The sequence below is a fragment of the Salinimonas chungwhensis DSM 16280 genome, assembly GCF_000378185.1.
Lineage (GTDB): Bacteria > Pseudomonadota > Gammaproteobacteria > Enterobacterales > Alteromonadaceae > Alteromonas > Alteromonas chungwhensis.
The window spans coordinates 57,672-145,076 of the sequence record NZ_KB899385.1; the positions used below are offsets into that span (position 1 = coordinate 57,672).

At 42.5% G+C, this 87,405-nt stretch carries 103 protein-coding genes and 1 pseudogene; 47 read left to right on the forward strand and 57 right to left on the reverse strand.

Translation table 11 applies throughout. The annotated features are described in order from the left end of the window. Positions 1-565 precede the first annotated feature (565 nt). From F458_RS20195 to F458_RS0113880, 11 genes are all read right to left on the reverse strand, one after another. Positions 566-2,032 carry a hypothetical protein gene (locus F458_RS20195; RefSeq protein ID WP_018984019.1) on the reverse strand — a complete coding sequence of 489 codons (1,467 nt, stop codon included), beginning with the start codon at positions 2,030-2,032 and terminating at the stop codon, positions 566-568. Between the two features lie 111 nt (positions 2,033-2,143). After that, positions 2,144-2,479, reverse strand: coding sequence for a hypothetical protein (locus F458_RS0113835; RefSeq protein WP_018984020.1), 336 nt, complete (start codon positions 2,477-2,479; stop codon positions 2,144-2,146). 120 nt (positions 2,480-2,599) lie between these two features. Then, positions 2,600-2,908: a hypothetical protein gene (locus F458_RS0113840; protein ID WP_018984021.1), complete on the reverse strand. Its 309-nt coding sequence runs from the start codon at positions 2,906-2,908 to the stop codon at positions 2,600-2,602. 143 nt (positions 2,909-3,051) lie between these two features. Further along, the gene (locus F458_RS20730) at positions 3,052-3,207 is read right to left on the reverse strand and encodes a hypothetical protein (RefSeq protein ID WP_018984022.1); all 156 of its coding nucleotides are present in this window, start codon (positions 3,205-3,207) and stop codon (positions 3,052-3,054) included. Positions 3,208-3,336: 129 nt separating this feature from the next. Then, positions 3,337-3,540: a hypothetical protein gene (locus tag F458_RS0113850; protein WP_018984023.1), complete on the reverse strand. Its 204-nt coding sequence runs from the start codon at positions 3,538-3,540 to the stop codon at positions 3,337-3,339. Next, positions 3,528-3,845 (reverse strand): hypothetical protein, encoded by a 318-nt coding sequence (locus tag F458_RS0113855; protein WP_018984024.1) that lies wholly within the window; start codon positions 3,843-3,845, stop codon positions 3,528-3,530. The genes F458_RS0113850 and F458_RS0113855 overlap by 13 nt, the downstream gene beginning before the upstream one ends. Before the next feature lie 168 nt (positions 3,846-4,013). Further along, a complete protein-coding gene (locus F458_RS0113860; protein WP_018984025.1) occupies positions 4,014-4,256 on the reverse strand; it encodes a hypothetical protein in 243 nt (80 codons plus the stop codon). A 57-nt stretch (positions 4,257-4,313) separates the two neighbouring features. Continuing rightward, entirely contained in the window at positions 4,314-5,069 is a 756-nt protein-coding gene (locus F458_RS0113865) for a hypothetical protein (protein WP_018984026.1), read from the reverse strand. A 248-nt stretch (positions 5,070-5,317) separates the two neighbouring features. After that, positions 5,318-5,596 carry a hypothetical protein gene (locus F458_RS0113870; protein WP_018984027.1) on the reverse strand — a complete coding sequence of 93 codons (279 nt, stop codon included), beginning with the start codon at positions 5,594-5,596 and terminating at the stop codon, positions 5,318-5,320. 359 nt (positions 5,597-5,955) lie between these two features. Further along, on the reverse strand, positions 5,956-6,219 hold the full coding sequence (locus F458_RS0113875; RefSeq protein ID WP_018984028.1) for a hypothetical protein: 264 nt from the start codon (positions 6,217-6,219) through the stop codon (positions 5,956-5,958). A gap of 81 nt (positions 6,220-6,300) precedes the next feature. Beyond that, positions 6,301-7,335, reverse strand: coding sequence for a phosphoadenosine phosphosulfate reductase domain-containing protein (locus tag F458_RS0113880; protein ID WP_018984029.1), 1,035 nt, complete (start codon positions 7,333-7,335; stop codon positions 6,301-6,303). Positions 7,336-7,528: 193 nt separating this feature from the next. Between F458_RS0113880 and F458_RS0113885 the strand changes: the two genes are divergently transcribed. Beyond that, positions 7,529-7,744 (forward strand): hypothetical protein, encoded by a 216-nt coding sequence (locus tag F458_RS0113885; RefSeq protein WP_018984030.1) that lies wholly within the window; start codon positions 7,529-7,531, stop codon positions 7,742-7,744. 71 nt (positions 7,745-7,815) lie between these two features. Further along, entirely contained in the window at positions 7,816-8,145 is a 330-nt protein-coding gene (locus F458_RS0113890) for a hypothetical protein (RefSeq protein ID WP_018984031.1), read from the forward strand. A gap of 80 nt (positions 8,146-8,225) precedes the next feature. Here the strand turns inward: F458_RS0113890 and F458_RS0113895 are convergent, their stop codons facing one another. The 6 genes from F458_RS0113895 to F458_RS0113920 form a co-directional block, all read right to left on the reverse strand. Then, positions 8,226-8,489: a hypothetical protein gene (locus F458_RS0113895; protein WP_018984032.1), complete on the reverse strand. Its 264-nt coding sequence runs from the start codon at positions 8,487-8,489 to the stop codon at positions 8,226-8,228. Positions 8,490-8,510: 21 nt separating this feature from the next. Next, positions 8,511-8,744: a hypothetical protein gene (locus F458_RS0113900; RefSeq protein WP_018984033.1), complete on the reverse strand. Its 234-nt coding sequence runs from the start codon at positions 8,742-8,744 to the stop codon at positions 8,511-8,513. 139 nt (positions 8,745-8,883) lie between these two features. Then, entirely contained in the window at positions 8,884-9,321 is a 438-nt protein-coding gene (locus F458_RS0113905; protein ID WP_156824256.1) for a hypothetical protein, read from the reverse strand. Further along, positions 9,308-9,544, reverse strand: coding sequence for a hypothetical protein (locus F458_RS0113910; RefSeq protein ID WP_018984035.1), 237 nt, complete (start codon positions 9,542-9,544; stop codon positions 9,308-9,310). The genes F458_RS0113905 and F458_RS0113910 overlap by 14 nt, the downstream gene beginning before the upstream one ends. A gap of 15 nt (positions 9,545-9,559) precedes the next feature. Further along, the gene (locus F458_RS0113915; protein WP_018984036.1) at positions 9,560-10,231 is read right to left on the reverse strand and encodes a Ref family recombination enhancement nuclease; all 672 of its coding nucleotides are present in this window, start codon (positions 10,229-10,231) and stop codon (positions 9,560-9,562) included. A 23-nt stretch (positions 10,232-10,254) separates the two neighbouring features. Beyond that, positions 10,255-10,434 (reverse strand): hypothetical protein, encoded by a 180-nt coding sequence (locus F458_RS0113920; protein ID WP_018984037.1) that lies wholly within the window; start codon positions 10,432-10,434, stop codon positions 10,255-10,257. Positions 10,435-10,686: 252 nt separating this feature from the next. On the opposite strand from F458_RS0113920, the gene F458_RS0113925 reads away from it, so the two are divergent. Beyond that, positions 10,687-10,974, forward strand: coding sequence for a hypothetical protein (locus tag F458_RS0113925; protein ID WP_018984038.1), 288 nt, complete (start codon positions 10,687-10,689; stop codon positions 10,972-10,974). Positions 10,975-11,050: 76 nt separating this feature from the next. On the opposite strand, the gene F458_RS20735 is transcribed toward F458_RS0113925, so the two are convergent. From F458_RS20735 to F458_RS0113970, 9 genes are all read right to left on the reverse strand, one after another. After that, positions 11,051-11,188, reverse strand: a complete 138-nt coding sequence (locus tag F458_RS20735; protein ID WP_018984039.1) for a hypothetical protein — start codon at positions 11,186-11,188, stop codon at positions 11,051-11,053. Between the two features lie 8 nt (positions 11,189-11,196). Continuing rightward, complete coding sequence (locus F458_RS0113935) at positions 11,197-11,400, reverse strand: hypothetical protein (protein WP_018984040.1); 204 nt, start codon at positions 11,398-11,400, stop codon at positions 11,197-11,199. Positions 11,401-11,642: 242 nt separating this feature from the next. Next, positions 11,643-12,413 carry a PRTRC system ThiF family protein gene (locus F458_RS0113940; protein ID WP_018984041.1) on the reverse strand — a complete coding sequence of 257 codons (771 nt, stop codon included), beginning with the start codon at positions 12,411-12,413 and terminating at the stop codon, positions 11,643-11,645. Beyond that, a complete protein-coding gene (locus tag F458_RS20200) occupies positions 12,413-13,180 on the reverse strand; it encodes a hypothetical protein (protein ID WP_018984042.1) in 768 nt (255 codons plus the stop codon). The genes F458_RS0113940 and F458_RS20200 overlap by 1 nt, the downstream gene beginning before the upstream one ends. After that, positions 13,146-14,525 (reverse strand): hypothetical protein, encoded by a 1,380-nt coding sequence (locus tag F458_RS0113950; protein WP_018984043.1) that lies wholly within the window; start codon positions 14,523-14,525, stop codon positions 13,146-13,148. The genes F458_RS20200 and F458_RS0113950 overlap by 35 nt, the downstream gene beginning before the upstream one ends. 117 nt (positions 14,526-14,642) lie before the next feature. Beyond that, positions 14,643-14,867 carry a hypothetical protein gene (locus F458_RS0113955; RefSeq protein ID WP_018984044.1) on the reverse strand — a complete coding sequence of 75 codons (225 nt, stop codon included), beginning with the start codon at positions 14,865-14,867 and terminating at the stop codon, positions 14,643-14,645. A 13-nt stretch (positions 14,868-14,880) separates the two neighbouring features. Then, a complete protein-coding gene (locus tag F458_RS0113960; RefSeq protein ID WP_018984045.1) occupies positions 14,881-15,291 on the reverse strand; it encodes a PRTRC system protein E in 411 nt (136 codons plus the stop codon). A gap of 49 nt (positions 15,292-15,340) precedes the next feature. Further along, complete coding sequence (locus tag F458_RS0113965) at positions 15,341-17,044, reverse strand: ParB/RepB/Spo0J family partition protein (RefSeq protein ID WP_018984046.1); 1,704 nt, start codon at positions 17,042-17,044, stop codon at positions 15,341-15,343. 421 nt (positions 17,045-17,465) lie between these two features. Further along, on the reverse strand, positions 17,466-17,690 hold the full coding sequence (locus F458_RS0113970; RefSeq protein WP_018984047.1) for a hypothetical protein: 225 nt from the start codon (positions 17,688-17,690) through the stop codon (positions 17,466-17,468). A 275-nt stretch (positions 17,691-17,965) separates the two neighbouring features. Between F458_RS0113970 and F458_RS19635 the strand changes: the two genes are divergently transcribed. After that, on the forward strand, positions 17,966-19,633 hold the full coding sequence (locus tag F458_RS19635; RefSeq protein ID WP_018984048.1) for a tetratricopeptide repeat protein: 1,668 nt from the start codon (positions 17,966-17,968) through the stop codon (positions 19,631-19,633). Between the two features lie 65 nt (positions 19,634-19,698). Here the strand turns inward: F458_RS19635 and F458_RS0113980 are convergent, their stop codons facing one another. The 11 genes from F458_RS0113980 to F458_RS0114040 all read right to left on the reverse strand — a co-directional run bounded on the left by F458_RS0113980 (position 19,699) and on the right by F458_RS0114040 (position 26,526). Beyond that, on the reverse strand, positions 19,699-19,926 hold the full coding sequence (locus F458_RS0113980; protein WP_018984049.1) for a hypothetical protein: 228 nt from the start codon (positions 19,924-19,926) through the stop codon (positions 19,699-19,701). 33 nt (positions 19,927-19,959) lie between these two features. Next, complete coding sequence (locus F458_RS0113985) at positions 19,960-20,403, reverse strand: hypothetical protein (protein ID WP_018984050.1); 444 nt, start codon at positions 20,401-20,403, stop codon at positions 19,960-19,962. Continuing rightward, on the reverse strand, positions 20,400-20,738 hold the full coding sequence (locus F458_RS0113990; RefSeq protein WP_018984051.1) for a hypothetical protein: 339 nt from the start codon (positions 20,736-20,738) through the stop codon (positions 20,400-20,402). Before F458_RS0113990 ends, F458_RS0113985 begins: the two co-directional genes overlap by 4 nt. A 234-nt stretch (positions 20,739-20,972) precedes the next feature. After that, positions 20,973-21,152 (reverse strand): hypothetical protein, encoded by a 180-nt coding sequence (locus F458_RS0113995; RefSeq protein ID WP_018984052.1) that lies wholly within the window; start codon positions 21,150-21,152, stop codon positions 20,973-20,975. 573 nt (positions 21,153-21,725) lie between these two features. After that, positions 21,726-22,670: a hypothetical protein gene (locus tag F458_RS0114000; protein ID WP_018984053.1), complete on the reverse strand. Its 945-nt coding sequence runs from the start codon at positions 22,668-22,670 to the stop codon at positions 21,726-21,728. A 283-nt stretch (positions 22,671-22,953) separates the two neighbouring features. Beyond that, a complete protein-coding gene (locus tag F458_RS0114005; RefSeq protein ID WP_018984054.1) occupies positions 22,954-23,286 on the reverse strand; it encodes a hypothetical protein in 333 nt (110 codons plus the stop codon). 14 nt (positions 23,287-23,300) lie between these two features. Continuing rightward, a complete protein-coding gene (locus F458_RS0114010; protein ID WP_018984055.1) occupies positions 23,301-23,489 on the reverse strand; it encodes a hypothetical protein in 189 nt (62 codons plus the stop codon). 595 nt (positions 23,490-24,084) lie between these two features. Further along, positions 24,085-24,594, reverse strand: a complete 510-nt coding sequence (locus F458_RS19640) for a DUF5983 family protein (RefSeq protein WP_018984057.1) — start codon at positions 24,592-24,594, stop codon at positions 24,085-24,087. A gap of 399 nt (positions 24,595-24,993) precedes the next feature. After that, complete coding sequence (locus tag F458_RS0114030) at positions 24,994-25,590, reverse strand: DUF922 domain-containing protein (RefSeq protein WP_018984059.1); 597 nt, start codon at positions 25,588-25,590, stop codon at positions 24,994-24,996. Positions 25,591-25,729: 139 nt separating this feature from the next. Continuing rightward, on the reverse strand, positions 25,730-25,996 hold the full coding sequence (locus F458_RS0114035; protein ID WP_018984060.1) for a hypothetical protein: 267 nt from the start codon (positions 25,994-25,996) through the stop codon (positions 25,730-25,732). Between the two features lie 77 nt (positions 25,997-26,073). Then, positions 26,074-26,526: a hypothetical protein gene (locus F458_RS0114040; protein ID WP_018984061.1), complete on the reverse strand. Its 453-nt coding sequence runs from the start codon at positions 26,524-26,526 to the stop codon at positions 26,074-26,076. A gap of 1,570 nt (positions 26,527-28,096) precedes the next feature. Between F458_RS0114040 and F458_RS19645 the strand changes: the two genes are divergently transcribed. Then, on the forward strand, positions 28,097-29,857 hold the full coding sequence (locus F458_RS19645) for a hypothetical protein (protein ID WP_018984062.1): 1,761 nt from the start codon (positions 28,097-28,099) through the stop codon (positions 29,855-29,857). A gap of 523 nt (positions 29,858-30,380) precedes the next feature. On the opposite strand, the gene F458_RS0114050 is transcribed toward F458_RS19645, so the two are convergent. The 8 genes from F458_RS0114050 to F458_RS0114085 all read right to left on the reverse strand — a co-directional run bounded on the left by F458_RS0114050 (position 30,381) and on the right by F458_RS0114085 (position 36,548). After that, positions 30,381-30,932, reverse strand: a complete 552-nt coding sequence (locus F458_RS0114050) for a SprT-like domain-containing protein (RefSeq protein WP_018984063.1) — start codon at positions 30,930-30,932, stop codon at positions 30,381-30,383. 187 nt (positions 30,933-31,119) lie between these two features. Next, the gene (locus tag F458_RS0114055) at positions 31,120-32,853 is read right to left on the reverse strand and encodes an adenine nucleotide alpha hydrolase family protein (protein ID WP_018984064.1); all 1,734 of its coding nucleotides are present in this window, start codon (positions 32,851-32,853) and stop codon (positions 31,120-31,122) included. A 153-nt stretch (positions 32,854-33,006) separates the two neighbouring features. Beyond that, on the reverse strand, positions 33,007-33,186 hold the full coding sequence (gene csrA / locus F458_RS0114060; RefSeq protein ID WP_018984065.1) for a carbon storage regulator CsrA: 180 nt from the start codon (positions 33,184-33,186) through the stop codon (positions 33,007-33,009). Between the two features lie 110 nt (positions 33,187-33,296). After that, the gene (locus tag F458_RS0114065; RefSeq protein ID WP_018984066.1) at positions 33,297-33,731 is read right to left on the reverse strand and encodes a hypothetical protein; all 435 of its coding nucleotides are present in this window, start codon (positions 33,729-33,731) and stop codon (positions 33,297-33,299) included. 139 nt (positions 33,732-33,870) lie between these two features. Then, on the reverse strand, positions 33,871-34,329 hold the full coding sequence (locus F458_RS0114070) for a hypothetical protein (RefSeq protein WP_018984067.1): 459 nt from the start codon (positions 34,327-34,329) through the stop codon (positions 33,871-33,873). A gap of 993 nt (positions 34,330-35,322) precedes the next feature. Further along, positions 35,323-35,607 carry a hypothetical protein gene (locus tag F458_RS0114075; RefSeq protein ID WP_018984068.1) on the reverse strand — a complete coding sequence of 95 codons (285 nt, stop codon included), beginning with the start codon at positions 35,605-35,607 and terminating at the stop codon, positions 35,323-35,325. A 43-nt stretch (positions 35,608-35,650) separates the two neighbouring features. Further along, entirely contained in the window at positions 35,651-35,914 is a 264-nt protein-coding gene (locus F458_RS0114080; RefSeq protein WP_018984069.1) for a hypothetical protein, read from the reverse strand. A 223-nt stretch (positions 35,915-36,137) separates the two neighbouring features. After that, complete coding sequence (locus tag F458_RS0114085; RefSeq protein WP_018984070.1) at positions 36,138-36,548, reverse strand: hypothetical protein; 411 nt, start codon at positions 36,546-36,548, stop codon at positions 36,138-36,140. Between the two features lie 322 nt (positions 36,549-36,870). On the opposite strand from F458_RS0114085, the gene F458_RS0114090 reads away from it, so the two are divergent. Further along, positions 36,871-37,608, forward strand: a complete 738-nt coding sequence (locus F458_RS0114090; protein ID WP_018984071.1) for a DNA/RNA non-specific endonuclease — start codon at positions 36,871-36,873, stop codon at positions 37,606-37,608. Positions 37,609-37,748: 140 nt separating this feature from the next. Here the strand turns inward: F458_RS0114090 and F458_RS0114095 are convergent, their stop codons facing one another. Further along, complete coding sequence (locus F458_RS0114095) at positions 37,749-37,979, reverse strand: hypothetical protein (protein ID WP_018984072.1); 231 nt, start codon at positions 37,977-37,979, stop codon at positions 37,749-37,751. Between the two features lie 208 nt (positions 37,980-38,187). On the opposite strand from F458_RS0114095, the gene F458_RS0114100 reads away from it, so the two are divergent. The 4 genes from F458_RS0114100 (at position 38,188) to F458_RS0114115 (ending at position 41,691) form a co-directional block, all read left to right on the forward strand. After that, on the forward strand, positions 38,188-39,453 hold the full coding sequence (locus F458_RS0114100; protein WP_018984073.1) for a ParA family protein: 1,266 nt from the start codon (positions 38,188-38,190) through the stop codon (positions 39,451-39,453). 9 nt (positions 39,454-39,462) lie between these two features. Further along, a complete protein-coding gene (locus F458_RS0114105) occupies positions 39,463-40,398 on the forward strand; it encodes a hypothetical protein (RefSeq protein ID WP_018984074.1) in 936 nt (311 codons plus the stop codon). Positions 40,399-40,550: 152 nt separating this feature from the next. Continuing rightward, positions 40,551-40,880 (forward strand): hypothetical protein, encoded by a 330-nt coding sequence (locus F458_RS0114110; protein WP_018984075.1) that lies wholly within the window; start codon positions 40,551-40,553, stop codon positions 40,878-40,880. A 475-nt stretch (positions 40,881-41,355) separates the two neighbouring features. Beyond that, complete coding sequence (locus F458_RS0114115; RefSeq protein WP_156824257.1) at positions 41,356-41,691, forward strand: hypothetical protein; 336 nt, start codon at positions 41,356-41,358, stop codon at positions 41,689-41,691. A 30-nt stretch (positions 41,692-41,721) separates the two neighbouring features. Here F458_RS0114115 and F458_RS0114120 read toward each other — a convergent pair whose 3' ends face one another. Together F458_RS0114120 and F458_RS0114125 are read right to left on the reverse strand one after the other, a co-directional pair. Beyond that, a complete protein-coding gene (locus F458_RS0114120; protein WP_018984077.1) occupies positions 41,722-42,255 on the reverse strand; it encodes a hypothetical protein in 534 nt (177 codons plus the stop codon). Between the two features lie 59 nt (positions 42,256-42,314). Beyond that, a complete protein-coding gene (locus tag F458_RS0114125; RefSeq protein WP_018984078.1) occupies positions 42,315-42,542 on the reverse strand; it encodes a hypothetical protein in 228 nt (75 codons plus the stop codon). A gap of 158 nt (positions 42,543-42,700) precedes the next feature. On the opposite strand from F458_RS0114125, the gene F458_RS0114130 reads away from it, so the two are divergent. The 4 genes from F458_RS0114130 (at position 42,701) to F458_RS0114145 (ending at position 48,673) form a co-directional block, all read left to right on the forward strand. Then, a complete protein-coding gene (locus tag F458_RS0114130) occupies positions 42,701-46,099 on the forward strand; it encodes a UvrD-helicase domain-containing protein (protein WP_018984079.1) in 3,399 nt (1,132 codons plus the stop codon). A gap of 274 nt (positions 46,100-46,373) precedes the next feature. After that, a complete protein-coding gene (locus tag F458_RS0114135; protein ID WP_018984080.1) occupies positions 46,374-46,793 on the forward strand; it encodes a hypothetical protein in 420 nt (139 codons plus the stop codon). Positions 46,794-47,036: 243 nt separating this feature from the next. Further along, complete coding sequence (locus F458_RS0114140; RefSeq protein WP_018984081.1) at positions 47,037-47,489, forward strand: hypothetical protein; 453 nt, start codon at positions 47,037-47,039, stop codon at positions 47,487-47,489. After that, complete coding sequence (locus tag F458_RS0114145) at positions 47,486-48,673, forward strand: acyltransferase family protein (protein ID WP_018984082.1); 1,188 nt, start codon at positions 47,486-47,488, stop codon at positions 48,671-48,673. The genes F458_RS0114140 and F458_RS0114145 overlap by 4 nt, the downstream gene beginning before the upstream one ends. A gap of 36 nt (positions 48,674-48,709) precedes the next feature. Here F458_RS0114145 and F458_RS0114150 read toward each other — a convergent pair whose 3' ends face one another. The 4 genes from F458_RS0114150 to F458_RS0114165 all read right to left on the reverse strand — a co-directional run bounded on the left by F458_RS0114150 (position 48,710) and on the right by F458_RS0114165 (position 53,819). Continuing rightward, a complete protein-coding gene (locus F458_RS0114150; RefSeq protein ID WP_018984083.1) occupies positions 48,710-51,355 on the reverse strand; it encodes a PD-(D/E)XK nuclease family protein in 2,646 nt (881 codons plus the stop codon). Positions 51,356-51,474: 119 nt separating this feature from the next. Further along, complete coding sequence (locus tag F458_RS0114155) at positions 51,475-52,791, reverse strand: HipA domain-containing protein (protein ID WP_018984084.1); 1,317 nt, start codon at positions 52,789-52,791, stop codon at positions 51,475-51,477. Further along, the gene (locus F458_RS0114160; protein WP_018984085.1) at positions 52,788-53,237 is read right to left on the reverse strand and encodes a hypothetical protein; all 450 of its coding nucleotides are present in this window, start codon (positions 53,235-53,237) and stop codon (positions 52,788-52,790) included. The genes F458_RS0114155 and F458_RS0114160 overlap by 4 nt, the downstream gene beginning before the upstream one ends. A gap of 6 nt (positions 53,238-53,243) precedes the next feature. Continuing rightward, complete coding sequence (locus tag F458_RS0114165; RefSeq protein ID WP_018984086.1) at positions 53,244-53,819, reverse strand: hypothetical protein; 576 nt, start codon at positions 53,817-53,819, stop codon at positions 53,244-53,246. Between the two features lie 198 nt (positions 53,820-54,017). Here F458_RS0114165 and F458_RS20205 point away from each other — a divergent pair, with 198 nt between their 5' ends. The 16 genes from F458_RS20205 to F458_RS0114245 all read left to right on the forward strand — a co-directional run bounded on the left by F458_RS20205 (position 54,018) and on the right by F458_RS0114245 (position 70,325). After that, positions 54,018-55,214 (forward strand): GGDEF domain-containing protein, encoded by a 1,197-nt coding sequence (locus tag F458_RS20205; protein WP_018984087.1) that lies wholly within the window; start codon positions 54,018-54,020, stop codon positions 55,212-55,214. Further along, positions 55,211-55,729, forward strand: coding sequence for a hypothetical protein (locus tag F458_RS0114175; protein ID WP_018984088.1), 519 nt, complete (start codon positions 55,211-55,213; stop codon positions 55,727-55,729). Before F458_RS20205 ends, F458_RS0114175 begins: the two co-directional genes overlap by 4 nt. Beyond that, a complete protein-coding gene (locus F458_RS0114180; RefSeq protein WP_018984089.1) occupies positions 55,719-56,468 on the forward strand; it encodes a DNA/RNA non-specific endonuclease in 750 nt (249 codons plus the stop codon). Before F458_RS0114175 ends, F458_RS0114180 begins: the two co-directional genes overlap by 11 nt. Beyond that, a complete protein-coding gene (locus F458_RS0114185) occupies positions 56,468-57,232 on the forward strand; it encodes an EAL domain-containing protein (RefSeq protein WP_156824258.1) in 765 nt (254 codons plus the stop codon). Before F458_RS0114180 ends, F458_RS0114185 begins: the two co-directional genes overlap by 1 nt. Continuing rightward, positions 57,225-57,716 carry a thermonuclease family protein gene (locus F458_RS0114190; RefSeq protein ID WP_156824259.1) on the forward strand — a complete coding sequence of 164 codons (492 nt, stop codon included), beginning with the start codon at positions 57,225-57,227 and terminating at the stop codon, positions 57,714-57,716. The genes F458_RS0114185 and F458_RS0114190 overlap by 8 nt, the downstream gene beginning before the upstream one ends. Positions 57,717-57,719: 3 nt before the next feature. Continuing rightward, entirely contained in the window at positions 57,720-58,649 is a 930-nt protein-coding gene (gene rdgC, locus F458_RS0114195) for a recombination-associated protein RdgC (RefSeq protein WP_018984092.1), read from the forward strand. A gap of 190 nt (positions 58,650-58,839) precedes the next feature. Continuing rightward, positions 58,840-59,478 (forward strand): hypothetical protein, encoded by a 639-nt coding sequence (locus tag F458_RS0114200; RefSeq protein ID WP_018984093.1) that lies wholly within the window; start codon positions 58,840-58,842, stop codon positions 59,476-59,478. After that, positions 59,475-61,070 (forward strand): hypothetical protein, encoded by a 1,596-nt coding sequence (locus F458_RS0114205; RefSeq protein WP_018984094.1) that lies wholly within the window; start codon positions 59,475-59,477, stop codon positions 61,068-61,070. The genes F458_RS0114200 and F458_RS0114205 overlap by 4 nt, the downstream gene beginning before the upstream one ends. Continuing rightward, complete coding sequence (locus F458_RS0114210; RefSeq protein WP_018984095.1) at positions 61,067-62,332, forward strand: hypothetical protein; 1,266 nt, start codon at positions 61,067-61,069, stop codon at positions 62,330-62,332. Before F458_RS0114205 ends, F458_RS0114210 begins: the two co-directional genes overlap by 4 nt. Continuing rightward, entirely contained in the window at positions 62,325-63,062 is a 738-nt protein-coding gene (locus F458_RS0114215) for a hypothetical protein (RefSeq protein ID WP_018984096.1), read from the forward strand. Before F458_RS0114210 ends, F458_RS0114215 begins: the two co-directional genes overlap by 8 nt. 8 nt (positions 63,063-63,070) lie before the next feature. Then, on the forward strand, positions 63,071-64,651 hold the full coding sequence (locus F458_RS0114220) for an ATPase, T2SS/T4P/T4SS family (protein ID WP_018984097.1): 1,581 nt from the start codon (positions 63,071-63,073) through the stop codon (positions 64,649-64,651). Then, entirely contained in the window at positions 64,651-65,814 is a 1,164-nt protein-coding gene (locus F458_RS0114225) for a type II secretion system F family protein (RefSeq protein WP_018984098.1), read from the forward strand. The genes F458_RS0114220 and F458_RS0114225 overlap by 1 nt, the downstream gene beginning before the upstream one ends. A 14-nt stretch (positions 65,815-65,828) precedes the next feature. Continuing rightward, a complete protein-coding gene (locus F458_RS0114230; protein WP_018984099.1) occupies positions 65,829-66,275 on the forward strand; it encodes a type II secretion system protein in 447 nt (148 codons plus the stop codon). A gap of 26 nt (positions 66,276-66,301) precedes the next feature. Further along, positions 66,302-66,772: a hypothetical protein gene (locus tag F458_RS0114235; protein WP_018984100.1), complete on the forward strand. Its 471-nt coding sequence runs from the start codon at positions 66,302-66,304 to the stop codon at positions 66,770-66,772. Positions 66,773-66,817: 45 nt separating this feature from the next. After that, complete coding sequence (locus F458_RS20210) at positions 66,818-68,824, forward strand: hypothetical protein (protein WP_018984101.1); 2,007 nt, start codon at positions 66,818-66,820, stop codon at positions 68,822-68,824. A 241-nt stretch (positions 68,825-69,065) separates the two neighbouring features. After that, positions 69,066-70,325, forward strand: a complete 1,260-nt coding sequence (locus F458_RS0114245) for a hypothetical protein (RefSeq protein WP_018984102.1) — start codon at positions 69,066-69,068, stop codon at positions 70,323-70,325. A 55-nt stretch (positions 70,326-70,380) separates the two neighbouring features. On the opposite strand, the gene F458_RS0114250 is transcribed toward F458_RS0114245, so the two are convergent. Both F458_RS0114250 and F458_RS0114260 read right to left on the reverse strand, forming a co-directional pair. After that, positions 70,381-71,193, reverse strand: a complete 813-nt coding sequence (locus F458_RS0114250) for a hypothetical protein (RefSeq protein WP_018984103.1) — start codon at positions 71,191-71,193, stop codon at positions 70,381-70,383. 325 nt (positions 71,194-71,518) lie between these two features. After that, positions 71,519-73,606, reverse strand: a complete 2,088-nt coding sequence (locus F458_RS0114260) for a UvrD-helicase domain-containing protein (RefSeq protein WP_083928640.1) — start codon at positions 73,604-73,606, stop codon at positions 71,519-71,521. Between the two features lie 146 nt (positions 73,607-73,752). Between F458_RS0114260 and F458_RS0114265 the strand changes: the two genes are divergently transcribed. Both F458_RS0114265 and F458_RS0114275 read left to right on the forward strand, forming a co-directional pair. Then, positions 73,753-74,229 (forward strand): hypothetical protein, encoded by a 477-nt coding sequence (locus tag F458_RS0114265; RefSeq protein ID WP_018984106.1) that lies wholly within the window; start codon positions 73,753-73,755, stop codon positions 74,227-74,229. 532 nt (positions 74,230-74,761) lie between these two features. Beyond that, positions 74,762-75,508 (forward strand): hypothetical protein, encoded by a 747-nt coding sequence (locus F458_RS0114275; RefSeq protein ID WP_018984108.1) that lies wholly within the window; start codon positions 74,762-74,764, stop codon positions 75,506-75,508. 64 nt (positions 75,509-75,572) lie between these two features. Here F458_RS0114275 and F458_RS0114280 read toward each other — a convergent pair whose 3' ends face one another. Beyond that, complete coding sequence (locus F458_RS0114280; RefSeq protein ID WP_156824260.1) at positions 75,573-75,983, reverse strand: hypothetical protein; 411 nt, start codon at positions 75,981-75,983, stop codon at positions 75,573-75,575. Between the two features lie 123 nt (positions 75,984-76,106). Between F458_RS0114280 and F458_RS0114285 the strand changes: the two genes are divergently transcribed. The 6 genes from F458_RS0114285 (at position 76,107) to F458_RS0114310 (ending at position 80,803) form a co-directional block, all read left to right on the forward strand. Further along, positions 76,107-76,628 (forward strand): hypothetical protein, encoded by a 522-nt coding sequence (locus F458_RS0114285; RefSeq protein ID WP_026294690.1) that lies wholly within the window; start codon positions 76,107-76,109, stop codon positions 76,626-76,628. Between the two features lie 13 nt (positions 76,629-76,641). After that, positions 76,642-77,865, forward strand: a complete 1,224-nt coding sequence (locus tag F458_RS0114290) for a hypothetical protein (RefSeq protein ID WP_018984111.1) — start codon at positions 76,642-76,644, stop codon at positions 77,863-77,865. 25 nt (positions 77,866-77,890) lie between these two features. Next, positions 77,891-78,460, forward strand: a complete 570-nt coding sequence (locus F458_RS0114295; RefSeq protein ID WP_018984112.1) for a hypothetical protein — start codon at positions 77,891-77,893, stop codon at positions 78,458-78,460. A gap of 18 nt (positions 78,461-78,478) precedes the next feature. Further along, positions 78,479-79,117: a hypothetical protein gene (locus F458_RS0114300; RefSeq protein WP_018984113.1), complete on the forward strand. Its 639-nt coding sequence runs from the start codon at positions 78,479-78,481 to the stop codon at positions 79,115-79,117. Positions 79,118-79,242: 125 nt separating this feature from the next. After that, complete coding sequence (locus F458_RS20515; RefSeq protein ID WP_018984114.1) at positions 79,243-79,398, forward strand: hypothetical protein; 156 nt, start codon at positions 79,243-79,245, stop codon at positions 79,396-79,398. A 52-nt stretch (positions 79,399-79,450) separates the two neighbouring features. Continuing rightward, the gene (locus tag F458_RS0114310; RefSeq protein ID WP_018984115.1) at positions 79,451-80,803 is read left to right on the forward strand and encodes a hypothetical protein; all 1,353 of its coding nucleotides are present in this window, start codon (positions 79,451-79,453) and stop codon (positions 80,801-80,803) included. A 257-nt stretch (positions 80,804-81,060) separates the two neighbouring features. Here the strand turns inward: F458_RS0114310 and F458_RS0114315 are convergent, their stop codons facing one another. Further along, positions 81,061-81,690: a hypothetical protein gene (locus F458_RS0114315; RefSeq protein ID WP_018984116.1), complete on the reverse strand. Its 630-nt coding sequence runs from the start codon at positions 81,688-81,690 to the stop codon at positions 81,061-81,063. Positions 81,691-81,872: 182 nt separating this feature from the next. On the opposite strand from F458_RS0114315, the gene F458_RS20740 reads away from it, so the two are divergent. The 9 genes from F458_RS20740 (at position 81,873) to F458_RS0114365 (ending at position 87,058) form a co-directional block, all read left to right on the forward strand. Further along, positions 81,873-82,010, forward strand: a complete 138-nt coding sequence (locus F458_RS20740) for a hypothetical protein (protein WP_018984117.1) — start codon at positions 81,873-81,875, stop codon at positions 82,008-82,010. Next, positions 82,011-82,223, forward strand: a complete 213-nt coding sequence (locus F458_RS0114325) for a hypothetical protein (RefSeq protein WP_018984118.1) — start codon at positions 82,011-82,013, stop codon at positions 82,221-82,223. It begins immediately after the preceding gene. Between the two features lie 76 nt (positions 82,224-82,299). Next, on the forward strand, positions 82,300-82,491 hold the full coding sequence (locus tag F458_RS0114330) for a hypothetical protein (protein WP_018984119.1): 192 nt from the start codon (positions 82,300-82,302) through the stop codon (positions 82,489-82,491). Then, positions 82,484-82,627 (forward strand): hypothetical protein, encoded by a 144-nt coding sequence (locus F458_RS20745; protein WP_018984120.1) that lies wholly within the window; start codon positions 82,484-82,486, stop codon positions 82,625-82,627. Before F458_RS0114330 ends, F458_RS20745 begins: the two co-directional genes overlap by 8 nt. Before the next feature lie 258 nt (positions 82,628-82,885). After that, on the forward strand, positions 82,886-83,230 hold the full coding sequence (locus F458_RS0114345) for a hypothetical protein (protein ID WP_018984122.1): 345 nt from the start codon (positions 82,886-82,888) through the stop codon (positions 83,228-83,230). A gap of 263 nt (positions 83,231-83,493) precedes the next feature. Then, complete coding sequence (locus F458_RS19660) at positions 83,494-84,108, forward strand: DUF6680 family protein (protein WP_018984123.1); 615 nt, start codon at positions 83,494-83,496, stop codon at positions 84,106-84,108. Between the two features lie 37 nt (positions 84,109-84,145). Further along, on the forward strand, positions 84,146-85,279 hold the full coding sequence (locus F458_RS0114355) for a hypothetical protein (protein ID WP_018984124.1): 1,134 nt from the start codon (positions 84,146-84,148) through the stop codon (positions 85,277-85,279). Between the two features lie 265 nt (positions 85,280-85,544). Further along, the gene (locus tag F458_RS0114360; RefSeq protein ID WP_018984125.1) at positions 85,545-86,126 is read left to right on the forward strand and encodes a hypothetical protein; all 582 of its coding nucleotides are present in this window, start codon (positions 85,545-85,547) and stop codon (positions 86,124-86,126) included. Between the two features lie 113 nt (positions 86,127-86,239). Beyond that, positions 86,240-87,058, forward strand: a complete 819-nt coding sequence (locus tag F458_RS0114365; protein ID WP_018984126.1) for a hypothetical protein — start codon at positions 86,240-86,242, stop codon at positions 87,056-87,058. Positions 87,059-87,164: 106 nt separating this feature from the next. On the opposite strand, the pseudogene F458_RS20520 reads toward F458_RS0114365, so the two are convergent. Next, positions 87,165-87,405, reverse strand: a pseudogene (locus F458_RS20520) (IS110 family transposase); the annotation flags it as partial.

The following is an 87,405-nucleotide window of genomic DNA, read 5'->3' on the forward strand; positions in this document are numbered from 1 at the left end:
ATTATTCTGAACATGCCTTTTCACTTTCTGAATTGTGTACCAGTAGAAGATGTGGGTAACTTCTCAATACGAACCTTAGGAGATGATCCTGATAAGTGTTCGATGTCTCTCCTATTTGTTTTACCTCTCCCCTACCTCATTACTAAATACCCAATGCTCCTGGGCTGGTACCGGAATAGTTCGCCGGCAGTGCTATGTCCGGAATTACTTTTGGTGTACGTGGCCACTGCCTTGTTGATGGTAAACCTGAGTTGGTAGCAAAGCATGCTGCTCTTATGGATTATTAGGTAGCGGGTATATAGCGGACTTTAATTGATGCTTATCGATGCCAGGGGTTTGGCTGGTGCTCCGCTTTGGCCATGCTTACTTGTCTATGCCTGATGGGAATACTTGGGTGTATCGGAAGGGAAAAGAACCCTGCTTTTATATTGCTTTGAATACATATGCGGGAATGCGTGATATATCCCCGTGAGATTTTTAACATTTATGCATCTATTCAATGCATATTCACGTTTTATTCAAACCACCAGCTAGAGGGTGAATTGGGGCCGTAGCCCCGAAGGGCTTAACCGAACAGAATGGAATTCATTGTGATCGGCGTGGCAGGTTCTCTCGTGGATTCAGGCGCCGGCTTTTCGTCAGCCTTTTCCGAGTGCGGCTTATTGCAGGTAGTAAGCATTTTAGAGATGTGGCCAAGAATGACCGCGATGTTTGCTTCTGCTTTATCTGACTGTTTGGCATACCAGAATCGCCCTTTACGGTGGTACCGGAATGGACCCACTCTTAACGACTCCAGAATCTCTCCTTCAGGCTTTTCCTGAAAGCGGAGCTCTACCCCGTTTTTTTCTTCGTTGTATTCGATGTTGATGTAACCGTCTGCTGTATCCGGAGCCTGGGCGCGTGTTTCAGTTTTTGTAGCTTGGGATGTGGGCGCCTGAGTCTTTTTCGCTGGCTGCAGACACTCTGCCAATTCTGCAAGCGGGATACTGCGCTCATCGTACAGTTTAACCTTGCGAACTTCCCAGCCGGTAGAATGACGGTAACCGTCTTTAAGGTAATAGCCACCGCCCATCGACCATTTCTCACGATGCTCTGCTTCATCAGGGGCATCTTTTAGTGCCGCGGTTGAAGGATGGTTAGCGGCCGCTTTACGCATCTCTGAAAATATATCCCGGGTATGTTTAGACCATGCAAGCAAGATTGTTTTTTTAGTGGTGCTGCCGTGATAGTCGCTCATCGTATCTGACTCATCCTCGACAAGGTTAGCGATGATGATGGCTTTTGTTTTCTCTGGCATGATGGTTTTGCAGTGGGCGCGAAACGCTTCTGTTTGCTTCTGTGTTTCCTTAATCGCTTCTTCTCTGGCCTTCTGCTCCTTTAGTCGCTGCTCAAGGATTTGATCTCTTAGGCCTTCAACCGCCTCTACCGACATCAGAGGTAACAAATCAAACTCAGCGAACTCACACGACTCAGCATGCCACTGGGTAAGAACAAAATTTCTGTTCGAACCATCGAGCTTGATAACGTCCCAAACCAGTCCGGATAGTTTGCCGGTACCCAGCATATAACCACCAGCTTCACGTCTGGCACCTACGATTATGCCTTCACCCCCGAATGGCCCTTTGTTGTGAATGATATTGCCAGCTGCAGTTTCTGCCTCTTTCACAGTCACGTTGAATGTCTGAGTGCCACCAGCAACAGCCGGGCATAGTGACAGGCGCAATATCTCATCGGCTAATTTTTTTGCCTCTGACTTGAAGTAGTCCGGCCATTCAATGCTCTCAATAACCAGATTACGAGCCATGAAGAAAATCTCTTTAGCGTCGGGCATGCTCTCAATATTTAGGTTTATGATGTCACGCTCGTAGCTGTCTTCGTCATAGCGACCCATAAAGCTCTGTATGTTTGCCTCACGCAATGTGTGAGCAATGGATTTAACGCCCTTAGCTTTAATAGATTCGCTGCTGGTTGTGTTTACCAAAAAGGTAGCCAGGGTTGCGAACTCGTGATTATCTAAAACATATACTGACATGTGGTTAACTCCTTTTCTTTATCTAGGGTTAACGTATGCCGGGGGTGATGATTGTCGATTTTAAAGGAAGGTAAGGACCACTGATACAGCCCTTCTGTTTTTGCTTATACGTTATTTGGTGGGTACTGGGATTCCTTGGTCGCTTACTTCCCATTCCAATCCATAGTTGGTGCGTACCTGCATGCATGCGCCATCATTCATACCATATAAGATGCTTTCTTCTACAAAATCGTGATCAAGCATATCGCCAATCTCGTCCAAATGATTCAAAGCGCTTATTTCAAGACTGATAAAGCCCGGGGAGAAATCATAAACGCCATTGCAAACCACATCTTCAGCACAAAGCGCCATACCCTGTAGGGTTTTACCGCAGGGTAACGTGACAGCAATGGGATACTTATGGCCGGCAACGGGGGTGAAATTGATTTTCTTGAATGTCTCTAACATGGTGGGTCCTTAATAATCTCGTTAAGGAAAATGTGTCAGAGGGGGAGTCGGTGACCAATCCGGAGGAAGCAAAAACCGCCCTAGGGGCGGCTTCTTGGTAAGTCTGTTTTAGCTGGCCAACTAATGAGAAACGTTCGCAGAGCGGATGGCTTTCTGCTGCCCCTGCCACATATCAATGAGATTTCTTAATGAGGTGCTTGGCGTCATTTTCATCAAAGACCGACAGTTTTGAACACATTGCTCAAGTGTTGTCAGGATACCTTCTACAAACAGCGCTTTTTCCTCATTGGTCATACGGCCTTTAGGGTCGCTATAAATGATATTGCCGGTTTTGTAGTTGACGGTGACCCTGACTTCCCGAAGCTTGGCTACCTGCTGAATTTCAAATACGGATGTGTCTTTTTCATTTACTACTGCCTGAATTTTCATAATTTTCCTTTACCTTAAGTTGGCTATTAGCTTCATAGGTAATGTGACTGATTCATGGCTGGGGGCGAATGAGAGGGAACCTTACTCATAACCATTAAAAAACCGCCCGGAGGCGGTATTCGTTTTATATAATTAGCTGTTGGTTATTCTTCTGTGTAGTACTCAAGAACCTCAACTGTGGCATCTTCTCTATACCGGTTTATTGCTTTCTCTAGCATGTGGCTGTTGAGCGCACTGGCCGTATATTGTTCCTGGGTACCGTCTACATCTTTTACTAAAATATCTGCTTTAAACTTCATCTGATGCTCCTTGTTGATACATACACAATGTCGCACTTTCGAAGCTTAGCGCCAGAATCAGAGAACCTGGTATCGAGAGCCATATAACAAACCCGCTGTTTAAGCGGGTCGTATATTTATATTCATTGTTTAGCCTGATTGCTTAGAGTCATGCTTGATCCTGAACAACGCGACCTGAACCAGCGCCCATGCATTTTCCTCATGAAGCTCAGCCAATCTTTGGGTATTGATAATAATGGGGCCGGTATAACCCTTCGCTCTTTCGACAGATGTCTTGTATTCGGTAATCGTTGAACAGTCATCACCGGTGAATTCCAGCTCTATTGTGCGCATACGCCCTCCCCCATTTCTGTCCTGTTCGCCTGGATGAACTTGTCTAGAGCAACAATGTAGCCAAACACAATGAAGCCCAGGCCGAACTTCACCATAACAGTCCATGAAGCAAAGAATAAAACCGCAAGGGTACTTGATGCCGCATTGAATGCTATTTCTATTGTAAAGCTGGGAACATCAATGAGCATAGGAATGCTTAATAAAGCCACACCTAACGTTACAGTAAATGGAATGATAGCCGCGCCACAAATCCCAAATAATAAAACAATCCAGCGCAACTCCTTTGTTAAAATCAACTGTTTCATACTATTCCTTAAATTGCTTAGTTATGCCCACCAGCATAGGCGGGGTTCAGTTATCCATCGTACCTGTGATTTCTAACCACGGTCGCCGTAGAAAAACAGTTGTGCCCATGGCTTAGATTTACTTTCCCATTTCACCGGTTACTGTCCAGTTTGAAGGAAACGCAGGCGTTAACCTGCTGGCACCAGAGACTCTTCAATTTCAAAATAATTGCGGCGCAACTGGCGAAGTACAGATTCTGCCTTTGCCAGGCTTTTGGTGGCGGCCTCTCGTTCAGCATCAGCCTTAGCGTTTGTAGCGTCTTTTCGTAAGCGCATCATGTAACGTTTGGCGCCGGCCAGCTCGTTGCGCAAATCTTCGATTGTATTCACCCTTTTTAACCGTTGGTTATATGTCGGTACCTGATAAGCCATGAAGCCTCCTTCTTTGAAATTGTATAGAAATGGGGGCGCTATCCCCCGCATTGGAATTTATGCAGCCAGCTGCAGAGAACCGATCGTTGACCGTGCTTGCTCAATGGCTTCAGATAATATCTCTCTGGCGAGACCACTATAATGGTTGGTGGGGCACTTATTACTCCAGATCACACGACCGACTATTGATTCTCCTACCTCTAGGCCTGTTTCCAGTCCGGTTATTGTGACTTTCAACGCAAAGTATCGATAAGCACCGGTGACAAAGCCATCTAAAAACTCTGCCGCTTCTTTATCGCCGAACTCATCCAGTGAGAAAAATTCGTCTTCAACCTCTGCAATGGTGACCTTGAAACGATTTGTTTTAATAGTTCGCGTGCGATCGCTTAGCGCCCATACCTCAGAACCGGCTTCATGAATGCGATAACCTTCCCGCTCAAGTTCTTTAGACAGGGTATTAACATCCTCTGTCACCGCCTCCACCAGCTTATCAAGCGCATTTCCTTCAAACTCAGTGAGCTCATAGTAATAAGGGTCAGCGGTATCGACGGACATCGTATTAAAATGGGAGTAACGATGGTCGATTTTAGTAATTTTGATAGAGGCGCCCTTGTCGATAGCGCGTTTTGCTGCCGCTTTCACATGGCCGTTCAAAAGGCGTTCGGCCAATGCAGTACAGTCGATGCCTTCAATGGTACCGGCGAAATCCATCCCATCGCCCTGAGCATAGTTCAGAGAGTACGAGATGTTGCCTGTTGGGTAATTATTCTCAGTCAGGCGCCGTATGAAGTGCTGCAGAATCGGTGAGGTCATGCTTACTATCCATTTTGTATTTGATGTTGAAGTAAACGTGACAAAAATTAGAGAGTTGTGAAATTTCAGGTAAGGGCCCGGGCACCAACTACAAATTCACGTATTGTAGTTCTGTGCTTGGGCTCCTGGAAAGCCAACCTTTTGAGATAGCTTTTGGAGGATAGCGACCGAGTAGCGTTAGCGAACCGGGCGCGGAAGAAAAAACCGGCAGACCAACAATCAGCCTGCCGGCGCAGAGAGTTATTCGATTAGACGAATAGTGATATTGCTTTGCGAATAGCTTTCACAGTTCCAACCGTTAGGCTGATAAACGAACCCAGCTTACGTTTGTGTTGCAATCGCATTAACGCAAAAAGCACAATCAGTCCATACAGATTGAGCTGAAACCAGTCACCGGATAAGCCACCTGATTCAAGAATCAGCACTCCGCTGGTCATTGCTGCTTGAAAACATATACACCCAAACACTATCGCGTTAGCTAGGCTTGGCTCTGCAAATTTGTCCATGTTATTTTTTTTCTGGGACATAAAGATTACCTTTTATAAATTTATAAATTTAGTGTAGAGAACTTGTCCCCCTACACATATATAGTTTACCACTATGAGATATTGGCGCACCTTTCATGCCCGGAAAATACTATTAGGTTTCATATATTTAGCCACATTCCAAACTCACAATTGAAGCCAAAGATTTCTTGAGTTCAAATTACGCTTTACCGCCGATAAGCGGTAGCGATTCGGCTGCCCTAAGCAAAAAAAGCCCCTGTTATTAGGAGCTTTCTACATAAATAATTGTGGCTACAGTTCGAACATTGCCCAGGTAAGAGAAAGTAACTTGAATTAGGGTTGGAAGGTTCGTGCCCTTATTTTTGTTATTAAGGGTTTGTTTAACTATTTTTATCTATTAGAGCAAACCGGTTGTCCATGCAATCAAAAAATTTATCAATATCCTCTTCGAATTTTTGAGCATCGAGCTTCTTATCCATATCTGTTTCAAGCAAGCATTCCTGACTTTCCAGACTCTCTATTTCAAGTGAGAATGCAGTTGTATTATCTCTTTGCTTGATAGCATCGTAAGTCACCAGAAGGAGCAGGCCTGTTACTAATAATGACAAAGGTGAAACTTTTTCTTTAATGTTTTCAATCAACATATTTAATATCCCATTCTCGTTTTTTGCTACGGGGATAACGTCACATACCCACCTATCAAAGCAAGTCGGGAGGAAGTGCCCTTAGGCCACTTCCCGCTCACTGGTGTTAGAGAACATGTCTACTGTATCCAGATCTCGCTTTTTACAGGTGCGTTTGGCTCTTTTTGCTTTATCCCTTTCAGTCTTGGCGCTCTGCTTAGCCAGCGCTTCTGCTTCCTTTTGAGCCAATAACGCATCTCTACGAGCTTGCATAATAGGCATCTTGCGCTGGACCTCGACCTCATCAAACGGAACCCCTGTTTTTTCAGATATCGAAACCGGTACCGGCTGCTTGTTCTTCTGCTTTACAAACATCGTGTGATTGATGACTCGTTCGATAGCAATATAATCTGTATAAAGCTCTGGACGCTCCACTACCCCGTTGGTTAAGTCATTCTTATTGGCCAGAATGCATAAGGCGCAGCTAAGGCGCTCGTTCTTATCACCACGATCCCCATACATTGGATGTGCTTGCTGCCCAGCATCTTCGATGGTATCGAAGACTTCAGTAACATTGTGAGCAAACACTGGGTACCAGTCATAGACCTCACGCTTTTTGGTGGGGGCGTTTAGCTTGGTGTTTACGAATAGCGGGCTTTTCTTCGCACGACCCGGCGACTCTTCAGAACGGAGGCCCACGCAGTTGAAGCCTACTTTTAATTTGTTTTCGTTCATGTAGCGACGAATGAATTTCTGGATAGTGTTATTTTTCAGATCTGATGTGCACCATCTTTGGCGCGCGCTCGGGAACATGCCTTTCAATAATATTGCATCACCCAAGTCGCGGTTAGGGTGCAAAACCACCAGCTCGTGATCAATTGTCGATTCAATGTGCTCAATTACGCCATGGTGTTCATATTTGCCGAGGTGGACGTGAATAACCACTATTTGCTCTTTTGGTAGACGCTTACACATTTCGATATACATCGCTTGTGAATCTTTCCCGCCACTGTGAGAGCAAAAAAATACGGCATCTCTGCTGGTGGCATAATCGTTAACCAATCCCGCTCGCGCTTCTACCGCAAAATCGCTTAGTTTATTAGCTCCGCAAATATCGAACATATCTATGTTTTGCATGGCGTTTCCCCTGTGTTTGTTGACTACAGGGGTAACGTGTCGCATGAGGTGACTTTTGCAAAAATGAAGGGGCTAAACATCGATTAATGTGTGAAGAGTAATAGCAAAGCAGACCTTCTCTGGGAATTGCCTTTCCACCTGAAAAAGTCACGTTGAACCTGTTCTAATTAACCATCAGCGACAGGAGTACGCTATGTTTTGTCTTACTGCCACCGAGGCTAATCAATTGTTCCGTGCCTATGATGAAGGCGATGATATTCAGGTTGTGATTTCTAGCAACACACCCGAACCTAATGAGAGATGGTTTAGCCGCCATACCGGCAAGGGGGAAACGTTTCGTGAAGGCGCAGAGCGCGTTTTTAACCAACTGGCTCAAGAGATGGGCACGAAGATACTGACAATAGTTTAACATTTTGTAGGGGCCTTGATGCCCCTGCCAATAATCTAGTGGCTTTTATATAATTAAAAAATGGAATAAGAATGAACATTACACCTAGACAAATTTTTAGTGCGATTGCAAATCTCTCTATGGCAGGAGTAGCCGGATTAGTTTCACTGACAGTCTTTTACATGGTTGTAGAGCTAATTACACCTGTTGCTGACTCAGCTATTGAGTATCACAGGAGTGGGGATTTGGGCATATGGTTTTCTTCACGATTCCCTACCGCAGAACATATCGGAAAATTTTTGATAGCAATTTTTTTGCTCGCGGCGATGTCAATCCTTGCCCTGTTTTCTGGAGTGATTAGCAAAGTTTTTACCGGCGTGGCCCACGATGAGCTCAAGGAGATTGTGAAAAAGCAATCGTGATACTGGCGTGCTCGCTGACAAGTTCTTAAGGCGCTAACCAATAGCGCCTTGACTCTCGCCGCGCGTTGAACAAATAGCCATTAGCGGGGTTGGTGGTGAGAAACCTTTTCTGCAAAAGCCAATGCGTGGTTAATGGATAACGCGTCGTTGCTGAAGCAGAACTGGGCTTTATAACGCAAATCGTTTTCGTAGGTTTCTAAGTCCTGGGTAGCAACAATGTACGTCATCGCCACCTCATCAAATTCAACAATAGTAGAAATGCCGCTTTTTTCACGCTCGTAGGTTACTGTTTTGATCTCAGGCTCTGCCGATCGGACCCAGCCTTCACGCTTAATATTCTTCATTCAATCCTCTGGTCAACCGGCCTAAAGGTAGCCGGTGTAACTGTAAGTATCTTCTTTGGCAAATGGCATACGACAGCGCCTGATTTCACCTTTAAAAGCTCCATTGCGAAATACATCAACGCGAACGGCAGTTGATTGGCGAAGTACGCGCTCTGCGCCATTGCGAGCTTGCATCAGATTGGCGCAATAAGAACCGTTTCGGCTGAGAGGGCAAAAAGGGTGGCCATTTAAATATGCTGTGAATGAATCGCCCATGGAAATTTCCTTGTGTGCTGAGCTCTTGACTAAGACTTAACGTGACAAAGCGTGGGCGTTTAGCAAATCTTGGGGAAGAATTGATGAAGGAGGACTGGTGTTTGAGCCTTCATACCGTTTTACAAAGGCTCTTATGGTTTTAACCAGAACAAAGCGTTAATAAAACTGGACTCTGTCCTAATTCTTCTTTTAGCTTAGTAAAATATGCCTTTTCTTTATTGGGCAATTCTTGAAAAACATCATCATCAATAGATATATCTACAACCTTAATCAGTGACTTATCGGTTCCGGAGGGAATAATCGCCCGCCATTCACCATCACGGTAAAGCTTGTTCGGCTTCAAAGGGAAAGTGTATGGCCCTTGTAGTTCAATGTGTTTTTCGTGCCACTCTATTACCAGTTCAGCTCCACGGGACGCTATACCTTGCCCACGATTAAAATTCATACCTCGTATATATCCATTTATCCCGCTATCCGCATTCAGGGGGTTCGTATTGCTGGGCACGAATCGCTCTGATTCAAGAATGTTAATCAGCTTTTGGGGTGAAGTAATATGATGAAACTTAAGCATTGGCATAACCGTCCTCTTCCAAAAATTCTTTTTCTACATCAGATTCGAAAATCCGCTTTTTCGTTTCCGTGTGTTCGACCCAAGCGCGCCAACCCTTATCAGCTCTAACAGTCGCACGCTCCACCGCATCACCCTTTCTGAATGGACCTTGCTGATCAGTTTTAACCTCTTTGTATATTTTAGGATTGCCGACTACAAACTTTACGTTCCATACCTTTTGAGTTGCCATTTTAGCTCCATTTAATTATTTACCTGAGTTCCCATCGGAGGCCTCAGCTATGATTCCGGTTTCGCACACCATATTCAAGCATTGCCTGAGCAATAAAAATTGGGTGCCGTTCACTGCTTCCCACCTGACTCGCCCACCTTCACTCCCCTTAGAATGAATAGGGAATATATCTGAACTCACACCTGAATCTTGTGGTACGGGCGTATCATGATGCCATGCGCACAGTGGCAGCACATATTTGTGAGCGTCTGCAGTGGTTCGCCCCCGGATATGATGGATTGATACCGGAGAGCCGGAGAAAGGCTGTATCAGACCGGCATTAATGCAGCATATACAGCCAAGTTGCCCCAATTTATCGTGAAGCGACATGTCAGATTTGGTGCGGGCTTTGCCTGCCATGCCCTTCGATTTAATGGGCTTGTTTCGAGCTGCCGGCTTATTACTATTGAGCTTTGCTCGCTTAATGGCTCTCGTACGTTGCGTCTCTGCTTGAGCTTTGGCCTTTTCTACCAGCTTATCTTTGTTGGCCAGTGCCTTTGCCCGCTGCCGTTCAGCAGTAGCACGTTGCTTTTCTCGCTGTTTGGCGCGGTATTCTGGACTGCGCTGCTTTTCCAGCTGGCGTTGACGGGCACGTTCCTGACTACGTTTTTGCTGCGCCAGGCGCTTCTCTATCTGAGCGTCGGTCATTGGTTACTCCCGTTAAGGCCGGATCAGATGAATCCGGCGTAACGGGCCATGCCAAGCTGTTCCATGATGGTGTCGCCGGCAAACATTTTGCGCACATCGGAAACTTGCTCTTTAGTTAAAGGCGTTCCCATGTATTCGCATCCACCATCTTCGTTCCAGATAAGGGCGGTAGTTCCGTTTGAAAGGCTTGGTGAAGTATTCATTTATGTTATTCCTAAGTGTGTTTAAACTTAGAATTAACGTGCTATAGGGGGGATGATTGACAATTCAGGAGGAAGCACCCGGCTCTCCAACCAATAAAAACCTCATTACCTTCTTTCATGTATTGGCCAGGCTCGCCTTCGCTATTTATATCAGTAAATCCGGTTTCCAATATCCTTTCATGCTGTGAGAAATATACTGAACAAACACCTTTTCTCATTAAATTGAGCAACCAAAACAGAGGAAATATAAGTATGTTTATCAATAGTATTGGAACAGATTCTGAATTCACTTATGACCAGGAGGTCGCAGAACGTCATCACGGCGAAGGTGTAATGGTTCATTTGGAGGCGGGTGTTGGAGAGTCTGGCGCTTTAGATATAATACTTGACCACGCACCAGACATTGAAGATTGGATTTTATCTAATCAAAGGGTCGCAGCAATGGCTTCTGATGATTCCGTAGGGCTTCGTTGGGCAGAAGATGGCTCTCTTTGTTCAAACACAACTCATATTGTAATTTCTAAACCTATAAGCGTTTAACGCCCGCCCATGAAGCGATAGCGAAAGGGGGCTGGCGGGAAATTCAGGTACAAAAAAAGCGCCGGTTGGCGCTTCTTTAATCGTGCATGTGTTTACGGCCCCACTCTTCCAGCTTGTGGCGCTGAGAGTATATAAACGAAAAGATAGCTGTTCCGGCAACTGAAAGTGCTAAAAGCAACCACCAAAAGTTCGATGTATCGACAGTGATTTCCATGCTACCTCCTAGACCTTAAAAGCCACAACCAGCACGAAAGAGGCTGCGACCATTCCTAAACCTAAGAAGGATAGTACAACAGAAAGTTGCAGCAGTGCAACTGACTGGTCTACCACCAGCACTGAGCCGCTAAGGCCAAGCGCGAACAAACCCAGACCTAAGTCTTTGAGAACGTCTTTAAGCCAAGTCAAGATAGCGCGAGATAATGTCATATGGCTTCCCCCTTTTTTGTTAATGTTCATGGGGTTAACGTGTCACGATGCTGGCATTACACAAATAGGAAGGAAGCCTTATCAGGTATGCGCTAAAGGCAGATTTGAGCCAGAAAAAAAAGACATTAGGACAGAATTTATTTCGCCCCGGCAGCGATAGCGAATCGGGGCCCTGGGGCACAGGAAAAGGTGACCACTTACAGGAAGCAAGTCACCTTGTAGAAGTTCGATATTGAATAGGTTTAGGCGTCGTCTTTCTTGCCAGAGTAACCAAATGCGGCCCAAACATCAGGTATAGGATGGATAGGATTTAACTCACCCTGTGCAAGGTCAAAAAAGCCACCCTGATAGTTTACCTTGCCATGCCTTAGCATCTGCCATACAAGGTTAGCCATGTAGAACGCTGTGGTATGGTTAACACCAAAATCCTGTCTACGGATGGATTCAGCGTGGCTGCATGACGGTGCCGATTCTTCAGGGCTATCAAGCAGCAGGTCGCCATACAGATCGTAAAGATTAGGCAAGCGGCTTTCTGACCGGCGACCCAAATGCCCCATAATGACCTGTCCGGTCTTTGCCCCATTACCACCATCTATCCATAGTGTATCGCCCACATAAAAATCCTGAGCGGCTTTACCTAAGCTGTGTCTTGCTTTGGCGCTGTCTAAGCAGGTCATTACAATGTCAGCCCGTCCGGAGGGTTTCATATCATGAGCCACGGCGTGTGATTTCCAGTTGGTACCAAAGCCCATATTAATTCTATTAACAAGCACATCAGCCTTATTCATTCCTATGTCCATAGGCCAGAAGTTTTGCCGACCTACGTTGGTTTCACTGACTGTATCGGGATCATATACATGCACCTGCAAGGGGCAGTCGTGGCCACCGACCATGCGTAACAGATAGTTTATTTGTGCAAGGTAGCTAAGCAAGTAGCTGCCTGTGCCACCAGCACCGATGACAGTGATTTTCACCGTTTTATTAAAAAATGAAGTGGGAGTGATAAAGCTCATTAACGGTTTCCTTGTGCGTGTTTGGTCAGCCATTCACCGAACGTACTGGCGAAGTGCATTTCCCCTGCTTTTACTTTGGCATCGGCCTTTTCTTTATCTTGCCAGAACTGCACATGTTGGCGATTATCGAGGTAGTAAGAACGAAAACTGTCAGTTCTATAATTACTGTGAGTGAAATACGAATCGAACAAGGTGTCTTCCATTTCATTCAACGTAGTGAAATCTCTTTTTGCAGGAACCCTTGCGCCCCCCTGACATAAAGAGCCGCCACTGATATTCATCAGCGGTGCATGGTATAGCTTTGTCTGAGTAGATGGACGCTGATTGGTCGCTTTTGCATAAACTGTCAAAGCACTGAAATTACTCCCAGGATTAACAGCAAAAACCAGACTCGGCCACCAAACCTTTAGCGGTGTTTGATTACCGATATTGAACCACATATCGCGTTTTTGTTTGGGGGTGTGCCATACCAGCAAGTTGGGGGTGTCCACCAGCACATTATCGGGTGCAATTAGTGACTTTAAATCAACCTTTGCAGGCTGATTGACGCTTTTGTTGGCTCTGCGAGAGATTGTGCGCCGGACATTGGATATATCGGTCAAGCGCCCTGCTTGCATCTGACCATTTTTTATATCGTGGATAGTGGCATATTGGCTGGTGGACTCATGGTAACTGTCGTCGTGCCCGTATAAAACGATAGCCTTTTGAGGAACGGGCACATCAGCCTGTGGTTTAAGATTCGGTTTGTGCGCCATAGGGTTTAGCATTGTACGACTCCATGATGGTTTCTAAATAGTTCATTAACCACCAGCCGATAAGGTAACGCTTTGCTTTTTCAACCCAATCTGAGTCAGTCCAGTCAGCTTCAAAGATGCACTGTTCGCAAGTTTCCATCTGGTATTGAGCATGTTCATCGATGAGTTGCCTTGTTCTGTGACATGCATCGACTGAGGGCATCGAATATAACAGCCCTACTCCAAAATCAGGGATCTCAGTTAGCGATTCAAGTGCCTCTCCCCCTTTCGGCAGGTGGTCTTGAATTACCGTGGCAACCGCGATTAGCTTAGTTACCACTTCGGTATGCTGACAATGTGGCGAACTGCGCCAGTCCTGCAAATCCTGAAGAAACGCTTCATCAATATCGCCGCCTGTATAGTCAGTGCCGGACTGAAGGACGATTTTCATCAGCGATTCGGATGCGCTTTCTCTGTAGCACTGCAAAAAATCACCCGTTTCACCCTCGGTTTCGTCAAAGTCTCCATCTGGAATATCCGTTAAGTCCATCATGTGCATATCAAACATCATTGATGTTAAATCACTTATCGCATCACCCATGATGTGCTTTAACTGGCGAAACCATTCTGAAAATGAATCGAGCATCCAAGCATCTTGCTTGGCATAAGTTTCAAGGTGTAAAGCCTGTTCCGTTGTCAAAGTAATATAATCGTCTGTCCAGTCATGACAACCAAATGCATGAGGTACGGGTGTGGTTTCACACTTACAGGCTATGTGAAGTGCTATAGCGGCTAAGAACTTGCGTGTTTTGGGATCTAATTTCTCAGCGTATAACAAAAAACAAGAAACCGGCTCTGTTGTCTCGATTGAAACGCAATTCGCCGGAGCGTCATCAGAAATTTCGCCATAAAAGCCGTTTCCGTTTCTATCAAATAATCCAATACTGACGTTATCGTATGTGAATGCTGGTACTTCACCTGTCAATGTTTCAATGGCCTGTGGCACCATTGAAATACTGTCCAGCAATGCGTTTTGAACTTTTCTAAGGGATTGTCTTGCTGCTTCAAAAACATCGTTTTGCAATGCATCAAAATCGCTGTCTTTTTTTAGCGTATTTAGTAGAGCAATAGCTTCATCATGACTGGTATGTGAAACCTCGAAGTAAGGCTTCAAGTAAGATTCAATCGCGTTGAGGTTCTCAAGCAATGGGGAGTAATTTTCGACTGGCGCCAAAACATGCTGAGCGTCACTATCAAACGTTATTTGCTGCCCCACCAGCTCATAACCGAACGGCCTTACATCAGGCAGACTCGGTATGGTGAGGGGCTTTTCTGAGAAGTTGGTATTTGCTCTAGGGCGCTCAACGGTAACTGACATCGACGTTTTTCCTTTAGTTCCATCCGAATTATCTGATGCTCATGGAAAGCTGTGTTGTCACTTTCCAGCGCGGTTTGCCACGCTTGAATGGCGGTGGCTGGCCCGTTAGCATCAGATTTAGCCATTGCTGTTAGGTGGCAGTTTTGGCAGGTTGTAAACAATGCGATCGTCTTCAACGACACCATCGTCCTCATAAATCTTGCCGAATCGGAAAAACGAATAGTTTTTTCGAATGGCTTTGATGCTTTCTTCAAATGTTGCATTAGGGCACTCACAGTCAACTTCCAGAGAACCCAATTTGAAAACCCGTTGAAGCGGAGTGCTTTGAATAAATGCTGTCATGGTCTTTCCCTTTTTAATCTAAATCTAAATCTGCAATGGACGATGCGGCTGGCGTGTCGGTAGGCTGTGCGTCCTCTCCAAGAGCCTCAGTTACCGGATTGGTTGGCTCTTCTTGTTTGGCGTGGGTGCTTGCATTTGCCATGCTTTGCGTGGCCTGTGCGGTGTTGGCTTTTAAAGTGGTGTCCACGTAGCTTTCACAGAACGCATTTAAATGATTAGTAAACCCATCATCCAAATCAGCGGCACTGGCAGTTAATTTTAATGGCTGAGTCAAAGCTGCGCGTAATTTCGGATCGGCAGCATCACCAATATTGTTTTCAGTCATTACCACGACATTCAGCTTGCCGTTACCACCATCTTGAACGCAGAGTGATAATTGTTTCAGATTGGCTTTATGAATCAGTTGTGACAGTTCGGTAAACATTACTATTCCTTTTTTAAGTTTGGCGGGGCTACTCCCCCGCCTGTATTCGTTATTGAGTAACGTGGGTCAGATACCAGCTTGGTGCAAATTCAGAGTAATCGTGGTCAAGTTCCACCAGCGTTTTAATCAAATCCGCTTTCTTGCCTTTAGTGGCTTTGTTGAAAGCACCTTCCTCTTTGGCGTTCATAGTGGCGGGAACATTGGCATCTTTAGCCACTTCAATAATTTGCTGTGTGGTGAAGATTTTCAGATTGGCTTCGTTAGGCTCCCATGCCTTAACCGCGACACTTTTAGCGTGTTCTGGCTCAGACTTGAGTAGTTCGATCATCAGATTTGTTGCATTGGAGCCGCTCAACATATCCTTTTCAGTCATACCGTGACTGATAGCTGCAAGCATTTCCTCCTGCATGGTTTGCATAGAAAGATTTTTGTATGCGTATTGGACAACTGAACCAAATCCACCTGTTAGGCTTTTTTCTTTACCGCTATAGCCAGTTGAGTCCACCAGCGCAGCAAGCATAAAAGCGCTTTTAAGCAGGTTGTTTTTTTCAAAGTGGCTTGCACTTGCTTGGCGTAACAATGCTTTATGGTGTTCCTGGGCCATGTTGCCGATGGTGCCGGACTCAGACTTTTGGGCTGAGGATTTCGCTTGAGATTTTGCCATGCTCTTAGCTTTTGCAGGGTCGGTTTTTGCAACCTCCTGCACGTTAGCTGATGCCATAGCCGCGCTTTCTGCCTTTGATAAAGACTGCTGGCACTTGGCAAAGCATACTTTGTCGATACACTGGTTTTCGGTCAGTTCACCCTCTTTACCCGTTACGTCTGACATAACCACTATGCGTTTTTCACAGGGCGTACAACCGTCTTTATATTGCTGCTCCCCCACTACATCAGCATTAACCGTACTACGGTCTTTTTGGGCTGATTCAGACAGGTATAGCACCTTACCGAATCGTTCTTCTGCTTGTTTACGAATACCTGCAAGCCATTCAGCCGTTTTTTCCCGAAAGCAGGTGATTTTGGCGCACTTCGCTTCGGTGCTTACATCATCGAGCAAGCCCATCTGGTGAAAGGTGTTATGTGGACAACTATTACATTCACCCTTATCGAACTTAGCAATGCTTAATGGTGTTTGTTTTGCGCCGATTTGTAGCTTTAACTCTTTTGCAGACCAGCCTTGTGCTAATACCACATCAATAAGTTTATCCTGACCTTGATGCGAAAATGGCGCTATTGCCATTGCATGACCAACAGTGATTTTTTCTCGACTGAGCGCATCCAGTACCTTGTCGGTACACTTCATTAATTCAAGACGCTCATTAACCTTCTTTAGCGGCCAGTTAAGCGCATCTGACACTGACTGGCGGTCACCCCCGTACAGGCTATTAAATTCCTGTGCTGCACGACCTTCATCTACGATAGACAGGTCGCTGCGAATGGTGTTTTCCTGCAAATGGATTATGTAGGCTTCGCGATCATCCACCTGCTTTACCAGCACTGGCACTTCTGATAATTCAAGTTCCAGCGCCAAGTCACGGCGACCATAACCGCCAAGCAGTTCAAGGTGTCCTTTTTTGGTAGGATGGGGGCGCGTGATCAGGTTTTGTAAAACGCCGTGGCTACGGATGCTTTCTCGCATTTCGCTGCGAGACTTCTCTGGTCGGGAACTGCGCTTATTGCCCATGCTGAAATCCAGCAGCAAGCTTGGGTGAACTTTCTCAAGGGTTTTATCAGGTAGTGAAGCAAAATCCATGTTGGTACTCCGGTCTGTTCAAAGGATATGGGAGTAACGTGTCATGAATGCTCTAATCGGCAATTAACAAGGAACGGGCATAGTGGCGTACCTCTTAGTTGTTAACCAATCTGAATATCGTTTCATATCAGTCGTTCTCATCGCAATGCGCTGGTTTATGTTGCGCCGGGGCTCCAATACCACTGAAAAAAATCGTTACCTGGTTGGCGCGAGTGAATAAATATCTATTTTTCAGCGATACCGGCTCGGGGAAAACCTATCATTTATGCAAACATGCATAGTTTAAGCGCTTTTTATTCATCTTCGGGTGAGACTGAAGCCGCGCTCCGAGAAGCGATAGCGCAACGGGGCAAGGCGGAAGCAGGCATAAAAAAGGCCAGCGAATAGCTGGCCAAGGGAGAATGCCCATGGGGGCTAAAAATTAATTACTGGCAAATCTTGTTAAGTTCAGTCGAGCATTCCCGGCAGCGCTGAAATTACGGCTACCTTGCTTAAGAAGTTGATCAAAATGGGACTCAATCCACGCGTGACGCGCTTGTTCCGATGGGAATGGTATATCACGTGTTGCATCAGCGGCTGCGTCCATGACAAATCCCATGACGGTTTTAGAACCACGGGCATTTACTGTTGGAATATCTGTTCGCATGTTATCTCCTGTCCATAACTATTGGGTACAGGATTAACGTTGCATGACAGTGGTGATTGGCAATTTAAGAAGAACTTGAACAAGGAGCCATAGTTTGAATCCTTTTGGTGGGATTGCTGCGGCAGCTGATGTACTATTTCAATCAAACTCGCGAAAGTGCCTGTTTCTTAGGGAAATAAAACTGTGGGTACAAAAAAAAATTTTAATAGCACAAGGACGGTTGCTCTACTCATGGCTCTTTGTGTGCTCAACAAAATCATATTAGGACGTTCGATATGAAGCTCATAAAACCACTTTATCTATCCGCAATTATTTCTCTTTCTTCGATATCTAGCGTTCATGCAGGATTTGCTGAAGGTGAAGCTGCCTATAAAGATGACGATTATGTAACCGCTTTGAACGAATTTTCTATCTTAGCAGAGCAAGGACACGCAAAAGCTCAATATCGCCTTAGCCAGATGTACATCTTTGGGAAAGGTGTCGAAAAAGATAAAGCAAAAGGTTATGAACTACTTCTGAAAGCCGCAGAACAGGGCGATACGAACTCAATGCATGACGTAGCTCTTGGATACATGTGGGGTCTTTATGGGGAGAAGGATGAAAAGAAAGGCCTGAAGCTCTATCACGAAGCTGCTGAGAAAGGACATTCCAGCTCACAAAATACCTTGGGTTATTTCTACAAAAAAGGCCAATTCGTTGAAAAAAATTTAGAAAAAGCCTTTGAATGGTACTTTAAATCTGCTGAGCAAGGATATGCACTTTCATCTTATAAATTATACGAAATGTATTCCAAAGGAGAAGGCGTAGAGAAAGATAAAGAGCAAGCTACTCAGTGGTTACTGAAATCAGCTAATGATGGCCGAGCCAGTCGAAAATATAAGGTGGCAAAAGTTTTTGAGAAAGGCGAAGGCGTTGAGCAAGACTATGAGCTAGCTGAAAGACTTTACAAAACTGCTGCCGAACAAGGTCATAAGTCTTCAACTATAAGGCTCATTGAAATGTACTGGAGTGGCGAAGGCGTTAGTAAAAATCGCCAAGAAGCCGCCAGGTGGTACATTAAGCTCGCTGAGACAGGCGATGTTTTTTCTCAAAGTAAGCTTGGGCTTCTTTATACGATAGGTCTTGGAGTCGAAAAAGACGAGGAAGAGTCCGTGAAGTGGTACCGAAAAGCTGCTGAGCAGGGCGATAAAGGGTCTCAGTTTCAATTGGGCCAAAAATACCGGCTTGGACACGGCGTTGCTCAAGACTACAATCAGGCTGAAAAATGGTATCGCAAAGCAGCGGAACAGGGGGACACATTAGCCCAGTTTGAGCTAGCCAACTTGTACAAAGAAGGCCTTGGCGTTGAGAAAGATTATGAGCAAGCAAAGATTTGGTACGAAAAAGCTGCGCCAACACACCGCCTTGCAAAAAAAGAGCTTGATTACATAGACTGCCTACAATCTGATGGAACTACACTTTTTGGTATCGGGCTGAAATGTGCTAACAGACATATGATGCGTGAGCAAATCAAGAGCGCTGGTGGCGTAGTTATTCGTGAAAACGATGAGCATTGGGGAGATAGCTACTCATCAGAGAACTTGTTGAATGGATCAACAGAGCTATACGTTTCGTATTCCAGCTCAAACAAAAAAATCGCGTTAGCGCGGTATAAACTTCCATCTCGGATGGACACACAACAAGTAGTAAAAATTCGTAATATGATTGCTTCTAAGTATGGAGAGCCCTCTCGTTCATCGGGCAGACCATCAGTCGGAGAGGTGGTTTATATGTGGTATTTACCCGATGGGTTTAACTTAGCAGTAGCTCGAGGGTGGCCTGATACTACGACCTACATTGCTTATAAAGAACCTGAAATATTTGCTGCACAACAGGCAGAAATGAAGCGTCAAAAAGCGAAGCGGGAAGCAAACGAATATGCAGAGCAAGAGGCGAACTTCTAAGAAGTAACTAGCTTAGGCTGGTATACAAACAAAATTTTTAGGCCTGCCACCCTGGCAGGCTTTGTTTAGACCTCAGATGAACCTATCCATTGGTCGCCCAGATAAGCATCCCAACCAAATGGAGAATGCTTGTCGTAGTCCACCAGCTCAAGAGCATCGTGCGTCCAAATCCCGTCCGCTGGTGGCAATTCAGTTACTACCTCTCCTCCCAAGTCTTTTATGATCAGGTTTAAGGTTTCATAGCCCACCAGTAGGTCAGGCTCTTTTTCATTGATGGCTCGTGCGACAATCATTCTTTTCTCCGTATATGCTGCGGGTAGTTCGCCCTAAAACTTCACCCGAAGCTTTTTGATTTTGGTCATTACCGAGTTCATGTGGTACTGCATCTGGCTAAGAGAATTAGGCTCGGGGTTTTCGATGACGTAGGCATAAAGCCGCGCCCCCGTATCCAACTGGAACTCTTCAATAGCGGAACCCATTAACGCCACCATATTGGCGTACTTAGCCTGGGCCGACTCATAATCGAACTGGTTTTCTATCTGCTCACAGAGCCACCACAGCCACGATTTTAGGGTATCAACGCCTTGTGGCCGCGGAACTGGCATCAACCGAAAGCTGGCATCCATGAGCTGGCCTACTGTGATCCGCTCGTTGTCCATAAGGTCCACCAGCATCGCTAACTCTGCACTGCGTAAAGCACCAGCCTGAATCATGCGTGCATCAGGGTTTATGCTGGTGGATTTACTGTAAAAGCCGTGCTGTAAGTTCATGCTGCACTCCGCTTAATTGTCTGAGGAATAAATTTGCTTAGTCTGGCCACGCATTTTCCGTAGTCGCGGTTTCTGTCACCGATAATCTGCAAGTGCCAGGCTTTTTTCTTGCGGGCGTAGTTCTTATTAAAGTGCATTAGAAGAGTGTCAGCCCCGCCATTCTGGTAAAAGCCCGGTGATGTTTTCCACTTGGGACGCCTGTTACCCACACTGCCATAGTTGTCGTTGTACTGGATATAACACACGGGAACCGGGATACATAAGCCCCGCTCTACTGCCTGGGCGGCAGTTAGCGTTTCACCGTTAAAGTTAATCGGACTGAATTCTTTAAGCATCGTGTTTTCCTGTTTGTCGTTGATGTAGGTTCAACGTGTCAGTGAAAACCGAATATACAAATAGAAGGGAACCAAGCTTATGCATGTTTAATTTAGGTGTAGACCTATACGAACTCTCTGCCTTTGTCTTGCTGGTTGTTCTTAGCTGGTGAGGTCACCAATTAAGACCTTACTGACCACGACACATAAAGAAAGGCCACTAAATGGCCTTCCTTTCGTTTATCGCTTTTATTTTTAATCGTCTTTGCTGTCTTCTCCTTCTTTACCGAATGCAGATTTGATCAAGCTTGCCCAGTCCTTCCATTCAAAAATCACACAGAATAGTAATTCGCGACGCTTATTTACCACTGACTCAAGCTTTGAGTGAGTAGGATGCTCACACTTGATCTTTTCGAAAACAATTGTGATAGTCACTATTTCTCCTCTTTTTATTAGATTTTCGAATATATTCCTCGGCACAACGTGCAAGGAACTCAGTCATGGTACAACCATAAAATTTAGACCAACATTATTTGGGTATTTGTGCGAAATAACTTACAAGGCTTGTTTGAGCGCTCTAATGCTGTATCGATATGCTCAGTAGATAATGTCGGACATTGCCAGTTCAGACACGCATGCTGTTCTTACGTTTGGGCTGATGCGCTTAGTGACCCAGTTAGAAACGAACAGCGACGCACCTTGATAGCTTCCACCTTCAAAAATTAACATATCGATTTGCTCTGCATCCGTGGCTGATGACAATTCATATATGCTCAGACCTGAAAAGTCAGATAGCTCCTAAAGCCGATCTTTTGAAAGTAGCGGGATAATGTCGTACAGGGGTACTTCAGACTCGTCATACTGCGCTAGGAGATCAAAACCGGAAACATTCTCGCCATGTAATGCGTGACAGTTAAGATCACCTGGCGGGGGCGCAAAAGAAAAGGAATCTATAACTCACCGATAGGTTATAAGTGGCCCATCAGCCTTACTAATGGGCCAAAGTATTCACTCTCTAAGTAAATAGGAGAAAAGCTCAATATCTTCTGAGGCAGAAAGCCTGCTACGTGCATAATTGACCGGGTCATCTACAGCATATTGCGTATGCATCGAAACCCATCTATGAGTATTAATCCGCTGCGTGATAATGACTCTTCCGGTCGGGTAGAATCCGTTTAACCAATCCGAAAACCTTTCCCATTCTGACAGAACTTCTGGCGTGACTTTTACTTTGCTCCATGTATCCGCTTTGGCACCAATTTTCCATTTACGATTATCTTCCCTGAGTTTGTTAGAGCAGATTTCGGTAAACTTCACTCCTTCGTCCTGACTTTGGATAAATTTAACAAACCTCACATACACTGGATGCTTTGATATTAAGAATTTTACGCCATCTGGAACACCAGACAGGTTTACCGCAAACTCCACATTATCGTTTTTAGGAGTGCTTTGCTCCACTAAACGATTTAGTTCTCTAACACCGTCATAGGAAATAGGGTTGAAACTTTCGTCGTCCAAAAACATGTTAAAATTTGAGTTCGCTTTGACTGCTTCAGCTTCTTCGCGCGAGACGTTACCAAGAACGTGTTTGAGCTCACTCAACCTAACTGAAGCAGCCTCTCTGGCAGCCAAGGTTTTACAAATATTTGCTGCTGCTTCAGGTGTTAGGCCTGGAACGGACCCGGCAAAGGTTGTAGCAATAGAATCAGATAAACCTTTTCCATGAAACAGGCTTAGCGTTTCATTTTTATCACCTAACGCCCTAAATTTAGTAGATTCGACTAAATCGGGATATCCCTTATAGCCAAGTGCATTGGCAAGGTAATCATTGCGTTTGAAAGCGGATAATCTTTTACTACCGACTTCTTCTCCGATTAAGTCTGCTAAATCTTTAGCAATAGACTTTATTGTATCCAGCTGAGATGGATAGACCGGTACTGGTGATGTGATCATGTTAAACCTCTGAGTGTGGCTATCATTGCAGACTACGTGCCTCTCGCGTTAGCTCGCCAACTTCAAGTTCAACAAGTTAACCATTCCGTCTTGACCATGAGGCAGGTCTAGGTGACGAAAACCTAATGAGTAAAAGAATATCACTCCTGGTAACCCTCACAATATCTTTCCCGATATAATTGAGAAATAGTGAGTATTTCATAGGCCAGACATAAAGAAGCCGCAGGGATAGGTCCTTACGGCTGTGTTGAATTCCGCTGGCCATGGAGACTTGCTGGTAGCTTTATTTGTCCGTGGGCAGGTCAGTCACCATTTCACTATTAAATTCGTAGGGCGTTGATAACGCCGCCTGGCCTTCCCGGTTAAGCATGGATTCTCGAATCGAACTCTCAATTTCACGCTTAGCCATCCAGTCCACGGTCCAAGAATCTACCTGCATGCCCTTTGGTTCATCCACGACTGCAAATTCTCTAAAACCGGTATCTGTTGAGTCATTTAGAAATAGGAATTCTGCAAATCGGATACCGAAGTTCTGGTTTTGATTCGTAGATAAGGCATCAACTACTTCTGCCTTGTTTTGTGCATTTTTGATAACCCACTTTCTCTTATGGAACATCCCGTGACTCCCTGTTATTGCGTTTTTGAAAAAAACTGTGATTCTGTGACAGACTGAACGTCTTGTAGCTGCTTTTGCAGGTTGGCCAAACATTCGCTCTGTGCGCGCTTAAACTCTTCCGATTTACCACCGGGTTTCGACGGACTGGGAGAGAAATATCCATCGATGAGATTTTTAGCATTTCCAAGCCGATAACGGTCCATAGCTTCTCCTGAACTTATTAGATGTAGTAGTAACGTGACCTGATAACGTTGGTAGGCAAATCCGCGAGAACCTTTGCCAAATGCGGGAGTTAGAAAAGGCCTCCAGAGAGACCTTTTAGTTTTGTAGTTGATTAACGGGACCTGGTAATGGTGGTTCCAGACAGAGTTTCTAAAGCTTCTCTTTTGGCCCATTGTTCTGGTAACGAATGCCATATTTTACAATCTGATTCACCTTCAGATTGCCTTTTACTCCACTCCTTTAACTGACCAGATTTGTAATCTCTCAAATCCTTGATTGTGTATGTGTTTAATTTGCGCTCCCAATCACTAAGGTATGTGTTGAGCTTAGAAGTACACAGGTCGCTGGCAGACGCCATCGGAGTTAACACAGCCCAGGTGAGTAATATAGAAAGCTTCATTCGCATAAATGTTCCGTATTTGATTGTGCCGGGGAACCGCCCCCGGCTACTAGCACCTTAGCGAAGAAAAAAGGCTCCACTGAAATCGCAAGGCATCATTTGAGGGGGTGTAATTTAACAGGCCAAATTTCACACAAAAAAACCGCTCTACTGAGCGGCTGAAAGTATTGAGTAAGCTATACCTCAAATGTCTGAAGCTTTTGATACAGAGTTGCATCTGCGTCAAATTCAATCATTCGGTAACCAGCGCTCAGGCAAGCGCTTAAAATCGAATTTAGATTTAGTGACATAGACGCATGAGTGTTTGCATCAGGACTGTCATATAGCTTTACGAACCATCCAGTATCACGTTTTAGGACCATGTTACACTCGGGGTCAGATGCTAAGTCATCCAAGACAACAGTATCAGCACCACTCAGGTGATAATTACTGATCCCAATGGTCCTGTAGCTATCTTCAGAATATTTAAGTTCACTCAGTAGCAGAGAGTCCTCAATATTTTCACCATTAATCAGTTTCATTGCTTTTCGCTTCATCATTTGCAAATCGCCGTCCAGGGCTTGAAATTCTTGTCGAGAAATATTGATCAGTCGCGGTTGAGAGCTTCCATTTATACAGGGGGTGAGATTTATGCTCCCATCAGCACAATTTAGCCAACCAATTGAGCGAATATCACTTAATTTCATAGTCTCTACCCTATTTGCCTAATGTCTGTTGTGAGATTGCTGCTGCTGAACGCACATGGGCATGCTCATCATGTAAGAGATACTGCTTTGTACTATCGTCACACTGGTTATAAAGTGATTGCGCCACTGTGAAACGGCCAATTCTATCGAGTGAATTCACGTCTTGAAGGCATATAACATCTGATTTAGCGAGTTTAGAGATGAGTTTTTCTCTCAGCTTAGTGATACGAAACCTTGTCTTTGTGTTTGCTGCTCTGAAGCTGTTTGTTGAAAGCTCTCTTAAAGTAATCATTTCAAACCTTTTGTTTATGTTGAAAAAGGTAATGTGATTGGTCAGTGTTAAATTTCAAATCTGAGGGAAAGTGACGATAGCGACGATAACTTCGAAGTTGAACGGCGCTAACTACTGGTAGATTGCTTCTTATCAATAGCTTCATCAGTCACTATATGACCATGGATAACTACTTTCATAGCCTTTGAAAAGGCTACTCTGAAACCATTACATGGAGCTTCAAAACTGTTTGCTTCTTGCGTAATTTCCAAAAACGCTTGTTGGTGGTTGGCGTAATGAAGGTTTTCATGGCTCAAAAGGTTTTGTAAGCTTTTGGCCCAGACCGCTAATTCATCCTTTGTCAGTTTAGCATTAACTAGACGGGGCAGAGTGATCACAGTATGCGCCTTTAGCTCGACCTGGCTCGGCGTACAAATGCCATTTTTTTCAGCCGGTGCTTGTAGATGTTTCCACTTGTAAGAGGTTGATGTCAGCGCATCAGTGGTCATTTCGTGCTCTCTGGCCGTGCGAGATACAACACTTTTTATCGAATCTAATCCAGATACACCAGTTACTGAATAATATGCATATTCGAAGCTATGGGAGCCTTGTAACTGGGACTGTCCTGATACATTAAAGACAGTAAAATATATAGCGCATGCACATAAGAGCTTTTTTGATACGTTAAATGGAGAATGACTGCTGGTGGTTTTGAAGTTAATCATGTTGGTTACTGCGAAAATTTTTGATAAGCAAAGTGTGGCAGAGAAATAGCTTCCCACAACTTGCGTGGAACCCTACCCTACTGGCAACAGTTTCGCCAATTTAACATTGCAACTTTTACCCACCAGCAATCCAGGACGGTTATCTCAAAATAGTATTGAACCGGTCATTGTCAGAAACACAGAATGCAGCTATCAAATCTCTGCGCCCGCTAGAACCCAGTGACTGACCTGATTCTGTCCTAAAGCCTGGCTTCAAATAATCTTGAATCTCATTGAATTGCACATTCAAAATATTCGCATAGTAACCAAAGGGCCTGTCCACTACTTGTTGAGCACGGTTAATTCCCCCTTTAACATCGACTCTAAACTCTTCATCAAACATCTCAAGATCATCTTGTTGGCTCATCTCGTCTCCTTAAATTTTTTAAATCATTACTAAGTAGATTCGCTTTAGGGGCATTTGTTGTGATTGCTATTACTGGATCAGACATCTGTTAGTAGACTGAATTGTTCCCACATTAGAACGAAGCCCTCTTCAGCATATGTATTGAGCTCTTTCGTTATAAAGTCTGCTTCTGCCTGGAAAGCACCAGCGTGAGAATTCCCTAGAAGAATGTCTAAGTGGCTTTTGCCATCAACAATTCGTAAGCAAGCATCAGTCTTTCCAGGATGAACATAGTGGCTATGTAGTCCAGCCAATTTAACCTCAGGCTCTTTTTCACCGAAAAAGTACGACATTGAAAAAAGGTCGTCCCGGCCCTTGGCTACCAATCTACATAAACCATCTGCACCGAGATTTTCAAAGTATGTTTTATTGAAGAATCTTCGTGCCTCGGTACCTGTTTTAAATACATTTGGAAATGTAAGGGTGATACCGAACACAACCGACCTATTGTCATCGCATGTCAGCGCTAAGCCAACGTCTAGTGCACTCATTTTAATCCTTGAGTTTTTTTTCGTAGGGTGAATTTCACAGCTGGTGGTTTTTTTGCAAATTTGGAGGAATCTGAGCGTTATTGATCGTCCGACTCTAATGCATTGTAGAAAGAACAACTTAGGCTCAAGAACAAATGAGCCATGCATAGACTTGAGCCATCCGTCAATAAAAAACCCGGCGAGTTATAAACAGAGATACTGTGGACTGCACAAACACCAAGAATTTTGATTTTCAAAACTCAACGCTCTAAGTGTCGTATCGCGCGACCTCAATTTTCTACTTCAAAACGCAGTATACTTGCAAATCAAGTAAGTCAGACCATTGCATAAAGCACCTAAAATCAGAAACTTATGAATTTTGATTTTCAAAACTCAGCTTTCTAAGTGTCGGTGTCCGCGACTTTTTTTTATGAATAATTTTCAAACTAATTTAAGAAACTGGCTACTTCAACCTTCAGAACCAACTATACGTGCAGTTTAGAAGTACATTGGATACACCTTGCACAAACTGCAAGTAATTGATATTAAATTATTTTTTTGTTTTTTAAAGTTTGATTTTCAAAACTCAGCGTTCTAAGTGTCGGTGTCCGCGACTTTTCCTAATGAGTGTGAGCATAAGGTAAATTTTAGTTATTTATTTTAATACACTTAAGAGATTAATAATCGCACTCCCAAGTGACGGACACTAACCGCGGTGTCACGTTGCTTGTTACAATACGAAGCGCAGTCATATTGTTTGAATAGAATTTCAGGAGTCGTCACAAGAAAATTTGTCTTTGAAATACATAAAGATAGCTTAATTTATTAGTTTGTCTCGTCTTAAGAATAGTGAAATTCAGGTATTGGCCACTAAACAAGTTCGCTTTGAACTACAGTTAAGAAATTGAGTACCAGACTTCATCATTTGCAAACTTCCTAATACAAAAACTTAGCTAGCGCTGGATCCACAGAACTGTTGTTTAAAGCGATTAAAGGCACCGTAAGTGTCGTTCAAAGCGATGCCGAATATTTTTACCTTATCGTATCCTTTATTAGCTAATGAGATAAATGAGGGACAAAATTGGTGTAGAAATAATCGCGCGAAGCGACACTTAGAGTCGCGCCGAACGACAGTTAGCGCTTTTAAGGTCTATTTTGAACTTGAAATTCACTATCGATCGCGTTGAACAACAGATATGGAATAAGTCGTGTATAAGCTTTGCATAAACTATAGATAAGGTGTTGATAAAGTTGAATTTATCGCGTTTAACAACACTTAAGTTCGCGTTGAACAACAGTTATAATCGCTTTTAAATACACTTAACATCGCTTTAAACGACACTTATTGATTGCAATATCGCTTTGACCGACAGTTAGCAACACCATTTTACATAAAAAACAATAACATACACGAATGTAAAGGATCTTTAAAATTATTAAAGAAAGAAAATAAAGAGAAAGTTATTATAAAAGAAAGGATCAAATACAGCTTTAAATAGATCGGATCTTAAGTTGATCTTCTGATTTAAATGGATCAGTATTGGGTTGTTGAACTTCAAATTGAACTAAAACATTTGTAAAGAGACCCTCTATGTCTAACACAGCCGGCCCGGTCATATATATCAAGAATGATCTGATTAATGAAAAATACCTTGCCGTTGTGGACTCCATGGTTGAGAAGCGTCTTGTTAAACCTTCCTTCAAACTGCTAATCGAAGGCCTTTCCACCGCATTACTTTATGCGGTTCACGTCGATGATACCGGTAGTTTCGTTAAGTTCTTTGATGCTTGCGATGCTATCGAGGGCAAAATTGACCCCGATTACAAAACCGAGCGCCCAATCCAACTTGGTAAGATTACACGTTACAACAGAGTTAAAGAACTCGAGAAAAAGGGTTTTTTGCAGCCATTTATCCGACAGGAATACATACGAGAATTGTTCCCTGGGCGGGGAGCAAGCAGGCTAAAGGCATATACACTTCTAGTGCCTTCTATAATGCAGCTCAAACCAGCCCAAGTTGAAAAAAGTGATTTTTCTCAGCGTACTAGCGAATACAAAGCTGCTAGAAAGGTTGAAAGTGAAAATGCAGCGCAGATGGAGTTTGGATTTGTAAGCAAACCTGTTGAAAAGCTAGGCTCATTACAAATTTTAGCAACTTATTTTAGTGAGTTTGTTCGACCAGACCACACTTTTTCAACGAAAAAAATTAATGGAACCAAATTACTTAGGAATCCTGAATCTGGAGAAGCCGGTAAGCTTTACGTGGAAACCGTTTCTTCGACTGATACCGAAATCATGGTTGCTGATGATATGGTGCTTCTCAACTATTTCTACAGTTCCATTCAAGAGCGTTTGAACGAAATTAAAAATTCTATAAAAGCTCCCTTCGAAAACCTCTTCAGATTCGATAAGCGAGAAATACTACTGGATTTCAGGCAGTCCGACAGTGGCGGGAACAGAGATGTTTTGGATCGTCAGATAAAGCGGTTAACCAACACAAAGTTTAATCTTGAGGCAAGTAAGGAAGCTTTGTGGCTGATTAAGAATCTGGGGATAATTGATAGTAAAGGTGTCCCCTACTCAAAAGCCCCTGTTCAGTTACTCCACGAACGCGGAGAACAGATTGAAGCAAAAAAAGAAGACCAGGATGAGATGGTAGCTATGAGAAAGTCTCGTAGATACGTAGATGTTTCACTTCCCTCCTTCATTGAAAATCTGATAAATGAGGCTATTCGAGAGTTGGAACAACGCCGGTTGGTCACTGAAAAGTATGACACAGTCCCTTTCCTGACAATGTACGACAGAGATAAAAGACTTTTAGAAAACGAAGATAAGGGTTTAGTCTGGATTCTCAATGACTATTTATCGAGTATGCTTGCGCGTCCAGGTTTTAAGCATGGCCCTATTGATCTAATTGTTTTCACTACTCGCTTCAATCGAACTATCCAGAGTAAAGACGATGAGCAAAGAATTTCGCAACTGATGCTGAGAGTATTCAGTAACACTAATCTTTTACTGTATGTGGATGGTTGGCAACAGAACGCTAGAAAGAACATTCGTTTCAAATCAATGTACTCTCTACTGGATAATAAGTTTTTGGTTTATATACATAATACGACGCCAAATTATTCTTCAAAAGCTCGCTTGAGTCGTATTTCCTACAGTATAACGATTGTAAGGTTGGACCAATCAGAAGCTCATGAGTGCTCTGAGAGAAACGCTTTGATAAGAAAAAATCGTGAGTATGCAGAAGACGAATTATTTCCTTCCTATGGAAAAAGTATCATAGAACGAGCTGACGCCAAGGCGAGTAAGTTTAAACGCTCTAAGATAGAGCTAGATTCGGACTAAAGTTTTTGTCGCGGGTGACGACACTTATTTTCAAATATTTTGAACTTCAAAATCTAAAGAATCAAAATTCTTCTTTAAGGTATTGAAATATATAGCTTATTTTCATTTCAGTGATCATAAAATCACTCTCCTATGATGATTTTTTCAAACACACTACCCTACTATTATCAAAAAAAAGTGAAATTTGGGGTAGTGGCTGTATGAAAGATAGCCTAAAAAGCCGCTTTACATGACACTTAGCTAGCCATCTTCGCTCTGAACTACACTTAGAGCTTAAACAAAGTCGCGTTTTACGACATTTAGCTAGCCATCATCGCTTTGAACAACACTTAGAGCTTAAACAAAGTCGCGTTATACGACACTTAGCTAGTCATCATTGCTCTGAACAACACTTAGAGCTTAAACAAAGTCGCGTTATACGACACTTAGCTCGTCATCATCGCTCTGAACAACACTTAAAGCCTACAAGTCGCTTTGAACGACACTTAGCTCGGATAATAAGGTCTCACAGTTCAATTAGCGTTTAGTCCTTTAAATTTTCATCACAGATGGTCAGTTCGGGGAGTTTTGAACAGAAATTAACATACTCATATCTATCTATCCGTATACCCTTAAAGCTATGATTACCTTTATACTGAAGATAACGCTTAGTCCTTCTATAAGCCCCACCCAGATCAAGCACCTGGCCTGCACTCGTATATGCAAGCAAACGATATTTGTAAGGGGTATTGTTTTTAATTGACTGCTTTAAAGCTTCAGACGGTAGCCTTTCACTTTCCAACAACCTTTCTAGAGCATGCCTAAACTGCTTGTTGTGTCCCTGCTTTAGGCCTACTATCAAATGCGCAATCTCATGCAGCAAAGTGTTGGTTAATTGTGCCAATGCTGGAGTATTTAAAAATGCCGAGCTTATTCTGATCGTACCGTCCCTCGACGCTTCACCATACTTTGTAGCAAGCATTTCAACAGTAAGCTTTGAAAATGGATGAGCCCAATGCGCTTCGAGAAATGCTTTCCTTGCTTTAGCCAAGCACCTTGATAATTCAGCCTGTATGATTTCTTCTGTGATCTTCATAAATTGCACCTTGATTTGAATACAGTGCAACGTAGCTTGAGGAAAGTCTTGGTCAAATTATGCAGCAGCCCCCGCCCTACCCCACCTAAAAAAATAATAAGGGATGCTCATGGGGATAATTTGAAAGCTGTTTAAGCCAACCCCTGAAGCGATAGCGACAAGGGGGAGGCAGTCAGCCTGAAGCTGACTAAAAATCCATGACTGCCTGTGGCTGAGTCATCGTCTGTTTCTGACTGGCCAATAATAAATGTGCTGTATACTCTTCTTTTGAAATTGACGCCCCCGTACAGATATGTTCAAAAGATTTGCCATACGTCGTACTAAGAGCGTTATATACTTGGGCACGTTGTGTCTCTGCATGTAACCGTGGGATCGAACCTTTGCGAAGCTTCAAAAGGCCACATTCCAACATGGCTTTGATAATCGTAGTTGGACACTTACCTTTACCCCAGTGTCCCATGTTGAGTGAATCCGGGAACCACTCTTCTACAAAGCTCATGGCCATCCCGCACTCGCTTCTGATTTCAGCACTATTTGCTTCCTCGAATGGCACCAGGTCAATTTCCGTCCCCAGCTTCGCTACTCGGTGAAGTCGGCCAGTGACGACGCTATGGCGGTCATCTTCATGCAAGCCTGTGCACTCATGGAGTGATACATAGCCATTGATGTCGAAGTATCTGTATTCAGGTAACTTGGCTGGTTCAGCATATTGAGTATTAGGTATTGGATAACGCAATCCATCAGTATGAACTTCATGCCAAATACGAATCGCCTCTCCTGCGAGCTGCTCACCACCCTCTCGTGCCCAGTGATATTGAATCATCAATAACTCTTTGTAGCCTATTAGCTGGAACCGGTGAGCCTCATATCCATACCGATCGTAAAATGCTTCTTCTTCAAGTGCATCAATGGTAAGGACGTAACGAAGCAGATCTTGTCTGTATGCAAGAGAATACTGATTGTAGCCAACCTTCACGAAGCCACCAGCTTTAAGCTCACGGCCCATCATGGAGCGCGAATATTGGTAGTCATAAAGAGTATTAACCATAAATTCACGAAGTTTGACCATTGGAGCCATATACCCGTATGTCTCCTGGCTTGTATCTATCTGAGCCTGCAAGCTTTTGTCATTTTCGACCATGGCGCACAACATACAGCCAAATCGTGCCCCACAGGCCTTGTCTGTTTGCTTATTAGTACCTGCGAAAAGATCGCAAGTACCAGAGTTGCCTGCAGCATAGTGCTTTCTAAGCCCTTTAGCATGGTCTTCTATAAAAGACTCGATATCGTCTTGCTCGATTGCGTTGGCCAGCGACCATACATCCGTAAGACTCCAGTCTTTGATTGGAGCAATCGTAAAGCCCATATCTGTACGCACAACACTATCTGCAGTCTCACCGCGCTTTTCTATATTGGCTGCCCGGATAACAGACTCTTGGCTGCGAGTACCGCTGGCGGAAACAACCTTTTCAGTCTGGTGCGTTGCCTTAACCTCTCTCAAAAAGCGCTTCATTGGCTCAATTTTCCAATCTATGGTGCAATCACGTCCATTGTTGCTCGTCATAGGTGTTCTGAGCAGCTTTCCACGTCCCAAATACTCAACCATCGGTAGGTTAGATAGTGAGGGGGTGATCTCTTTGGTATAAATTGGAAGTCCATGTTCACGACCGAACCTGGTCGCAGCATCGTGTACATCAAGGATAAAGTTATGAAGTTCAAAGTTGTCTATCGTGGTGTTGGTTGTCACGATATATAGTGGACCTGCCATAGGGTTTTCTTTGATAGCCTGCTTGAGCCCTTCAACAGCGCAGTGCGCTACACAAATGCTGTCTTTGCCTGATAAACCTACAGTGACTACCCAGTTATTTGAGAAAAGATTGGTAAATGTATCAACGGTTCGATTGAGTTTTGACAGCTGCATGATTTTAACCCTTTGAATAATATAGGGTTAATGTGTCACGTGAGGCGGCGATGGCAACTCAGAGGGCAGCTAACCTCTGGAACCAAAATAAAAAACGTTTAGTTCATATAGATGATAAGGTGGTCGAAAAGCCGGGCTGTTGGGTCCCACTAGTTATTGAGCAGAAGATTTCTCATTCTGAATTTTCTCATAGATCTCTTCACGATGGACATCTACATGTTGGGGAGCAGAAATACCTATTCTAACTTGGTTCCCTTTTATACCAAGCACTGTAATTGTTTTGTCATCATCAATTCTTAGTGATTCACCCGCCCGGCGTGTCAAAATTAGCATTGAAAGTCCTTTATATATTTAAGATTGGTGGTAAGCGCCAGCGATAGCAGGCGCTTAAGTTAAAATACGGGAGTCTAAGTCAAGTGTGAAACAGATTCCCGATTTATCGACTATTTGGTTATTATCCGAGACTTTTTCATAGCGCAGATGAAATGAAGTTGTACATCACCTTTTTTAAATGTTGTTGAGTCTAATGGTGCTGTGTCTGGGCGTTGAAGTAGGAATGCATTTGCAGATGTAACGCTGTCAAAAACCCCTGCTATTTGAAAATAACCTCCATAGGTATACATATACATGTCAGCAAAAGGGAGTGAGTTAGACGACAAATTTTCAAGGTCATATTTATTTAACCCTGAATATAAATCTGCCATCAGCTGAATCTCTGGAAAACCAGGCAAGGTTGATACCGCTATTTTGTCCTTATTCTTAAACAGGATAGCATGACCTACTTCATTAAAGGCCAAGTGGGTTATCCGGTGCAACTTGCTCATAGATTTTACATAGAGAACGTGACGGTTTTCGGTGGTTAGCTTTAGATAATTCATGTTACCTCCAATATTTCAATGGAAGTAATGTTGCAGCTGGTGGATATCGTGCAATTTATACGGAATGTCGATGCCTAACATCGAACTTTATGGTCATAGGAGCAGCACTTCAGCATTATTTAATACTACTCCCCCACTCTCAATGATGTGTGGCGCCACCTGCTGACAAGTTATAAGTATGGTAACCGCTAAACTGTTTGCCCAAAGATATATGAGTAAATACTTCTCTTAACCTTTCTAGCACAATCAACCAATCATGCTGACCGGCCACTATGAAAGTTTCCTTACCTGAGAAATATTGAATATTAATTCCTATAGCCAGTTCGTTTTCAATCTCTGAAAGTATTGAATCCCGATTGCATACAGCGCGGTCAAATAAATATCTTTTAAATTCACTTTTTGTTGCTACGCGAGTTAAGATTTCTTCTATGTCTCTGCTGGTTATGCTGTCACACAGAGACTGTGTAGGTAATCTGATGCAGGTAGAGACTTCAAAACAAGGGGTATCATTAGTACCCTGCCCCATAGCACTACTATCTACTTTACAGGTAGATCTATCACTAATGATATTCAATCGATCCACAAATTTTTCTTCCATTCGCTGTTCTCCTAAAGTAAGAACTTATAAAGTGAAGAAGTTGGTAGACAAGGCAAAACCTGAGGAAGATGAACAATGGTGAGACTGAATATTTGGAATGTTGAAGTAGAAATTTCAACGGTTGAAAATGTGCTTCTTGGAAAGTTTCAACGGTTGAAAATGTGCTTCTTAGGAAGTTTCAACAGTTGAAAATATGCTTCTTGAGAAGTTTCAACGGTTGAAAATGCCCTTTTTGGGAGTTTCAACGGTTGAAAAATGAAATGTTTAAGGTGTTAGAGGCCTGCGGCTAACAAGGTTATATCTTTTAAAATATCTCAGTTGCTTGTGAACGGCTCCACAATCAGCAAGTCCGAAGCCAATCCATCAAGTCTCTCTTAAAGTTTGATAAAGGTTCTTTCGAACCAAGCTTTTTCGTATAGATACTGCGCAACATAGGTTAGGTATTTCCTTTCCGTGTCAGCAAATACAGTCTCCTGGATAAACTGGGTATCCGTTGGATGCTAATTAAAAACTGCTACGTTTAGTAACGATGTTTGATTGTGTGTATCGTTGAGCTGGTCTATAAGTTGCTGAACTCCCCTAATATTGAATTGTTCATTAGGGGAATACAGAGCCTGATAAGTAAGAGGGTTAAGGATACATCGAGCTTGAATTGTCTGCTGAATATGATTGGCAATACAGACATGGTGACCCATTATATATCCGCAAAAAGTCTGTTCAGATAATTCATCCAATTGTTTCTTTAGATCCAATCATTGACTGGAAACGTTGTTCGAGCAATCTCTGGTATCAAAAAAAGCCAAGTTGCTGTGATATATGTCTACACGCCTTAGATTTTCCGCAACCTTCGAAACCAGCGATTGAGAGATATTTTCTAATTGTTTTGGGGTAATTAGTCATTAAGCAGGTCCATGGTTAAGCTGGTGGTTCTAATGTGCATTTAGTATGACTTTTACCTATGAAGCTGAAGCGTTAGTGAGTCATCAGCACCATTCATTTTTTAAACTTAATATACTTGTAGCCAAATTCTCTCGCTCTAATAAATGCTGGCCTCAACAAGTCTGGTACACCAGAATAATTTGTAGCCATGCTGACAATAAGCTCATAAATATGGTCCACACCATTGTTTAAATTTGCATAGCTTGATACTTCACTTATAAAACGCCACTCTTCGAATGCTTCAGTTTCGTTGTGTTTACCGAGAATATGCTGCATATCGATAGTTAAGATCTCACCATAGGTAGCTCCCGGCAACACGCTATCCATTTTACAATTCATGAAGGTTCTCCTTTCTGAGTATGAGACAAACTAAGTCAATACTTTACTGACGTGTAACCTTAATGACTTTAATGACTTTTGGTATTTCGCCATTTGTTATTATAAAAAGAGTTTCAATCGAGCACTTCACCTTGAGTTTTGTTGAGCGAGACTTTATTTGACTAGAAAATTTTTTAATCGATTGACGGTAGCTACCGTCGTCGTCAGCTACTGGTAAGAAAACCCCATAGTTGCCCGGTTCGCCCCTTAATACCTCAAGCAAAGATTTTGATTCAAAAGAAATATGTTTTAGCGTTGACTTTTTCATTCGTACTCTCAGTTAGTTGGATTCTAGGTCAACGTATTGAGTTAAAGGCTTAAGTCGAATTTGAGGGAACCGCCCGTTTGAAGGAGAGAGGAGGGTCTTCTAACTTATGGATAAAGCTAAATCTAGCGTTTGCTGCCGTATATTTTCAACGGTTGAAAAAGTAAGGAGTGTTGTCAAGCTGGGACGTCTAAAGTGGAGTAGGGCAAACAAGTTTGCCCCGCTATTAGCAGCGTATCTCAAAGCGACCGTTAGCTACTTCTAAAAGAGGAACCGTTATACCTGATGCTAATATTGAAGCATTTTTGACGGGTACACTTTCTACCATATCACCATCAGGTTCATCACATATCCTTTGCTTACACTCGCAATGTGATTGAGCCCACATAAGACCCTCTTGAGGATCATTAAATAAACACTTAATCAACGAAGCTACCTTGTTAATATCGTCTGTAAGTTCTATCCCCAAAAATGTTCCGTTGATGTGATATAGATAGTTTTTACTTTCTACAACGAAATAAAGGCTGCTTATTTGATCACCAAAACCTGAATTCCTGATTCTGATTTGACCGCAGTTTAGTTTCACATCTAATTTTTGTTTGGAAACCTGGAATCTCATAGGGCCTTTTAAAAACATAACTTAACTCTTACCAATTAACCTCCATCAAGAATAAGCGGTTGATAACGCTAGTTATATAGACTGTATAGACTATTGCATCATCTACGCTGCAAAGAAGTGCAATATCACACCTTTGCACTGCTAACAGAAAGAACTTTTCTTCATACTTATATCAGACCCAGACTAACAGTGTAGTTGCCAAATCAGTTTAATATTCAAATTTTCAACCGTTGAAAAAGTTTGCAGTGAATTGGTTCTCTTAAATTGGACACAACATTAATCTCGGTCACAGTTCAACTGAAGTTATAACCCTTGAATGAAAAGAATATATAGGTGGGCTATGAATAAAACTATTAAGTTATTGATTGTGTTGGGTGTGTACTTGAACGCTAGCGGTGTACAAGCATTTGGAAATGAGTTTTTAGATTTCGGTTTTTATCAAATGGGATACAGTTGTGAACATAAGGGTTTCAATTGGATTCAGTATGAAACTGTCCCTGATACTGGCGAACTAAAGCGTTACAAAGGATTCCATCGTGAGGATAAGCTACCTGAACACTGCAGGAAGAAGAGTACCTCAACATTCAAGCGCCCGGCCGGAACCACGCAGTATCACCGCGGTCACGGTGTGCATAGTAATCTTTGGGACCATAGCGTAAAAATGATGCGCGCAACCAATACCATGGCAAATGTTGTCCCTCATGAAGCGTATCAAAATGTTCATGGACTTTGGCGATATACAGAGAAACTTACTGAGTGTTATAGAGATTTAGGAACTGTAAATGTTTGGCTGGGTAACGTATGGGGAAATGATGAGACAAACGATCATTTCGTATTAAGCCATGGAGTCACTACGCCTGATTTCCTTTGGAAAGTATTAGTTAGAAGTGATGGAGAGATTAATGCCTGGATTATCCCTAACAATAGACAAGCAACTCAATACAATGCAGCCAGATATGAGGTTTCTGTGCAGAAAATACTAGATACAGTTAACTATCAAGTGCCTGGTCTTGATGGTCTAGCAAGTCACAAAGTCTCTAAAACGTGGTGGCTTCCAAAAGGATGCTCGCTAAGATAATTTTCAACGGTTGAAAAAGTCATAGTCATGATTTCAATATGCTATGACTCTATCACCACAAGAGTCCAATAGGTTGAGCTGTAAGTTTTAATCAAAAGCGCGATCGAACGCTTGGAACTTTCCTTTTAAAATTTTACGAACTAATCAGCAGTTAAATTAAACGTATCAACAAAACCCGGTTCTATCCGGTAATGTGAAGACTCGACTACTTCGCCATTTAGCAACTTTTCTAAATCAGACTCACTAAGTTCAAAGTGTTGGGTTGCTCTTATTCTAAGCTCTTGTTCAGTAATCTGTTGCTCACCGCTATGTGAGTGTAAATCACTAACACGATAGTAATCGGGTACAAGTCTCAAAATTTCACTAGCCATAATGGCTCCTCGCTATTCAGTGACCCCGATAGTACCAGAGTAAATTACAATTGCAAAAACGGAGTAACCTGCCTCTAGGCCAAGCCAGTAAAGCCAACATGATTTTTGTGGCAATATTCCAATAAATTGAATAATATTGTTGAAGGTGATTTTTTTCGGATATTAATTCGATAGGTTCATGCTCAGTCAAACTTTTAAGGAATAGGAAATGTCAGACATCATTGGGGAATTAAGAGTACTTGGGGCAAGGCTCCAGGAGGATAGTGAGACACGATTAAAAACTATTCAGGAAGAAAACGTCGATCAAGATATTGATACCGTTGTTAAGAACCATAGTCTGTCGTTAAGTGAATTAAGTAGGGCACTGGGCCTGCAAACCAATGTACTGAAATCATTTGTGAACGATGCTATTGAAAAAGGCCTTATACCTCCCGTTCTGCAAGCAGCGAATAAACGGCATTTATTTACGTTAGAGCACTGCCATATGATTACTGATCTATTGCACAGCTCCGGCGAAGTTAAAATGAAGAAAAAGCTATGGCGAGATGAGCATGAAGGTTTAGCTTCAATCATGGTTGCATCTCTCAAGGGAGGAACAGGAAAAACTCAGACTGCAACATCACTCGCTGTAGGGCTGTCACTCAATGTGTCTGAAGCAAAGAGAGTATTGCTAGTAGACCTAGATCCGCAAGGTTCACAACGGAATATAATGCAAATCGATGAAAATGACGAATTGATGCTAACAGCTGTAGACTTAATGCTTGGTGATAAAGAACCTGATAGTGATTATCAAAGTCTTATCAATGCCGGACACAGTCACGAAGAAATAGTTAAAGCTTCACTTTTTGATACGCATATTCCGAATTTAAAACTGCTGCCTGCGCACCCTTCAGATGAACGCTTCAACGCATTTGCTTGGCAGGAAATCATTGATGGCTCTAAGCAGGGTGGGGCGGATGTCACTGAGTTACTTAAACAAAAAGTTATTGATGTAGTTAAAGATGATTTTGATATTGTAATTTTTGATTCAGCTCCAAGCATAAACCCGTTAGTTTGGTCAGGCTATGAGTCTTGTAATTTCGTGATTGTTCCTTGTGCCACACGAAGCCTGGACTGGTCTGCTGTTAAGGAGTATTTAATAGATCTCCCTGATAAATTCGAACAACTTCCGTCTGAAGGAAAGCAGATAAAAGGTGTTCACGTTGTAGCAACAATGTTTGAAGATGATAAGCCGGCCAGTGATGACGTGCTGATGAGAATGAAGCGTCACGTTGGCGACAAAATGTTCAACACCACAATTCCCAAATCTAACGCTTTCGAAGTGGCTGTTAGCATCCATCGTACCCCCCTTGATATTAGAAAATCCGAAAAACTGGTTTCAACACGGCAGTTGGATAAATCTACCATGGCAATCAACAGCTTTGTGCGAGAGGTAAAGCTTCGACTGACCAGCCATTTTGCAAAAACTAAGTAAGGTATAGGTATGAAAAGTCCATCACAGATGTACCGCGGCTCTAAGAACAAGTCAAAATTGGGGGCGATGCTCAATCAACAACCGAAAGTCAAAGCGCCTTCTGTCGTGCCCCAGCAAGCGCCTATTGAGTTCGAATATAGAGAACTATCAAAAGAAGAAGCTAAAGAATTATGCTTGCCACATGAAGACAATCAACGCTGTTGGAATATGTTAACTATGGGGGCAGTGGCTGATATATATCCCTCTATTTCAAAAGCTGGGTTTAACTCAGAGGTGGCAGAGGCTGTAGAGATTGATAGTAAGCTGCACATCATAAAAGGCTTGCGCAGGTTATATTGTGTCACTCATACGCCTGGAGATTGCGTGTTCAGAGTTCTCGTCTCTAAAAACATGACCAAACAGGATCAGTTTGAACGAGCTCGAACAGGAGATATTTATGATAGCCCGAATATATTGGATATAGGTTTTCGTTTAGCTGAAAGGTATCAGGGAAGAGGTGAGGGAGTAACAATGGGAGAATTGGCAGAGCAAGAAGGTATTGCTCTTGGCAAGGTATCTGAGGCTATAGCATTTACGAAATTTCCTTCATATATCTATGGGGCCTTCCCGGGACTTCGTTATATTCGCTATAAATGGCTTCGTTATTTTAAGAAAGAAGAAGACAAACTTTCGAAGCTGGAAGGCCAATTGACTCAGGTTCAAGAAGGGGAGACCTTTGATTCTGTTCATGAAGCAGAGCAATCTGCTGAGGCAACGTTCTCGCATATCAAGTCACTGCTTCAAGAACCCAAGGTAGTAACCGTAAAAAATAAGGATTGGGAGAAGATTACACCAACCAAAGGTTTTAAAGTTGATGTGAAAGGGAATGATATATCCATCAAATTTAATACAAACAAAGTAGATCAAGACTTGCTAACGAGGCTAGAAGAGCTAATCAAGCGATAAGGTAATTTCTGTGCTCCCATACGTATTTTTTGGGTAAATATCATTCGTAACGACTCATAATCATACTATCTACCTGACCTTAATCCGGGAAAAGGTAGATATCATCGTCTAATGGCTTAACATCAGAATCAAATCTGACAAGAAGTTAAGCAATGCGAAAGATCAAGAGTTTAGTCGATGATATTGGAGCCCAGGTGTATCAACCACAACTTGATGATTCTCTCAGCGATCTGAAAACAAAGGCAGTGGTTCAGCAATATGCTACTGAGATAACAAAAAACAGAATTGTTGTGAATTACATTGTCGTCGCGCTGATGCAAGGTAGTATCAGTGAAAAAGACGCGATGGACTTAGTAGAGAGAGCTTCTACATTTGACGGTCTTAATGATGTGTACAGTAGTTTAATTGAAAAGGTATCGCAGATAATACTCAAGCCTGATGAATGCCGGCGATTTAATATAACGACAATACAATCTCATTAAAATCTGAAGAGCGAAACATTAAATTTCGATTTAATGACGCTAAAGGCTTGAAGTTTTCTATCTGAATAAAAAAGCGGCTTACACTCGTTCCATTTCATACTTAAGTATGTTAACTCATACTATTAAGCTGGCGAAAATCCTAATTTGGTCGCAAATTGACCTTTTTTTCCCAAATATTTGCATATATTATCCTTCCAACGCATTCGGGTAAGAAAAAGATCAGTTATATATTTCATTATTTCTTGCCTATTTGCCGAATGTTTATGCATTGCTTAGTACAATATTCGATAAGTAATAAATCTCTATACGTTATTGAACCTTAGAATGGATTGATCAAATCAACAGCTTAGCATTTTGGGTGTTTGGCTGTAGCGAGCACGGAGCTCAGAAATGGCGTATCAGTATTAAAGTTTTTGATGTCAGCTACCGACACATGTTCGTCAAAAACTCATCAAATTTCAGATTGGGGAAAATCATGGTTGATACCACAAAAAATAACAAAGGGAATGTGCTCTGTATCGATGGGATACATATTCCTTTACCAGACGATGCTAAATTTGTAATGCAAGAGCCCAATGGTGTCTGGTATTGGACAACCCGACGTCCCCGTTTTATCTTTGATGAGTATGAAAAAACAAAAGAGATTGGCTGGATGCACAAAAAGAACCCTGTTTTTGTTGAAAGTGAATACAAACATCAAAAACCGCTAATTACTGAATTAACTGCACCAAGTTGGATGGAGACATTGCAAAGGGTGGTTACGGCAGAACTGATGCCTGCTCAAAGATTTTTGGCCGGGTCAGCAAGCTAATAAGAAAACAGCACATATGTGCTGTTTTTTTTATTGGGTAAGAGCCCAAGCCCTGTGTCTCTCCCAGTTATTATAAAACCACCCGCTTATATTCTTGATTGGTTCCCCAACCAGTTCCTCATACATCGGCCTCGCCAGATTTAGCTCTACCTTTGTCATCTCTGGTAACTCTTGGGTGTAGTCCCCGAGTTTCGACTTGGCCACGCTGGCGGATCTTAAGTGGTCTATCCAAGGATTAATTTTATCAGCTTGCCTAAGAGTTCCTTCAAATGTTGTCAGTGCACTGAATAGCTCCTCGTCTTTTGGAGCACCTTCAAAAACCAAAGTGTTATAAAGCATCACTGGAGAGTAATAGTATACGGCTTCTTTTATCCGCTTTTGCATTGCAGGAAGTTCTTTGGCTCTGAAAAAAGGTGGGCACAAAACCATATTTTTAGGTGCATTTGGGAACATCGCGTTAACACCGTTCATGCAGTAGATGTCCCAGACGTATGGCAGGCTTTCTGAAGCCGACTTTGTAGTTCTACCTTTTTTTGTCAGAAGTTTTGATAATTTGTTCAGCATATATCCTATCCCCGGTAACTATTAGTTTCAGTGACCTAATGTAGATACCTCGGTTTTACCTACTCATTACCTTTTGAGGCCTCTTCAAAATCACCAAAACGAATATCATCGAGAAACTGCTTTTTTGCAGGAAGGGGCAGCATGATTGCGAAAATAATAGCCGCCCCTAACATAGCATGGAACATTGGAAATTGAAGAATTGCCAGAAAAATGAATATCGCAACATAGATAGCACCATGTCGCTCTATAGTACCAAGTCTGTTCAGTAGTGATGTCAGTTTGCTCATAGTCGGTCCTTTGTAAATTACCCATGCATATTATCAATCATCAATATTCACTGTTTGCTATTTCCCGATTTATCGCACTTTTGTGAACCCTCTATATGCTAAATATGCGTGTTCCTTCTATTTTGACGTCGAAGGAAAAGCATGCACGTTATCTTTGAATGTTAATTTTATTGGATAAAGTGATGACCAACAGGACTTCGAAAGACAGTATCGTGCAGCTTCAACACACGCTTTTGGATGCTAGCGCCGGAACGGGAAAAACAAGTGAGTTGGTTAAGCGCACATTGCGAGCCTATTTGGCAGTATCTACTCCTGACCAAGTACTTGATTTAACCTTTACAAATAAAGCAGCGTCAGAAATGCGTCAAAGAATTATCAGCGAACTAAAGAATGCTGATTCGGAAACCTCTGTTGAGTCTACACATGAAATGGAGATGCGAAGCCTGGCAAAAAAGGTGTTAGCTCGTGACAGAGCATTAGGCTGGGATATTCTCAAAAATCCAAACCAACTTGAGATCAAAACATTTGATTCACTGTGTTCAAGTATCGTGTCACAGGCCCCATTGACCTCAAAAGTTGGTGGCGCTGCAGCAATCGCTGAAAACCCTTTATCTATCTACAAGCAAGCCGCTGATGAATTACTTCGAGATTACAAAAAAGATTGCGCGTGGAGCGATAATGTTCGGAGGCTGTTACAGCATGTAAACCATAATTTTGAGACCGCAAGTTCTATGCTTGTTGAGCTATTGGGTTCCCGAGACCAGTGGTTGCCCATAATTCTGGAAGCTAAAAACACTGCCGGTCGAAGAGCTGCATTAGAAAAGAACAACCTGAAACTGTTGAATGTTATTTTCACCCCCTTTATCAGAGCCTGTAAGGCCATCGAGGATGAAATATTTCAAGTAATAGAATACGCCTATTCAAATGCAGGCGAGGCGCTTAGAGAAGCTTTGAAGCCGCTAGTTAAAATTTCAGTGCTGCCTGGAAAGGTAAGTAACTCTTCTGATTTGAACATCTACCACAGTTTGCTTAATTACTTCGTAAGCAAATCTGGCCGACCGAGCTTTTACAAAAAACTTAACAAAACAAAAGGGTTTCCAGCACTGACAGCATTTAAAGAGTCAGAGCAAAAATCCATAGCAGAAATGCAAAACGAAAATGCAAAGGAAGTAATTCAGTACCTTCAAGATTCTAACCTGCAAATGTGGTTGTCTGCGATGTGTAAAGCTAACGATTATCGCTTTTCAGAGCAGGAGTGGGAGTTACTTGACTCGCTGATTTCTCTTCTTCCCTTACTGGCAGCGCGTCTCTTATTGATATTCAAAAATACTGGGCGAATAGACTTTGTGCAAATGGCTGCTTCGGCCAGTGCAGCGCTGGGGGAGGTAGATAGTCCAACCAATCTGGCACTTAAATTAGATAACAAATACAAGCATATTCTAGTAGATGAGTTTCAGGACTGTAACCTCACACAGATTGAGTTACTTACTAAGTTAACCTTTGGTTGGGAACAAGGGGATGGCAGAAGCATGTTTTTAGTTGGTGATAAAAAGCAGAGTATCTATATGTTTCGAGGCTCCAACGTCTCAGTATTTTCTTTGGTTGCGATTAACGGGATTAACGAAATAAAGTTCAATGTGAGAAGATTAGAAAACAACTACCGTTCACAGGCTTGTCTTGTGGGTTGGGTAAACGATGTTTTCGAACCAGCATTTGGGTTATCTGAGGATATTGTCACGGGGGCCACTAAGTTTCATCCTTCTCTCGCCAGAAAGGCACCGCTTGAAGGCAGCCCTGTCGAAGTGGAATTGTTTGATGAGCGTGGCGGACTTGTAACAGAAGCAAGCTATATCTGCCAACAGATAGATCTAATCAAAGAAATGGACCCAGCAGCCAGCATAGCCGTCTTAGCTCGTACCAGAAACGACCTATCCGCAATTACGGAAGCATTTCGGGACAATGATGTTGGTCATCGTGCTGTAGACATTCATAAGTTATCTCGACAAGCATCAATTATTGACTTAACAGTGCTTACTCGCTCAGTTTCACACTTAGCAGATAAGACAGCCTGGATAGGACTTCTTCGTAGCCCTATGGTCGGATTGTCTATTGGTGAACTGGAGTTGGTAGTTAAAGGAGTAAGGGGGTATGTGAAGCCGGGGGAGCTAGTAATCGATCTTCTCCAAAACGATACTACAATAAGCCAGTTACAGAAGGGGTCACAAACAAGAATAAAAAAACTTTTACGAGTTATTGAGCAGTCAATTAGCCAGCTTGAAAGGAAAACACTTAGCGACATAATCAAAGGGGCGTATTACGAACTTAACGGCCTCAGTACACTGAAGTCAGAAGCTGAGCTCAAAAACATTGACGCTTTTTTCAAAATGCTGAGAAAGTTTGACCACAATGGCTTCGAACTTGAGCTTTTTGAAAATGAGATTGATCGACTATACGCCATAGACCAAAAATCAACAGGGTCCGTCAGTATAATGACTATTCATAAAGCCAAGGGTCTTGAATTCGATTATGTGTTTGTACCTGGCTCGCATAAGTCTATTCGTGGTGATGTACCACGACTGATCGATAGCGATACATTACTATCTAGTAATGGAGAGCCTACCCCGGTGGTTGCGCCGTCCACTGAGACTGGACTAAAGGAGCCTCGAATCAATGAGATGATCCGCGGTTTTTCTAAAGTAAAGAAATCTTTAGAATCAGTAAGGACTGCTTACGTTGCTTTAACGCGTGCTAAGAAAAAAATGTTCATCACTGGTCTTGCCAATTCCCAGAATGAAAACCTACGTTTTGCAAGTACCTCTATTTTAGCAATAATTCAAAAGAGGCTTCCTGACGGCTTAATTGTGAGACAGGGAGGGGAGGCACCTCCAGCCGATACGAGACCCAAGCGTGCTATCATAGCTAATGTGATAACTCCCCCTTTACCCGAAAACAATGTATTGGCGCAATACCGGGGCCTGATGAACGTTAGTAATGAAGTGCTACCTGAATTTGACTGGTGCCGAGACATCAATCGGTGTACAGGGATCATTCTTCATCAAGCTCTTGAAGATATGGCTAAACATGGAGTTGACTCCTATTTTAAAGACGGTATTGAGCGAAAAAGAGCAAAATACTCATCACAGTTTAAACAGCTTGGTCTAAACGTAAGACTGATACATAAAGCGATTCAAAAGCTTGAGAAGCAACTTTCCCAATTGCGAAAAGACGAAACAATTTATTGGTTGTTGCAACCAAGAACATCTTCAGAGACTGAGGTCGCTTTTATTTTGAAGGATGGTGGCAAACGGAAGATGAAACGAATTGACCATACATTTGTGGCTGATGGGGTGCGTTACTTTTTCGATTTTAAAACCAGTGAGCCAAACCCAGGTGAAGGGACAAGCCAGTTCGTAGCAAGGATGCTTTCTCAATACGAGAGGAAGATGAAACAGTATCGCCAATGCTTTCCCAATGAGAAATATGTTAGAGGCGGGCTCTATCTGACTTCAATAAACCTACTTGCCTGGTATGACAGAAAATCATTAATAGCAGCATAATGGCCTTGAGCTCAGTAAGCCTCTTCGGGGGCTTATCATATTTCGCTCGAAAAAGGAGTATTGGCAATACTTCTTTAGGTGAATGGAAAAAAAATTTTTTTGCGCTAAAATCCAGTCTATAAAGGTGTTCAGAAGAATATGGCTTATATCTTCGCAATCAAAAAGCGGAGCTTTCCTTTTAACCATATATTCAATCTGTATACTACGTTTTTTGTACACGATTATGTAGCATTCTTGATGCGGTCATTTTCAAGAATTATCTGAAGGCAGAGAAATGTTAGACCTGTTAAAAAAGGTTTCTAAAGGGATATATAAACCACAAGCTAGCGAGAAGGTACAGGCTGCCTTAGAGTCTCCAGAAGGCAAGGAGTACACGCAATTTTTGATGCATGGTCTGCTGGCTCAAAACTATATTCTTAATATGAAATTTAAAGGAAAGCTCTCAAATAAAGAGTTTGAAGAATTGGTAAAGTTAGCCGGTACCAGGGATGGCGTGATGCAACTTTCGGCGCATATGGTTTTGAGTGGTGTTGACGCTGAGAAAAGCTTTGCGGGTATCAATATGGTTTCACCCGAAGTTGTAGAAGACCCAGATAAGTTAGATCCTTCAATCGAGAAACATTTGATTGAGCCTGAAGACCCCACAACAATTGAATCAAGTACCAATCCAGCAACTGTTAAAAAAATAAACTAAACCCAATTTCAGCAACAGGTGAGAACCCGGATAAGTTTCTTGGACTCAGAGGTTTTAGTTACATGTCTCGAGTTCAGGTGAGCATTGTTCTGGACTGTTAAATATAAAAATTTCTGTTTTCTATTGAAGTTTCGCCTGACTGCCACCGCAAACTAAGAAATCTCTACTTATTGAACTTATTGTATATCGACGCCACCAGCATCTCCGTAAGATGACCTAACCTTTGTTGGCAAGGTCCTCAACATGCAAAATATACGCTTCGTACTTATTCTCATATTGGCTGTCATCGCCTTTGGCTGCACGCCTGAAAATTCAATTTCTACTATTAGTATGTCTCCACCTTTTGGAAGCGAAGGTCCCTGGCAACTTATTACCTATGATGAACAACGCCTTGAGCGGGAAGTTGTTAAGTTTGAAAATGGTGAAGCTTTTGCCATAGCAAAGGCTGTTTACATGAATCGTTACGGAAAAATAGTGTTCAAGGATGGTAGCCCTATTCTGACTATTGATGGCGATGAACTGTATTGGAATGACCAAGGCCTTTTTCTGACAAGTTCTGGCCACATTACAAAGAAAAGTAGATATTTTTCAATAGATGGCAAACCAGTGAGCGATAGTATTCCCCTAATGTTCAGAGACACGCTGCTACAAGCAAAAGCCGACCTGGCGAGTCAGAAAGCTGGAGCAAATAAATGAAGCGATTAGGTTACCTTGATGGCCTGCGTGGCTTATTGGCGTTAATTGTCTTTGGCGAACACTTTTTGAAAGTATTTTATCCAACAGCTATGACGCACGAGACTGTATGGCACGATGGCTCATACTTTGACTTCACTTTTGTATTTTCTCCGCTCACATATATTTACAATGGGGCCTTCGCTGTATCTGGATTTTTTGTATTGTCAGGCTATTTGCTAATGCGATCGGTCTGGTATGCAGACAACAAAGAGAGAGCCTTCCATATTCAACAGATAGGGCGAAGATATCTGCGGTTCGCAGTACCTATCACAGCTTCGTTGCTCTTTGTGCTCATATCAGGTCAATTAGGTTTACTTAATAACGATGCTTTTATTCAAGAAACTGGCTCGAAACTGAAGAACATCTATCAAAGCCAAGAACCTATGATATTTTGGGACGTGTTAGTGCAGGGGTTCGGCTCTTCTTTGTTTGCCTTTGACTATCGTCATAACCCTGTATTGTGGATGATGACGCCGGAAATGTTTGCGGTGATCACGTTCGGCGTCTTTGGCAGCATCCTAAATAATTTAGCATCGAGCCAGGTTACTAGAGCCATGTGCCTGTCGATCTTTTTAAGTATTTCCTATTTCTTTGTAAGCGGCTACCTCTTTGTAGGTATATGGATTGGAGCACTGATATTTGGCGTAGATTTACTATGGCGCCGTTTAACTCGAAATCATCGGCTGGTAGCTTTAGGATTTTTTGCAGTAGGTGCCGCCATGCTTCTGATTAACCTGAAAGGAGGAGCATCTAATCCTTTTCTGGTTGGAAAGGGCAGTGAACACGCTTCTAATATAGCTTATACCTTGTACGGTATTGCTTGGGGGGGCTTATTACTGGGCTTATTGCATTTGCCTGTTCTGCAGAATGTGCTTAACAATAAAAGTCTACAGTCTCTAGGAAAGTCGAGTTTCGGTATTTATCTATTCCACTATCCACTTTTGGGGGTGTTAGCCGTGCCTATAGTTAATACATTTTCCTTACCATGGGGAATAGAAACACTTTTAGCCGGTGTGGCCACCTTAGCGGCTTCTTACCTTATTGGGCTGGTTAGCTATAGATGGATTGAAAGGCCAATTATTATGGCTAAAAGCATTACGTTTCAGATTAAATACGATGATTACAAGGCCCAGACTCAGACTTGATAACAGGACCGGAGCTGGGCGCCATTTTGTATCGTGTTAGCTACGGCAAATGATATTTTTCTTACAATATCTACAAGCATCTGTACTAGGGGTGACCTGTGCTGCACCGGCAATAAAGCGCTTAGCTATGAGATTGAGTTGGCTCTTCCAATGGTCCAGTGCCTCTTTGAAGTCACTTGAAAGGCTTAATCTCGCTTTTTCAGTGGGTACCATCCCCTTGCCCACATCTGTGCCATCACTTACTCCCAGCATTCTGATTCCATTCTTTTTAATACCCGCATAGGCCACTCCGCAGACATCAGCGGGCTCTGAAATGGCGGCAAGTGGAAGTTGCACATCGCGTAAGGCAGTAGGCGAAATCTTCAATGATAAACTGCCAGATTTATAATCAATTGGAACTTTAGAGGTGAATTGATTGTTTTCGTCCTGCACACAGTCTATTCGGTCAAGTCGAATAGAAATTGAAATACTGCCCGAGCTGGCGCTTTCTTTATCCCCGTTGTGTAGTAAGTCGCCAAGTATGACTGTTCGATCCTCCTCAATAGCTTCAACCATAAATGGCGGCCGTGTTTTCTCAAAATCCAACCATTGGTTAACGATAAGATTAAAACTGGATTTTTCCATCTTTAACAAACTTTCATCAATATCATGACGCCCTCTTAAGGCTATAAAAGATTCATCTATCTTTTGTGATACAAGGCGGTGCTGTTGCTCTTCATTTAATTCGAGCAGGTCTGCCTGAGCCCTTAAAACTCTCCAGATCCGAGCCATGATGTCATGTAGTAACTGGCCTCTGACAGAGGCGCTTAGGCCATCTCTTACCATGGGGAAATCCCTCACCCGCAAGCGGTTATCCATGAAGTTCATGAAAGGGCATAAAGTCTCTTTCTGTAGGATTGAGACGCCCCCCCGGGCCTTTTGGGATATATCTATTGGAGCCGGCTCATCAAATTCGGTCTGCACCGGTATTCGGTGAAGGAGGTATGACTGATAGTCAATTGAAGGCGCGTTGAACCATTCTACTGGTGCAACGTCTCCAGAAACAAAATAACTCGGCGTTAACTCAGATTCATGTTGATATTGGCAGTACGAGTAAACAATTTCAGTACAGTTTCTACTGTATCTACTCAATATGGATTCAAAAAATGAAAGTTCACGATTAGCATCTGCATGAGGCATTTTATGGTCAATCTGCAGCTGTAGTGGTAAAAAAGTATTTGGAGAAGCTTTAGCTGGGACGGTACCCATATTCATATCTAGCACAAGCATCTTGTCAAACCGAAGGCCGGCAGCTTCGAGTAACCCCATAACCTGAATAGGCGTTTCTTTTGTTTCAGGTGAATATAAAGTGTTATTGCAAGCTGTTAGTAAATAAAACAAAGCATCATCAATTGAAATATCAGTCTCAAACGTAAAATTGCCACTGAGCTCCAAAAGTAGCTCCTTGAACTGCTTTAACGCTTGAAACTCTTCGGAGTTGAGGTTGCGTTCCCCAGGCCAGCCGATCGCTTTTAGAGAGTCATCGAACAACGTTAACCATTGAGCCAATGAAGTAGCGCTACCCCGGTTATTCAGTGTGTTAGCAAACCTCCCAATAGCATAAGAAAGTTTTCGAGGGCAAGTTGGGTCTCCGGTCAAGTTCAGCAATGAATATGTAGTGTTTCCCCTTTCTCTAAGTTGTAAATCGAACCGGGCGCGTCTGCTTCTCTCGATGATTGAATGACCGATAAAAGGAGACTTAACAATTTTAAAAATTTCTTCTGCTGCAACTTCCTCTAGTCCAGTGCGAAGGATTTTTAAGGCCGTGTTTATCAGTGGTTGGCTGGAAAGAGGTGTACCAGCAGTTATGTTATAAGGCTGGGTGTAACTGGGAACATTAGGCAATATCACCTGCGGTTCAAAAACTTCATTTAAAGCACTTACAATAGCTTCACGTTTTGCAGGTAAGTCGGGTACTACGATAGCTATTCGTGCTTTAGGATCTTGTAAGTGAGCGTGATGGGCCCATTTGGCCATATTCGATAGTTGTTCATCATCATCATAGTTACTCAGCGAAAAGGGTTTCGCTTGATTTATATCTGAAAAGTCACTGTGAAAGACATCCGAATGTTTCGCAAAGGCCTGGAATAACTTTTCATGGAGAGGTGGCAGATCGTCAAACGAAAATACGCAAACACATTCCGGAGCAGCTAAAACGCCACTTTCAATCGCTTCTATGATTATGAGCAGCGCTTCTTCAGTAGAAACTACTCCGTAAGTGGAGCGCTTTACCTCCTTTTGCCAATTCTTAAACACTTCTGATTCCGCCGAGTCTGCATCAAAGCTACCCACACACCACTGTGCCAGTCTCTTGTTGGCAGCAACAGCTTGGTTAGCAAGTTCAGTTGGATTAAGAATTGTCTCGATATTTTTATCTTTACGAATTACATCTACCCACCGATAAAACAAAGTGGTGTCGCTCAATAATGCGCAATTGGTAGCTTTTTGGAAATCTTGCGATTGAAGGTTGCTCCATGCCTTTTCGATATAATCAGCCAATGACAGCACTGAAGGGACTTTAACGGATTGTACGCCCTCTTCTAAAATTTTTGCATCAGTAGCCTTTGCAATTACAGCGTCTCTAAGCCGAGTGTTAGGTGTAATAGTCAAAAGGCCAGGTTGGTAAAAGTCAGGTGCATTCATTACGATATCTCATCTAAATACTTTGATTTAAGACGAATGTAATTGTCGTTAAATGCTGCGCAAATTAGAGGGAAGTACTCATAGACTTTGCTTTCAGGTACCCAACTCTACCGGTGGATTCACCGCATTCCAGGCGATAGTTGTTCAGTGTCTTGAGGGTGTGAATAAGTATAAATGCCTTTTCCTGAGCCAATTGCCAACTCAATTACTGATTGAGTAGAGGAATCGATATTCGCTTGTTCATATAGCTCATGCCTGTTAGCCAAAGCAGTATTTACTTTGTCTAGCGCTGAACTACCAGACTCAGGTTGTAAATTCATAGATAAAGCCAAATCAACAGCAAAACTATCATTCAAATCAAAGTGCATCCGGGATACTTGATGATCACTGAACCTTAAAGCGAATGTCGATTCTTGAAGAGGATTCGGAAGGGTATTGTAAGCTGGCGCCAGGCGCCAATGATTAGACCCCAGGTCAACTAGGTTTAAGTTGTCTAGGCCATTTGTCGTGTGATTGATGGCAGCACTGAAAAGTGCCCTTAAAAGCAACTGCTCCTTATCTTCCTCAGGCGATACGCTATAGGTATCGACTATAGCAGCTGCATCTTTGTAACTGAAAGCAGGGGAGGGCGATAGCAAAGAGTTTTCCCCATGCAAAACATCAAAACCGACGGAATTAAATTTAAGCAATAACGCACTGTCATCAGCCATTTCAAAGTGATGTTTAAAGTTCTTTTGCAAAGCGACTTCAATACCTCCTTCATGAAGGCTAAGCATTTTTATTGGGGCAGAGTCTATTCCAGCCTTTGCTTCGATTAGATGCACGAAGTGACGAACCTGACTTTCATTGAATTGGCTAGATGCATTTGGTTTTAAAACGTATCGCTGTCCATCCTCAGTGGATGTATATTCAATTTTGCTGCGGCTCCCTGGCAGTGAACACGTCGCAGACAACTTATCTGAGCCAATGGGACTGCGTAGGTTATCAGGCTTTGATTCTTGAATAGCAAGTGTCAGCTTAGTCAGATCTGTATGGGAGTCAGCACTGAGATTACTTTGATTGTTTTGTGCATTTAGTCGTATAGCAATATGGTCACCAAACAGCTCTGCACAAATAGATAGCTTCTGGAACTGGTTTAATCGTTCGAAATGCGCAAACTCATTTTTCAGCATTACCTGTCCGTACGCTCCCGGCAAAAATTGTTGGAAATATAATGGCAAAACCCCATTTCCAGCTGTTACGACATGCTTACCATGATTTTTATTTGTTGCCAGGTTTCTAGGCTCTAATGAAGGACCACCAGCATTGATGTAATCACGGTCATAAAAAAATGAAACAGCTCCCCCAGTAAGCTCGTTTTCATATAACAGGTGACCGACATATTGATAGTCTTGAATGCTGTTACTCCAGCGGTGAACATGTATGAAATTTTTCATTTACGCAAAGCCCTGACCAAGCGCTCTTTTTCGTCGGATCCATTTAACGAGGAGGTGGCTCTATGCTTTGACTCACTTAAAGCGTCTTTTTGTTGTTTTTGTATGAGTTGCATTATTCGTAGGGTTGGTGCCTGGCCTTGGGAAAGAACTTTTATGAGATCGGGGAAAGCACCCATTTCATAAATGTATGAAGCGACGATCCCCCAATTAGTCGCTGCAGAGCCTTGCTCGCATCTCTCAAGCGTAGTTCTGGCCGGAACAGTTCCTAAATACGGTTGAAGCACAATCTTAGCGAAGTTCTCCCGAGATCGTGTGTTTTCATCTTGCAGATTACGGTAACGCCGACAGAAATCTCCAATACATTGAAGATAATTTACGATGTGGCGAGACTCCGGAGATGGATCTTCGTTCAACAGCCCTACTGGCTTCCCGTTAGACTCTTTCATAAATATCTACTGCAGATGTTCACTTTTCAAATTAGCCAAAACACTTTCTACCTGGTTCTGGTAGGCAGAATGAATATTTCCCAGGCTATGCAGATGAGTCCAAAGCAGGCTAAGAGGCTTTACTTCGGAGTTTCCTGCGCTTAGACATTGCGTGTTCAATTTGGAAGTGAACAGGGCTGTATCAACTATGTACTCTTTTATAGCGCTGATTAAGTCATCTTCAGATACGCGTAAATCGCATTTTTCCATTATTGAATTTGTGTAAAGCATGACGACGTCTTTTGACAGTAATGAGAGATTATTTGCGTCCAAGTTCAATTGAGCGACTGCAAACATTGCAGCCATATCGATAGCAGTATTTTTCATTGTAAATTCCAAGTCCGTAAGTGTAGCTGCACAACCTACCTTTTTTATTAATTTGTAAAGCGCGAGCTCAGTTTTAATCACTCGCGGTGAGTTCGTGCCGGCTGCTTGTAGGAACCAAATATCATCACGAAATGTAACACTTATGAGCCAGCCAGTATCCCGGTTCCCTATGGCTATGAGCTGGGAGACTTTTCCTTGTCCCGCAAGCTCCTTCAATTGCTTGCTATTTAATCCTGAAGAAGTGATTTTGATAACCTACTTACTCTATCTGTTCCGTGGCTGCAACAGTACTGAGCTTTGGATTAAAGTAAAACGAGATAATGTTAATAAATCGGGAAATTGCGTTACGTTCAAATTCAAAAAGGGTAGGGTCTGACCCATCGAAAGTTGTAGAGCAGTTGAGTCAGATTCAAGATGTACTTAAACAAAGATATACAAAGCGCGATAACAAAATTCTCGCTTCTTGTAATTATCCTGATTGGAGGGGGAGTTTACCTTAATTCTCCACCAGCCTTAGTGCAGCCACTTTCAAAGCTTCCGTGGCTGCCAGTTGCTGCAACTTTGGGAGCCGTAGCGTTATCCCTAAAGTTAAACCAGCAGCGAATCCTCAATGCGGCTCTATACCTGTTACTAAGCCAAGTTATATTGTTTATTCAGCCATCGCTTCTGTTCACCGACATATATCAGATTAGCTTGGTAACAGGGATGGTCATGGCTCTAGCAATTACCTTAAAAGGCAAGGATAGAAGCGTGACCATCAAAGGCATATTTGATGGCTTTTTATTGCTCGCTTTCATGACCGTGGTCTGGATGCTTATCGGTATGGCAATAGAACACTTCCTAAGCTCAAAAAGGCAATTAATAGAACTGATAATCTATAGCACAGTTATTATGTATTGCATTTATCGAATGCTGGAAAAGCCTACAAACAATAATTTCATAATCTCAGTGATTGCTATTTCTCATACAATCCTAATTTACAACCACTTGGTTGCTACCAATCTAACTTTAACCTTCCTTGCTTGTCTGTGCATCTGCCTGCAAATAGCAGACTCGCACAACATGGCTTACTACGATGAGCTTACAGGAATAAAAGGTCGGAGAGGTCTAAGCATGGATTCATCCAACCTTGGCACCGATTACACAGTTGCCATGGCCGATGTCGATCACTTTAAAAAATTCAATGACACTCACGGTCACGAGGTAGGGGATCAGGTGCTCAAAATGGTTGCCCAAAAATTCAATAGAGTTGGCGGGGGAGGGAAGGCTTATCGCTACGGGGGCGAAGAGTTTACTCTTTTGTTTCCCGGCAAATCACCTGAAGAAGCGAAGCAGTATTTAGAAGAAGTTCGTTTAGATATAGAACAATACCCGTTCAGAATAAGAAATACCGCTCAGCGAAAAAAAAGCACTGAGGAAGATCGCAACCTATCGGCATCTCCGGCTCAAATAGTACAGGTGACAGTCAGTATTGGGGCCACCTCTCCGTCTTATCTGCATGAGAAATTTGAAAAAGTGCAAAGCAGAGCCGACGAACTCCTGTATGAGGCTAAACATAATGGTAGAAACAATGTCGTTGCAAAAGAAAGCAACTTTGTGAGCGAATCATGATCGAGCAGATATCAAAATTATTAGAGAATTATGCAGATTCAGGCGTGAATCATATACATATTGAAGGTTTTCTGGATATCACCGAGATTCAAAAAGCTGCACGGTCTACACGGGCTGAAAACATTCTCTGTCAGCAAATAATAGCAGGTAAAATATCCATTACTCGATCAGAAGAATCTTATATCACAGATGGTTTCAATGTAGATGAACCCAGTGTGCTTTATATCAGATGCACACAAAAGCATATATCGGCGCGTACTGATGATGGGGATGTAATGGTTGAACCTTTGCAAAAAGATAAGCCATTCAACGAAAGATTGAGAGAGGTAGAAAATCAAATTCAGAGCATCCCCGAGATATCTGAACCTATAGCAGAAAAGCTTAAAGACTTAGGATATGAAGCAGCGCTGGAGTTATACGCTATAGAAAACCCATTCACTGAAGAAACTCAAGCGTATGAACTTTTCAACAAAGGTTATGCCCGGGGCATGAGGGAGTTGCTTAATGGGGTTTAAGGGAATAGCGGCACTTTGTGTGTTTCTAGCGACTGGCCAAGCGTTTGCAATTGATGCCGGCTGTCCTGAACTATCTGAGCTTGTTAGTGAAGAGTTTAAAGGCCATTGCGTTGGAGATTATCTTACATTTAAAGACTACAAGCACAGTGGTGTAGCTATCTCTGCATATGAAGTCTCCCCCTTTCATATCTGGGGAAACCCGAGATACAGAGATTATGATAGCAAAGCAGAGCTTCAAAAAAGTGAAGTACTCGCCCAAGCCAGGAATCTGCATTGGGATTACGGGCATTTGGCCAATGAAAAAATAACATCTGCAGATATTAAAAGTAGGTTTTTAAGCTTCAACCGAGTACCTATGGCTCCAGCATTGAATCGTTCGGGAGGTGTTTGGAATGAGCTGGAAAAGTACGAAATAAAAATGGCTAAGAAACTCGGACCTTTAAAGGTACTTGCAGGTTACTCATACAACAAGGATAGAGAGCAACATTACTATTTCAAGATATATATAAGTGAGCATCAAACAACTGCTTCTTACCTTATTCCAGGTAACTATGTGGAAGGTAGTATCCAATCTCATATCTCGTCAATGCAATGTATTGAGCAAACAATTGATGAATCTATATTTAACGATCAGAGTAATTTAATCGCTGAGACATACAATGATTTTGCATTCACTCCGCAAGTATGGACTGCCGGCAACAATGATAGATTAGAATGTGAAGTGGGCGGGGACATATAGTGAACTGCACGAAGTTCAGCAAAGGAGCTGGCCACAATACTAAGCTGATGATGTACCTACAGCCGCAATTCAACCTCAAAGAGCAAAAGTTTACAGATGTTGAGCTGCTGGTCCGATTTAAACGCGACAATGGTGAAGTTCTTACACCAGATCGCTTCTTGCCGATGGTAAGACGCTCAAATATAGGCCAGGAGTTTACCAACTGGACTATAAACCAAGCATTAGAAATCTCTGACAAACTCTGTTCTGCAGGTTTCAAAGGTAAGGTTGCGATCAATATGGATGGAGAACAACTCAATGAACAGACACTGTCCTACTTACAGAATAGACATTCATGCCTAAACACTTTTAAAAACATTGAGATTGAGGTCACAGAGTATCTTAGGACTACTCCAGTCAACATCACAGCCAATTTACTTAATCAAATGCAGGAGCTTGGTATTTCAATATCAATTGATGACTTCGGCATCGGCAGTAATGGTTTAGAAGCTTTATTGAACTTTCCATTTGATAAGTTGAAAGCAGATAAGTCGGTTATGAGTGCAGATAGTGTCAAGCGAGAAGCGATAGTAAAAAGTCTTGTAGGTATGACGCTCGCGATGAATAAATCACTTGTAGTTGAAGGCGTAGAAAATCCAGATGATGTAATAGATCTTGAAGAATGGGGTGTGTTGAATGTTCAGGGTTTTTTATATGCTAAGCCTATGCCATTGACCCAGTTTATTGGTTTATTACCGGCGCCAGGGAGAGAGAAAATTGTTTAATCGAACAAAATCGATAGTGATTGCGATGTGTTTTATTCCTTTTCTCTCAGCCTATGGCAATGAGTTTTTTGGAGAACTACATGATGTGGAAAATCCAGGTGAAGTTGTACTAAAGCTGGAGAGCGGCAATCTTATGCGACTCAAATTGCTTGGTCCAGATTTTGGTAAAAGCAGAGAAGAAACGTGTGACACGAATCGCTCAAATGAAAGCGCCTGCAAACTGCTAAGGGAGAAGTTAGCAGGAAACCAGCTTGGGATAATAGTCGAGGAAGTTGAAGGTGAGACTATGTACGGTGATATTGTCGTAAACCGTAAGGCTCTTAGCCTGTCTCTCATTCGTGAGGGGTATTATCAAGTTGATACAGATCATAATCGCTCTCAGGCTTTATTAGAGGCAGAGCAAGAAGCTCGTTGCAACTACCGTGGCATGTGGGCCAAGTGGCGTGGTAATTATGAAATTGCTAAATCCTGTGCCGGGTGGTAACTAATGTTCGGTCATTTCTTAAAAAGTGCAGTTGCCTACAAATATGAACTTGGGGATGGAGAGACTATTACTGAGCACAAATTGAAACAATTCGTGCCTCTTCTAAAACATGTAGATATAAAACCTGCGCAGAAAGAATCATTCGGGTTCTCAAGTGTCGTTGGATATCATGACCCAGAACATTTTTTTCACAAGGTGGGTACCTGGTATCTATTGAGCCTAACCGTTGAAGATAAGAAGATTAAAAAGAATAAATTAGACCGGCGTGTTGCAGAAAAGAAACGTGAACTTGCTAAAGCTAAGAGTATCGAATTAAGTGCTTTATCAAAGCAGGAATCACAGCAGGTAAGAGATAAAGTATTAGGTGAGATGCTCAGTGAGCAAGAAGCTGATGAAAACTATCTCAACATAATCATCGATACTGATAATCGTTGGCTGTTTTTTAGTGATAGCTCAACCAGAACGATTAAAAAGTTCACAGGGCTAATGCAGAAGCATTATTCCTCATTCCGTGTTAGTGAATTTTGCACACAGGGAATTGATTTGCACCTTACTAGCTGGCTTTATAATCCTGATGAGTCCCTACCGGAAGAAATCGACCTCGAAGATTCAGCTTCGTTACAGTCAGAGCAGTCAGCAAAAGCGACCTTGAAAAAACAGAACTTGCAGTCAGACGAAGTTGCCATGCTCATAAATCATGGTAAGAAATGTCTCGAACTTTCTATCAGCTACTTGCAGCGAGTATCATTTAGATTAACGTCTAATTGCCAACTGAAAGGTATTAAGTTGTCTGATGACCTAATTGCAGATGTTGCTGAGATAGAAGATCCCCAATCTCGTGTTGAAGAGCTTGAACCTTTTTGGGAGGTTATGTGCAGCGAACTTACCTCTATTTACCAATGGCTCGATGAACTGCAAAACAAACCTGTATAGGTAGCTTGTTAGACAAAGTAGCTTTGATAAAGATACGAATCACTTTCCTATTTAATGTTTCCACAGAATCACTCTCAACCCCCGCCGATAAAGCATTTGTGAATAATGTCAATAAATCGGGATTCCGGTTTTGTCTAACGAATTGAGTGTTTATATTGTTTTCAAATTCGGAACAATAAGTTGTCGTTAGATGAAATTAAAATTAATAGCAATCGCAGGCGTCATAAGCTTCAGCGCATGTGCTGACGCTGGCGCTGAACAGGACTATGTTGAGCAATGCAAATCTGAAATGTATGCATCGCTTGTGAGTCAACCTTCAGATCAGGTGGTCGGGCAAAGAAATAGCCTGGTAGATCACGCATCGATTACTAACGACAAAGCGGAAACATCAACTCAAAAAAGTCTTAACAAGCAGGTCTACAAAGTTGATACCTTGAGCGCAGCTAATCATCCGGAAGCTACTTATAAACCAGATCCACAACTATGGTGTGAAAACAGAACTGAAGACGAAAGAGCCTTGGTGGATAACGAGCATCGTTTTTATGGTTTTATGCTCAAAAAGGGGACGCTAGTAGAGAATGTTGAGGCCCTCATAGACGAGTTCTATCCCAATAATCAAGGATTAGTGTCAAAAGTAGGCAGACATGTAGTGCCTGCTGATATGTGCATACTTAAATCAAATAAAAAAGCTGTTATCCAAAAGATTGTAGAGGCCTATGAGGTAGATAGACGTGCAGTAGCATATGGTCAGTTCGCCAATGATATCCACGTGTTGTTTTATGAAGGTGATGCGGAATTTCATCGGTATTTTGCAGGGGTTGGGAAATGACAAATTTTCTAAAGCCCCTATCCGCTATCGGAGTGGCGATATCTGTTTGTGCGTGTTCGGCAATAAACGCTCCTACTGAAAAGGCAGAGGATACAAACCAAGAGCTGCTTATCGCCAAAGGCAAAAGAGACTATGTAGATAATTTGCCTAATGTACATAGTTTTAGTGCGATGTACGTGCCTGAACTAACCGCCGAGGAAGCAAGCTTACCTAAATGGTATGACGATTTTGCTTCGGTTGCTGTGGACGGTTTGGAGCTACAGCAAGTTTTGAGCATGCTTTTGGAAGGCAAAGATTTACGCGTTGAATATCGACCAGGGGTTCTTGAACAAAAGAAAGTTTCAATTGCCGGCGAGCATTCAACCATTGGTGGATATTTAGAAGCTTTGGCATCTGCAACCGGGTACCAAGTCGAGCCTAATGGTAACGCGATTATTTTTAGTAAATATGTAGAGCGCGTATTTCCAATTAGGTCTATTACCGGAAATTATGAGTTCGCAATTGGTAAAAAAGGAGAAACAAGCCTTGATTCCCAAAGCCAAAGCTCACAAAACGCTACATCAGAGGCAGTTAAGTCGCATGGAGAGGAATACGGCACTTTAACTGGCGAATTCGATCCTCTGGATAGCTTCAAAAAGGGTGTTGAAATAATTTTAGGCTGTAAGGCCCAACAAAGTGCTGCCAGCGCTTTGGGCTCTTTAAGTGGTACTAGCTCAGTAGCTCAGACCTTAAATGAAGACATCGAATTTCAGCTGACTCAAAATGATCTGTGTGACAGTGGTTCGAAAGTAGAAAAACTTGAAAGCGATAATTCTCTGCTAGTTCGCGCTTTACCATCACAAATGCAAAAGGTTGATAAATTCATAGCAGAGAAAACAGAAAGAGAACTGCGGCAGGTAAGACTTGATGTGACGTTAGTCGCAGTTGAATTGAAAGAAGATACTGCTCTCAGTTTAGATTTATCACTCAAAGATTCTGTCTTAGGTAATTCTGATTTTGGAATTATGACTCAGCCTAATACTGGTACTAGCCTTTTAGGCGGCATGGGTAACCTGGGCAGTGCTGTACTTTCTCATACCTCTGGTACCAATTTGGCACTTCAGGCATTGAGTGAACAAGGCACTATTCTTGATAAAACGGTGTTGCGTGGTGTGGCGGCTAATCACAGACTGATGAAAATCACTGATGTGAAAAAAAGGAGTTATATAGCCGACAGACGGCTCGCCCAGACTGCAGACGTAGGTACAACCACATCAATCGAACAGGAAGTTGTTGAGTCTGGCAGGGTACTGTACGCAGTCCCCAATATTGGGCCCAGCGACGTACTTGTCAAACTCTCAACGAGCTTATCATCACTACTTGGACTGGATACAAAGGGTGAGGAAGGCAATCAAGTCGAAAGCCCGGAGATCAGCGATAGAGAAATTGAAGCTATCGTTCAAATGAAGCCTGGTAGACCGGTTCTTGTCGGTGGATTCAGCGTAAAAGAAACACAGACACTCAAGTCTTTGAATGGAACCTCGGGTTTTACTCGCTCATCAAGCGGTACGGATGTTGAGCTCGTCATGGTGGTTGAGGCTGTTTATCTATGAATATGCTTAAAGCCACTAAGAATGCGCATGTTCCTGCTAATCGACGCTCTGAACTGAAAGAGGCAGTCGCTAGTTTAGAAAATGATAAATTGTTTCATGGGGCAATATACCGTACGGATGAAAACATCGTAATTTTTGGTGCTGAAGAAGGTGCCAAACTTTATGGGCCCGCGCTCTTAAGCAAAGTGCAGAGACCAACATTCGTTGTAGTGGTTTTAAAAAGTGACAGCGTTTATATCTTCGCAAAAATTCAAGGTAATTTTAGCGATGAGTTTGAATTTGGCGTTGACAGTTCTGACGACTCTACTGATGTACAAAGGCTTATAGCCTTTTGTGCGCTACATCAAAATGAACTGCTTGACGCACCATGGTATTGCAATGTTGCTGTTAAGCCCAAGGGTGCTGAAAGTGTTGTTGTCGCAGATAAATTGCAACTTCCTTTAGATCCGGAAAAACAGGAAGAATTCAGTGAAATTAGGCAAATTAAGCCTATTTTAGCTGTTGAAATTGAAAAAGAATTAAATCGTACATCCAAAAAGACAAATCCTCTTGCCATAACAGGGCTAGCCGCCGCGCTTGCTGCAGCGGTGTTCTTTTATATACAGCCCGAAGTCCCAGAAAAAACTGACGTCAACAGCGCTAATAAAACTCAAAAAGTCTCCCCATATGCAGGGCTAAAGGATTTTTACGTTAATAGAAGTGCTGCACCAAAGCCGATATTGCGAGACATCTATCGACAAGTTAACGCTGCCAAACTTCTGAGAGGTTGGTCGTTAACCGAAATAAAAGTCGTCAAAAATAAAAAAGGGATAATTGAGCAGTATTTTGTATTGGATTCAGTTTATGGAGAAGTCTCTGAGTTAGCTAAATTCGCCCAAGATAATCTATACGAGATGAATATTTCGGGCAGAACAGCTTACCTTGCGAAAAATATTATCAAAAAAGAGCTGTACTCAGATTTTGCTCGCTTTCATGTCGGCACTTGGCACAACTGGTTAAGTCAGGGCTTAGATGACCTTTGGATTGACGTTGACTATGGCATATCAAAGAAAGAGCAGATAGGGAATGACCACTGGTTTATAAGCCAGGGTGAAATCACTTTTCCAGAAATATTTACTGATGATCTCGAATCTATCGGCTCTCTCATGAAAGGCTTTCCCTACAGTTTCGATTATTTGGAAATGAAGCTTCGTGACCGGCATGCAAAGACTTGGGAAGCAACGCTTAAAATTGAAATTGCAGGAGTAGAAAACAATGCCTAAGAAAAAATTTAATCGGAAAACTGTTTATGCGGCTGCGGCAGTTTGTTGCGGCTTGAGTTTTGTCACCTACGGATACTTGACGGACAAAAAAGCTGAGCAAGCGGACATCGAATCAATACAGAAACTATTTGCGAACAAAGATGTTCCCACTTCTAAAGTTTCTGGTGCTGAGTCTGACGTTAACCGCTTGGCACAAAAAGAAAAGAAAGAAGCTAACCCTGAATTTGTTACTGCACCTGACTATAAGACAGCTACTGCAATCGCGAAGATTTTTGAATATGCACTAAACCCAAAGCAGGAAGAAGAGTGGCTCAAAGCACGCATGGCCACGAGAGCGCAGCGGCAAATTACCACACGTGCAACACTGGCCAAGCAAGAGGCTTTAGAAAATTTAGAAAGAGAAAAATATCTTCAACAAGCGGAAGCAGTACGAAATGGTCATCAAATCGCCTCTACTCAAGAGATGCCAGGTGCAACGCGTCATCTTGATGCTAATGATGAGCTGCAAGAAATAGAAAAAGTAATAGTACAGCTCAAAGGATATAAGCAAGGGTACAGAGGACGCCCCTCATCAGCGACATTAGAAATCAATGGTGAAATGTATAAGGCCGTACAGAAAGGTGTGATTGTGGCAGGCATGAGTGTGACAGGTCTGGATGACAACAGTCGATGCGTGACATTGGTTGATACAAATAGCCGGCCTAACTCTAACTCTAAAGTCTGCATTTAAGGATAAGCATGCTTTCGTTTGTTAACAACAAGACTGAATTCTTTGAAAAAATTCCAAGTTTAAAAGGTGTACATCATTTAAATTTGGATAACAACACTGGCTTAATCGATCAGCTAAGTGAAGAGGCCGGTGGTATTAATGCGCTATATTACGAGGGCGGTACCCTTCTGATTGACGACTACTCAAGCCTTAATAAACGTGAAGAAGTTTACCGGCTAATTTCTTTGTTATCGATGAAAAACAAGCCGGTTCGTAGTGTTCAAGTTGCGAAAACTGAAGATATCGCGGAGCAGCGGCGGGAAAGGACATTCAGTGACACAGATGTAAGCAGAGAGATTGATAAAGAAGAAACGTTACAGCAGTTCCAAGGACTAATGGCACGTGCTTTGGATGTAAATGCAGAAGACGTCTATATAACCTTATCCCAATCAAACGATACTGCATTTGCCAATTTTAAGGTGGACGGCCGGTTAATACCTGAACAATACCCGCTGAAAAACTATCGATTTGGCCGCTCTATGTGTGCCGCAGTTTATGATGGAATTGGCGGTATAGGCATGACAGCGGGTACGTTCGATGAGGTAACTACTCCCCAAGAAAAACAGATACCCTATAAGGTTTATGATGGCCGTGGGGGAATTAGGCAGCGTTTAGATCTTCGTTTTACCAAGACTAAAACAAGTCGTCCCGGTGAACTTTACATTGATATGCGTCTGACAAAGAAGGCGAAGAAACTATCTGAACTTGGTTATCCTAAAGACCAACTTGAACTAATACACCGCAAAACCAGCAAAGCAAGAGGTGTAGTTATAACCGCCGGCCCCACAGGTAGCGGCAAGAGCACAACTAACTTCGCAATTCTCTTAGGTTTACCGAAAGATAAGAATTACCAAACTTTCGAAGATCCTATTGAAACTGAAAAACCACCTGGTTATCCCAACATTATCCAAAACAGTATGGATTTGAAAGTTGGTACAAAGTTTCAACTCAAAAGCATACTTCGACAAACACCAAATGGTGTGTTCGTACAAGAGTCCCGGGATGAAGAAACTGCGCGCTTCACTCTTGAAGTCGGAAATACAGGTCTTTTTGCCTTAACCAGTACCCATGCTCCTTCAGCTATAGCTATCCCGAAAAGGTTTAATGATCTTGGTGTCAGCTATTCTGACATGGCTATGCCGCAGGGATTGAGCCTATTGATGTACCAAGTCCTGATTCGCAAGCTGTGTAGCAAATGCAAAGTTCCACTTGATGAGTCAAACACTCTGTTTGAGGCAGAGTTTTCTGATCGCCAAAGATATTTTTCTGAGGTTGGCATTACTGGCACTGAGCTTGGCTTATACATTCGAAACCCAGATGGTTGCGACGAATGCTTACACACTGGTGAGAAGGGCCGTCGTCCCCTTTTGGAGTTGATTGATGTTAAGCGTAAGGACCGACAGTTTATTCTGGCCGAAGATTGGAGCGGTTGGGAAGCTTATCTTTTAGAGAACGGATACATCACTGTTCAGCAACAAGCTAAACAATTGGTTAAAGCCGGTGTAATAGATATTGACCGCTGCGCCGAACTGCTAGTAGGTGAAGAGTGATGATTGCGCAAAGCGAGTTAGTCGGTCACCTGAATAGTGGATTATTTTGGCTCAAAAGAAAAAATAATTTTGGTAAAACTCAGCAGATTGAGTTTATAGAACAGCTGAATAGCTATTTAGCCAGAGATATCGGGTTAAAAGAGTCTTTGGAGAGTGTTAGTAAGCAGTACTCGTCAATTTACGGCGATAAACATGTTGTTCCAGAAATAGCTAATCAATTAAGAGACGCGGTTGTTGCCGGCCAAGGTTTTGATGAATTGCTAAGAAGGTACTTCAACCCGGTTATAGGGCTTGGTTTTGAGTTAGCTAAGCAAGTATCTGGTGATAAAAGCGGTGTTTTGAACGTTGTTAGACTTTTAAAAGATGAAGCTGACATAAAATTTGATGCGCTAATGAAGCTGGCCTTGCCATTGATGTTCTTTGTTTTTGGTATCGTCTCTCAGGTAGTAGCTGGCGGCTTCATCATTCCTATGATCAACCCCGAACCACCATCAACATTCGAAATAAATTTGGCACTCAACACTTCTGAACTTTTGCAATCAAACTGGCCTTTCATTGCTCTGATCGCTGGATTTGTAGTTCTGATTTTTACGCATGGCCAGGCGAACTGGCGCCGGGATGGAAAATTTGGGCATAAAAAGCGGATGTTAGAGGACGTGCTTGGCGACAATGGGTTTACAAACAATATCTCCATTTTTTTGGGCCGTGCGAGAGCCAAAATCGACGATATCTGGCCCTTTGCATTATTCAGAGAATTCTGGTCAGTAAGAGTTTTAAGGCTACTGGGTCATATGAAACTGGCTCAGACCGAGGACATTGAGGCCTTAAGAGTAATTAAAGGGTATGCGCCACCAGCCATTCATTACTTCTTGGAGCACATGATTAGAGGTGCCGGCATCGGCACGGATAAGAGTGAGTACTTTGCGAAGGGCCTAATCAGTCCGGCACTTATGGTCAGGCTTCAACGCTACTTTATCAATGTAGATAATGAAACGTTCGCTCGTGGACTCATTGAGGTAAGCGAAGACGCAGAAAAAGATATCAAAATGCAAACGCGTCAGGCGGTGACTAAAGTCTGGCTACTTCTATTCGCATCAGGTTTTTTTCTAATCATGCTAAGCATGTCAGCCATTATTCAAATTTTCAGCAAGTCATTTTTATAAACCCGGAGAGTTAGATGAAAACGTTAACACCTAAAAATAATCAAAAAGGCTTTACCCTTATAGAGATTTTCGTAGTACTGGCAATAATCTTTATTGGGATCACTATTGTAGCTGGTAATACGCAACCAGCTATGGCTGATAGTAAAGAAAATCAATATTCAACTGCTATTTCAATCATCATAAGTAAGGCGCGTTCTAAGGCGCAAGGCGAATCAGATGGATACGCCTCTTTAACTATTCAGGAAATGGTTGATGAAGAATATCTGCCATTATCATTTGGCAATGGCTCTGGCACAAACCCAGATGGTGGTGACTGGGATCTGTCACAAAGTACTGTGAATCAACTTATTGTTCGTGCTACCGGAGCGCAACAATCAGTTTGTGAGCGTGTAGCTAAAAAGTATGCACTGGAAACCACGGCTAGTTGCTCCAGTGGAACAATTTCAGTTTCTGCTAACTAATGAGATCAGTAAAAAAGCAGTCGGGGATGGCATTAATTGTCATCTTCATGCTTCTGATGTCAGCTGGTGCTTTGTTTTTTATGACCAAAGCACCTCAACTTATGCAATTGTCCGCTTCTGATAAAGAAGCTCAGATTCTGGTTAAAGACAGAACAGAAAGACTGATCGTTGCTATAACGGCCTACCATAGGGCGACCTGCCAAACAGGCATAGTTACCCAAGACACACTTCAGGAAGGCGGGTTCCTCCAGAAACCTGTTCATTTGCCACAGTTAAACGATATTCATCTAAAAATTGAAAAAAGTGGCTACAGTGCCGCTGCTGTCATTGACGTTGAGAAACCTCAAAACCTGGCGGTTTTGTCAGAAATTATGCCATTAGGAGCGTCAGTTTCAGGTGACCGTGTAAAGTATGTGCGCTCTATCTCTGACAGAAGTACTCCTATGCAACGGATGATTATGGCGGATATCAACCTGTACTCAGCAAACCATTGTTGAGCTGAATAATTTTCAGTGAGTTGTATTTGAGAAACGGAGAATAAAATGCGAAAGCACCTCAAAATGAAAGTCGCTTTACTGTTGATGACTGCTGGATTCAACACTGTAGTATGGGCTGATGATCCTGCAAAAGTTGTCGCAGAGGGATATGACAAGCTTTACGAAAATGGCGAAATTACAGCTAATAAGCTTCTTGACCTGAAAGCCTCAGCGCTGAACTACTATTCCGAGAATGGTACATGGCCAACTGATATTACAGACCTGGCTGTCGATGGGTTTTATTACGGTAGTTATGACACCATGTATGGCACTACCGTATCCGGTGTTGTGGATGGTAATAGTTACATTTTATCTGTTGATGTCCTAAAAGATAGCGTTGCAAATTATGTTGCATCCTTTATGAACGGAACGACTACAGACAGTACTGTTAACGTTCAGTTTGGGTTACCTTCCCAGGTTCCGGTTTTACATAGCACGTTATCTCGAGTCGATGATGGCGATGTAGCTCGAAACACCATGGAAACAGACCTGCACATGGGTGGCTACAGTATTACCGACATTGATACTGTTACTGCCAGAGCTCTGGTAGCGCAGCGGGCAGATATTCAAAATGGTTACATTGAAAATATTTATGCACAGCTGATAAATGCCCCACTGGCGAATTTAACGACAGTAAACTCTACTACAGTAAATTCTGACGTTGTCAATTCTGACAGAATCTACGCGAGTGTAGGTGTCTATGATAATGGTACCCGGGTATTTTCACCTGCAAATCTACCAACTAAAGCCGATATCGGACTGTCAAATGTGCAAAATTATGGTGCTACCAACAGCTACGCCGGCAACAGCACAACGCTCTATGCAACTCAAAATGCGGTATATAACTCTCACGTATATTTGAATAACCTTAAACTGGATAAAAATGCCACTGCGGTAAATGCGGACAGGCTTGATAATCTTGATTCATCTTCATTTATCCGAAGTAATGCTTATGATGCGGTAAATGCAAATACCCGTTGGGAGGATAATCGAGAAATTCGCTTAGGCAGCGGTTCTGATATGAGACTGAAGCATGATGGATCTAATTCCATTATCGATAACTATACCGGGGACCTGTATTTGCGTAATCGTTCTGGTGGAAGAGAGATTTACCTTCAAGGAACGACTACCGGTGGGCAGAAGCACACTGCTGTCATGGTAGATTCAAGCTCATATGTTAGGGCTAGGTTGATGTATAACAGCTCCACGAAATTATACACCGACCCAAATGGAGTCACAGTCTCTGGAGATTTAAATGTCAGCGGAGGACACCTCAAAGTCAATGGCCAAAAGATAAGTAAAGACTATGTAGACCTGGGCCGAGTAATGAACTTCAGTATTTCGGACAGCTACACAGGCGGAAGCTCAAACGTGTACGCCAGCCAAAGGGCTGTCACCCGGGCTTATAATGCGTTGAATAGCTCCAAACTCGGAAAAAACGAAAAAGCAGCGGATTCTGACCGATTAGATGGCATTGATAGCTCAGGTTTTGTGAGAACCAGCCGACGTATTAACGGTAAGTCGTTAACTAGCAATATAACAATCACAAAAAGCGATGTTGGATTGAGTAATGTTAGGAACTATGGTGTGACGAACAGTTATACGGGAAATTCAACAACGACCTACGTAACCCAAAGAGCTCTTAATAACGCCTATAAAGCGGCTTTATCGGGAGGTAATGCTACTTTCACAACTTTGTGGGAAAGCAAATCTGGAGCGGGTTATGGTGATTTAAGTCTGAATGGGTCATGGAGGGGGTATGATGAAATCTTTGTTGTTGGCTCTCATGACAGTAAGAAAGATATCTATACAAAAACTTTTACAGAAGAAGAATACGATAGAGCATTGCAAGTGTATTTGAATTACGGCAGAAGCAAATCGGATTTAAGGTTTCATCTTATATCAGACCGGTCTGTGTACTGGGCAGGATACTTCTCAACTGATAGGTACTTTAGAACTACAGCCGAAACAGATGGCGTGATGTATGGAATTTACGGTGTTACAATGCGTTAGCAGTTATTCTGTTTTTTCAAATGATTTACTCCCCCCGTGCTTTTAGAAAAAAATCTCTGGAAGCATCAATGGACCTATACCTCACAAATAGTTAAATAAGTTTTGAACCTTATTTATAAAGGCGTGCTAAGACTTCTTCTTAAGGTTCCGTGTGATTTGCCCATTTTCAAATATTTTATATGTTGAGTGGGCGTTATTAAATTTTTAAACAGTAAATAATAGTAGTATTGGAGGTTCCGCAATGGAAATGTTTAATAAAAAAAGAACTGTCGTAGCTATCACTTTGAGTTTTCTTTTAAGCGCCTGCGGAGGGGGAAGTGATTCTGACTCATCAAATGACGAATTGAATGAAAACGAATCCATTGTTGAGACAGACTCAGGTGGTGAGGTCATCATTGAAAAGTCTGATGGTACAATTATCACTGACGGCGTACCAAATGCATTCGCAAAGATGTCGTCATTAGACGGAAAATATGAAGCGCTTTCTGATCTGGCAAAGGCATGTTCAGAAAATAGCTCATATTATTATGAAACTGATAATGTAATTGTTTTTGGAAATCAAAACACAGTGGAGGATGACTACAAGACAGCGTCAGCCTTTATTGAACGTCAAGTTGACCTTGTCCCACAGATCTTTGGCATGACTTGGAACGATTATACAAACAATCGCCGAAATATTGCGAAGTTTGCCATTGATAACTTTGTTGAAAATTATGGCGAATTATCTTCAGTAAAGGACTCTTTGCCAGGTGACTTCAATGAGCTATCAACTACTGAAAAGCAAGACTTGGCTTGGCAGGACTACATTTCAAGTAATAAGGAAAAGCGGCTTGAACTTATATTGGAAGCGTCAGACTATGCCGGCTATGGCTGGACTGAAGCCGATGTTTCGCATGAAGATAAGATCAAAGTTTGCCTTCATGAAGAAACAGATGGTGTGTATGTCGAAGCGTATTACACTGGCATAGCCCTGAGAGCACCAAGTTTATCTATACCAGATGATTACAACCAATTAATCAGAAAGGGCTTAGTCCAGATGATGCAAGAGTCATTGTCTCATTCAGTATATGGCAACCCTTTGCCTATCTGGTATTCAGAAGGTCAGGCTCGCTATGCGGGTGGATTACAAATAGCTGATCGCTCAGAACATGATCAAAGTATCGATGTACCTATGTTCGTCGATGCTGAAGATGAGTACGGTTTCGATGAAGAGTATTTGGAACTTCAATACGGTATGGCGTTTGCCTACATAGAAAATACGATTGATCTAGAAGAAAGAATGTCGTTGTTCGATTTGATTTCTGAAATGGCTCACGATTCATCCATATACACTAAACAAAGCCTTCCTGCAGATTATGACTTTGAGCCTGGAGAGACTGGGGGCGTTGAGAACCCAGCGTTTGTTAAAGCGTGGGATGCTCAATTCATTATTGATGAAGAATATAATGATTTGAGCTATAACCGTTTCAAGCACAATTACCATCAGCTATTGTCACAATAAGCTAAAATTAAAGCCCGCATTTCGCGGGCTTTTTTGTATCGAAATTCTATTCCTATCAGCTTTGAAACCGAGATCCTGTCGGGTTTATAAACTTTCCCTTTCGCATGGAATATATAGCTTCAGCAGTGTCAGTCAGTTCAAATTTTCGGATGTGACAATTAATGCGCAGGCTTTCATACAGCTCATTAAGAACATATTCAGTTTGTGTGGTGAAATAGCCGATGGGTAGGTAAGTATTAAATACAAAATGCATATCGAGTGACTGTTCTCTCTTCAAGTAAGCCACAGTCCCTGATGTGCCAGGTTCATTACACTTATAGATAATTAGCGTGTAATGAGCCTGTAGCTCTTCTGAACAGCTATCTATCCACAATTCAACAAAGCTTAAATCTGATTGATCATTAACATCTCTCAACAGATAAGGGGTGTTTAGAGTTCCGTCCACGTAGGGCCGTGAGATACAAAAAAAATCAGCCAACCTATATGCATCATCATCTGAGCAATGTTCTGCGAAAATATCCGGATTAGACAGCGCCCCCGGCTGTGCCTTTGGTACGCCTAATTTCTCCAAAACCTTGTTTATATGTACTCCTGGGATGCCGTGCTGAGCAAACAGTCCAAGTAAACGAGCTCTTCCTAAAGGAACTTCTGGAAACGGATGCATAGAAAAGTGTGCGACAGTATCGATAATAATGCTTACTGCGTCGTTGAATGAAGCTGTGCCGGGCAAGCTTGCTTGTACCGCTTCAACGAATGCGGTTTGGCCAGCGGAAGTTCTTAGCGTCGTTTTTTTCTCTTGCGCTTCGTGAAGAGGGTTTACAACAGGATTGAGTAACAGCGAGTTGATGTTGAATAAACTTGGTTTCATAGTGACCTACGCTAACTGAAAAATAAATATTGCTGCAAAACAGGCCAAGACCAGTCCGATGAAGCCTCTTATGTCACCGTAAAAGAGCCTCGATAAACTCATGGTTCCTGAACCAGCAATGACAAATTTGAGCATCAACTGCGTAGTTTCTTGAGCTGACATATCACCGTCATCCATCAAAAAATGCAGGCCACCAAATAAGAGGCATAAAAAAGTTATCAGTGCGAATATGAAGCTCCACAAATACCGAGGTTTTCGTGTAATGAGGTATAGACCCATGGAAGAATCAGGTGAAACATATTTAGGGATTTTTCTTTGCTCAGTTTCATGCATCGTGTTTGAGTCTTAAAAATAGGTTTAAGCTTGATAGATATTGATTGAAGTTTTTAGCTGAACTTGTTGTGGGCAGATGGCCGGCCGCATCTGGGTGGATTTCTTTTGCCACACGCAGAGCCCCTTTAATATTCATCTCATACACGAAGCGAGAAGTACTACCTGGTTCTTCTAAGCTGCCATCAGGAGGCTGACTTGACTCTTGTTCGTAAGCCTTTTGATATGCCTTATCTTTTGGTAATAACAGAAGTAGCTTTTTGGTAGGTCTTGTTATGGCCACATAAAATAAGCGCCGATCAGCTTGAATATCTGTGGTTTTCCCAGAGACAGTTGCAGGACTTATTGTTTCACAGCATGCGGGAATTACTGCCATGCCAACAGTAATTCCTTTAGCCATATGCTGAGACATAATTCGAACCGCATTATCTGATGTGTTGTTTTCGCCCTTCAATAATTCAAGTGAGGTAAGCAAATCATCAAAAGTCGGGGCCTGTCGCGCCAATTCAAAAAAACCATGAGCTAGGGCCATAGTATGAGAGGTTGACCGAGATTGTTTCTGTGACAGCGACTTTTCAAGCTCTTCAATCAAGTAATCGTTGATATAGACATGAAAGGCCTCAGCCGGAGAAGCTTTATCGATAGACTCTTTTATTGCGTTGATTTTTTTGGAGATGCGCTTGTGAATGAATGGTTTTGAGTTTGGAATAACAGCTTTGACATCATCCGGAGTGGCGGTTTGCACATTGCTGAATACATCAAAAAAAGCCGTGGCCATATTAGCTTTGACCCCAGGGTTTGGTGTCATCAGTACTTTAGCAAATAGACCCGCGGCATCGATTCCACTTCCACCTCTGCAGAAGTTAGCCAGTGCTTCGAATGCTAAAAATGCAGGCAGTGTAGAAATCGATTTGCCAGAAGAAAGTTGGTAGGGGATCCCGGCCCTAAAGAGTGCCAATTCAATAAAAGGGCTTACGTGATATAGCCTCGGTAGAATCGCGATATCAGAATAGGCGTTTCCCTCGCTGATAAACATCCTAATTGAATCTACTAATGCAACCTGCTTTGTATCGGTATAAGGTTCGGCACCAAAAGAAGGGGGAGCATAATAACCGATGTTGATTTCAGTCTTCGGGGTAGATGGTGCTGACAAACACATTTTCATCGCCCGTTTAGAGTTATTAAAAATACAGTTATTTGCAGCCATTGCTAGTGAGTGGCCATAGCGGAAAGTGGTCTTTAACGTAAACTTTTGTGAGTCAGGATATTTGTGGTCCCAATGTTCACTCATCACGAGAGGATTGCTCCCCCGCCACTCAAAGATTGTTTGATCATCATCCCCAATGCCGGTGGTTTTTGCTCGTTCGCCAGCCATGATAGTAAACAAGTCCTGAACAATAGGGTTGATGTCCTGATACTCATCGATAATGATTTGGTCTAGCCTGTTAGCAATCAGGTTACTGCAACGGGAGTCCTGTTTGATGAGCCTTACAACATCGTAAAGTAAGTCGTTAAAAGAGCGCATCTGGTTATGTGCTCTGGTCTGTTCGAAAATATCAAAACCCAACTTAAATGGCGCTAAATGTGATGACAGCCCAAGGCGCTCAAACATCACTGAGCTGGGTTGAGTGTCACTTTTGCAGTAGTCCAGGAAGCTTGTGAAGGAATCGATAACAGAGCTATCGTAAATATCTATGTCAGTGGAACCAAATTCGGCAATTGCTTTTCGTAAAGCATCCACCGCTAATTTTTGCCATATGAATTCACGAACTTCTAACTTCCATGTTGGCAGAATGCCTTTCTTCATAAAGCCTTCACAAAGCTTATAACCCAAAGAATGATAGTGCCGGATGGTAGGGGTGCCTTCTACATTAAGCTTATTATAATCTTGGCGAAATTCTTTTGCCGCAGGCTTATTAAACATAGTGACCAGTATGCTCTCTGCAGGAACGCCACTCATAATCATGTAGGCAACACGTGCACGGGTGGTCATTGACTTTCCTGAGCCAGGGGGAGCTATAACAAGCGTATTTTTATCAAAAGGAGCACCGATAAATTCGAGTTGTTCGTCTGAAAAGTCCATAAGAGGTAGATTTTGTCTTGAATGGACAGAGAGTGCAGCAGTAGCGGTCAGCTATAAATATGAAACCCGATTTATCAACATTATTAGGTTCAAAGCATCATTATTTTTCATAATAATTTGGCGAAAACTTAACATCGGGTCAAAAGATGTCAGAAGCCTATGATATTTACCATTTGAAATATGAAGTGTTACTTCGTCTGTCTAAAGATACAAAAACCCAGGTGCCTGAACATCTTGTAGATAAATATCAGCAGATATCTAGTTCCTTTAGGCGTCTTATAAACAAGCGAGATATACGTAGGGCCGCCAGAGAAAATGATCCTCGTTTATTGAAAGAGTCATGGAAAGAGATTGGCAACGCGGCGAAAGACCTACTTTGTAATAACTGGTATACCCACGTAGCAATAATCACATGTGATTCTGCAGTAGAAGCAGTTCGACTATCTACTTCCATCAATCATCAATGGTTCTTGAATGGCGCAAGCAATATAGATGTCAATGTTCCCTCAGAGCGATCCACAGCGCATTTAGATATCATTCGGGTAAGAGACCGCCACTACTTATACGTACTTGGTGGTTTCTATTCTATTGAAGATTCAAAATTTGTGGGGGTGAGAGAGTGAACCTACGCGATGTAATGCCTCGCATTCATTCACGAATGGCTGAAGTTGAGGTAATTGGTGACGCAAATGGTGATTTATTAGTTATCGTGATACAGGGTCAGTTTCGACACTTCGTTACAAATAAGGGTAATGGTCAAATAAAGCGTTTTAGAGAGCCACGCACCCTTACAAAATATTTATATAACTTCGGAATAAAGCAATACTCATTGAATTTAAATGATTGGGATTTAAAAATGATTTTCGATAGGCACAGGGCAGCGACAGTTTTAAGGTCTAAATGAGATTCTCAGGAAATTAAAAATTCTTTTCTTTGTTATATTGTTAATTTAAAAGATTGATTAAATAGTTGTTGCAATTCTCAAAATTATATTCTATAAATTTATTAGGTCGATTTTAATTAATATAATTAGATAAAAATGTAAAGTTTAGATGTTCTTTTAAGCGACTACGCAAAATATCTATATTATAAATTTCAATAAAAAATAAAATTAAAGTAAATTTATAGCTAAACAATTAAAGAGGAGTATTTGCTATGAAAAATAACAATGTTCAAAATGATAAAAATCTTGGTTTTAGCTGGCCTGTCCAAGTGGGCAGTGTCGCGATAATTGGAGCAGGGCTAGTATACCTTTTAAATTTCTATGGCTTTAAACTTTCAGACTCGCCCGCGGATTGGGGAGCTTTTGGTAGCTATTTTGGTGGGGTTGTCGGGCCAATCTTGGCATTTCTATCGTTATTGCTTGTAATTGCGACCTTGCGTGTTCAGCATACTTCGTTGCAAGCAGCAAGAGTACAGATGGAAGCAAATAAAGAAGAGTTTGAAGCAAATAATAGATCCAATGCTAGAGCTGATTTTCTTCGCCGATTTGAATTAGAAGAGAAGAACTTGCAAAGTTTAGCCTTAGATACTGTTAAAGCTCTTCTTGTTGATATCCGTTTACAGGAAAATGAAGAACAGGATGCAGAAAAAGAATATTTTAAGTTGCTTGATGAATATTCTCGTGGCGCTGGCAATGTATTCATAAACTACTTGAAAAGATATCTCGCTATTTCAGAAGACCCAGAAAAATTGGACAAGCTCTTCAAGTACGCTGATGGTCCGGACGGTCTGATGCTTGAACAATACGTGCTTAGATTTGAAAGAATGTTAGAAGAAGCGCCCAAGCATGGTAGGGATATAGAGAAAATCGTTAATTCGACTGCTACAGGAAAACTATATAAGGTGATGAAGCCTCGATATGATCAAGAATTAAAAAGGCAAAAGCAGAATAAAGTATAGTGAAACCAGCAAGGGGTTCTAGTCGCCCCTTGCTTTTTTTACATTTTAAATGGTTCTATTCTCGTCATTTAACTAAACGTAGCTTCTCAATCGATCCTTTAATACCGCTACCCTCAATATCTGTAATCTCACTACGAATAATGTAGTATCCACTTTTTATCCAATTATCAATCTGGTTTTTTAGCTTTGAAACATGTGCTTCGTCGCTGAAATCGAGGTGAATATCATAATCCCGGTAAGTACGATATTTTTTCGGTTTAGGCCAGTTGTGATAGGCCGGTTTCAGTTGATACTCAACCGAGCTTTCTCTTTCAGGGGCCTCGTCATTCCTATACCGACCAATAAGTCCCTGGGTTCTACTTTTAATCTCTTTTGAATGCTCTGCTGCTCGCACTATCTCTTGCTGGGCCTGTGCGACCCTGTCCTGAGCTTGTTTTACTTCACTAGAAAAGCTTCCTGCACTGACAGATTGCAAAGCAATTACTGCTAATAGGGACGAACTGAACATAATAATCACAATTAATCGGATTTCTGGATGAAGACACTATGCCTGCAGGGTATAACACAGGGCAATTAATTAACTGCGAGAAATCGGAAAATGCCAAAAAGTCTTTCGCTCTTATCCCTCACAATCGGTTGCCTGTTCGCGCTATCTGGCTGTGCAAGTACTAACGAGATTGAGTTGGGAAACAAAAAATACACCCCCGACGCCGATGGAACTGTTGTGATGACGCAAGAAGAAATAGCGGCCATTACAAAATCAGAGGAAGCTAAATTTGTTCGAGGCCAGTTTCCCAATGTAAAGCTCACTGAAGCTGAATACGAACTGGTGAAAACTAATGATGAAGCGTTGTTTAGCTTGGTAGGAGAGGCTAACTCTGATGAAGCGGTATCAACATTTATAAGACGTGGTTCATTGGAAGATAACCTCAGTAGGATCGTGAAAGAAAATCGATGGGAAGCTCTATACTTTGATGGGCCTGACTACTTTGTTAAAGATATTAAGGTTCTTGAGGAGGAAAATGTCACTGGTGCAATCATGAGCCTGGCGTCTGATTATCCGGTTTACACCTGCTTTGATGAAAAAGAAAAGGTCGTGACAGTTATCAAGGAACGATAAAGGAAGATGTGAGATGAAGATTGTTGAGAAGTACCTTGAAGGCGATGAGATACGCGTATGTAGAACGCTAAGTGACCATGAGGCAAAGACTCTGCTTGGCAGTGACCAGGCTTCTCAGCAATTACTTGCTTCTGTATATGGTAGATGGATCTATTGTGACTGTTGCACCCCCACGACAATCAAACGTTTTACTGAAACCAATACTTACTTTCTTGCCACTATGTCCGGACGCGCAAACCATAAGAATTCCTGTCCGCTATACCGTCTGGAACAGGGTGGGGCCGGTGAAGGACACCTACCTGAAAAGGTAGGCACGCGCTTTTCGTTCAGTGCTTATGCAGCAGAAGAGGGGAATGCTAAGCAATCGGTCGTTGAAAACCCAACAGGGCAGGTCATAGGCCGCGCAGATAAGCTCTATTCGCTCATGGCGTCACTGTTGACCGATGCCGGCACCAATACTATTTCCTACCTTGAAGCCCCCACGTTTGATACCCAGTCCAGGAAAATTCGGGCGGCCGCGAAGAAATACAGTATTGGGGGCAAGTCTTTGCTCGAATACATGTATTTTGGGTTCGGCAGTATAAAAAAGGCCATTGAAAAAATGCAGTCAAACGAGCGATTGTGGGTAGGTAAGAACAAACCTCAGTCGCTGGTAATCGCCCAGGTCGAGTCAGTTAAAATCGAAAATGGTGAAACGACCGTCAAGGTTAAAGATGATTGGGAAGTGACCTTGCCTGCAGATGCCAAAGTGACACGTCTCAATGGTGCATTTTCTTTGGCCAAAGGACCGTTGATGGTGGCAATGATTATCGCCGACCGGTCAACCAATGATGCAATGATATATGGTGTAACCCGGTGCTTTATCTCTCCTATCGTCAATACACATGGTTTCATGCTGGTGGATAGCGATCTTGAACGCACCTTCGCCAGAGTAGCCACCCGGGTGATTATTGAAATGGAAGGGGGAGGGCGTATCTTAAAACCGCTTATACCGGTTCAGGTCGATGGCAAACCTGTCCTCGTCGATTTTGTCATCCAAAAAGATAAACAACACATCGCGGTTGAAGTGATGGGGAAATGGGATGATCCACTCTATCGTGCCAGAAAAGAAACGATGCTTCCGCTTATGGAGAAGGTCTATGACCAGGTGATGAGTGTGTGCATGGATACCTCCAACTCAAGAAATGACTTTTTTGAAGAGTCATACCAGTTAGTAAAGTCACTATTAAATGATTAAGTCCATTTTGTACAAGGCAAGTAGCATGAGTCGAATCAAACGCATTACCCCTTTTATGATTATATTCGTTTCACTGTCGAGCGCTTTAGTGTTGATGGGCAAGCAAAGTGAAAAGTATGCCAGTAATACAATGATATCTACGGGCAAAGCAATAACTCAAAAATTTTCCCGACTGCATCAATCTTTTGGGTCTGTACCGCATTTTTATAAAGCTTTAGAGCAAGCTGTGGTCAAAGACGGCTATACAGTCACAGACCTGTTGATATTGGACGAAATGGCGGTTAGAAATGAAATGGCACAGGAATATGCTTCAAGCACCCCCTCGTTAGAAAATCTGGAATCGATGATGCATGTTCACAAACATGACGCCGGCATGAGCTATGTTGTTGGCGGTTATCCTCTTTTAGGCATAGAAGCAATAGAAGGCAGCGAGAACATAGCGATATTCTTCGGTCCAGTGCGAAAGAGCGTGGTGAAGAGACTTGAGCAACAGCTTGACGGCGATGCAGTCGATAACAAAGACAGTACGGGCCAGCTTCGCTATAACCGCCATGACACGATGAACGGTCAATATATCGTTGGCATGTATTTATAAACAATTATTGGTGCAAAAGTGAAAAGAACCCAGGCCCCTATCGTTGAGATATTTGAAGTCATTGATAACGCGTACTTAAGTGGTTTGGTGAATGGCTCGTCACAGCCTACTGCAGACGTCAGGAAGCGGCTGGCCGCTAATCGTAAGTCGATGTCTCAGGAATGCGCCACTTTCTTTAGTGAATTGGGGGTGAAGAAAAAAGGCTTTGCGCTGGCGCTTAAGCAGTGGCTCCTACAATATCAGGAACGTCAGTCATTCATACAACAACATGAAGGAAAGGCTGATGATGCGTGGTTAGCGTCCTTTGGGCAGAAATGGCACGCTCAGGGCGGTGTTTTTTACTTTCAGCATGAAGGTGAAAAAACATTCGAAGGTGATGAGGTGCGCCGGGCCCATCAAGTGGGGGTGGTTAGTGTCAGGCAAATAGCAAAAGCTGAGTTAGATTGTCATTCTTTGGAAGTGCTGGTGGCGAATAAGTCACAGCTAAACGCTGTGCTCAAGCTTCTGGATAAGTGTGCACTGCCTGTGGTATCGGTTAACGCCGGCGAAGAAAAATCTATAATCAATATCGTCATCAGCTCACCAACCCAATCTGAGTTCAATCAGATTATCAAACAGACACAATTACCTGTATTTGGGCGTTTACTTCTCGCGTAATTTGAATAAGCAAAACGCTGGTTTTTTAGAGCATAAAAAATTGCGCCACTTGATTCCTGTCTAATATTCCGGAACTGCCCGATGATTGCACATGAAGTTCATTTGCAAATAACGAGGAGAATACTTTGACTTCAAAAGTAAGTAAAAAAACAACAACACCAATGACACCACAAGCGGCGCAACGCATTCAAAGTGCGACGGCAAAAGCCAATGGTGGGAATGTGCCGAAAGGCAGCTTCGCGGCACGAGCAACCAGCAGCGCCGCCAAAAACAGCAATTAATGGTGAGGGGCAAAGCCCCTCTTTTCAACAAAGGACGTTGGAGGTTTATAAAATGGTGACTATCAATGAGTCTTACCCAAACATTGGATATGTATTAAATCGCCTGGCTGATATTGCCGACACTAAGTCAATGGCCGTCAATGGAGCAAGTCGATTTCGTAAGGAAGAAGACTTTGACTCCAGAAAGTCTTTAGATCCGGCCCTCATTGATAAGTCAATTCGGCACTTATTTTATGAGCCAATCTCCAAGGTAGTCACAGAAAGTTTCGCGCATTTTTTCTGTAGCTGCATTTCTTTAGGCTTAAGCAACTACAATGAAATCATGAAACGCGTGCCAATGGAAGGAGTAGCACAAGACAAGGTGGTCTATATGCTAAATAAACACCTGGTTGTCGAAACACTTGCGAGTATTATTTGCGAGGTTGGTACTACACAAATGCAGACACGCGATGTGCCAGATTTTTATTGCGCAAGAAACCCAGTTAAAGCGGTAATTGAATTTTACAACGATAATCATACGTTGCCTGAACATGATTTAAAGCGGTACTTTAAAGATACGGACAGAACAGTCAGAAAATGGCGCAGTGGTGATGAGCTTCCGAATATAGGCAATTTGACCTTGCTGGGTCAGTGGGCATCACTATCACATCCTGCTGCATCCAATGATGATAGGGAAACTTTATTCCTCGCAAGATATATCGATTCATTCCACAGAAAAACCAATTATGAGTTTGTAGACCGTTTAAATGACGCTGTGGTATGGAGATTGGAACATAGCGGACACCCCCAGTTTGACTTTGGAAAGACATTTTATAATTTTTATATCAATGAAATTAGGTCTGCTAACCTTCGCAGTCTATCTGCTGAAGGTCATGAGATACATCAGCTGTTAAAACGTTCCACAATCAAACCGCATGGCAGCCTTACTGAGTATTCGACACGCTTAGCGGCATTGAAAGACTCTACCGAAGAGCACAATTTAAGCTCTGAGCTGCGCTATCACGAAGAATGGTTGCAGGGCCGAATTCTGATACTTAGCGGTAAAATTGATGCCGCGCTTGAGCAATATGTGAAAGCTGTTGAATCATCACTCTATAAATCAGGTATGAACATTCGCTTTTTGTTAAAAGAAGCCTTGGCCGTAGCTGCAATTCAGCGTAAACCACACAAGCCAACCATGAAACGACTAAAAAGCAGAGCAATAACATTTTATCCAAAAATTATTGAGCCCCACCTTCGGGGGGAGCCTGTGACAATTACAAAGGAAGATTTAGATGAATGGCGGTTTTGGTTTGTGTTGCATTTCCCGCAATGTGGTTGGTTTGAAGAGGGGAGAGAGGCACTTATGGTGCATTTGCAACAGGTCGGGTGGGCAGAATTATCAAACAAGGGTGTGCCGCACTGATTGGGTTTCTATTCGGGGTGATACACTTGAATAAGTGTCGCATCACCACTTGTGAATTGTGAGGCATCCACCATACTTTCAGGATCTGAATATGCTGAAGTTAGAAAATGCGCCAAGTAAAACGGGCGAGCCATCCGGCAAGGGTAGGGGAAATAACCCGCCTAATAAGTAAACACTTCGCTTAAGTTAAGAAAAGAATACTTGCTATCTCAGTGCGTATTCTTTTCTTCGTTTATTTACACAGAGTATCAAGAGAGCTACTCGCAGTAGGCTGGCGTGCTCGCATTCTCTGCGTAGCTAGGCAAAACTGTTTGAATCACCTCGCTACGAACAACACACATGCGTTTCTCTAAATTTGAGAGGTTTGCATCAAGTAATAAGACTTTTTCGTCTGCGCTTAGCTGGGTGTCCAGGAAGAGTGTATAAGCGTGTTTAGCTGCAGATGCATAATAGCTAAGCGCATTGTTAAGCGCGGCGTCCTGGGCTGAGGACAACGTGCTATTCAAATCTACCTTGAACTGCCCATTCTCTGACACGACCACTGTGTAAAGTGGAACCTGCGCGCTTTGGCCATCTCTGAATAACATTAATGTTGTCTTGATATAGTAAGTGCCATTACTCTGCTCAGACTTACCCAATATGGCCCTGTCTTGCTTACTATAACCCGGTATCAGAGTTTCGCTCTGGCTATCTCCGCTTAAATACTTGCCAGCGCTTTTATCATTTTCATTAAGTGCAGTAATCCAAAAGTCATTGGCCACTGCAGTCGGCTCGTTGGGCGTATAAAGCAGGTCGCCACGCTCAATTATAGCATCACCGAAAAGAAACCATGTCGCTCCCACCGCGGCAGCCACAATTACAAGCCCGTACATCACAAATTTATTCATAATATCCTGAATGTTCACCAGCAAATTTTAGTGAAATGAATACTAAGGTTTCTGCATTAGCACAGGTACGAGAATCCCGATTTATCAAACTTATTCTGTGGCAACTCAGCATCACGATTCGATAGGCTTACTTGCTGTATTGCCAACAAAACTTTTAAGTCTACCTTAAGAGGCAGTTGGGCATGAGACAAGCTAACAATTTAAATATAAAAGGTCGTGATATGAAGAAAACAATGATACTCATTGCAATGTTGGGATTATCAGGTGCAGCACATGCTGGTTCGCAATTGCTATCCTCAGACGTAAATGAAATTGCGTAAGTGTCTGAAGTGCCCGGTACCAGCACACAAAGTACAGTAAAATCCGGCACTGAATATTACCAGCGCGAAGATGGGACATGTTTTCAGGTAAATTATAGCATCGACAGTATCAAACAAGTGACCAGGGCCCCGGGTACGGTGGGATTACCTAACACCTCGGCACTGACGAAAGACATCGATTGTAATGCTGCTGTAGATTATCAGGGGGGATGATGAGTTCAGATATCCTCCAAAGTCTTCCCCCTTAATAGTTATATGCCTATTTCTCCGCGTTATGCTGTGGAAGCCAATGAAAGAGAAACGGATAGACTCGCCGAATACGTTAAAATTTGCCCTCATCTTGCTCTCTGCCGCTCTGATTATGCTAGCGGTGTTCTCACCGGAAGGTGAAAAGGCCCAAATGGCTATATTCTTGTTAGCCGGCACGGTGCTTGGCTACGGCTTTGGTAAACCAGAATGTGAAGGAAAATCAAATGGGTGAAAAAAGCAAACAGCGCCAACTGCTTTACCAGCAGGCAAGCTTGATTCTTCGAAACAACGGCCTTTCAGACGAACAGGTACAAAGTATCTCTAAAGACCTGGCTGACGTGATGCTCCCGGGCAGGCAAAATGGATAAGTTTAATAGTAGTGGGACCGCAATCGTTTTGGGTATCGCCTTCATTTCAGCGTCATTAGCTACGCTTTATCTGGATGGTAGCGCCCCTTTCTGGTTTGTTTTGCTTTGTGGGTGTGGTGGAACTTTTCTGATCATCTATTCAACCTTCCTGCGGCATTTTATCGTCAAAGGACTAAAAAAATGGGACCTGACTCAGAAAAAACCAAACACGCATATAAATTCCGGTTCGGGCCGATTCAGCTATAAAGTGAGGTGCTTATGGACAGATTAAAAAGAGATAGTCTGCCACTTGAAGAAGTGAAGGCCAGGCTACATGGTGTCATCAGCGACGATTACGAATGGCCTGAAGAACCAGCTGGCTGGTGGCTTGAATTTATTGCTTATCCGGATGGTGGGGTTGTAATGGATTTATTGCATCCGGTTTCTGCTATTTGGTGGTCTGATGATAATAATTTTCTTCCTCAGCCATTTTGCACCAATGGAAGTGAAATTAATGCCTCAATACTGGCACAAGCCGGCGTGCCTTTCATGGGGACTTTCGGCGATGCCGAAGTAAGCCAAAAGCCAGCCGAACACCATCTTTCAGTGGTAAAAAAAAGATAGTCATGTACCAACCATCGCCAATGAGTTTAAGCTGAATTATGCATAATTTTATCTTACACCTTTCATTATCGCTCTCAACCAAATCTGATCATCTTCTCGGGCAAAAGCTGCAGATAGCATCTATTTCTTTGAACGGCAGCTGTGTACGTGAAGCAGACTGACCTTTCCCACGAAAACACAAAATATGGTTTTTCAGCGGAAACGAATGTTACTATGAATTCTCATTAATAAGCTGTTATTTGATCAGGATAGTTTGAAGAAAAATGGATACGAGAGACATAGTAATGATACTAGCCGTTATTGCCGGACCAATATTGGCAGTTCAAGCTCAGAAATATCTTGAGTCGATTAAGGAATCGAAAAAAAGAAAGCTTCGGATTTTTCATACTCTGATGTCAACACGCGCTACAAGATTAGCGCAAGATCACGTTGCGGCACTTAATATGATTGATATTGAGTTTTATGGTAAAAATCGATTAGGCAAGAGGCATCAATCAAGTGGTGAGAAAAAGATAACTAATGCGTGGAAGGTTTATAACGATCACCTTAATAATCAAGCATCAGAAAATAGAATTGATGCTTGGGCAGATAAAAGCGATGAACTATTTACTTCTTTGCTTTACTCCATGGCTCAACATCTTGGATATGAGTTTGATGAAGTTCAATTAAAAAGGGATTGCTACCGTCCTATAGCACATGGGGATATCGAAAATGAGCAGCATAAACTGAGGCAGGGGTTAGTTGCAGTATTAGATGGCGAAAAGTCAATCCCTATGGCTGTCACATATTTGCCGCCATATCAACCAATAGATCCAGTTCAACCAGAAGAATCACATAACAAATCAATGCAGTCGAATTCTGAAGCTTCGGCTGATTGATGCGTTAGGCGGCTACTCATTTTTAGCATGGTGTGAAATGGATCTATTCAAAGTTTGCGTAAAAGAAAAAAGACTCCACCCTCTTTTTAAAAGTATTCTCTCAGAGAGTGCCTACGCTCCAACCATTAAAGTCATTAATCAATGGGCTACTGGAATGGCAGGCCGGAGAGGAGAACTCAAGAAATTCGTTCAAGAGTTTCAAATGTCTTTCAACTCTACTTTATGGGAACTATATCTGAACCAAGCGTTTAGGGACCTTCAGCTTACGATTGATTATTCTAAAGAAAGTCCTGACTTCCACTTAATTGACAAGGCTGGCAGGGTCGTTAATGTTGAGGCTGTAACTTCAAATAATAAAGACCACCAAAGCAAAGAGTATTATTCGACTGAATCTCTCCAGAGCTCTTCAGATACGGAGCAAAAAGAATTCCTTGATCAGTCCACCTTAAAACTAGCAGGAAAGCTTAAAGATAAGCTGGAACTATTTGTTAGCGGTAATAAAAAGTTTCCGTATAGCTCTCTACCACATGTCAAAGGGAATCCATTTGTCTTGGCAATTGCTCCGTTTGATGGTCTGTTATCCTTTCAACAAAACAACATGGCTGTAAATCGAGTTTTGTATGGCATTAACCCTCCACCACCTAGCGGTAACGGGGACAGAATTGATCACATTCTTAATCAGAATAGGCAACGAGTCGAGTTAGGGATTTTTACGAATGCTAGTTATAAGGAGGTAAGTGCGGTTATTTTCTCTACAACTGGTACCTTTGGTAAGGCAGTGGTAGAAGCTGGAATCAAGAACACAATTAGAGCTACCCGCTATAGGCAAATGGGCGTCGTTGAGTTTATGGCAAAAGAGGGGCTAGAAATGCTTGGTGCTTCCCATAAAAAATTACCAAGTGGCTCCGATGTGTACTCTATTAGATTCTATGATGGCAATCGTTTTTGCGGCTCAGATACTTACCTATATAGTTCTGATGAACATGAAGAATCCCATCTAGATAGGTTGCATATATACCATAATCCGTATGCTACAACACCGTTGCCTGATGACTTCTTTTCAGCAAGAGAAATTACTCAAAACACTTACAACGTAGAGGGGGGATATATGATTTGTAACCATAACGATGGGTCGTTAGTATCTCGTCAGACCTATACTTCAATCGCCTAACAAACCATTCATGGCGCTAGCTTCGCTCGCAGGGATGCTAACACATTGACTGTGTTACTTCGTTCCTAATTTTAGCCCATGTCTTATCGCCCCTTAGTGGGCCAATGAACGTCCGCTTCTTGTCCCAAGGTGCCACGGACGCTGTGGGGCAGTGAAGTACGCGAAGCGGGCATTTCATATTCTTTCCTATGAAAATACAGAATATGGCTGTCATGGGAAACGGATGTTATTATGAAATCCCGGTAATAAGCTGTTCTAAATTAATATGAGCATAGAAGAAATATTCAAAATTACAGCAGCAATTATCGCATCACTGGGGGGGAGTGCATTGTTGCTAGGCGCATTTTCCCATTGGTTAGGTAGTATATGGGCTAAGCGCATGTTGCAAAATGAACGAGCCAAGCATGAAGAAAGCCTTCAGAAATTAAAAGCCAAAAATGAAGCTGTCCTAGAAGATTTGAAAGCCCAAATAGACACCTTTAAACAAAAAGAGTTGAATCGTCACTTTGACAAGTTGGCCATCTATAAAGATGTGGTTCATATCGTTTCAGAAATTCTTAGGGAACTAGAGGCTGTTGCTACGTCAAAACAAGAGTCCATTAGTGCAGAAGTCGAGCATTCTTTCGCTTTAAATAGAAATAAGGCTTATGGATATATATCGCTAGTTTCATGTCAGGACGTCTTAGATAGATACAACGACATGATCGATTTCTTTATACCTCTGCTCTATGAAGGTAAGAAGGCAACATGGGTAGAAATGAGAGAAAAGTCTGATTTAATGTTGAACGCTATGCGTATAGACCTTGGAATCAATGAGGGCGAAGTGGTATACAGGGGGGGAAGGTGATTTATCACAAGGCGTTCAACAACATTTTGTCCGCAAGCGACCTCCGCCGGACGCACGAAAACATGCTCCGCACTGTGCCCCGGTTAACTTAACGTTAGGTGCCAAAAGGAATTATGAACTTTCGTAATCTTGCTCGTAAACATCTTCAAGCTGCTAAAAAGCAAATCGATTTATTTGATGACAGTAATCTTCGGTATGCTGCTCTCGAATTGAGAATGGCGATGGAAGCGATAGTATACGATAGAGCGTTATCATTTAAGGATGAATTCCCTGAAAAGGAATATGATACTTGGCAGCCAAAAAAAATAATGACCATTCTTATCGAGATAGAGCCAACCACTGATAAGGATTCATCTTTAGCTATGGGAATTGAAGAGTCATCGGGTAAACCTTCTCACGAGATGAAACATATTGGATCGGAAAAAGTTCTCAGCATGAAGATCCTAAAAGAACACTATGATCGGTTGGGAAATTATCTTCACATGATGAATCTTAGGAGCTTTCATCGAAATAAAGCTACTGATTTTGAAAGGATGAGAGTTCGATGCTCTGAAATTTATTCGATGATTGATAGCGTTCTTGCTTCCCCACTTTTCAATTGTACATTAAGTACATTTAGTCATATAGACTGTTTCGAATGCGATAAACCTATTAGAAAAAGGGTTCCGACGATCGATGATGACTTAGACTTAGAAGCCGAGTGTAAAAACTGTAAGGCTAGCTATAATCTAGAACCTCAAGGAAACGGCAACTATGTATGGCATGCGAATCGTCAAAATATCCTCTGCGGCAATAGATCGTGTAAGCAACTAATCAAAATTTGGCAACGGGAAGTCGGTCTCGGTAAATTTTGGGTTTGCAAAAGTTGCGGCGGCAAAAACACAATAACTTATGGTGTAGCATTTGAGCCATCGCCTAACAATCCGCTGTAGTCGCTATTGGGCTGTGACACTTCGATTCGGCTTTAGCCCACGTATTTGCGCCTCAAGCGGGGCGTTGAACGTCTGCTTAATGCCCTGAGCCACTCGTCAACCAATTTTATCCAAGTAAAGGCGAATTTCTCTCCTTTAATACTTTGAGGTACTTCGTTTCATCATATGGTGTTTTACTTTTCCAACAGCAGTACAAAACCCTTATCCACTTGAAGGCTAAGGAGCGCACTGCTCGCTGATGAGTGTTCCCTTTCTTCCGCTGCTGTTCGTAGTAAAGCTGTGCCCAGTAAGAGTAGCGGACTGTTTTCGCTGACCATTCAATAAACGTTTGACGAATAAATTTAGAA

What these genes read in the sequence shown, in the direction of transcription:
- F458_RS0114150 (WP_018984083.1), bottom strand. Translation starts at nt 51,355, where the DNA reads ATGAATGCACCTGACTTTTACCAACCTGGCCTTTTGACTATTACACCT.
- F458_RS0114250 (WP_018984103.1), bottom strand. Translation starts at nt 71,193, where the DNA reads ATGAAACCAAGTTTATTCAACATCAACTCGCTGTTACTCAATCCTGTT.
- rdgC (WP_018984092.1), top strand. Translation starts at nt 57,720, where the DNA reads ATGTTCGGTCATTTCTTAAAAAGTGCAGTTGCCTACAAATATGAACTT.
- F458_RS0114075 (WP_018984068.1), bottom strand. Translation starts at nt 35,607, where the DNA reads ATGAATTGTAAAATGGATAGCGTGTTGCCGGGAGCTACCTATGGTGAG.
- F458_RS0113985 (WP_018984050.1), bottom strand. Translation starts at nt 20,403, where the DNA reads ATGAACTTACAGCACGGCTTTTACAGTAAATCCACCAGCATAAACCCT.
- F458_RS0114265 (WP_018984106.1), top strand. Translation starts at nt 73,753, where the DNA reads ATGTCAGAAGCCTATGATATTTACCATTTGAAATATGAAGTGTTACTT.
- F458_RS20195 (WP_018984019.1), bottom strand. Translation starts at nt 2,032, where the DNA reads ATGTCAGTATATGTTTTAGATAATCACGAGTTCGCAACCCTGGCTACC.
- F458_RS0113885 (WP_018984030.1), top strand. Translation starts at nt 7,529, where the DNA reads ATGTTTTGTCTTACTGCCACCGAGGCTAATCAATTGTTCCGTGCCTAT.
- F458_RS0114140 (WP_018984081.1), top strand. Translation starts at nt 47,037, where the DNA reads ATGCAAAATATACGCTTCGTACTTATTCTCATATTGGCTGTCATCGCC.
- F458_RS0114040 (WP_018984061.1), bottom strand. Translation starts at nt 26,526, where the DNA reads ATGAGTGCACTAGACGTTGGCTTAGCGCTGACATGCGATGACAATAGG.
- F458_RS20735 (WP_018984039.1), bottom strand. Translation starts at nt 11,188, where the DNA reads ATGGAAATCACTGTCGATACATCGAACTTTTGGTGGTTGCTTTTAGCA.
- F458_RS0114225 (WP_018984098.1), top strand. Translation starts at nt 64,651, where the DNA reads ATGATTGCGCAAAGCGAGTTAGTCGGTCACCTGAATAGTGGATTATTT.
- F458_RS0114105 (WP_018984074.1), top strand. Translation starts at nt 39,463, where the DNA reads ATGAAAAGTCCATCACAGATGTACCGCGGCTCTAAGAACAAGTCAAAA.
- F458_RS0114180 (WP_018984089.1), top strand. Translation starts at nt 55,719, where the DNA reads ATGGGGTTTAAGGGAATAGCGGCACTTTGTGTGTTTCTAGCGACTGGC.
- F458_RS0114210 (WP_018984095.1), top strand. Translation starts at nt 61,067, where the DNA reads ATGAATATGCTTAAAGCCACTAAGAATGCGCATGTTCCTGCTAATCGA.
- F458_RS0113895 (WP_018984032.1), bottom strand. Translation starts at nt 8,489, where the DNA reads ATGAAGAATATTAAGCGTGAAGGCTGGGTCCGATCGGCAGAGCCTGAG.
- F458_RS0113905 (WP_156824256.1), bottom strand. Translation starts at nt 9,321, where the DNA reads ATGCCAATGCTTAAGTTTCATCATATTACTTCACCCCAAAAGCTGATT.
- F458_RS0114120 (WP_018984077.1), bottom strand. Translation starts at nt 42,255, where the DNA reads ATGCTGAACAAATTATCAAAACTTCTGACAAAAAAAGGTAGAACTACA.
- csrA (WP_018984065.1), bottom strand. Translation starts at nt 33,186, where the DNA reads ATGCTAATTTTGACACGCCGGGCGGGTGAATCACTAAGAATTGATGAT.
- F458_RS0113950 (WP_018984043.1), bottom strand. Translation starts at nt 14,525, where the DNA reads ATGTCAGTTACCGTTGAGCGCCCTAGAGCAAATACCAACTTCTCAGAA.
- F458_RS0114200 (WP_018984093.1), top strand. Translation starts at nt 58,840, where the DNA reads ATGAAATTAAAATTAATAGCAATCGCAGGCGTCATAAGCTTCAGCGCA.
- F458_RS0114110 (WP_018984075.1), top strand. Translation starts at nt 40,551, where the DNA reads ATGCGAAAGATCAAGAGTTTAGTCGATGATATTGGAGCCCAGGTGTAT.
- F458_RS0113940 (WP_018984041.1), bottom strand. Translation starts at nt 12,413, where the DNA reads ATGAGCTTTATCACTCCCACTTCATTTTTTAATAAAACGGTGAAAATC.
- F458_RS0114130 (WP_018984079.1), top strand. Translation starts at nt 42,701, where the DNA reads ATGTTAATTTTATTGGATAAAGTGATGACCAACAGGACTTCGAAAGAC.
- F458_RS0114160 (WP_018984085.1), bottom strand. Translation starts at nt 53,237, where the DNA reads ATGAAAGAGTCTAACGGGAAGCCAGTAGGGCTGTTGAACGAAGATCCA.
- F458_RS0113955 (WP_018984044.1), bottom strand. Translation starts at nt 14,867, where the DNA reads ATGACAGCATTTATTCAAAGCACTCCGCTTCAACGGGTTTTCAAATTG.
- F458_RS0113860 (WP_018984025.1), bottom strand. Translation starts at nt 4,256, where the DNA reads ATGGCTTATCAGGTACCGACATATAACCAACGGTTAAAAAGGGTGAAT.
- F458_RS0113880 (WP_018984029.1), bottom strand. Translation starts at nt 7,335, where the DNA reads ATGCAAAACATAGATATGTTCGATATTTGCGGAGCTAATAAACTAAGC.
- F458_RS19635 (WP_018984048.1), top strand. Translation starts at nt 17,966, where the DNA reads ATGAAGCTCATAAAACCACTTTATCTATCCGCAATTATTTCTCTTTCT.
- F458_RS0113965 (WP_018984046.1), bottom strand. Translation starts at nt 17,044, where the DNA reads ATGGATTTTGCTTCACTACCTGATAAAACCCTTGAGAAAGTTCACCCA.
- F458_RS0114085 (WP_018984070.1), bottom strand. Translation starts at nt 36,548, where the DNA reads ATGTTTTTAAAAGGCCCTATGAGATTCCAGGTTTCCAAACAAAAATTA.
- F458_RS0114135 (WP_018984080.1), top strand. Translation starts at nt 46,374, where the DNA reads ATGTTAGACCTGTTAAAAAAGGTTTCTAAAGGGATATATAAACCACAA.
- F458_RS0114005 (WP_018984054.1), bottom strand. Translation starts at nt 23,286, where the DNA reads ATGTTCCATAAGAGAAAGTGGGTTATCAAAAATGCACAAAACAAGGCA.
- F458_RS19660 (WP_018984123.1), top strand. Translation starts at nt 83,494, where the DNA reads ATGGATACGAGAGACATAGTAATGATACTAGCCGTTATTGCCGGACCA.
- F458_RS0113980 (WP_018984049.1), bottom strand. Translation starts at nt 19,926, where the DNA reads ATGATTGTCGCACGAGCCATCAATGAAAAAGAGCCTGACCTACTGGTG.
- F458_RS0114030 (WP_018984059.1), bottom strand. Translation starts at nt 25,590, where the DNA reads ATGATTAACTTCAAAACCACCAGCAGTCATTCTCCATTTAACGTATCA.
- F458_RS0113890 (WP_018984031.1), top strand. Translation starts at nt 7,816, where the DNA reads ATGAACATTACACCTAGACAAATTTTTAGTGCGATTGCAAATCTCTCT.
- F458_RS0114000 (WP_018984053.1), bottom strand. Translation starts at nt 22,670, where the DNA reads ATGATCACATCACCAGTACCGGTCTATCCATCTCAGCTGGATACAATA.
- F458_RS0114260 (WP_083928640.1), bottom strand. Translation starts at nt 73,606, where the DNA reads ATGGACTTTTCAGACGAACAACTCGAATTTATCGGTGCTCCTTTTGAT.
- F458_RS0113835 (WP_018984020.1), bottom strand. Translation starts at nt 2,479, where the DNA reads ATGTTAGAGACATTCAAGAAAATCAATTTCACCCCCGTTGCCGGCCAT.
- F458_RS0114055 (WP_018984064.1), bottom strand. Translation starts at nt 32,853, where the DNA reads ATGCAGCTGTCAAAACTCAATCGAACCGTTGATACATTTACCAATCTT.
- F458_RS0114065 (WP_018984066.1), bottom strand. Translation starts at nt 33,731, where the DNA reads ATGAATTATCTAAAGCTAACCACCGAAAACCGTCACGTTCTCTATGTA.
- F458_RS0114095 (WP_018984072.1), bottom strand. Translation starts at nt 37,979, where the DNA reads ATGGCTAGTGAAATTTTGAGACTTGTACCCGATTACTATCGTGTTAGT.
- F458_RS20205 (WP_018984087.1), top strand. Translation starts at nt 54,018, where the DNA reads ATGTACTTAAACAAAGATATACAAAGCGCGATAACAAAATTCTCGCTT.
- F458_RS0113870 (WP_018984027.1), bottom strand. Translation starts at nt 5,596, where the DNA reads ATGTCCCAGAAAAAAAATAACATGGACAAATTTGCAGAGCCAAGCCTA.
- F458_RS0113865 (WP_018984026.1), bottom strand. Translation starts at nt 5,069, where the DNA reads ATGACCTCACCGATTCTGCAGCACTTCATACGGCGCCTGACTGAGAAT.
- F458_RS0114310 (WP_018984115.1), top strand. Translation starts at nt 79,451, where the DNA reads ATGGTGACTATCAATGAGTCTTACCCAAACATTGGATATGTATTAAAT.
- F458_RS0114070 (WP_018984067.1), bottom strand. Translation starts at nt 34,329, where the DNA reads ATGGAAGAAAAATTTGTGGATCGATTGAATATCATTAGTGATAGATCT.
- F458_RS20210 (WP_018984101.1), top strand. Translation starts at nt 66,818, where the DNA reads ATGCGAAAGCACCTCAAAATGAAAGTCGCTTTACTGTTGATGACTGCT.
- F458_RS20745 (WP_018984120.1), top strand. Translation starts at nt 82,484, where the DNA reads ATGGGTGAAAAAAGCAAACAGCGCCAACTGCTTTACCAGCAGGCAAGC.
- F458_RS0114315 (WP_018984116.1), bottom strand. Translation starts at nt 81,690, where the DNA reads ATGAATAAATTTGTGATGTACGGGCTTGTAATTGTGGCTGCCGCGGTG.
- F458_RS0114175 (WP_018984088.1), top strand. Translation starts at nt 55,211, where the DNA reads ATGATCGAGCAGATATCAAAATTATTAGAGAATTATGCAGATTCAGGC.
- F458_RS0113990 (WP_018984051.1), bottom strand. Translation starts at nt 20,738, where the DNA reads ATGCTTAAAGAATTCAGTCCGATTAACTTTAACGGTGAAACGCTAACT.
- F458_RS0113925 (WP_018984038.1), top strand. Translation starts at nt 10,687, where the DNA reads ATGTTTATCAATAGTATTGGAACAGATTCTGAATTCACTTATGACCAG.
- F458_RS0114365 (WP_018984126.1), top strand. Translation starts at nt 86,240, where the DNA reads ATGAACTTTCGTAATCTTGCTCGTAAACATCTTCAAGCTGCTAAAAAG.
- F458_RS0114355 (WP_018984124.1), top strand. Translation starts at nt 84,146, where the DNA reads ATGGATCTATTCAAAGTTTGCGTAAAAGAAAAAAGACTCCACCCTCTT.
- F458_RS0113960 (WP_018984045.1), bottom strand. Translation starts at nt 15,291, where the DNA reads ATGTTTACCGAACTGTCACAACTGATTCATAAAGCCAATCTGAAACAA.
- F458_RS0114010 (WP_018984055.1), bottom strand. Translation starts at nt 23,489, where the DNA reads ATGGACCGTTATCGGCTTGGAAATGCTAAAAATCTCATCGATGGATAT.
- F458_RS0113915 (WP_018984036.1), bottom strand. Translation starts at nt 10,231, where the DNA reads ATGACCGACGCTCAGATAGAGAAGCGCCTGGCGCAGCAAAAACGTAGT.
- F458_RS0114235 (WP_018984100.1), top strand. Translation starts at nt 66,302, where the DNA reads ATGGCATTAATTGTCATCTTCATGCTTCTGATGTCAGCTGGTGCTTTG.
- F458_RS0114245 (WP_018984102.1), top strand. Translation starts at nt 69,066, where the DNA reads ATGGAAATGTTTAATAAAAAAAGAACTGTCGTAGCTATCACTTTGAGT.
- F458_RS0114360 (WP_018984125.1), top strand. Translation starts at nt 85,545, where the DNA reads ATGAGCATAGAAGAAATATTCAAAATTACAGCAGCAATTATCGCATCA.
- F458_RS20730 (WP_018984022.1), bottom strand. Translation starts at nt 3,207, where the DNA reads ATGAAGTTTAAAGCAGATATTTTAGTAAAAGATGTAGACGGTACCCAG.
- F458_RS0114125 (WP_018984078.1), bottom strand. Translation starts at nt 42,542, where the DNA reads ATGAGCAAACTGACATCACTACTGAACAGACTTGGTACTATAGAGCGA.
- F458_RS0114230 (WP_018984099.1), top strand. Translation starts at nt 65,829, where the DNA reads ATGAAAACGTTAACACCTAAAAATAATCAAAAAGGCTTTACCCTTATA.
- F458_RS0114220 (WP_018984097.1), top strand. Translation starts at nt 63,071, where the DNA reads ATGCTTTCGTTTGTTAACAACAAGACTGAATTCTTTGAAAAAATTCCA.
- F458_RS0114080 (WP_018984069.1), bottom strand. Translation starts at nt 35,914, where the DNA reads ATGAAAAAGTCAACGCTAAAACATATTTCTTTTGAATCAAAATCTTTG.
- F458_RS0114345 (WP_018984122.1), top strand. Translation starts at nt 82,886, where the DNA reads ATGGACAGATTAAAAAGAGATAGTCTGCCACTTGAAGAAGTGAAGGCC.
- F458_RS0113910 (WP_018984035.1), bottom strand. Translation starts at nt 9,544, where the DNA reads ATGGCAACTCAAAAGGTATGGAACGTAAAGTTTGTAGTCGGCAATCCT.
- F458_RS0114290 (WP_018984111.1), top strand. Translation starts at nt 76,642, where the DNA reads ATGAAGATTGTTGAGAAGTACCTTGAAGGCGATGAGATACGCGTATGT.
- F458_RS0113855 (WP_018984024.1), bottom strand. Translation starts at nt 3,845, where the DNA reads ATGAAACAGTTGATTTTAACAAAGGAGTTGCGCTGGATTGTTTTATTA.
- F458_RS0113875 (WP_018984028.1), bottom strand. Translation starts at nt 6,219, where the DNA reads ATGTTGATTGAAAACATTAAAGAAAAAGTTTCACCTTTGTCATTATTA.
- F458_RS0114275 (WP_018984108.1), top strand. Translation starts at nt 74,762, where the DNA reads ATGAAAAATAACAATGTTCAAAATGATAAAAATCTTGGTTTTAGCTGG.
- F458_RS0114050 (WP_018984063.1), bottom strand. Translation starts at nt 30,932, where the DNA reads ATGAAGATCACAGAAGAAATCATACAGGCTGAATTATCAAGGTGCTTG.
- F458_RS0113840 (WP_018984021.1), bottom strand. Translation starts at nt 2,908, where the DNA reads ATGAAAATTCAGGCAGTAGTAAATGAAAAAGACACATCCGTATTTGAA.
- F458_RS0114155 (WP_018984084.1), bottom strand. Translation starts at nt 52,791, where the DNA reads ATGAAAAATTTCATACATGTTCACCGCTGGAGTAACAGCATTCAAGAC.
- F458_RS0113900 (WP_018984033.1), bottom strand. Translation starts at nt 8,744, where the DNA reads ATGGGCGATTCATTCACAGCATATTTAAATGGCCACCCTTTTTGCCCT.
- F458_RS0113970 (WP_018984047.1), bottom strand. Translation starts at nt 17,690, where the DNA reads ATGCGAACAGATATTCCAACAGTAAATGCCCGTGGTTCTAAAACCGTC.
- F458_RS20200 (WP_018984042.1), bottom strand. Translation starts at nt 13,180, where the DNA reads ATGCTAAACCCTATGGCGCACAAACCGAATCTTAAACCACAGGCTGAT.
- F458_RS0113920 (WP_018984037.1), bottom strand. Translation starts at nt 10,434, where the DNA reads ATGAATACTTCACCAAGCCTTTCAAACGGAACTACCGCCCTTATCTGG.
- F458_RS0114295 (WP_018984112.1), top strand. Translation starts at nt 77,891, where the DNA reads ATGAGTCGAATCAAACGCATTACCCCTTTTATGATTATATTCGTTTCA.
- F458_RS19640 (WP_018984057.1), bottom strand. Translation starts at nt 24,594, where the DNA reads ATGAAATTAAGTGATATTCGCTCAATTGGTTGGCTAAATTGTGCTGAT.
- F458_RS0114330 (WP_018984119.1), top strand. Translation starts at nt 82,300, where the DNA reads ATGAAAGAGAAACGGATAGACTCGCCGAATACGTTAAAATTTGCCCTC.
- F458_RS0114285 (WP_026294690.1), top strand. Translation starts at nt 76,107, where the DNA reads ATGCCAAAAAGTCTTTCGCTCTTATCCCTCACAATCGGTTGCCTGTTC.
- F458_RS0114205 (WP_018984094.1), top strand. Translation starts at nt 59,475, where the DNA reads ATGACAAATTTTCTAAAGCCCCTATCCGCTATCGGAGTGGCGATATCT.
- F458_RS0114035 (WP_018984060.1), bottom strand. Translation starts at nt 25,996, where the DNA reads ATGAGCCAACAAGATGATCTTGAGATGTTTGATGAAGAGTTTAGAGTC.
- F458_RS0114090 (WP_018984071.1), top strand. Translation starts at nt 36,871, where the DNA reads ATGAATAAAACTATTAAGTTATTGATTGTGTTGGGTGTGTACTTGAAC.
- F458_RS0114115 (WP_156824257.1), top strand. Translation starts at nt 41,356, where the DNA reads ATGGTTGATACCACAAAAAATAACAAAGGGAATGTGCTCTGTATCGAT.
- F458_RS0114145 (WP_018984082.1), top strand. Translation starts at nt 47,486, where the DNA reads ATGAAGCGATTAGGTTACCTTGATGGCCTGCGTGGCTTATTGGCGTTA.
- F458_RS0113935 (WP_018984040.1), bottom strand. Translation starts at nt 11,400, where the DNA reads ATGACATTATCTCGCGCTATCTTGACTTGGCTTAAAGACGTTCTCAAA.
- F458_RS19645 (WP_018984062.1), top strand. Translation starts at nt 28,097, where the DNA reads ATGTCTAACACAGCCGGCCCGGTCATATATATCAAGAATGATCTGATT.
- F458_RS20740 (WP_018984117.1), top strand. Translation starts at nt 81,873, where the DNA reads ATGAGACAAGCTAACAATTTAAATATAAAAGGTCGTGATATGAAGAAA.
- F458_RS0114215 (WP_018984096.1), top strand. Translation starts at nt 62,325, where the DNA reads ATGCCTAAGAAAAAATTTAATCGGAAAACTGTTTATGCGGCTGCGGCA.
- F458_RS0113850 (WP_018984023.1), bottom strand. Translation starts at nt 3,540, where the DNA reads ATGCGCACAATAGAGCTGGAATTCACCGGTGATGACTGTTCAACGATT.
- F458_RS0114100 (WP_018984073.1), top strand. Translation starts at nt 38,188, where the DNA reads ATGTCAGACATCATTGGGGAATTAAGAGTACTTGGGGCAAGGCTCCAG.